This is a genomic window from Sandarakinorhabdus limnophila DSM 17366 (assembly GCF_000420765.1).
GTDB lineage: Bacteria > Pseudomonadota > Alphaproteobacteria > Sphingomonadales > Sphingomonadaceae > Sandarakinorhabdus > Sandarakinorhabdus limnophila.
Window position 1 is genome coordinate 317,999 of sequence record NZ_ATVO01000004.1, and the last position, 113,154, is coordinate 431,152.

Here is a 113,154-nt window from a genome sequence, read left to right on the forward strand (position 1 = left end):
TGCGATCCCGGCGTGGGCCCGATGCGCTGCCGCCTTCCGGCAATTCAAAGCGCAGCGCGCCGGTGATCGGGCTGGCTTCGGCGAGGCGCAGTTCCATGCGCTGGCCCACGGCATAGCGCGTGCCGGTCTGGATGCCTTCCAGGATGCGGGCGTCCTCGTCGAACACGAAGCGTTCTTCGCCCAGCGTGGAGACCGGCACCAGCCCGTCGCCGCCCAGCCCATCGACTGTGGCGAAGAAGCCGAATTTGGCGACGCCGGTGATGCGCGTCTTCACGATTTCGCCGACCTTGGTGGAGAGGAAGGCGGCGACATAGCGATCGATGGTGTCGCGTTCGGCTTCCATCGCCCGCCGTTCGGTCATGCTGATATGGTCGGCAGTCTTGGTCAGGCCCTTTTCCTCTTCCTTGTGCAGCGCGCCGTCACCCAGCCGGTAGGCCGCGACCAGGCTGCGGTGCACCACCAGATCGGCATAACGGCGGATCGGCGAGGTGAAGTGGGCATAGCTGCCAAGGCTCAACCCGAAGTGGCCGACATTGGCCGGCGAATAATAGGCCTGGGTCTGGGTGCGCAGCACCTGCTCGGTGACCTGCTGATAATTCTCACCGTCCTTGGCGCGAGCGAGGATGCGGTTGAACACGGCGGGCTTTGCCACTTGGCCCAACGCGATATTCTGCCCCAGCGTTTCGAGATAATCCCGCAGCGCGACGATCTTTTCGCGGCTCGGTGCCTCGTGGCAGCGGAAGATGCAGCCGGCTTTCTTCTTTTCGAGCGCCTTGGCCGCCGCGACGTTGGCGGCGATCATGTAATCTTCGATCACGCGGTGCGCGGTCAGATGCTCGCGGATCGAGATGCCGGCGATGCGCCCGGCCTCATCCAGCACCACGCGCTTTTCGGGCAGCTCCAGATCGAGCGGTTCGCGGTCGGCGCGCGCCTTGGCCAGCGCGCCCCATGCGGCCCACAGCGGCTTCAGCACGTGCAGCCATTCGCCCTTTTCAGCATCCATGGTCGCCTGCGCTTCTTCATAAGCGATGTTGGTGACGCAGCGGATGACGGCGCGGGTGAAGCGCCAATCGAGCAACTTGCCTTCCGGATCGATGTGCAGATGGCAGGCCAGCACGGCGCGATCTTCATTCTCCACCAGGCTGCAGACATGGGCGGATAGCACCTCCGGCAGCATCGGCACGACACGGTCGGGGAAATAGACGCTGTTGCCGCGGCTGCGGGCCGAACGGTCGAGCGCGGTGCCGGGGCGGACGTAGAAGCTGACATCGGCGATAGCGACGATGGCGCGGAAATGGCCCGGCTTCTCGTCATCCGGCGCCGCCCACACCGCATCGTCATGGTCGCGCGCGTCGGCGGGATCGATGGTGAGGAACGGCAGCGCCCGCAGATCCTCGCGGTCACCCAGCGCCTGTCGGGCCATGCGCTCGGCTTCATCGAGCGTCGATTCGTCAAAGCGGTTGGGGATGCCCTTGGCGTGAATGGCAATCAGGCTGAACGATTTGGGCTGGAACGGATCGCCCAGCACTTCAACAACGCGGCCATATTGGCGCGGCGGGCGGCCACTGGGTTCGGCCAGCACCAGATCGCCGGGCTGGCCGTCGCCGGGATCGTTGATCGCCAGATCCTGCCGCGCCTTCTTGTCCACCGGCACCAGCCGCCAGCCCTTCGCTTCCTTGCGCAGGATGCCGAGCACAAACTCTTCGGATTTCGCCAGCGCCTTCATCGGGAACGCCAGCAGCCCGCCGCCCTGTTCCTCGATCCGCGCCAGCAGCCGATCACCCAGACCAAACACGGCGCGGCGGCGCGGCTCGATCACCCGCAGGCGCGGCGGCGGGGTGGCGTGTTCCCATCTGTCGGGCACGGCAATCGCCACGCCATCGTCAACATCACAGATGCGGATCACCGTCACCTTGGGCAGGCCGCCGCCCTTGTGCAGGTTGCGGCCGGGGCCGGTTTCCAGTTCGCCGGCCTCCATCATTTCCTTGAGCAGCGCCTTCAAAGCGATCTTGTCCTGCGCGTGCAGGCCGAACGCCTTGGCGATCTCGCGCTTGCCCACGCTGGTTTTCTGGGTGGCGATGAAATCCAATATGGCTTGCCGATCAGGCAGACCAGGATGCGGGTTGTTGCGGGGAGGCCGGGGCATGGGGATCACCATGAGCGTTTGGGGCGAGTGGGGCAAGTGTAGGGCAATGCTTCCCATTGTGCCGAAAGCCGACGCGGCCCATATGACGGCCCATGCAATCGATGGCCTCTCCGTCCGGCCCGCCGCAGGGTGATGCCGATTTCAAGACGCTGAAGCGTTTCCTGCCCTATCTGTGGCCGGCCGACCGTTCCGATCTGAAACTGCGCGTTGTCGGCGCGCTGTGCCTCGTGTTGCTGGCCAAGGGCGTCATGCTGGCCATGCCCTACACGCTGAAGCTGGCGCTCGATGCGATGTCCGACAATCTGTCGGGCGGGGCCGGCGTGGCGATGGCGCTGGTCGCCTCCTATGCACTGGCCCGCTTCGGCGGCGTGCTGTTCGACAATTTCCGCAACGCGCTTTTCGAGAAGGTTGGCCAGGAAGCCGCGCGCCACCTCAGTCTCGATGTGTTCAGCCACATCCACCGGCTTTCGCTGCGTTTCCACCTCGAACGCCGCACCGGCGCACTCACCCGGCTGATCGAGCGCGGCACCAAGAGCATCGACACCATGCTCTATTTCCTGCTGTTCAATATCTTCCCGACCGTGATCGAACTCACCGCCGTCTGCATCTTGTTCGGGCGGGGTTTCGGCTGGGAACTGGTGGTGGCCACGCTGGCGATGGTCGCGGCGTATATTGTCTACACCCAGCGCATCACCGATTGGCGCGCCAACCTGCGCCGCGAAATGGTGACCAGCGACCAGAACGCCACAGCGCGCGCCGTGGACAGCTTGCTGAACTACGAAACGGTGAAATATTTCAACGCGGAAACGCACGAGAACGCCAATTATGGCCGCGCCATCAAGCGCTACACTGATGCCGCCACCAAATCCGAAGTCAGCCTCGCCTGGCTCAACATCGGGCAGAGCTTCATCACCAACGCGTTGATGGCAGGCGCGCTGGTCTATGTGGTGTGGGGCTGGGATCAGGGCCGCTTCACCATCGGCGATATCGCCTTCGTGAATGGCCTGCTGATGCAATTGTTCCGCCCGCTTGATCTGCTCGGCATGGTCTATCGCGAAATCCGCCAGGGCCTGATCGACATGGACGCGATGTTCCGCCTGATCGACACCGCGCCGGAAATCGCCGACGCGCCGGGCGCGGTTCCGCTCAGCCTGTCGGGCGCGCGGGTCACCTTCGACGCCGTGCAGTTCGGCTATGATCCGCGCCGGCAGATCCTGCACGGCGTCAGCTTCGACGTGGAACCGGGGCGCAAGCTCGCCGTGGTCGGCCATTCGGGCGCCGGCAAATCGACGCTCAGCCGCATCCTCTATCGGTTCTACGACATCCAGGGCGGCCGCGTGTTGATCGACGGGCAGGATATCGCCCATGTCACGCAAGACAGTCTGCGCCGCGCCATCGGCATCGTGCCGCAGGATACGGTGCTGTTCAACGACAGCATCGGTTACAACATCGCCTATGGCCGGCCCGATGCATCGGAGGCCGAGATCATCGCGGCAGCGCGCGGGGCGGCCATCCATGACTTCATCATGAGCCTGCCCGACGGCTACAAGACACAGGTGGGCGAACGCGGGCTGAAACTGTCGGGCGGCGAAAAGCAGCGCGTCGCCATCGCCCGCACCATCCTGAAGAACCCGGCGATCCTGATCCTTGATGAAGCCACCAGCGCGCTCGATTCGGCGACGGAGGCCAGCATCCAGGACGCGCTGGGCGGTGTATCCGCCGGGCGCACCACCATTGTCATCGCCCACCGGCTTTCCACCATCACCGATGCCGACGAGATCATCGTGATGGACGCCGGCCGTATCATCGAACGCGGCCGCCACGAGGAATTGTTGGCGCAGGCCGGCGCCTATGCCGAGATGTGGGCGCTGCAACAGGCCGAAGAAGACGACAGCACCGCCGAGCCGGCGACCGCGTGAAACAAATCGGGGGCCGGCTCTTGCGAGCCGGCCCCCTTTTTTTACGCAAGAAACGAAACGCTTACGGCAGCACAACCGCGTCGACGACGTGGATGACACCGTTGGACTGCATCACATCAGCCTGGCGCACGTGGCTCATGCCGCCCTTGGCATCGACCAGCATCACCAGATTGCCCATCATGGAGGCGGTCAGCTTGCCGCCCTGCACGGTGGTCAGCTCGGCCTTGCCGCCGCCGGCCTTGATGGCGTTCACCACATCAGCGGCGGTGAACTTGCCGGCCACCACGTGATAGGTGAGCACGGCGGTGAGCGTGGCTTTGTTCTCAGGCTTGAGCAGGGTTTCCACCGTGCCGGCCGGCAGCTTGGCGAAAGCGGCGTTGGTGGGGGCGAACACGGTGAACGGGCCTTTGCCCTTCAGCGTTTCAACCAGGCCAGCGGCCTTCACGGCGGCAACCAGCGTGGTGTGATCAGCCGAGTTCACGGCATTATCGATGATATCATTGGTGGGCAGCATGGCGGCGCCGCCCACCATAGGCTGCGCGCTGGCCATGGGGGACAGGCCGGCCGCGGCAATGGCAAACAGCGCGGCGCGCAGGGCAGTGTTGGAACGCATGAGCTTCTCCATCTCGTTGATCAGGTGCCGCCGGAATAGGCGCGCCCCTCAGATACGCAAGATGGGTGACAAGGCTGCGCTTGCCAGTGCCGCTGCGACGAAATGGGCCAGCAATCAGGCGGCTGACAATTTGCCCGTGGCGATCACCGGCCCGGTGGGCGCGCCGGTGGGCGAACCGCCGGTGGGTTCAATGGAAATCGCCAATATCGCCCCGGGTTTCAGCCCTGCCAGCCGATCACGCGGGATCGCCTGGCTGCGGCCAGCGGCGATATCGATCACGCCCAGCGATCGCGGCGGATTCTTGCCTTCGATCACCCACAGTTCCGGCACCTTGCCGCCGGTGGCCTCATCGCTGGCTGCAACCGGGGCAAAACGCACCTGGCCGCTGGCCGGATCAAAAGCAGCGGCAATCAGCGGCCTGCCATCGGCATCAGCCAGCGTTGCCACCAGCGCCGGGCCACCGGCAACAGTGGCCGGCACACCGGGCGCCACGGCATCGGGCTGCACCAGAACGGCGACGGCCACCGCCGCCAGCACCGGGCCAGCAACCGCCAGCCCCCGCCACAGGCCGACACTGTTCCACCAGCCGCCGGACACCGCCGGCTGCGGCGCGGCACGACGTGGCGGCGGCTCGATCTCGCCCGCAATTCCCGCCCAAACCGATGGCGGCGGGGCAATGCCCGGCGTCACGTCATCCAGCGGCGCCAGCATCACCTGCCAACGTTCAACCGCCGCGCGGAATTCGGGATCACTCGACAGGCGCAGTTCGGCCGCCTTGCGCTCGGCGCGGCTGCCGCCACCCAGCGCATGATCCATGGCAAGCGCTTCCAGTTCGGTCAGGCCATCAAGGCCACTGGGCTGGGGCTGCTGGCTCATGCCTGGCTTCCTTCCAGTTGGTCGCGCAGGCGGATCAGGCCGCGCCGTACCCAGCTTTTCAAGGTGCCCACCGGCACCTGCTCGCGCGCGGCAAGTTCGTCATAGGTCACGCCATCATAATAGCAGGCGCGGATGGCGGCGGCATGGCGCGGTTCCAGCGTGGCCAGCGCCGCCGCGATGCGCCGTGCATCCTGATCATGGATCAGCCCGGCATCCTGCGCCGGTCCATCATCGACCGGATCAAAGGCGGACTCCATCGGGACATGGGCGCGCGGCGGGCGGGCGCGCAACCGATCGATGGCGCGGTTGCGCGCGATGGTGGCTGCCCACGTGATCGGGCTGGCTTTCGACGCATCAAAGGTCGCCGCCTTTCGCCACACGATGAGATACACTTCCTGCAACACGTCTTCGGATTCCTGCCGTTCGATCAAGATACGCAGGATCACGCCAAAGAGTTTAGCACTGGTGCGATCATAAAATGCCTGGAAGGCGGCGGCATCGCCATCGGCGACCCGCACCAGCAAGGCCGCCAGCTCGGTGGCGCCGGCGGTAACGGGTTGATTCGGGCGGCTCAAGGCCGGGCACCTGGCATCTGGATGGGACCATCTGCACTGCCGGTGATGAACTGGCGCACGTAGGCATTGTCGCAGGCATCAAGGCCGGCCAACGGCCCATTCCAGATGATCTTCCCCGCGTGCAACATGGCAACCCTATCGGCGATCAAACGCACACTCGCCATGTCGTGCGTAATGGTAATTGCGGTGATTTTCAAATCCGTAACAAAAGTGCGGATCAGCCGGTTGATCACCGCCGCCGTGATCGGGTCCAGCCCCGCCGTCGGCTCATCGAAGAAGATGATCGGCGGGCGCGCCGCGATGGCGCGGGCCAGGGCGACACGTTTCTGCATCCCGCCGGAAAGCTCGGCCGGCTTGAGATCGGCCACCTCCGCTGCCAGGCCCACCCGGGCCAGATTGTCGATGGCCGCCGACCGGCGATCGGCTGGAGTGCCCGGCAGCGCGAAGCTGATATTGCGCCACACGGGCAGCGAATCGAACAGCGCGCCGCCCTGGAACAACATGCCGAAACGGGTGCGGTGGGCATCAAGCGCGGCGCCCTTCAGCCCGGCGACTTCCTGCCCGTCCACCTTGATCGATCCAGCATCGATCGGGATCAGGCCCAATATGCACTTCAGCGTCACCGATTTGCCGGTGCCCGATCCGCCGATGATCACCAGGCTTTCGCCCGGCATCACCGCCACATCCAGGCCATCAAGCACCTGGCGGCTGCCAAAGCGCTTGGACACGCCGGTCAGTTCAATCCGTGGAATCATGATCCGAACACGATCACGGTGATGATCAGGTTGGATAGCAGGATCAGGATGAAGCTGGAGACCACAGCATTGGTCGTCGCACGGCCAACCCCGGCCGCGCCGCCGCCGCTGTGATAACCATGGTAACAGCCCATCAGCGCGATGAAGAATCCGAACACGCCAGCCTTTACCAGCGACGAGACGACGTCATCGGCTTCCAGATAACGCTGCGTGGTGGCCAGATATTGCGCGCTGTTGAAGCCCAGCCGCTGCGTCGCCAGCAGCCAGCCGCCCATGACGCCCAGCGCGTTCGACACCAGCACCAGGAACGGCATCACCAACACGGCGGCGAGAATGCGCGGGGCAACCAGCCAGCGGAAGGGATCGGTGCGCAACGTCACCAGTGCGTCAATCTGCTCCGTCACCCGCATCGTACCCAGTTCGGCCGCCATGGCGCTGGCGACACGGCCGGCCACCATCAGCCCGCCCAGCACCGGGCCAAGTTCACGCACCACACCGATCACGGTGACGGCCGGCACTGTAGAGGCCGCGTTGAAGCGGCTGCCACCGATGAAGATCTGTTGCGCCAGCGCGGAACCCGTGAAAATCGCCGTGAGGCCAACCACCGGCAAGGACAGCCAGCCGATCACCAGCATCTGCTGCGCCAACTGGGCTGGATACCACGGCGGTTGCAGCAGCCGGCTGAGCGCGGTGACGGCAAAGCGCGTGAGCCGGCCGATGCTCGCCAGCGCCGCCAGCACCGGCGCGCCGATGGCGACCAGCGCGACGATCATGCCCACACCCGTTCGAAACGCTGGCCCAGCGCCACCAGCAGTTCATAGCTGGTGCGGCCCGACAGGCTGGCCGCGGTTTCGGGATCAAAGGGGATATCCAGCCAGTCACCCTCAGCCAGCGCCGGCGCGTCGGTAACGTCAAACGCGGCCAGATCCATGGAAACGCGGCCCGCTGCCGAGCAGCGCACACCAGCCGCACTCGCCCAGGCCACGCCCGACAGGCCGCGCGCATAACCATCGGCGTAGCCCAAGGCCACCGTGGCGATGCGGCTGGGCCGGCTGGCCACGAACGCGGCCGCATAGCCCACCGAGCCGCCGGCCGGCACGTCGCGCAGCTGGATGATGCGGGCCTGCATTCGGCCCACTGTGCGGGACACGCGGCCATCCGGCATCAACCCGCCGCCGAACAGGCCGATGCCGGGACGCACCAGATCGAGATGGAACGCCGGGCCAAGCGCGATGCCGGCACTGTTGGCCAGGGCAAAGGCGCCCGCTGGCACGCGCGCCGTCACCTCGGCAAAACAGGCACGCTGAGCCTCGTTCAGCGGGTGCGCCGGATCGTCGGCACAGGCGAGATGGCTGTGCAGCACCGCCACCTCCATCCCGGCCAGCACGTCCGCCGTTTCCGCCGGGGCAAGGCCGAGCCGGTTCATGCCGCTGTCCACCATCGCTTCGCATGGCCGACCGGTCTGCCGCCACAGCGCGACCTGTGCGGCCGTCACCAGCACTGGCCGAGCCGGCAAGGCGAGCGCAGCCGGAAGCTCGTCCGCCGTAACGCCATGAAGAACCGAGAGGATGATGCCATCGGGCAACGGCAGCAACGGTGGCACTTCCTGCCAGTGCGCCACATAAAAATGCCGGCAGCCGACCGCGGCCAGCCGCACCAGTGTCTCACGCGCGCCCAGGCCATAGCCATCGGCCTTGATCGCCGCACAGCAAGCGGCACCACCCACGGCACGGGCGAAATCCTGCCAGTTGGCGATCAGCGCAGCGCTGTCGAGCAGCAGCCGCGCTTGCGGCGGAGGGGGGGGCGGGGGCGACACCGCACCGGATTAGTGCGGTTGTTCATGGCGGCGCAAGCCATTGCGGTGTATCACCGCCTCATGAACCGCTCGATCATCTCCGCCGCTCTTGCTGCCTTGGCTATTGCCGTGAGCCCCTTGGCGCTTGCGCCAGCCCAGGCCCAGCCCAAGCCCGATACGGAATTCTGCGCCAAGATGCGCGCGCAGGATCCGGGCGGCATCTGCACGGCCAAGGGCGAATATGTGACCCCGGAGAAGGTCTACAAACCCGATGGCACGGTGATCAATCGCTCGACAGGCGATTGAGCGCTCGGGCGGCGGCCCTCAATCAAACAGCGAGCTGACCGAGCTTTCTTCGGCCGTCCGCCGCATGGCTTCGGCCAGCAGCGGCGCGATGGTGATGCGCCGTACCTTCTGCGCGGCCTTCACCGCCGCAGTCGCCGCAATCGAATCGGTGACGACCAGTTCTACCAGCGCCGAACCATCGACGCGCGCAACCGCGCCACCCGAAAGCACGCCGTGGCTCACATAGGCGGTCACGCTCTTGGCGCCGGATTCGAGCAGGGCGGCGGCTGCGTTGCACAGCGTGCCGGCCGAATCGACGATGTCATCGACCAGGATGCAGCGGCGGCCGCGCACATCACCAATGATGTTCATCACTTCCGATTCGCCGGGCCGTTCGCGGCGCTTGTCGACGATGGCCAGCGGCGCGTTACCCAGCCGCTTGGCCAGGGCGCGGGCGCGCACCACGCCGCCCACGTCGGGCGAGACGACCATCAGATCTTCCATGCCCATGCGCGCCGTGATGTCGGCCGCCATGACCGGGGCGGCAAACAGATTGTCGGTGGGGATATCGAAGAAACCCTGAATCTGGCCGGCATGCAGATCAAGGCACAGCACGCGATCAGCGCCCGCCATAGTGATGAGATTGGCCACCAGCTTGGCCGAAATCGGCGTGCGAGAGCCCGATTTGCGATCCTGGCGGGCGTAACCGAAATAGGGCACCACCGCCGTGATCCGCCGCGCCGACGCGCGTCGCAGCGCGTCGATGCAGATCAGCAGTTCCATCAGATTGTCATTGGCAGGCGCCGCGGTGGACTGGACCACGAACACATCTTCGCCGCGGACATTTTCATGAATTTCAACAAAGATTTCTTCATCGGCAAAGCGGCGCACCGACGCGCTGGTGAGCGGGATTTCCAGGTAGGCGGCAATCGCCTGGGCCAGTTCGGGATTGCCGTTGCCGGCCAGAATCTTCATGTCGCGCGCGCCCTCGCTGACGGGTTTGGCCGGCCATAGCCGCCCTGTCACACAGGTGCAACCATGGTGGCGGGCTCAGGCGCCGATTGCTGCGACCAATGCCTCGACCAGCGGCACATCGGCGGGCGGCATTGGCAGCGCAGCCATGGCCCCCGGACGCTCCCAGCGCAGCGCCTGGCCGTCGCGGCCGTGCGGCTGCCCCTGCCAGCGCCGGCACCAGTACAGCAGCATCACCAGATGGAAATCGGGATAGCCAAAGCTGACGAAGGTGAAGGGCGCCAGCTCTTCGGCCACGATGCCCAGTTCCTCATCCAGCTCGCGCACAAGGGCGGTCTCCGGCGATTCGCCCGGCTCCAGCTTGCCGCCGGGAAATTCCCACAGGCCGGCCAGCGATTTCCCTTCCGGGCGCTGGGCGAGCAGCACCCGGCCATCGCCATCCACCAAGGCGGCGGCAACCACATGCACGATCTTCATCAACGCAATGTCACCAGCTTCACACGGTCGCCGGCCTTCAACCGGGCATTGGCGCCCAGCTGGTTGAGCGTGAGGAAGCGCGCCATCTTGTCGTCATCATAGGCCATGCGGCTAGCCAGGCTCTGCAGCGTATCGTTGGCACCAACCCGCACCACCTGCACGCGGCGGCTGCGGATGCTGGCGATGTCCTGCGGGCTCAGCCGGCGCACGCTGGCCGCCACCGGCGCCACGCCCCCCAGCTGGCCCTGCGGCGCAATGCTGACCAGCGTGAGCGTCAGCAGCGGCGACCAGCGGTACACCGTGAGTGTTGCTTCCACCGGGCCGGCCTGCGATCCGGCGCGGATGCTGCCTTCCAGCGCCTCCACCCCGTTGATCCGTGTGGCACGCATCGGCTGGGCCGAAACCCCCAGTTGCTGCCAGCGGGCGCCGGCGATGCTGTTCAGATCAGCGTTGCGCGCATCGGCGGCGCGCAGATCAAAGCGCAGATTGCCCGGCCCGCTGCCGGTGACGGCCTGCGACGAATTGCTGATCGCAAAACCACGCGGCGCATCCAGCGCCAGCGCCAGCCCGCCGTGGCGGAAACCGCTGCCCACCACCACGCCTTCGGCCGGATCATCATCATAGATCATGCCGTCGATGGCATTGAGGAACGCATCACGGTTGAGGGCGCGACTCGTGGCTCTGATCGCTTGCGCTTCGCTGCGCATCCGCGCCACGCGTTCGCCGCTGGGCGGATGGGTGGAAAGCCACTTCGATGGTTCGGCGCCGCCCTGGCCCTTCAGCCGCGCTTCCAGCGCCGTCTGCGCGCCCAGCGCGGCCAGGCTGTCGGTGGCGGCATTGGGATCATAGCCGGCGGTGGTCAGATAGCGCACCCCCAGGCTGTCCGCCTGGCGTTCCTGATCGCGGCTGTAGCCCAGCGTGGTCAGCCCGGCGACCAGCCCGGCCCCGCGCCCGATCAGATCAGAGCCGGTGAGCGCCCCGGCCACACCCGCCAATACGTTTGACAGCGCGGCGCGGTTTTGGCGCTTCTGGCCATGACGGGCCGCGACATGCGCCACTTCATGCCCCATCACGAAGGCCAATTCAGCCTCGTCGTTCATCAGCGCCAGCAGTTGCCGGGTGATATAGACATAGCCGCCGGGTATGACGAAGGCGTTGTTCACATTGGAATTCAGCAGAGTGACGGTGTAATCCGTCGCCCGCGCGCCGCCGCCCGATTGCACGGCAATCTTCTGGCCAACGCCCCGCACATAATCCGCCACCGGCCCGCTCATGGCGCCACCGAATTGCTGCAGGATCTGCGGATGGGCTTGCGCGCCGGATCGGCGCTCGCTTTCGGTCAGGCCGGGGGGTGCCTGCGCCAGCGCCGGGACGGCCAGCAAAGCTGACAAGGCAAGCGTGCGAACCAGATTTTTCATCGGCGCAGCATAACGTGAAAGCGGGTCATTGCGCCAGAAGGCGGCGGAAGGTGGTTCTAGAGATTGCGGCCCATCGCCAGATATTTGGCGCGGCGGGCCTTCACCAGCGCGGCCGGAGACAGCGCCAGCAATGGCTGCAATTCGCTGGCAATCGCCATCGACAGCGAGGCGATGGCGGCCGCCGGATCACGATGGGCGCCGCCGAGCGGTTCGGACACGATGGTATCGATCACGCCGAGGGCCTTGCAGTCGGCCGCCGTCACCTTCATCGCTTCGGCTGCGTCTGCCGCGCGATTGGCTTGCTTGTCGGCATTGCGCCACAGGATGGAGGCGCAGCCTTCCGGCGAGATCACCGCATAAACCGCGTGTTCCAGCATGATCACCCGATCCGCCGCCGCGATGCCGATGGCGCCGCCCGACATGCCTTCGCCAGTGATGGCGGTAATGATCGGCACCGGCGCACCCAGGAAGGCGGCAGTGGCACGCGCAATGGCTTCGGCTTGGCCGCGGGCTTCACCATCGACGCCCGGATAGGCGCCGGCACTGTCAACCAGCGTGATCACCGGCACGTTGAAGCGGGCAGCGAGCTCCACCAGCCGCGCGGCCTTGCGATAGCCTTCGGGCCGACCCATGCCGAAATTGTGGCGAACGCGGGACGCGGTGTCGTTGCCCTTTTCATGGCCGATCAGCATCACCGGGACGTTCAGCCCGCGCAGCTTGCCCAACCCGCCCAATATGGCGAGATCCTCGCCATAGGCGCGGTCACCAGCCAGCGGCGTGAAATCCTCCACCAGTGCCTTGGCGATGTCGGAAAAATGCGGTCGCGCCGGGTGGCGGGCAACCAGCGTCTTCTGCCACGGCGACAGCTTGGCATAGGTTTCGGCCAGCAGGCGGCGGGCGGCGCCTTCGGCATGACGAGCGCCGGCATCGTCGCCGGCGGCGCGATAATCGGTCGCGCGCTGGGCGATCTGGGCAATCGGCTTTTCAAAGTCGAGATAGGTGCTCACGGGCCTTGGCCTAGGCGATATGACGCGGCGTGGTCAATGGCCGCAACGTCACATGCAAGCTCATTGGCGCTGCCAGCGGAAATACCACACCTCGTGGCCAAGCCGGCGCGCCTTGGCTTCATAGCGCGTCTGCGGCCAATCGGCGGGGCGGGTGAGGAAGTCCGCCGCAGTGTCGCCCAACCAGCGGAAATCGCTGCGCTTGGCCATCTGCATCAGCGCCCAACGGCAATAGATCGGGTGATCGGTGCCAAAGCGGAATTCACCGCCCGGCTTGAGCACGCGGGCGATGCGATCAATCGGCCCGGGGTTCATGAAACGGCGCTTGGCGTGGCGGGCCTTGGGCCAGGGATCAGGGTGGAGCAGGAACACGCGGTCCACGCTGGCTTCGGGCAGCCGTTCCAGCACATCAAGCGCATCGCCATGGTGGATGCGCACGTTGGTGAGACCACCATCGCGCACCGCCATCAACGCGCCGACCACGCCATCCACGAACGGTTCCGCACCGATCAGGCCAACATCGGGGCGCATCGCCGCCTGCCCGGCCATATGCTCGCCCTTGCCAAAGCCGATTTCCAGCCACAGCGGGCGATCATCGCCAAACAGGCCCGGTGCGGTAATCGGCCCTTCGGTTGGCACCGCGAGGCGCGGCAACAGATCGGCAAACAATTCGGCCTGGCCCTGGCGCAAGGCGTGGCCCTGCCGGCGGCCGTAAAGCCGGCGGATGGTGGTCGGATCGGAAACCCCAGAATCGCTGATTGCGTCGCTCATGGTGGCGGCCATGCCCGATTGCGCGCCTGTGGAAAAGGGCAGGCGTGGCCATTGATCCAGATCAAGGCACCTGGATGCCGCCGGCCCGAAACTGCGACCCAGATTTGGGAGGATAGATGATGGACGCTCATACCCCGGCCCGCCCGACCCCTGAAAGCGCAGGCTCAGGCGCGATCACCGATGTTGATGTGCTGGTGATTGGTGCCGGCATTTCCGGGCTCTCCGCAGCCTGGCACCTGCAGCAACGCCTGCCACATAAGCGCTTCCTGGTACTGGAACGGGAGGCCAGTTACGGCGGCACCTGGCTCACCCACAAATTCCCCGGCATCCGTTCCGATTCCGATCTCTACACCTTCGGCTTCGGGTTCAAACCGTGGGTGGGGCCGCCGATCGCCACGGCTGCCGAAATACAGGCCTATCTGGGCGAAATGATCGAGGAGAATGATCTCGATCGCCACATCCGCTACAACCACAGCATCGAAACGGCCGATTGGGACAGCAGGGCCGCGCGCTGGACCGTCACCGCCGCAATGGCCGATGGCACGCACCGTGCGTTTCGCGCACCGTTCCTGTGGATGGCGCAAGGCTATTACCGGCATCACCAGGGCTATTGGCCGGAGTATCCGGGCATGGCCGATTTCAAGGGCCTGATCCTCCACACCGAGGAGTGGGATGAAGCCACCGATTACAGCGGCAAACGCGTCGTGCTGATCGGATCGGGCGCAACGGCGGCCACCGTGGTTCCGGCGATGGCGGCAAAGGCCGAACACATCACCATGATTCAGCGCGGTCCGACCTATTTCATGCCGGGTCAGAACGTGAATGAAACCGCCGAGATGTTGCGGCCGCTGGGTCTGGATCCAGCCGTCGTGCACGATGTGGTCCGGCGCAAGATTCTGTTCGATCAGGATCAGATCGTGCGCCAGTGTCGTGAAGCCCCTGAAGCCGTCACGACCGAACTGCTGGCTGGGGTGCAGGCGCTGCTGCCCGAAGGCTTTGACATGAAGCACTTCACACCCAGCTACCGGCCATGGCGGCAACGGCTGGCGTTCGTGCCCGATGGTGATCTGTTCGCCGGCGTGCGCGATGGCAAGGCCAATGTCGTCACCGGCACGATCGCGCGCTTCACGCCCGATGGCGTGGAGATGCAGGATGGCACCACCGTCCCAGCCGACATGATCGTGCTCGCCACCGGCTTCAACCTGTGTGTGTTCGGTGACATTTCCTTTTCAATCGACGGCAAGCCGCTGGACATGGGCGATACCGTGACCTGGCGCGGCATGATGTTCACCGGCGTGCCCAACTTGGTCTGGGTGTTCGGCTATTTCCGGGCGAGTTGGACGCTACGTTCCGACATGATTTCGGAATTCACCTGCCGGCTGTTGCAGCACATGGACGATAAAGGCGCCGACAGGGTCGAGGTGGTGCTGCCGCCCGATCTTGTCGGCAGCCCACGCGGCCTTTGGGTGGATCCGGAGGACTTCAACCCCGGTTATCTCGCCCGCGGCCAGCACTTGCTGCCGAAAACCGCGCCCGGCCCGGAATGGCGCCACACCCAGGATTATTGGCGCGAAAAGGATGAGATCCCGCGGGTTGATCTCGACGGGCCGGCCTTCCGCTATGCCAGAACCAGGCTGCCTATGACCACATGAGACAACAGCACGGCTTGCACACTGCCACATCTTTGCCGCAAGAGAGCGGTGGCCGGTGGATGGGCCCGGCCGTGACAGAACGGAAAAAGATGCTTTCGGGTGTGAAATCGCTGGTGATGGGTGGCCGCGAGGTGTGGCCGCTGGTGGAAGGCGGCAAGGGTGTTTCGGCCACCAACCACGCCTCGTCGGGCGCCTGGGCACTGGCCGGCGGCGTTGGCACGGTGAGCGCGGTCAACGCCGACAGCTATGACGCCGATGGCAACATCATCCCGCAAATCTACCGCGCCGCCACCCGCCGCGATCGTCATGAAGAACTGGTGCAGTACGGCATCGATGGCGGGATCGCCCAGGTGCAGCGCGCCTATGAGATCGCCGCCCCGGAATTGCAGCGCGGCATCGGCGCCATCAACATCAATGTGTTGTGGGAAATGGGCGGTGCCCAGCGCATCCTGCATGGCGTGTTGGAAGGCACGCGCGGCATGGTGAACGGCGTGACCTGCGGGGCCGGCATGCCCTACAAACTCTCCGAAATCGCCGCGCAGTATGGCGTGCATTATTACCCGATCATTAGCTCGGCCCGGGCGCTCCGCGCGCTGTGGAAGCGCGCCTATTCCAAGGCGGCCGAGTGGCTGGGCGCGGTGGTGTATGAAGACCCGTGGCTGGCCGGTGGCCACAACGGCCTGTCCAACGCCGAAGACCCGCTCGCACCCCAGGATCCCTACCCGCGCGTTGCCGAGCTGCGCGCCACCATGCGGGAACTCGGCGTGTCCGAATCGGTGCCGATCGTGATGGCCGGCGGCGTGTGGCGGCTGGACGAATGGGCCAACTGGTTCGACAATCCCGAATTGGGCCAGGTGGTGTTCCAGTTCGGCACGCGGCCGCTGTTGACGCAGGAAAGCCCGATTCCGCAGGCGTGGAAAGAGCGCCTGCTGCATCTGAACGAAGGCGATATCCTGCTGCACAAATTTTCGCCGACCGGATTCTATTCGTCGGCCATCCGCAATCCTTACCTTCGTGCGCTGGAAGCGCGCAGCGAGCGGCAAATCGCCTTTTCCACTACGGCCACCGGCGATCACCAGTTTGCGCTTGATGTCGGCGTCGGCAGCAAACGCTTTTTCGTGACCGGCGGCGATCTGCTGCACGCGCGCGAATGGCATGGCGCGGGCTTTAGCGAAGCGCTGAAAACCCCGGACAACACACTGGTGTTCGTGACCCCAGCCGAACGCGCTACCATCCGCAAGGATCAGGCCGATTGCATGGGTTGCCTGTCGCACTGCGGCTTTTCGGCGTGGAAGGATACGGATAGCAACAGCACCGGGCGTCTCGCCGATCCGCGCAGCTTCTGCATCCAGAAAACACTCCAGGATATCGCCCATGGCGGCGATCCGGAACAGAATCTGGCCTTTGCCGGCCACAGCGCTTACCGCTTCGCCAGCGACCCTTATTATTCGAACGGCTTCATCCCGACGGTGAAGCAACTGGTGGACCGGATTCTCACCGGGGCGTGAGGTTCAAGAAAGAATGATGCCTCCGGCGGGTAGGGCCTGAGGCCCTGCACCCGTCGGTTTTCGGGCGGCTCCCGTTCAACATGCGCAAATTGGCCCAGCAGCCATGAAATAGTTGCCTGCGGCGCTATCTTCCAAGCATCGGCACCGACCAAAAACGAAAGCGGGTGCAGGGGCTCAGCCCCTGCACGCCGGAGGCCCCTTCTGCCTTCAAATATCGACGCAGATCTTCCCGAAATGCTTGCCCGATTCCTGGTGCCGGAAGGCCCCACCCAGTTCGGCCAGCGGGAAGTGCGAATCGATCACCGGGCGGATGCCGTTCTGGTTGATGGCGCGGATCATGTCCTGCTGTTGGCGGCGCGTGCCCACGGTGATGCCAATCAGGCGGATCTGTTTCGCCATCAACTGCACGGTGGGGATCGGCCCGGCAAAGCCGGCGAGCACGCCGATCAGGCTGATATGGCCGCCCACGGCGCAGGCGGTGATCGATTCGGGCATGGTGCCCGCCCCGCCGATCTCCACGATATGGTCCACGCCGCGCCCTTGCGTCAGCTTCATGGCTTCCGCGCCCCAGCCGGGGGTGGATTTGTAGTTGATCAGGTGATCGGCGCCCATCGCGGCCAGTCGGGCGAGTTTTTCGTCGCTGGAACTGGTGGCGATCACGGTGGCGCCCATTGCCTTGGCAAATTGCAGCGCAAAGATGGAAACGCCGCCGGTGCCCTGCACCAGCACGACGTCGCCAGCCTTCAGATTGCCTTCCGGCACCAGTGCCCGCCAGACGGTAAGGCCGGCGCAGGTGAGGGTGGCGGATTCGGCATGGGAATAACCGAACGGCGCGTGGGTGAAGCTGGCGGCCGGCGCAACGACCTCCTCCACCGCATAGCCATCGGCGCCATCGCCCGGCACGCCGGCAAAGCCCGCCATGTTGGGCTTGCCGTCGAGCCAGGTCGGGAAGAAGGTGGAAACCACCATGTCGCCAGTGCGGAATTCGGTAACACCTTCGCCCACCGCCAGCACTTCGCCGGCGCCGTCGCTCATCGGAATGCGGCCGTCCGGTGTGGGGATGCCGCCAACAACGACGATATAATCATGGTAGTTGAGGCTGCTTGCCCGCAGCCGCACCTTGATCTGGCCGGGGCCGGGCGCGCCGGGATCGGGCATGTCTTCATGGCGCAGATTGTCGATGCCGGCGGGGTGGCGGAGGCGGATGGCTTTCATGGTGGTGGCTCCCTTGGTTGCGCGCAGCCTAGCGCGGCAGGAGCGATTGCCTTCCCTCCCGCTTGCGGGAGGGAAAAAGCGTCAGGCCCACCCCTCCAAAACAATATCCGGCGGCCGATGCCCATCGACCCAAACGCGAATGTTGGCGATCACTTTTTCGCCCATCGCCTGTCGCCCTTCGAAGGTGGCGCTGCCCATGTGGGGCAGCAGCACCACATTGGTCATCGCCAGCAAGCGTGCATCGATGGCCGGTTCATGTTCGAACACGTCGAGGCCGGCACCGGCGATCTGACCGGCGGCCAGCGCCTCGCACAGGGCATTCTCGTCCACGATCTCGCCGCGTGCCGCGTTGATCAGATAAGCGCTCTTCTGCATCAGGCCGAAGCGGCGGGCATCGATCAGGTGGTGCGTGTCGGGCGTGTGCGGGCAGTTTATGGTGATGATGTCCACCCGCGCCAGCATGGCATCCAGATCGGCCCACCACGTCGCTTCCATCTCGGCCTCCACGCTGGCCGGCAGGCGGTGGCGGTTGTGGTAGTGCACGGTCAAGCCGAAGGCGCGGGCACGACGGGCGACGGCACTGCCGATGCGGCCCATACCGATGATACCCAGTCGCTTGCCGGTAATGCGGTGGCCCAGCATGCCGGTGGGCGACCAGCCCGCCCATTCGCCGGCGCGCACCAGCTTTTCACCGGCCCCCAGCCGGCGCGGCACGGCCAGGATCAGCGCCATCACCATATCGGCGGTATCCTCGGTGAGCACGCCGGGCGTGTTGGTCACCGTCACCTTGGCAGCATGGGCGGCGTGCAGATCGATATGGTCAACGCCCACGCCGAAATTGGCGCACAGCTTCAGCCGGCCACCCTCGGCCGCCGCCGCAAACACCGCAGCATCAACATGATCGGTCACGGTGGGCACCAGCACATCACAATTGCGCGCCGCCGTGCAGAGCTGTTCCTGCGTGAACGGTGTATCAGTGAGATTGAGTTCGACATCGAACAATTCGGCCATGCGGGTTTCCACGGCCTGCGGCAGGCGGCGGGTGACGATGACCTTGGGGCGGGGCTTGTTGGGCATGAACGGGTCCGAATTCAGGTTCGCTGCGATGTGGCAAGGCTTGCGCGGCAACGGCCAAACGGTCAAGAGGAAGGCCCATGAAGACCGCCCTGATCCTGTTGATTGCGTGCGCCGCAACCGCCGCGAACGCCGCCGAATTCGCCGATGGCACCACCGACCTGCCAAAACCGCGCTTTGTCTCGATCAAGGGCGGCAGCGCCATGATGCGTTCCGGCCCTGGCGAGCGTTTCCCAATCCTGTGGGAGTACAAGCGCCCCGGCCTGCCGATGGAGATATTGAAGGAATATGAAATCTGGCGGCAGGTGCGCGATCCCGATGGCACCATCGGCTGGATGAACAAGGCGCTGCTCACCGGGCAGCGCACCGGCATGGTGCGGGATCAGTCCCGCCTTCTTTACGTCGCGCCCGACATGAAGAGCCGCATCGCCTGGCGGATCGCACCGGGCGCGGTGGTGAATATCACCCTTTGCGAGGATATCTGGTGCCGGGTGAGCAAGGATGGCAAATCCGGTTACATCCTTCGCGGCCAGATGTGGGGCACCTATGCCCGCGAGAAAATCGAGGGCTAAAGCTTCCCGCCGCCGCGCACAAACAGCAGCAGCACCAACCCCACCGCCAGCAGGCCGATGACCGGCACGAAACCCGCTGCCTGGCTGCCGCCAATCCGCGTTGCCTGTTCCACAAGCAGCGGCCCCAGCCACATGGTGGCCGTACCCGACAAGGCATAAAGACCGAAGAAGGCCCCCAGCCGGTCTGGCGGCACCAGCCGGGTGAGCAAGGTGCGTGACGAGGCATAGGCCGCCGTGACCGTGATGGCGAGACCGCAACCCAGGCCCAAGAACACCAGTTCCGGCAGGGTGGTGAACATCGGCGCGTCCCACATCGGCGTGGCCGCAGCCGGCTGGAACAGGATGCGATCCTGCCCCATGCCCAACACCAGCGATTGCAAGACAATCAGCAACAGCAGTTCCAGCATGAGGGCCAGGCGCGGCCCCAGCCATCCATCCAGCCGCGGCGCCAGCAGCCCGCCCGCCACCGCCGCACAACTCAGCACGATGCCATAGCCCAGCATCGGCAACGTGCCCCAGCCCATGGTGCCGGCCGCATAGATGCCGCCAAACAGCAGGATCGCGGTGAGGCCATCGGTGAAAATCATCCGCGCCAGCAGATAGAGCAGGGGATTGGCATTGCCGCGCACATCGCGCACCAGCCGCCACAGATCATTGGCACCGCCCACAAGCGCTGCGCCTGGCCGGGCACTTGTGCGCGGCATGTCGGGCACGGATCGAAACAACGGAATGCTGCCCACCAGCATCAGCGCCCCCACGATTGGCCCCGTGATGCGCGCCGGTTCGCCCAACGCCGGATCAAGGCCCAGCAGCGGCGTGGCCGGCACGAACGGCCAATCCACCGATCCCGGCAGCGCAAAGGCCAGCAGCACGAACAGCAGCAGTCCCACGCTCATGGCGTTGCCGCCGGCCAAACCGAGCCCGCTGGCCTGCGCCACGCCGGAATGGCCGGCCGCCGGCACCAGCAGCGCATTGTGCAGCATCTCGTGCGCCGAAAACAGCCAGGTCATCACGGCGCCGGCCCCGATCACCCACATCACACCCAGCCCTGCATGACCGGCCGGCATCACCCACCACAGGCTGGTGGTGATCACCACCATCGCCAGCACGACCGGCGCCAGCAGCGGCTTGCGTGGCCCCAACCGGTCGATCGTGGCACCCAGCAATGGCATGGATAGCATCACCGCCCAGCCGCCCCATTTGCCGCCCTGCGCCACCAGCGCCTGGCCCTGCACCGGATCGCCCACCACGGCGCGCACGAACCAGGGCATGAAGATATAGATGGTGATCAGGATCACGTAGGGATCGCGCACCGCCTGGGCCAGAGCCCAGGCCCTCGTCGCGCGCGGGGAGGCTGTGTCGCTCAACGCGTCGGCGCGGGAACAGTCGCCGGTGCCGGCAGCGGCGTAGCGGCAGCGGCTTCCAGTGCCACCAGCGCCGCTTCGCCGGCCAGCAGGCGATCCGCCGCCGCCAACCAACCGCGCACCGTGGCGTTGCCGCGCAGAGCCGCCGACCGGCGCAGTGCGGCCGCCGCGGCCGCCAGGTTGCCGCGCGCCATCAGGCCCTGCGCTTGCACCACCGGGCCAGCGCCTTCGCTGGCGGAAAAAGTGGTCTCCACCCGCCGCATGAAGGCCTGCCACCAATCGGGCCGCGTGGAGCCCGGCCCGGCATCCGAAAGCCCAGTCAGTTGCCGCGCCAGCTGAGCCCGCGTCACCGGCGCGGCGGACAGCGCCTCAAGCGCCGCCACTTCGTCGGCATATTGCTCACCAAACAGCCGGCGCGTGGCGGGCAGCAGCGCATCGAGCGGGCGGCCATCCTCCACCGCGCGGCGCAGCAGCAGCACGGTGAGCATCGATTCGGCCCGATCGGCGGCACCCTGCGCGGTGGCAACCACGCTGGCATCGCGGGCTTCCTCCGCCGCCACCCGCGCCGAAAGCTGGGCAAGCAGGCGGTTCAATTCGTCGATGCGCTCGGCGTCACGCTGGATCTGATCGGTGCTGCTTTCCACCTTGGCTTCGGTACGAGCCAACCGCTCCGATGCCACCGCCGGCGCACTCGGTCGGGCACGCTCCAGCGCCGCCAGCCGCTTTTCCAGCGCGTCAGCCTCGCCACTGCTTGCCGCCGCGACGAACGGCAGCCGGCCGCGCACCGTCTGTTCGAACCAGGGATTGGCGATCGACCCGGCAGCAAAGGCGAACAGCGCCGCCGCGATCGCCCAGGCGAACCCGCCGCGCCGCGACGTTTGCTGCGAGCCGGCCGGCCCCTGCGTCATCAGCCGGGCGCGCAGCCGCTCGGTGGCGGCAAGGCTCGATTCTCCGATGTCACTGCGGTCGAAAGGATCGTTCATGGCGCCTTCCTACTAGGCTTTGGGCAGCATCGCCAGCAGCGCCGATTCGGTGGGCTCGGCAGCAGCCAAGGCGCTGGCCCAACCGCTGCCAGCGGCGGCCAGCGTTGCCCCACTGATGGCAAACAGCTGCACAGCAGCGCGCCGGCCGCCCAGCCGGTCCCATTCTCCTGCGAACTGCGCGGCCGTACGCGGCGAATGCAGCAGCACCGCGTCAACATCGGGCAGGCCCGGCAGCGGCAGCAGCGGCGTTTCGTAAACGGTGACGCGGATGAGGCGGAGCGCAGGCGGCACCGTTACCGCTGTCAGATCGGCGCCGGCGAGGTGCAAAAATTGCCCGCTCGCCAAGCCATCGAGAAGCGCCTGCATTGCGCCCGGCCCAGCCTTCACAGCGCTCCAGCCGGCGGCACGCGCTGCAGCGGCGGTTGCTTCCCCAACCGCGTGCGCGGGCAGGTGCTTGAGCGAACCGGCCAGCGGTCCGGCGTGACGCACGGCCGCCGCGCTTGAAAGGATCACGGCATCTGGCGATTCGGCCGGCAAAGCCCACGGCAGTGGCCGGGTTGCCAGCAGTGGGTGGGCCACCGGATCATGCCCCATTGCCCTCAGCCGGGCGGCGGTCGCGTCCGCACCCGGCTGCGGGCGAACGACCAGGATGCGCATCAGGCCGTGAACAGCCCGCGCACGGCAGGGCTGGAGCGGCCGAGCAACTCAGCGGCCAACGCCGCCACCCGCTCATGGGCTTCATGCAGAGCGGCGTTGAAGCCGCCTTCCTGAACTTCGCTGCCATCCTCGGCGAGGATCTGGCCGCGGAAAGTGACGCCTTCGCCTTCCAGCCGAGCCAACGCCGCCACCGGCGAATGGCAGGTGCCGCCCAGCGCCGCGAGGAACGCGCGCTCGATGGTGACGCACTGAAAGGTGGGCAGGTGATTGATCGGTTCCAGCCGCGCCAGCGTCGCCTCGTCGCCGTCGCGCACCGTGATGCCCACGGCTCCCTGCGCGCTGGCGGGCAGCATTTCGTCAATCTCGATCAGCGCGCCCACATCCTGCCCCAACCGATCAAGGCCGGCGGCGGCCAGCAGTGTGGCATCGATAACGCCCGCTTCAACCTGGGCCAGCCGGCGCGCAACATTGCCGCGCAGGATTTCGGTGACCAGATCCGGCCGCTTCGCCTTCAACTGCGCCGCCCGGCGCGGGCTTGAGGTGCCGATGCGTGCACCCTGCGGCAGCGCCGCGATGCTGGCGGCGCCGATCAGCCGTTCGCGCACATCGGCGCGCGGCAGCATGGCAGCGAGGCAGATACCGTCTTTCAGCAGGGTTTCGACGTCCTTCATCGAATGCACGCCGATATCGATTCGGCCATCCATGAGGGCGGCATCCAGCTCCTTGGTCCACAACGCCTTGCCGCCGATCTCGGCCAGCGCGCGATCCTGCACCTTGTCCCCAGTGGTGTGGATGATGATGATCTCCACGTCTGCATCGCCCCAGCCATGCGCGGCTTTCAGGGCGTCAGCCGTCATGTGCGCCTGGGCCAGCGCAAGGGGAGAACCGCGGGTGCCAATCTTGAAGCTCATGCGCCTGCCATGGCGCGACGGTTGCGGATTGGCAAGACTGGCCCTAGCTGTGCGCCATGACTGGCCCACTGGTTCTCGGTATCGAATCCAGCTGCGATGAAACCGCGGTCGCCCTGGTGCGCGGTGATCGCACCATTCTGTCCCAGCGCATCGCCAGCCAGAACGAAGCCCACGAACGCTTTGGCGGCGTGGTGCCCGAACTCGCCGCCCGCGCCCATGCCGACCGGCTGGCGCCGATGGTGGAGACCGTACTGACCGAAGCCGGCATCGCGCTGACTGATGTGGACGCCATCGCCGGCACCGCCGGGCCGGGCCTGATCGGCGGCGTGATGGTCGGCCTGGTGACGGCCAAGGCATTGGCCTTTGCCGCCAACAAACCGCTGATCGCCGTCAATCACCTCGAAGGCCACGCGCTGTCACCCCGCCTAGCCGATGCGAGCCTGCAATTTCCTTATCTGCTGCTGCTGGTCTCCGGCGGGCATTGCCAGTTGCTCGGCGTGGAAGGCGTCGGCCGTTATCGCCGGCTCGCCACCACCATCGACGATGCGGTGGGCGAAGCCTTCGACAAGTCCGCCAAGGTGCTGGGCCTGGGCTTTCCCGGTGGCCCGGCGCTGGAACGGGCTGCACACACTGGCAATCCGGCGCGATTCCCGCTGCCGCGCCCCTTGGTGGGCAGTGACGAACCGCATTTCTCCTTTGCCGGCCTGAAATCCGCCGTACTGCGCGCCCGCGCCACCCTTGCCGAGCCGACGGCACAGGATATCGCCGATCTCGCCGCCAGCTTCCAGCAGGCCGCCTGCGATTGCCTGACCGACCGCACGGCGCGCGCCATCGCGGCGTTCCCGGAAGCCACTGCCTTGGTGGTCGCCGGCGGGGTGGCGGCCAATCAGGCCATTCGCGCCACCCTGACCGGCCTTGCCGCCACCCACGGCCTGCCCTTTGTCGCCCCGCAGATGTGGCTGTGCACAGACAATGGCGCGATGATCGCCTGGGCCGGGCTGGAGCGACTGGCCATCGGCGATGTGGACGATCTCCACGCGCCTGCCCGCCCGCGCTGGCCGCTCGATCCCGCCGCTGAGGCCGTTCGGGGCGCCGGGGTGAAGGCGTGATTCGGTTCGGCGTGATCGGCGCTGGCGCCTGGGGCACGGCGCTGGCCAGCACTTTGGCCGGCAATGGCCCGGTGACATTGTGGGCGCGCGAGGCAGAGGTGATCAGCGCCATCAACACCACCCGCGAAAACTCGGTCTTCCTGCCCGGCATTCCGCTGCCCGCCGGCATCACCGCCACGACCAATCTGGCCGACATTGCGGCCTGCGCGATCATCCTCGTCGTTGTGCCTGCCCAGCATCTCCGCGCCGTCCTCAGCCAGGCTGCGATCCCCGCCACCACGCCTCTGGTGTTGTGCGCCAAGGGCATTGAAGCCGGTAGCCACGAACTCATGGTGGAGGTGGCCCAAAGCCTTGTGCCCAACCCCATCGCCGTCCTCTCCGGCCCCAGTTTCGCCGCAGAAGTCGCCAATGGCCTGCCCTGCGCCATCACGCTGGCGTGCGCTGACAGTGCGCTGGGCGAGCGTTTGGTGGCCGCGATGGCCCGCCCGACCTTCCGGCTCTACCAGTCCGACGACGTCGTGGGGGCCGAGATCGGCGGCGCGGTGAAGAACGTGCTCGCCATCGCCTGCGGGGTGGTGGACGGTGCCGGCCTCGGCCTCAATGCCCGCGCCGCGCTGATCGCACGCGGCTTTGCCGAAATGACGCGATTCGGCGTGGCGCGCGGTGCCCGCGCCGAAACGCTTGCCGGCCTGTCCAGTCTGGGCGATCTCGTCCTCACCTGCTCATCGGAAAGCAGCCGCAACTTTCGCCTGGGTGTCGGCCTCGGCCAGGGCCGCTCACTCGCCGACCTGCTCGCCGGCCCGGCGGTCGCCGAGGGCGCTGCTACCGCGCCCGTACTGGTGGAAGCTGCCCGCGCCGCCGGTATCGAGATGCCGATTTCCGAGGCTGTCGCCGCCCTGCTGGCCGGCGCGTCGGTGCGCGAAACCATCAGCGCTTTGCTGGCGCGGCCATTGAAAGCCGAATAGCGCGCTCTCAAAAATCGACCGCGATGCCGCCCTTTTCCCAGTCGCCATAGCGCACCGGATCAGGGCCCTTGCGGCCGCCGACTTCCTTATCGGTTGGCGGCGGCGGCGGCGCTTCAGGCTGCTTGTCGCGCGGATCGGGGGTCTGCGGCTTGTCCTTGTCCATAAATCAGTGTTGCCACCGCCGCCCGCCTGTTAGCAATGGGGTGAAGCGAAGCAGGGGGCGTAACATGTTCGACAACAAGGTGATTGCCATAACCGGCGCCGGCAGCGGCATCGGACGGGCGTTGGCGCTGAACCTGGCCGGGCGCGGCGCGGTGCTGGCGCTGGCCGACAAGGATGCGGACGGCTTGGCGGAGACCAAGCGGCTGCTCGGCAATCGGGCGGCAAGCATCACGGCGCTGGATGTGACCGACACGGCTGCGCTCAACGCCTGGGTTGCGGGCGCGGTGACGGATTTCGGCAAGCTGGATGGCATCATCAACAATGCCGGCCTCAGCGTGGTGGCGCCCTTTGCCGATTGCCCGGAAGCGGATTTCGACCGGGTGATGAACGTCAACTTCAGTGCCGTGGTCGCCGGCTGCCGCGCCGCCCTGCCGCATGTGCGGGGTGCAGCTGCCAAGGATGGTATCGGTTGGATCGTCAATATTTCCAGCGTGTTCGGTATGATGGGCTACCCCACCCAAAGCGCCTATAACGCCAGCAAATATGCGGTGCGCGGTCTGACCGAGGCGATGGCGCTGGAACTGGCGGTGACCGATCCCAACGTGAGCGTGATCCGCGTCCACCCCGGCGGCATCAAGACCAACGTGGCGAAAAACAGCAAGCAGATCGCGCTGTTGCCGGGGCAGGACCCCAACACCGATTTCGCCGCCGAGTTCGAGAAGAACGCCCCCACCACGCCCGAACAGGCGGCCGAAACCATCATCACCGGCATGGCAAAACGCAGCACCCGCGTGCTGATTGGGCCGGATGCGCGTTTCATCGATTGGATGGTGCGCCTGTTCCCCGTTTCCTATTTCAAGGTGATCGGCAGTTTCCTTGGAAGACGGAAATAGGTGGGAAAGCGCCCCCATTTGCGGCAAGGGGCGGGCGATGAACCAACCCCGCAAACCCGAACGCAAGCCGGAACGCTCTGGCCGCCCGACAACCAATCGCGATGATACCGGCGTTGCCGCCCGCCGCGCCGCGCTGAAAATCATCCAGGCGGTGCTCGATCGCGGTGCGCCCTTCGATGCCGCCACCAGCCATGCCGATGATCTGCCGCTGCCGCAGGATCGCGGGCTGGCCCGGTTGCTGGCCTTGACCGTAAAGCGCTGGCTGCCGGAACTGGACGCGCTGATCGACAGCGCGACGCCGCGGCCGCTCCCCATCGATGCCCGCGCCCGCCACGCCCTGCGAGTCGCCCTGGCCGGCTGGTTGAAGCTGGAAACGCCGCCGCACGCCGTGGTGGCCACAGCGCTGCCGCTGGTGGAAGGCGGGCCACGCCGGCTGGTGCATGGCGTGCTCGGCAGCCTGATCCGCCGCCCGGCCACCCTGCCGGCAGCGCCGCGCCTGCCCAGCCCGTTCGATGTGTTCTGGGCACGCGATTGGGGCGTGGCCGTGGCCGAAGCCGCCAGCGCCGCACTGGCCGAAGAGCCGGCGACCGACCTGACCCTGAAAGACGCGTCGCAAACCGATCATTGGGCGTTGGCGCTGGAAGGCATCAGCCTTGCCCCCGGCCATGTTCGCACGGCGAAGAAGGGCAGCATCACCGAATGGCCCGGCTTTGCCGAAGGCGCCTGGTGGGTGCAGGATCTCGCCGCCAGCCTGCCCGCCCGCCTGCTGCCGGCCAAGGCCGGCGATCGCGTGCTCGATCTGTGTGCGGCGCCAGGCGGCAAGACTCTGCAACTGGCGGCGCGCGGCTGCCATGTGACGGCGCTCGACGTGTCGGATCACCGGCTGGAGCGGGTGCGCGAGAATCTGGCGCGCACCGGGCTGACGGCCGAACTGGTCGCCGCCGATGCCCTGCGCTGGCAACCCGACGCGTTGTTCGATCATATCTTGATCGATGCACCCTGTTCGGCCACCGGCATCTTCCGCCGCCACCCGGATGTGCTGCACCTGAAGGGGAATACCGATCTGGCGCCCGTCACCCTGCTGCAGGCCGCCCTGCTCCGCCGCGCCGCGGCCTGGCTGAAACCCGGCGGCCGGCTGATCTATGCCACCTGCAGCCTGTTCCCGCAGGAAGGCGAGCGCATCGCCGAGCGCGTGATTGCCGGCCTGCCGCGCGAGATGGTCGAGGCCAGCGAACTGCCCGCCGGCCTCAAACCCGCCGCCGATGGCTGGGTGCGCACCCTGCCCGGCCAGGTGGAAGGCGGCATCGATGGCTTCTTCATCGCGCGCTTCCGGAAACTGCCAGACTGAATGCCCGCCCCTGAACGCGAAAGGGGCGCTACCGGGTCATCCCCGGCAGCGCCCCTTACATCTCGTTCCGAAGTGCTTATTTCAGATATTGGGCGATGAACTTGTTCATTTCGAACATCGTGCATTCGTCCTTGCCGAAGACCAGCTTCAGCTTGGCATCGGCCAGGATCACGCGCTTGTCGGTCGGCTTCTGCAGATTGTTGGCGCGGATATAGTCCCACACCTTGGCAACAACCTGACCGCGCGGCAGCGGGCTGGCGCCCACAATGGCGGCGAGCGGGCCTTGCGGCGTCAGCGGCTTCATCAGCGCCGAGGTATTGCGTCCGCTCTTGGCTTCAATGGCCATAAATTCCCCTTCTCGTGAAACAGGCCCCTCGGGGGGCAATTGGTATCAGTTTTCCCCTGATGAATGGCTTAAAGCGGGCTTGTCCCCCACGGTGCAAGCGGAATTTTGTCATCGCAGCGCAATAAGGCGCGAAAAGACGCCAAAACGTGGCTTTCGTGCCACTTTAGACCAGACAAAAACCGCCAATCAGAATCGCCGTGTGAAGCGCAGCTGCCACCAGCGCGGCGGGTTCAGCGTGGGCAAGCCAACCACGGCGCCGTCGGTGAGCGTCTGGTCGAGGCAATTCTCGCACTCCAGGCTCATCAGCCAGCCGCCATCGGGGATCTCCAATTGCAGGGCGGCGGCCACCTGCCACCCGCCGGGCGAGATCCCATCGGTCAGACCCAGCGCCGGCCCCACCGCCATGGCACTGCGCCAGCGCGCGGCCACACGCGGTACCAGCACGGAACCGGTGCCCACCAGCGGCTGCCGCCACGCCGCCGACAGGCTGGCCGTGGTATCGGGCGCATAGAGCGGACGATTGGGCCCGCCCGCCGGCACCGCTCCGGTCCAGCGCGCCTGTTGCCAGCCAAGGGTCGCCGACAGTTCCAACTGAACCAGAGGACGCGCGCTCACCACCACATCAACCCCGTGATTGCGCATGTCGCGCCGTTGAGCCGCCGCCACTGCCATCGCCAGCGGATCAATGCCGAGCAGCGGCGAGACCAGCCCTCGTGTGCGCGCCACAAAGCCGCTGGCGTCCATGCGCGCGCGGCCATCCCACAGATTGGCCTTCACCCCGGCCTGGTGGTGCCAGCCGGTTTCATCCGGCATCAGCACCAGTTCGGCCGTACTGCGCGCCAGCAGGTTCCAGCCCGGCAGCCGGGCGCTGCGGGCACTGCGCGCAAACAGCCGCAAATGGGGTGAAGGCGCCCACGACAGCGCAAGTTCAGGGGTGAAGAGCGTGCGTTCCAGCTTGGCCGGGCCAGCCGGCGCAAGGCAGGGTATGGCATTGGGCGCACAGCCGGTGCGGCGGTTGCTCACGGCCAGCGTCAGCGTCTGGCGGTCGACCCGCACCCCGGCTTCCAGCGCCAGGCCATGGCCGGCTTCCAGCCGCAACTGGCCAAAGCCATGAACGCTGTCACGATCCTGGCGCAGTTGGCGATCGGCGAGCACCGCGCCGGCCAGCGTATCGATGGCATCACGGCGTGTCTGCGCCGCATTGAAACCGGCCCCGGCACGCACCGTCAACGCGCCAACAACGGCCTGGCCAATCAGATCAAGCCCCTGATTTTCCTCAACGCTTCGGGCAATCAGGCCATAGCCGGCGGCAACTGGGTTGGCCAGGCGACTGGATTGGCCAAGATCAAGGCCAAGCTGCCCAGTCTGCCGCGCCAGAGTGCCGATCAGTTCCAGCCGCAGCGCCTCACGCTGATGCACCAGCCACAGATCATGCAGCGCCACATCAGCGCGCTGGCCCGGCGTCTGCGCGGCGAGATCGGCAGACCCGGTGCTGGCAAAGCGGCCATCGCATGTTGCCGGCGCATTGGGATCGCAGGCAAAGGCCGGCAGATTGCCCGCCTTGCTGCGCGCATAAAGGCTGGTCAGCGCCAGGCTGAGCGTGGGGGCCAAATCGATGTCGAGCGTGCCCGCCAGCCCGCCGCGCAAGCCGCGATTAAGTCTTTCGCCGGTGGTCGTGTTGTGCAGCCAGCCCAGATCATGCTGCACATGCGCACCCAACCCCAGCCGCATGCCCTTCTTGCTCACCGGCACATCGATCCGCGCCAGCACGCGGCGGCTACCGAACGCGCCGGCGGCAAACTCGCCCAACCCGGCCAGCCGGTCGCCGGGCCGGCGCAGAGACAGACTGAGTTCACCTGCCGCGCCGCCCAGCCCGCCGGCGGGCGCCACCAGCAACAGATCGTGATCGAACAGGCCAGCGAGCAGCAGCGGCGCGCCGGGCTGGGCCACCGGGCCGAACGGCACATCGGGCTGGCTGCGGCCGTGGCGCACGATCAGCGCGGCCGTGCCATTGCCGGGAGCAGGGGTGAGAATCAGGCCCGGAACGCTGGCCAGCGCTTCGCCCAGCGTGTCGGACCCGGCGGCATCGCGTTGGGCGGGGCCAGCCCACCACAAGGCGGCGGGCGCATCGGAGGCGGCAAGGCCCAGCCAACGGCCTTCCAGGCGCGGTTGGGCAACAGGATCGGGCCGCTGATCAGCGGCCAGCGCCGGGGCGGCAAGCAGGCCGTCCAGCAGAAGCGCGCGGCACATCGCGGCGACGCTGATCAGCGCGGGCCGTCGCGTCCTGTCGGCTGGCCACCCAGCGGGCCGCCGGCGGCACCGACCTGGCCCACGTTACCAAACAACTCCTGGAAGAAGCTTTCCGACTTGCCGAGCGTTGCGGTCTTGTCGTCTTCGGGGTTGATGCGGGCGATCTTTTCCATGCCGCGGCGCTGCACGGTCGACACATTGCCCTGTTCATCGAAGCTGACGATCAGGATCTGCTGCTGCAGGGTTTTCGGCGCGACAAACGCATATTGGCCGGTGAGGCGGCTGACATAATACCAGCTGCCAGTATCGAACTGGGCCGCGAACGTTGGCCGGCCCAGGGTGCGTGAAACCGATTCGCGATTGTCCACACCCGGCAGGATCGAGGTGAACAGGGTTTCATCGATCAGATAGCCCTGCTGCGCCTTGATGCGCGAGCAGCCACTGGTGGCCAGGGCGGCACCGATCAATACTATGGTGGCAAATCCGGTCTTCATCTCACACTCCAGCGCCGCCCCCGCTGCGACATCCCTGTTCGGCAAGTTCATTATGCCAGCCGAGGCGATTATGCTAGCGCGTCCTCGCATGGGTCTGATTGATCGCCTGAAACGCCTTGTTGGCGGCGCATCGCCGTCCCCGGTGGCACCGCTTTATGCCGCCGTGGTGAACGAAGCGCGGCAGCCGCATTATTATGTGGAAGGGGCCGTGCCGGATACACTGGATGGCCGCTTCGACATGGTGGTGCTGGTGCTGTCCTTGTTGCTGCTGCGGCTGGAAGAGGTGGCCGGCGGTGATGCCCACCACCCGGCGGCGCAGCTTTCGGCCGATCTGGCCGATCATTTCCTCACCGACATGGAGGGCAATCTGCGCCAGGACGGCATTGGTGATCAGGTGATCCCCAAGCACATGGGCCGCATGATGGCCGCGCTGGGCGGCCGCATCGGCGCCTATCGCGATGCGCGCGGCGATGCCGAAGCCATGGGCCAGGCCCTGCGCCGCAATCTCTATCGCGGCGCACCGGTGGCCGATGCCGCGGTCGCCTTCGTGGCAGCGGCTGCGCTGGGCCTGTGGAGCCGCCTTGCTGACACCCCCTATGACCGGCTGGCCGCCGGCGATCTGGAGCCGACCCCGTGAGCAGCGCCGCCCCTGAATTCAGCCACGTCGTGCGCGCCCACGAAATCGGCAGCCCCAAGCAGCATATGCTCGAAGCCGATGCCGGCCAACGCACCGCGCTGGCCGGCCGCTTTACCCTGCTCAGCCTCGATCGGTTGACGGCGTCGCTGGAGGTGAAGCGCGACACCAACGGCATCCGCATCACCGGCGAAGTGCACGGTGCCGGCACCCAGCCCTGCGTGGCCAGCGCCGAGCCGGTGCCATTCCTGGTGACGGAGCGCATCGCGCTGCTGCTGACGCAAGCAACGCCCGAGGGCGGCGAGATCGAACTGTCCAGCGCCGATCTCGACGTTGAACCGCTGGAGGGCGACATCGTCGATCTTGGCGAGATCACCGCCCAGGCCTTTGCGCTGGGCCTTGATCCCTATCCGCGCTCGGCCGTAAGCGTGGCCGGCGTGATCAGCGAAGATGAAGCGGTTGCCCTGCGCAGCCCGTTTGCGGTGCTGAAGAAGAGCTGAACCTCAGAACGGCACGTCGTCGTCGAGATCGTCGTCAAACGCGCCCGGCCGCTTGCCGCCACCCGCCGGTGCACCGCCAAAGCCGCCACCCGCAGGCGCGCCGCCGCCGCCGAAATCATCGGCACCGCGGCCACCACCGCCACCAGCCGTCCCGCCGCCGCCGCCTTCACGGCCGCCGATCAGCGTCAGCTCACCCTTGAACGGCCCGATAACGATTTCAGTGGTGTACCGGTCAGCGCCGTTCTGATCCTGCCATTTGCGCGTGGCGATCGCGCCTTCGACATAGACTTCGCTGCCCTTGCGCAGATATTGCGTGGCAACCCGGCCGATATTCTCGTTGCGAATGACGATGTTGTGCCACTCGGTCTTTTCCTTGCGCTCGCCGGTGGCCTTGTCGCGCCAGTTTTCCGACGTGGCCATGGTGAACTGCACCACGGTGCCGCCATTGGCGAAGGTTTTCGATTCCGGATCCTTGCCCAGCCGTCCGACCAGTATCACCTTGTTCACGCCCGCCATCATTATCTCCCTATCTTGGCCTGAACCCTAGCGCCGGGGCACAGGCGAAGCAATGTGGTGGCGGCTTGTCCACTTGCCTTTGCTGTGGATTTCACGCCAAACATCACCGCGTTCACAGGCACAGTTCAAAGACTCCGGGGGGCTTGATGTCTGACCAGATCGAAGCGGCAGGCGCCTTGGTCACGGCTGGCCTGGCTGCCAATGCGCTGGATCGGCCTGCGGGCGACGGCGGGCAGAGCGGCGCCTGCGCCAACTGTGGCACCGCGCTGTCTGGCCCGTTCTGCAGCAAGTGCGGCCAACGCGCCCATCTGCACCGCAGCATCGGCGATGTGTTCCACGAATTCCTGCACGGCATTACGCACTTTGACGGCAAGGCCTGGACCACCCTGCCCATGCTGCTGTTCCGGCCGGGCAGGCTGATCCGCAGCTATATCGACGGCCACCGCGCCCGCTATGTTGCGCCAGTGCCGCTGTTCCTGATGGTCGTCTTCCTGATGTTCTTCGTGCTGTCGTTCGTCAGCATCAACGACACGGTGGGCACGGCCGATCAGGGTTCCGGCCAGGCTGCCGTTGCCAGCGACAAAGCCGGCATTGCCAAGGCGCTGGCCGATATCGATGCCGGCATTATCGAAGCAAAGGCCAGGGGCGACACGGCAAAGCTGGCCGAACTGGAAGCTGGGCGCCGCCTGGTGACCGCCGTTGGCGTGCCCGGTGCCAATGTCAGCGTCACCGACAAGATCGCCGACGAGATCGAAGCCTCCGCCCGGTCAGGCAAATTGAAGGTCAACACCGGCGTCAAGGCGCTGGACGCCAAGGGCAGCGAAGCGCTGAAGAATCCCCGGCTGGTGCTCTACAAGTTGCAGACCAAGGCCTATAAACTCAGCTTCCTGCTGGTGCCGATGTCGCTGCCCTGGCTGTGGCTGGTGTTTCTGTGGAAACGCGGTGTTGGCGTGTATGATCATGCCATTTTTGCGCTCTATTCGATCAGCTTCATGAGCCTGCTGTTCATTGCCGGCAGCCTGGCGCTGAGCGCCAACATCGTGACAGAGGCCTTCTGGGTGCCGCTTCTGCTGGCGCCATCGCTGCACATGTTCGCGTCGCTGCGCGGTGCCTATGGCCTTGGCGTGTTCAGCGCCGGCTGGCGCACCGTCTATCTGTCGATCGCAGCGGCCTTCACGCTCAGCCTTTATTTCCTCATCCTGATCGTGGCGGGCGTGTTCGACTGATCATTCGGCAGCGGGCGGCGGCGGCAGAAGTTCTGTCGCCTGTTCGGTGCGTACCGGCACATCGATGGCGGCGAGTTGGGGCACCGGCTTCTTGCCCTGTTCAACGCCCATATCGGCAAAGCGCCGCGCCTTGGGCAACACATTGCGTTCCAGTGAGCCGACGAAATCATTGTAATTGCCGACAGTCTCGCTGAGATTCTTGCGCATCCGGGCCAGGTGATCGGCCATTACGGCAATGGCGCTATAGATATCGGCCCCCAGCTTACCGATCTCGCGGGCTTCGTCGGCCAATTTGTCCTGCCGCCAGTTGAGCGCCACCGTCTTGGCAATCGCGAGCAGGTTGATCGGCCCGGCCAGCAGGATGCGCTTTTCAAAGGCCCAGCTCAGCAGCGCCAGATCATGCTCCATTGCGGCGGAAAGGAAGTTTTCACCTGGGATGAACATGATGACGAAATCGGCGGCCGCGCCAAACTCGGTCCAATAGGCCTTTTCCGACAGGCCGCGGGCGTGGAGGCGCACGGCGGCGGCGTGGCGCTTCATCGCGGCCAGCCGGTCAACATCGTTGCCGGCCTCCAGCGCCGCCAGATAATCATTCAGGCTGCACTTGGAATCGACGATCAACTGGCGATCGCCCGGCAGCTTGATGATGGCATCGGGCCGCTTGCCGCCGCCGTCACCGGGCATGTGGGTTTGCAGGGTGAAATCGATGCCGGCGCGCAGGCCCGCCATTTCCAGCGTGTTCGCTAGTTGCTGTTCGCCCCAACTGCCTGATGTCTTACCGCTGCTCCGCAGTGCCGTCACCAGCCGCGCCGCCTCGTCCGACACGCGGACCTGGCCCTGGGTTACCTGTTCCAGCGCCTGGGTGAGCGCGCCATAGCTTTCGGCGCGCACCTTCTCCACTTCACCCAGCCTGGTTTCATATTTGGCAAGCGTTTCGGCGACGGGGCCGAGGACGGCTTTCAGATTGGCCTGATTCTTGGTTTCCGCTTCGGCGAAACGCTGTTCGGCACGCGTGATCAACTGGCTCTGCGCCTGTTCCAGCACGCGCCCGGCCAGCGCCTCGAAACGGGTGTTCAATTCCTCCAGCTGACGGGCATGCGATTGCTCGCGTTCGTCGCGTTGCGCCTGCAGGGCAGCGATCTCCACCGCCGTTTCGGCGATCTTCGTGCGGCGCTCGTCGGCTTCGCGCCTGGCCTCGTCACGCTCGGTCGTCAGTGCCGCCACAGACCGGTTTCCAAGCACCCAGCCCCCAATCAGGCCGGCAATCAGGGCAACAACAGCAATGATGGCTTCGGTCACGGGCAAATCCAGCAGGAAAACAGGAACGAGCCATGAACATAGCCGCAGCCGCGCCATCCCGCCAGAGCTTGCGAGCAGGCGGGCAAAGGGCCAAGGTTGTCGCCATGCGCACCCTTCTCCTCTCCGCCCTTCTCCTCACCGCGCCGGTGGCGGCTGCACCCTTCAGTTTCTCCGCCGCCCGAATCGGGGATGACGTGAAAACACTGGCATCAGACGCCTTTGCCGGGCGGGGGCCGGGCGAGGTGGGCGAGGCGCAAACGCTGGCCTTCCTCGCCGCCCGCTTCCAGGCCGCCGGGCTGGAACCGGCCGGGCCGCAGGGCAGCTGGCTGCAACCGGTGCCGCTGATCCGCCTGGACCGCGCGCCCGGCGCCGCACTGTCGGTGCAGATGAACGGCACGGCGCTGCCGATTCGATTGGGCGAGAACGCCACGCTGGCGCTGCGCTTGCCCGGCGACATGGCGATCGGCGCCGCGCCGATGGTCTTTGCCGGCTTCGGCGTGGTGGCGGGCGGCCATGATCCCTATGCCGGGGTGGATGTGGCCGGCAAGGTGGTGCTGCTGCTCGCCGGCGATCCTGATGGTGAAGCCGGGGCCGATCTGGGCTTTGAAGGCCGCCGCCTTACGTATGCTGGCCGCGTCGGCATCAAGATGGCAGCCGCCGCCAAGGCCGGCGCCGTGGGCGCCATCGTGCTGCATGAGGATTTCGCCGCCTCCTATCCGCTGGCGCAACTGGTCGGCACCGAACGCGTGCCGCAGATGGTGCCGGGCGCGACGACATTTGGCGGCGCTTTCCGCTTTGCCAGCTGGATCGAAGGCGGGCTGGGCCAGCGACTGCTGGCCGCCGCGGGTCTGGATCTGGCCCGCGCCAAGGCCGCCGCTCGCAAAGCCGATTTCCGCGCCCTGCCGCTGCCCGCTACCGCCAGCGCGAGCGGCCGGCTGACCGCGACGCCGTTCACCAGTTACAACGTCGTGGGCAAGCTGCCCGGCACGACGCAGGCCGGCGAGACCGTGCTGTTCGGCGCGCACTGGGATGCCAACGGGCAGGGTGTGGCCGATACGAAGGGTGACGCCATCCGCAATGGCGCCATCGACAATGCCACCGGCACCGCCGAACTGATCGAGGTCGCCCGCGCCTTTGCCGCAGGCCCGCGCCCGGCGCGCACGCTGGTGTTTGCGGCGTGGACGGCGGAGGAGAAGGGCCTGCTTGGTGCCGAACATTATGCCGCCAATCCGCTGGTGCCGCTGGCCAGTACGGTGGCCGTGATCAACCTGGATCCGCACGTGCAACTGCCGCGCACCCGCAGCCTGGAACTGATCGGCGGCGGTCGCACCACGCTGGAAACCGATCTGGGCGATGCCGCTAAGGGCATGGGGCTGGTGGTGGTGCCCGAACCCAACCCGGAAGCCGGCTGGTATTTCCGGTCCGACCATTTCCCCTTTGCGCGGCTGGGCGTGCCGGCGCTGGCCTTCCGTGCCGGGCGCGATCTCGTGACCGGCGGCGTGACGGTCTGGCAAGCGTTGATCGATGATTACAACCAGCGCTGCTATCACCAGCCGTGTGACGAGGTGCGCAGCAGCTTCACATTCGAAGCCGCCGCGCAGGAGGCCGAGGCGGCGTGGCGCGTTGGGCTCGCCGTCGCCAACCGCTGGCAGAAGCCGGGTTGGACGGCGCAGCCGAAATTCTAGCCTCGGCTGGGCAGCCGTGCGATCACCAACGCGGCCACCACCATCAGCGCGCCGACCATTTCCAGCGACCCCGGCACTTCACCAAAGCGCCATGCCCCGATCATCGCGCTGATGGCCGGCTGCACCAGCAGCGACAGACCCACAACTAGCGGCGACAGGTGGCGCACGGCATAGACAATCAGGCCCTGGCCCACCACCTGGCTGCCAATGGCAAGGCCCAGCACCGGGGTCCAATCCTGCGGCCAGAACACGCCACTTGCCGCCAAGGGGGCGAGCGCGAGGGCGGAAGCCAGCGTTGCCAGCGCCAGCGCCGGCATCGCCTGCAGTGTGCCGCGTACCTTTTCGATGGCGATCAGATAGATGGTGTAAAAGACAGCGGCCGCCAGACAAAGCAGATCGCCCGCGAAATGACGCGGCGACAGTTCGGCACTGCGGCCAAGCAGCAGGGTCACCCCCGCCGCCGCAGAGGCCAGCGCCCACCATTGCGGCCGGGACAATTTCTGGCCGAGCGCGAGCAGGCCATATAGCGGCAGCATGAACGTGGCGGCATTGGCCAACAGTGTCGAATTGGCCAGCGTGGTGCGCATGATGCCGAGGTGCCAGACGGACAGATCAGCCGCAAAGGCGAAGCCGGCCAGCGCCGTCAGCCCAACAATACCCAAAGTGGTGCCGGCAAAGCCCGCCGGCTTGCCGCCGGGGGACCGCACGACAAAGGCCAGCGCCAGCAGGAACGGGACGGCCAGCGTCTGCCGCCAGAAGGCCGAAGCCAGCGGCCCAACATCGGCCAATCGCACCAGCCACGGGCCAAAGGCCAGGCAGGCCGATCCAGTGATCATGGCCGGAAAGGCCAGACGGCCTGGCGCTTGCGTGGTGGTGCTGCCCATGGCGGCCGGCTTACGGGCTTTGCCGCGCCGCGCAAGAGGGCGATCCTGTCGGATATCTACAATCCATCGCCGCCGGCCAGGCCTATGAACAGGATGCGACCCGCGGAAGGCCAGTTTTTCAGGCCTTCCCGAACTTGAACGGCCCGGATGGCTCTGCTGTCCGGGCCGCTTTTTTGTGGCGCGTTGCCAAAATGGTTCTTTCTGTTATCGTTAGGTAACACGGTTGCAATGAATGCTGTGGCAGCAGCGGACAGGGCATGACCAGCCGGGGAGGGCAGGCCATGATTTCCATCCAGTATTTCGAGCCGCCGCCGGCACTGCGGCTGCACGTGTCGGCGCTTTACTGGTTCGAAACCGCAGCGCCGGGGTTTTCTGATCTGATGCGCGCCGAACTGGGCCAGATCCGGCTGCTGGTCGATGGCGTGGCCCGCAACAACTATAAATCCGGCAGGCAATGGGAGGGCAGTGGGGCCATCCTGCAGGGCCCGACCACCGGACCCACCCATTATAGTGCAAATACGCGGCTTCGCTTGTTTGGCATTGGCCTGCTGCCCCTTGGCTGGGCCGAACTGATCGGGCTTTCGGCCGACGAACTGGCCGACAATGCCACCGATCTGGGCGGCGTGTTGCCACCGGCGCTGGTGACAAACCTGATGGACGCACTTGCCAGCGCATCCACCAATGCCGGCCGCTGCAAGGTGGTCACCGATTTCCTGCAGGCGCAGCTGGCGGCCAACCGTCACGCCGCCCGCTGGTTCACCCGGCTGGCCGATGAATGGCTCACCGCCAGCCCCAATCCACAGCTTGATGCACTGGTGGCGGCTTCAGGCATGTCGTCCCGTTCAGTCGAACGGCTCACGAACCGAATCTACGGCACTTCGCCCAAGCTGTTGGCGCGCAAATATCGTGCGCTGAGCGCTGCGGTGCGCTTGGGCATGGGCGATGCGCAAGGCTGGTCGGATGCGGCGGGCGATGCCTTCTATGATCAGGCACATTTCATCCGCGAATTCAGCGCCTTCACCGGCCTTACCCCGGCCCGCTTTTTTGGCCCAGCTCGCCCCGCTCACCCGCGCCACCATGACCCAGCGCCGGCACTTGCCTGGCCTGCCCAGCCTGGTGCGCATCGCCTGAGCGTGACGCCGGGCCCAAAGCGGCGCAAACCTTGACACCAGCCGGCCCGAACCGCATAAGTAGACCAGATTTGTCCACTTTGCGGGCACCGCTGGGAACCGACGCTTGATTCGTCTCACCAACCTTGCCGATTATGCCGTCGTCGTGATGGCTGCGGCCGCGCGTGAGCCGGGGGTGAAATTGTCGGCGGCGCGGGTGGCGGAATTGACGATGATCCCGGCGCCGACCGTGGCCAAGCTGATGGGCACGCTGGCCCGCGGCGGGCTGCTGACCGCATCGCGCGGCGTGGCTGGCGGCTTCACCCTTTCCCGCGACCCGGCCAACATCAGTGTCGTGGATGTGGTGGAAGCGGTGGATGGCCCGATCGCGCTGACCAGCTGTGCCGGGAACGACGTGAACGACTGCGTGATGGAAGGCCATTGCGCGATCCGGGGCCATTGGGCCCCGATCAACCAGGCCGTGCGTGGCGCGCTTGCCGCCGTGACACTGGCCGATCTGGTGCGGCCGGCGGCAGCGGCGGCACCATTGGCGGCGCCCGCCCCGGCGCTGGCTGACTGACTGAAAGAGACGAGTGATGTCTGAAGACGTGTCTGCCACTGCCGTGGACAATGAACCTGTTCAGGATGCCCCCATCCAGGACGCCGAAGCACGTGCCGCGGTTGCTGATCTTGCCACCTACAAATGGGGCTTTTCCACCGACGTTGAATCGGAAATGGCGCCCAAGGGGCTGACCACCGATACCGTCCGCTACATCTCCGCCAAGAAGGGCGAGCCCGAATGGCTGCTCGATTGGCGGCTGAAGGCCTTTGCCAAGTGGGAAGCAATGGAAAGCCCGGATTGGGCCAAGCTCGATATCGCGCCGATCGATTATCAGGACGCTTATTATTACGCCGCGCCCAAGGCCAAGCCGACCCTGGCCTCGCTCGATGAACTCGATCCCGAAATCCGCCGCACCTATGAAAAGCTCGGCATTCCGATCGAGGAGCAGAAGATGCTGGCCGGCGTCGAAGGTTCGCGCCGGATCGCCGTCGATGCTGTGTTCGACAGCGTGTCCGTCGCCACCACCTTCCGTGCCGAACTAGAAAAGGCCGGCGTCATCTTCCGTTCGATCAGCGAGGCGGTGAAGGAATATCCTGATCTGGTGAAGAAGTGGCTGGGCAGCGTCGTGCCGGTCACCGACAATTATTTTGCCTGCCTGAACTGCGCCGTCTTTTCCGATGGCACCTTCGTCTACATCCCGCCGGGCGTGCGCTGCCCGATGGAGCTGAGCACCTATTTTCGCATCAACGCCGCCAACACCGGCCAGTTCGAACGCACGCTGATCATCGCCGACAAGGGCAGCTACGTCTCCTATCTGGAAGGCTGCACCGCCCCGATGCGCGATGAAAACCAGCTGCACGCCGCCGTGGTGGAACTGGTCGCGCTCGATGATGCCGAGATCAAATATTCCACCGTGCAGAACTGGTATCCGGGCGATGCCGAGGGGAAGGGCGGCATCTACAATTTCGTCACCAAGCGCGCCAACTGCCTGGGCAACAACAGCAAGGTGAGCTGGACGCAGGTCGAAACCGGCAGCGCCATCACCTGGAAATATCCCAGCTGTGTGCTCAGTGGCGATGGCAGCGTCGGCGAATTCTACTCGGTCGCCGTCACCAACAATCGCCAGCAGGCCGATACCGGCACCAAGATGATCCATCTCGGCAAGAACACCACGTCTACGATCGTGTCGAAGGGCATCAGCGCCGGGCGCTCAAGCGGCACATACCGGGGCCTGGTGCGCGTGGCGGCCACCGCTGAAGGCGCGCGCAATCACACCCAGTGCGACAGCCTGCTGCTCGGCAGCCAGTGCGGCGCTCACACCGTGCCCTATATCGAGGTGCGCAATCCCAGCGCCACCATCGAGCATGAAGCCACCACGTCCAAGATCAGCGACGATCAGCTCTTCTATGCCCAGTCGCGCGGTCTGGATGCCGAAGCTGCCGTCAGCCTGATCGTCAACGGCTTCTGCCGCGAGGTGTTGCAGCAACTGCCGATGGAATTCGCGGTGGAAGCGCAGAAACTGCTCGGCATCAGCCTGGAAGGCAGCGTGGGATGAGGCTGGCGCTTGCCTTGCCTCTGCTCCTGCTCGCTGCCTGTGATGCCGCGCCGCCACGCGTCGATCCCAAGGGCCAGCAGATGCGCGCAGAATTGGACACGTTAACGGCTGACTATGGCAAGTGCGTCGATGAGAAGGTCGCCGCCGCCGATGTGTCGAACGATCCCGCCGGCAGCATCGCCATCGAGGCGGTGAAGGCCTGCCGCCCGATCCGCAACGCCCTGCGCTTGAAGGTCGCCTCCTTCGACCGTTTTGGCCACCCCAATCACAGCGCCAATCAGGCCGAGGCCGTTGCCGAAGCCAGCGTGGGCGTCATTGAAAAAGAACTTCGCGAACAGGCGGTGGTCACCATCGTCACGCGCCAGAACGAAACCCGCTAGGAATCCCATGCTCGTTATCGACAATCTCACCGCCGAAATTGATGGCAAGACCATCCTGAAGGGCCTGACACTGACCGTGAATGCCGGTGAGGTGCACGCCATCATGGGACCGAACGGCGCCGGCAAATCCACCCTGTCCTATGTTCTGGCCGGCCGCGCTGGCTATGAAGTGACCGGCGGTTCGGTGACCTTCCGCGGTGAGGATCTGTTGGCCAAGGCGCCGCACGAACGCGCTGCTGCCGGTCTGTTCCTGGGCCTGCAATATCCGGTGGAGATCCCCGGCGTTTCGAACCTGCTGTTCCTGCGCACGGCGCTCAACGCCCAGCGCACGCTGCGCGGCGAACCGGAAGCGTCGGGCGCGGAATTCATGAAGCTGGCCAAGGCCGTTGCCGAAAAACTGGGCCTGCCGTTCGACATGATGAAGCGCGCCGTGAACCAGGGTTTTTCGGGCGGCGAGAAGAAGCGCAACGAGATGGTGCAGATGCACGTGCTGCAGCCATTCCTTGCCGTGCTCGATGAGACCGATTCCGGCCTCGACATCGATGCGCTGCGCGTTGTTTCCGATGGCATCAATTCGATGCACGGGCCCGATCGTGCCACGCTGCTGATCACCCATTATCAGCGCCTGCTCGATTATGTCGTGCCCGATCATATCCACGTGCTGATGGATGGCCGCATCGTCCATTCGGGCGGCGCCGAACTGGCCCACAAGCTGGAGGCGGAAGGCTATTCCGCCATCGCGGCATGAGCGCTCTTCCCACCCGCAAGAATGAAGCCTGGCGCTACAGCGACCTCGCCGCCGTCGCCCGCCACTGGCCGGTCGCGGTCGAACCCGTCGTGGTGCCGGCCGGCGAATCCCATGCCGACATCATCCGGGCCACCGACGAAGGCATCCGCCACCTCGCCATCAGCATCGGCGCGGGCGGGGCCTATCGGATGACAATCCTCGATTCCGGCCGCAGCTATGGCCGCATCGCGCTCGACGTGACGCTGCATGACGGTGCGGATTTCCAGTTGGGGGCGATCCTGATCGGCCACGGCGCGCAAAACATCGAACTGGTCACCACCGTCCGCCACGTCGGCCCCAATTCAACCAGCCGCCAGATCGTGCGCGCCGTCGCCGGCGACACTGCGACCGCCTCCTATCTCGGCCAGGTCGCCGTGGCGCGCGAAGGCCAGAAGACCGACGCCAGCCAGTCGTTCAAGGCGATCCTGCTCAACCGCGGCGCCACGGCGAACGCCAAGCCGGAGCTGGAAATCTTTGCCGACGATGTGAAATGCGCCCACGGCGCTGCCATCGGCGAGATCGACAACAACGCGCTGTTCTACATGACCAGCCGCGGCGTGCCCCCCGCCCAGGCCCGCGCCCTGCTCACCCGCGCCTTCCTATCAGACGCGCTGGAAGGCCTGGACGAAGCCACCACCGAAGCACTCGACGCCGAGATCACCGCCCTGCTGGAGACGGCGGCGTGACCGTGGCCACCGCGCCTGCCTTGCTCGACCTGAAGGGCGATTTCCCCGGGCTTGCCGGCGATTGGGCCTATCTCGACACGGCGGCGACCTCGCAGAAGCCGAAAGCGGTGATCGACGCCATCGCCCGCGTCTATGGCCCGGATTATGCCACCGTGCATCGCGGTGTGTACGAACGCTCCGCCACCATGACGCTGCGCTTCGAGGAAGCCCGCGCGACCGTCGCCCGCTTCATCGGCGCCGCATCGCCGGATGAAGTCGTGTTCGTGCGCGGCGCCACTGAAGGCATCAACCTGCTCGCCCAAAGCTGGGGCCAGCGCTTGGCTGCCGGCGACCGCATCCTGATTTCTGCGCTGGAACATCACAGCAATATCGTGCCGTGGCAGATGCTGTGCGAACGCAGCGGTGCCCTGCTCGACGTCGCGCCGCTGACCGACGATGGCCGCATCGATGAAGATGCGCTCATCGCCATGATCCGCCCGGAAACCAAGCTGGTCAGCATCGCCCATATCTCAAACGTGCTCGGCGGCGTTGCCGATGTGCGCCGCATTGCCGATGCCGCCCATGCCGCCGGCGCGCTGCTGATGGTTGATGGCTGCCAGGCCGCACCGCGCCTCGCGCTCGACATGGCGGCGCTGGATTGCGATTTCTATGTGCTGTCCGGCCACAAGCTTTATGGCCCGACCGGCATCGGCGTGTTGTGGGCGCGCAGTGATATTCTCGGATCCATGCCGCCATGGCAGGGCGGCGGCGCCATGATCGAAACGGTGACGTTCGAGAAGACGACCTATGCCCCGCCGCCTGGCCGCTTCGAAGCTGGCACCCCGCACATCGAAGGTGTGATCGGCCTGGCCGCCGCCATCGATTATGTGGAAAGCATCGGGCTCGACCGCATCCACGCCCACGAAGCCGCGCTGGTTGCACAGGCCCGCGAAGCCCTCTCGGGTCTCAACAGCATCCGCCTGTGGGGGCCGGAGGATTCGGCCGGCATCCTCAGCTTCACCATGCAGGGGGTGCATCCGCACGACATCGGCACCATATTGGATGAAGCGGGTGTGGCCATCCGCGCCGGGCATCATTGCGCCCAGCCTCTAATGAACCTGCTCGGCGTGCCGGCCACCGCCCGTGCCAGTTTCGGCCTCTATTCCAGCCCGCGCGATGTCGAGCGGCTGGTGGATGGGCTTGCCCGTGTTTCCCGTATTTTTGGGGTGAAGTGATGAGCGAACGCGCCTTCGAAGTCGAAGAAGTCAATGAAGCCAAGCCGGTGGCCAAGGCGCCGCCGCTGCGCGCCATGCAGGAAGCGGAATCGAGTGGCCACACACCGGACTATCTCGATGGCTTCCTCAAGCAGAAGCCCGAGCCGGCCCCTGCCGACGCGAGCAGCGACCTGGTGGATGAAATTGTTGCCGCCTTGCGCCAGATCCACGATCCGGAAATCCCGGTGAACATCTACGATCTTGGCCTCATCTACGGCGTCGAAGTCGATAACGGCCACGCCGTGGTGACGATGACGTTGACGACGCCAACCTGCCCGGTGGCCGAATCCATGCCCGGCGAAGTTGAAATCCGCGTGTGCGCCGTGCCGGGCGTGCAAAGCTGCGACGTCAACCTGGTGTGGGAACCGTCGTGGGACCCCGGCAAGATGACCGACGAAGCCAAGCTTGAGATGGGAATGTTGTGATGGAACAGACGACAACTCTGCGTCGCCCTCGCCCCGCGCCCTTGATCGTGACCGAAGGGGCTTCCAACCGCATCGCCGCCATCCTGGCCGCCGCGCCGGCCGATGCCGTGGGCGTGCGTCTTTCCACCCCGCGCCGCGGCTGTTCCGGCTTGGCCTATGATCTGGCCTACGTCACCGCCGCCAAGCCGGCAGACGAACGCATCGACACGCCGGGCGGCACGCTGTTCGTTGACGGCGGCAGCTTGATGTATCTGATCGGCAGCACGATGGACTGGCGCGAAGATGATTTCACCGCCGGCTTCGTGTTCAACAACCCCAACGCCAAGGGCAGCTGCGGCTGCGGGGAAAGCTTTACCGTCTGAGGCCTGCGGCATCGCAGCGTCGCGCAGATGGGCGGTGAAACCGCTATGCCGCCGCCATGTGCTTTCCCCTTACCCGCGACGCCGCCCTTGCCCGACTGCACGATTTCCTGCCTCTGGCGGGACGCGCCTATGCCGCGCGGCGCAATCATGATGGCGGGCCAGACGGCAAGGCGACCACGTCGCTGCTCTCCCCCGCCATCCGCCGCCGGCTGGTGAGCGAAGCCGAAGTCGCCGCTGCTGCCATCGCCGCGCATGGCTTCACCGGCGCGGAAAAATTCGTGCAGGAAGTGTGTTGGCGCACCTATTGGGTCGGCTGGCTGCAGCAGCGCCCGGAAATCTGGACGCGATGGCAGGCCGATGTGGTGCGCATGGAGGCGATGCTAGCCGAGGATGGCAAATGGCAGCGCCGGTACGAACTGGCACTGTCAGGCAACACCGGCATCGACTGTTTCGATACCTGGGTGCACGAACTGATCGAAACCGGCTGGCTGCACAACCATGTGCGGATGAGCTTTGCCAGCATCTGGTGCTTCACCCTGCGCCTGCCGTGGCAACTGGGGGCAGCCTTCTTCTACAAGCACCTCCTCGATGCGTGCCCGGCCAGCAACACGCTTGGCTGGCGCTGGGTGGTGGGCCTACAGACGGCGGGGAAGACTTATCTGGCCCGCGCCGATCTGATCCGCGACCTTTCGGGCGGGCGCTTTGCCGTGGACGCGCCGTTGGCCCGTGAGGCCACACCGTGGCCGGCCGACATCATCCCGCCACCGATCCCGCCCGCACCGGTGATCCAAGCCGATCCCACCGCCCGCACCGGGCTGTTCGTCACCACGGAAGACACCAGCCTTGAAACACTGGCCCTGCCCGGCGCCATCGTGGCGCTGGCCGCGACAGCTGATATCGGTGGCACCCCGGCGCCGCTGAAACACCAGGTCGCGATGGCGATGCTGGCCGACGGTCTGCAACGCGCCGCCACGCGGCTGGGGCTGGAACCGGAACGTGTCGATGCCACCTTCGGCGTGGACGCCATGCGCGATTGGGCCGCCCGCAACCGGCTGACGCAGATCATCACCGCTGATGCGCCCGTTGGCCCGGTGAAGGACCGGCTCGACATGCTGGCCCCCGCGCTGGCCGCCGACGGCGTGCAGTTGGTGCGGTTGCGACGGGCGTGGGACGATGTCGCTTGGCCGCACGCGAAAAAGGGCTTCTTCCCGTTCAAGGCGGCGATTCCGAAGCTGCTGGCGCTGCCGGCAACCGCAATTGTCTGAGGCCGCTTCATCAAAGAGTCAGCAAACTGCTGTTACGAGGTAACCATGTTGTTGCGCCCGTTGCTTCTGCTTCCCCTGCCGCTGCTGCTCGGCGGGTGCCTGATGAGCGCCGCCAAAACCATCATCACCGCACCGATCAAGGCCGGCGAAATCATCTACGACGCCGCCACTGAAAGCCAGGAAGAGGCTGACATCAAGCGCGGCCGCGCCGCCCGCAAGGCGGATGAGCAGTCCGAGCGCGACGCCCGCGCAGCGCAAAAGACAGCCAAACGCGCTGCACGCGAGCGGCGGCGCGCTACAGAGGACGCCCCGCGCTAATCACCCCTTGCGGGTGACGCGGCCACCGTCCACGGTGCTGGCCATGGGGGAAACGCGCACTTTCGTAGGCCATCCGGTGGGCCTGACCATCGTCACCGTGGCGGAAGCGCTGCAGGCGGCCGGCGTCTATGGCGTGCAGGCGCTGCTCATCCTCTACATGGCGAATTTCCTGTTCACGCCCGATCAGCTGGCCAGTGTTGGCGGCTTCGACGCGTGGCGCGGCCTGCTGGAAAGCCTGTTCGGCCCGATGAGTCTGCAGGCGCTCGCCACCCAGACGATGGGGCTTTATCTTGGCCTCTTCTTCCTCACCCCGCTTTTGGGCGGCTGGTTGGGCGATCGCCACTGGGGCCCGCGCCTCACCTGCATCCTGGGTGCGGTGCTGGCCACGACCGGCATGGTGATGGTGGTGATCCCGGCAACATTCCTGCCCGGCCTGCTGGTCTGCGCATTCGGCGCGGGCGCGTTGCGCTGCAACCTGAACGCACAGACCGGTCATCTCTATGCCCGCGACGATGGTCGCCGCGATGCGGCCTTTTCCATTCTTGCCGCCGGCCTCAACACCGGCGCCTTCCTCGGCCCGCTGCTGATCGGCGCGCTGGGCGAACGGGTGAACTGGCAATGGGGCTTTGCCGCGGCCTCCGGCTGCATGGCGCTGGCCGCGATCACGCTGCTGGTGGGCAACGGCCTGATGCCGGCCGATACCCCGCCTGAAACCCGCCGCAGCGCCCGGCTGCAACCGGGCGACGGCAAAACGATCGCAGCGCTGATCGGCGTCATGCTGCTCACCAGCCTGTTCTGGCTGGCGCAATCGCAGGTGTGGAACGTCTATTCACTGTGGGGCCGCGATCATCTGGATCGCATGGTGCTGGGCTTTGACGTGCCCGTTACCTGGCTGCAGGCGTTTGACAGCCTGGCCCCCATCCTGGCCGTGCCGCCGGCACTGGCGCTGTGGCGCTGGCAGGCGGCACGCGGCAAGGAGCCGAAGGAACTGGGCAAGATCGGCATCGGCATGGCGTTGATGGGCAGCGCATTCGTCTGGCTGGCGGCGGGCAGCGGGCCGGCTCCCACGCCGATCCTGTGGGTTGTCGTCTTCCACCTCGTGCTCAACACCGGCTGGCTCTACCTCGTCCCCACGGTGAACGCGCTGTTTTCCCGCGCCGCCCCGATGGCCATTACCGGCGTGATGCTGGGCGCGGTGCAGTTCGCGGTGTTTCTTGGCAGCACCATATCGGGCTGGTTGGGGCGCTTTTACGAGACGATGGACATCAGCGCCTTCTGGCTGCTCCACGCCGCCTTCCCGCTGACGGGCGCTGCGATCATGTGGGCGGTGCGCGGCCGGTTGGGGCGCGTGCTCAAACTTTAATCGTCTGGACCCAGGCTCGGATCGAGATCACGCGGCCGCACGAACTTCGTCAGTTCCGCCCGGCCGCCATCAATCTGCGCCCAGCGGTCGATGGCGATATCGAGCCGGGCCAGCGTGGCGGTCGGATATTTCAGCTCCGCCTCGGCCCGCAGTTTCCCGCCCGGCGGCACCAGTTCCAGCAGCAGATCCTCCAGCCCCGGATTATGGCCAACCAGCATAGCGTCGCTAAACTCGTCGGAAAAACCAGCGCACAATTCGATCAGCGTGGCGGATGACGAAAGATAGATGCGCTGTTCATACACCGGCGCCAGCGGCCGGTTCATGCCGGCTTCCAGGCCTTCGATGGTCTGGCGCACACGCACGGCGGGCGAGGCAAAGACCAGCGCGAAATCCGGCATGTCGCCGCGCCTGATCGCAGCGCCCAGCCATTGCCCCACCTTCATCGCCGCGCGCCGGCCGCGATCGTTCAACGGCCGATCGAAATCCCGCAGCAGAGGATCGTCATAGCCGGACTTGGCGTGGCGCAAGAGCGTGAGTGTCTTCATGTGTGGCCAAGGCTTGGCACATCAGTGGCGGCGTTTCCAGAGGCCGGAACGCCGGCCTTCACCAAACGCACCGCATCTTCCAATGACACCCGTTCGATCGGCACACCGGGCGGGAAGGCGCCGAGCAGCCGCGACGGCACCGCCGGCCCCAGCAGCACGAAATGGCCATGATCATCGGCGCGGCGAATGAGGCGCCCGAACGCCTGCGCCAGCCGGCACATCACCACCCGATCATCAAAGCTGTTGCCGCCACCCGCCAGCCGCCGCGCCGCGTGCAGCACGGTGCGGCGCGGCCACGGCACGCCTTCCATGATCACCTGGCGCAAGGACGTGCCCGGCACATCCACCCCATCGCGCAGCGCATCGGTACCGAGCAGGCTCGCCCCCGGTTCGGCGCGGAAGATATCGACCAGCGTTGCCGTATCGATGGGATCGACATGCTGGGCATAAAGCGGCAGGCCAGCGCGCGCCAACGGATCCGCCAGCCGCGCATGAACCGCGCGCAGCCGGGCAATGGCCGTGAACAGGCCCAACGTGCCGCCGCCCGCCGCTTCGATCAGCGTGCGATAGGCATGGGCGAGCCCGGCGATATCGCGCGGTTTCACGCCGGTCACGATCAGCACGCGGGCCTGGGCGCTGTAATCAAACGGGCTCGATGCCGCGAAATGCTTGGCCGGGCGCGGCAGCCGCGCCGCACCGGTACGCAGTTCGGCGTCCCGCCAATCATCGGCCAACGCATCGGGCCGCGACCGCAGCGTGGCCGACGTCACCAGCACGCCATGCGCCGGTTCCAGCACCGCACCGGAAAACGGCCGCATCGGATCGAGCCAACGCCGCTGGATGCCAACATCGAGCAAACGCCCTTCCGCCCGGGCCAGGTCCAGCCAATCGATGAAATCCGGATCGGCCGGGCCTCCAAGGCGCGCCAGCAGTTGCTGCCACGCGCCCAGCAATTGCGCCCGCAGCGTCAAGCCCGCCCGCGCGCCTTCCACCCGCGCCCGCGCCCCGCCATCCAGCCAATCGGGCGGATCCTCCAGCAGCAGCGCCAGCCGGCCTTCCAGCTGCGCCATCGGCGTCATCATCGCGCCCAATGCCGCACTGGCCGCCGCAGCCGCTTCCACCAACCGCGGCAGCACTTCGGCGACTTCAGTTTCAAGGCCATAGCCGTGATCAGCCTCCTCGGCGCGCGCCAGCACCTGGCCGCGCACGGCGGCGAACAGGCCTTCCAGCGGACCCTCCGGATCGTCGGTGCCCACCCGCCCCAGCCAGCCTTCGCCGGGCAAGTGCCGCGCCGCCGCCGCAATACGCTCCACCGCCTGCGCTGCCTCATCATCATAGCTGATAGCATCGGCCAGCCGCGCCGCGAGCCCGCGCCGCCGGCCGCGCCCCGCCGCGCGTTCAGGGCCGAGCAGCCAGTTCTTCAACTCCACCGCCTCGCGGCCGGTCAGCGCCACCGCGAACGTTGCATCGGCGGCGTCGAACAGGTGATGGCCTTCGTCGAACACCAGCCGGGTGAGGCCGCTGCCTTCGGCCCGGCCGCGCGCCGCGTTGATCATCACCAACGCGTGATTGGCGATCACCAGATCGGCCTGTGCGCTGGCCCGTGTCGCGCGTTCGATGAAGCAGCTGCGATAATGCGGGCAGGCGGCATAGATACACTCGCCGCGCCTGTCGGTCAGCCCGGCAAAGCTGGTGCGGCCAAACAGCGGCGGCAACCAGCCCGGCAGATCGCCGCCAACCATGTCGCCATCGCGCGTATATTCGGCCCAGCGTTCGGCAAGCCGGGCAAACACCGCCGCGCGCCCGCCAAAACCGCCCTGCACCGCGTCTTCCAGGTTGAGCAGGCACAGATAATTCTCCCGGCCCTTGCGCACCACCACCTTGGCACGGCGTTCGGCCGGATCGGTCCACACCCGCGCGGTTTCGGCATCCAACTGGCGTTGCAGGGCCTTGGTGAAGGTCGCCACCCACACCGCCCCTTGCGCTTCGCGCGCCCACAGCGCCGCCGGGGCGAGATAGCCCAACGTCTTGCCGATGCCCGTCCCGGCTTCGGCCAGCATCATCTGCGGCGCGCCGCTGGCATCGCGCGGCGCGAACGCGGCGGCGGCCGCCCGCGCATAATCACGCTGGCCGTCACGCTGTTCCGCGCCACTGCCCACCAGCCGCGCAAGTTCCGCCGCCACCGCGCCGTCATCCAGCGCCACCACACGCGGCGCAGGGCGCGGCGGCGCTTCCTCCCACTTGGGCAGCAGCTGGAACACATGGCGTTCGGGCGCGCGCGGCTTTTCGATCAGCTTTGCCAGAAGCGGCGCCCAGGCCCAACGCTGGCGGGCGAGGCTTTGCAATGACGTCCACGCGCCATGTCGTTCCGGCCAATCGGGCTGTGCCGCCACCACCAGCAACGCCCCGGCCGCGCGTTGCAGGAACCCGGCATCACTTTCCCCCTTGGGCGGCGCAATCCCCAACGCCGCCGCCAGCCCATGCGCCGTCGGCACAGCAAAGCGCGCCGGATACAGAAAAGCGAACAACTCCAGCAGATCAAGGCCCGACAATTCGCCAATGCCCAGCCGGCTCGCCGTGACGGGCGCATTCAGCAGTAGGTGCGGGCTGTCCCCGGCCCGCGCCATTGCCTCACCGCGCCCCACACCGCGCACGCCGCCATCCGGCGCAGCGATCCACACCCCGGCATGGCTGGCCACCAGCGCCGGGATCGCCAGCGGCGCATCGCGGGATTCAGTTGCACTCATGAAGTTCAGTCGCCAGAGGAAGGCCGAACTCAACCGATAGCCAAAAGCCATGACCATCACCACCGAAACCCTGCAAGCTGCCGCTCTTGAGAACAAGGCCTGGCCGTTCGAGGAAGCCCGCAAGGTGCTGGCGCGCTATCCGAACGGCGTCCCGGCCGGCCACGCGGTGATCTTCGAGACCGGTTATGGTCCGTCGGGTCTGCCGCACATCGGCACCTTTGGCGAAGTGGTGCGCACCACCATGGTCCGCCGCGCCTTCGAAGCGCTGGTGCCCGGCGTGAAGACGCGCCTGATCGCCTTTTCCGACGATATGGATGGGCTGCGCAAGGTGCCGGACGGCATTCCCAACCCCGAAATGCTGCGCGAAGATCTGGGCAAGCCACTGACCCAGGTGCGCGACCCGTTCGGCACGCACAGCAGCTTTGGCGCCCACAACAACGCCCGCCTGCGTGCTTTCCTCGATTCGTTCGGCTTCGATTACGAGTTTCTGTCCTCCACCGAATGCTACGCCAGCGGCATGTTCGATGCGACGCTGCTGAAGATCTTGGCGCATTATGACGACGTGATGGGCATCATCCTGCCCACCCTCGGCCCCGAACGCCGCGCCACCTACTCACCGTTCCTGCCCGTCGATCCGGTTTCCGGCCACGTGCTGCAAGTGCCCATCGTGGCACGCGACGTGGCGGCCGGCACCGTCACCTACATTCGCCCCAGCACCAACGAGGAAGTCACAGTCCCCGTCACCGGCGGCCATTGCAAGCTGCAGTGGAAGGTGGATTGGGCGATGCGCTGGCTGGCGCTGGGCGTCGATTATGAAATGGCCGGCAAGGATCTGATCGATTCGGTCATGCTCTCCGGCAAGATCGTCCGTGCGCTCGGCGGCAATCCCCCGGCGGGCTTCAATTACGAGCTGTTCCTGGATGGCGAAGGCGCCAAGATCAGCAAGTCCAAGGGCAATGGCCTGACCATCGAACAATGGCTGGATTACGGCCCGCCTGAAAGCCTCGCGCTCTACATGTTCCAGAGCCCGCGCAAGGCCAAGCGCCTGCATTACGACGTGATCCCGCGCGCCATCGAGGATTATGCCGATTTCCTAAGCCGTTACCCGGAACAGCCGATCGAACAACAGCTCGGCAACCCGGTGCACCATATCCACGAAGGCAAGCCGCCGGCACAAATTCTGCCGGTCAGCTTCTCGCTGCTCTTGAACCTCGCTTCGGTCGCCGCCACCGACGATCCGGCGCGGCTGTGGGGCTTCGTGAAGAAATACGCCCCCGGCTCCAGTCCGGAAACGCACCCGATGCTCGATCGGCTGGTGCATCACGCCGCGGCGTATGCGCGCGATTTCGTCGTCCCCGGCCTCAAGCGCCGCGCGCCGACCGAAACCGAATCCGCCGCCCTGCGCGACCTCGACGCCCGCCTTGCTGCCGTAGGCGAAGACGGCGACGCCGAAGCCTTTCAGTTCGAAGTCTACGAAGCCGGCAAGGCCGCCGGCTACGAAAACCTGCGCGACTGGTTCAAATCGCTCTACGAAATCCTCATCGGCAGCCAGAACGGCCCCCGCATGGGCGGCTTCATTGCCCTCTACGGGCTGGCCCAAAGCCGCGCCCTGATCGCGGACGGACTGGCGCAGGGCTGACGCTTTCTTGCCTCCGGTGGGCGGGGCCCCTGCCCACCGGAAGCCCCTTCTTCCAAACCGCTCTTAAATCCCCACCCCGCCATCAATCGTCTGCGTGGTGCCCGTGATCATCGCGGCAGCCGGGCTGGCGAGGTAGAGCACCAGTGATGCCACTTCATCGGCGGTGGCGTGACGTTTAATGGCCATGCCGGAATGCATCATCTTGGCCATCGGGCCGCCCGCCGGGTTCATGTCGGTGTCCACTGGTCCAGGCTGGACCACGTTCACCGTAATGCCGCGCGCACCGAAATCGCGGGCCAGGCCGCGGCCGATGCCTTGCACGGCGGATTTGGACAGCGCATAGGCCGTCTGCCCCGGCCACGGCGCGCGATCACCGCTGATCGAACCGATGATGATGATCCGGCCATTGTCGTGCATCTGGCGGCCGGCCTCGACCCCAGCAAAATAGACCGCACGCACATTGATATCGATCAGCCGATCCACTGCATCGGGATCCATCGTCAGCGGATCGCCCATAATGCCCACGCCGGCGTTGATCACCATGATATCGAGCGCGCCGGCGGCTGCCACCGCTGCGATGAGTTCGTCACGGTTGGCGCTGTCGGCCTTCACCGCCGTGGCGCCCGTTTCGGCTGCCACTGCTGCCGCTGCATCGGGCGAACCGGAATAGCTGAAGCTGACCTTTGCGCCCGCCGCCGTGAAATAGCGCACAATTGCTGCGCCGATGCCGCGACTGCCGCCCAGCACCATGACTGATTTGCCCGAAAAATCGTTCATCTGCGTCAACTCCGCGTGCTGGGATTCCGCTGCCGTTCTGGCATGGAGCGTGAGTATTGCCGACAAGTTCAGCCTCTCCAAGCAGGAAACCGCATGCGCATCACCCTCGCCGCCCTGCTTCTGGCGCTCGCCAGCCCGGCGACCGCCGCCGCCATCGATGAATTCCGCGCCGGCGATTGGGCCGGGGCTGTGCGCGAGGGACGGGCGGAGAACACGGTGGACAGCCTGATCCTTTCAGGCCGCGCCCAGCTCGCCATCGCCGGCTACCAGACAACCGACAAAGCCCGTGCGCTGGCCATCGTTGCGGCCGCCGAAGGTGATTTCGACAAGGCGTTGGCCCGCGATCCCGCCAGCGTGCCGGCACAGCTGCAAAAGGCCGTCGCCATCGCCTATCGCGCCCAGCTCACCCGCGGCATCGCGCTGGCCAAGGAAACCCGCCGCCGTTTCGAAACCATTCGCGCCGCCCACCCCGATAACAGCCTGGTGTGGGGCGCGCTGGGCGGCTGGCACGGCGGCGCGGTCGCCACCGTCGGCAGCTTCCTCGCCGGCACCGCGCTTGGCGCCAAGAAATCCGAGATGGAGCGCTGCTACGCCCAGGCCCTGAAACTGGCGCCCGGCCTGCCCTCCACCCGGGTGTTTTTCGCCATCACCCTGCTCGATCTCGACGCTGGCAACAGCGCCCGCGCGGCCGGACTGCTGAAGGGGCTGGAAAACCTGCCCACGCAGGACGGGTTTGAAACCCTGCTGAAACGGCAGGGGCTGGAACTGGCAGCCGTGTTGGCCAAAGGCGACGCTGCCGCCGCGCAGGCAACGGCCCGCAAGCTGAAGGCGTTCAGCCGGATCGTTTGAGAGAAGAGATATGGCCTCCGGCGGGCAGGGACGCAGTCCCTGCACCCGTTGGTTTTGGCCGGACCATGTTCCACGTGCGCTCATGAGCGCCGCAGGCAAATGCATGATGGCCTTGCCCTTGGACCTTGAGCGCTACCCAAAAACGAAAGTGGGTGCAGGGGCTCAGCCCCTGCCCGCCGGAGGCCCCCTCACGTGGACCTCTTGGCCTTTTCCTCGACACCCGAAACCCCTTCGCGGCGTTCCAGTTCGGCGCGCACATCGTCGAAAGACAGGCCGGCATCGGCCAGCAGCACAGCCAGGTGGAACATCAGGTCGGCGCTTTCCGACACTATGCCCGGCTTGTCGTCGCTCATTGCGGCGATCACCACTTCCACCGCTTCCTCGCCGAGTTTCTGGGCCATCTTGGCGCGGCCCTTGGCGGTGAGTTTGGCCACGTAAGACGTTGCGGGATCGCCGCTGCGCCGTTGGATGATGGTGGCCAGCAACTGATCAAAGCGCTCCATGAAACACCTCCCGCACCGGCAGCCCGGCCGCAGCCAAGGCTGCGCGCGCCTGGGCCACGGTCACTTCGCCGAAATGGAAGATGGAGGCGGCCAACACCGCCGAAGCATGGCCGTCGCGCACGCCGCTGACAAGATCGGCGACGCCGCCCACACCGCCCGAGGCCACCACCGGCACCGGCACCGCATCGGAAATCATCCGGGTCAGCGCCAGGTCGTAGCCGGCCTTGGTGCCGTCGCGATCCATCGAGGTGAGCAGGATTTCGCCCGCGCCCAGCTTCGCCGCTTCAATGGCATAGGCCACGGCGTCAATGCCGGTCGCCTTGCGGCCACCGTGGGTGAAGATTTCCCATTTGCCTGGGCCGACAGCCTTGGCGTCCACCGCCACCACCACGCATTGTTCACCGAACCGCATGGCGAGTTCGCCGATCAGGGCGGGGCGGGCGACGGCGGCGCTGTTCACCGCCACCTTGTCCGCGCCGGCCAGCAGCAGCGCGCGCGCATCCTCAACCGAACGCACGCCGCCACCGACGGTGAGCGGCATGAAACACTGATCGGCGGTGCGCTCGACGATATCGAGCAATGTGCCGCGGTTTTCGTGGGAGGCCGTGATGTCGAGGAAGCAGAGTTCGTCCGCCCCGGCCGCATCATAGGCGGCGGCGGCCTGCACCGGATCGCCGGCATCGCGCAGCGCCACGAAGTTGACGCCCTTGACCACGCGGCCATTGGCGACATCGAGGCAGGGGATGATGCGGACGGCCAGCGTCATGCCGCAACCTTGATGGCCTCGGCCAGATCAAGCCGGCCATCATAGAGCGCGCGGCCGGTGATGACGCCTTCGATGCCGGGCTTGCCGATGAGCGCGTGGATATCGGTGATGGAGGCCACCCCGCCCGAGGCAATCACCGGCAGCGAGGTCGCGGCGGCCAACGCCACGGTGGCTTCGACATTCACGCCTTTCAGCATGCCATCGCGGCCGACATCGGTGAACAGCACAGCGGCGACGCCGGCATCCTCAAAGCGCTTTGCCAGATCAGCAACGGGCAGGGTCGACACGTCAGCCCAACCACGCGTCGCCACCATGCCGTCACGTGCGTCGACAGCGACGACGATGCGGCCCGGATGATCCTTGGCCAGGCCGCGAACCAGATCGGGATTGTCCAGCGCGGCGGTACCCATCACCACGCGCCACACGCCAGCCGCCAGCCAGCCTTCCACATGCGCTGCGGTGCGGATGCCGCCACCAACCTGCACCTTGCCGCCGCCAAAGCCGGACAGGGCCGCCTTCACGCCGGCCGCATTGCGGGAATCGCCCGCAAACGCACCATCCAGATCGACAACATGCAGATGCGTCGCGCCCGCTGCGCGGAACAGTGCGGCCTGCGCCGAAGGGTCGTCAGCATAAACCGTGGCGCGGTTCATATCGCCTTCGGCCAAGCGCACGCACTGGCCGCCCTTCAGATCGATGGCGGGGAAAATGATCATGACTTCAGCCAATTGGAGAGGAATGCCAGCCCGTAAGCCTGGCTCTTTTCCGGGTGAAATTGCACGCCGGTGATATGGCCGCGCTTGACGATGGCGGCAAAGCGCCCGCCGTGATCGGAAACCGCCTGCACATCGGCCGCATCTTTAGGCGTGAAGGCATAGCTGTGCACGAAATAGGCATCGCCCGACGGCACAGCAGCGCCGTTCACTGCGTCCACCCGGTTCCAGCCCATGTGCGGAATCTTCAGTGTCGGGTCCGAAGGCGTCAGCCGCTCGACCTTGCCCGGCAGCCAACCCAGACCCTTGTGCACACCATGCTCATGGCCTTCGCTGGCCAGCAATTGCATGCCCACACAAATGCCGAGGAACGGCACGCCGCGCCCGTTCACCGCTTCGTTCAGCGCCGCCTCGATGCCGGTTTTCTCGCGCAACTGTCCGATGCACTGGGCGAACGCACCGACGCCGGGCAGCACGATACGCGCCGCCCCGGTAATCACCGCCGGATCATCGGTGACGACCACGCGCGCACCCGCCCGTTCCAGCGCCCGCGCCGCAGAGCGCAAATTGCCGGCCCCATAATCAACCAGCGCAACCGTGTCAGGCACCGCCAAGCGTACCCTTGGTCGACGGGATCGCATCGCTCTTGCGCGGATCGATCGCCACCGCCGCCCGCAGCGCCCGCGCCACGCCCTTGAAGCAGCTTTCGCCGATGTGGTGATTGTTGACGCCATAGAGCGTCTCGATGTGCAGCGTGATGCCCGCACTCCCGGCAAAGGCGGCAAAGAATTCCTTGAACATCTCGGTATCCAGCGTGCCCAGCTTGGGCTGGCTGAACGATGTGCGCCACACCAAGTAGGGCCGCCCCGAAATGTCGAGCGCGACGCGGGTGAGCGTTTCGTCCATCGGAATCAGCGCATCACCGTAGCGCGTGATGCCGCGGCGATCACCCAGCGCCTTGGCGACGGCCTCGCCCAGCGCGATGCCGGTGTCTTCGGTGGTGTGGTGGCCATCGATGTGCAGATCGCCCGTGGTTTTCACGGTCAGATCAATCAGGCTGTGGCGCGACAATTGCTCCAGCATGTGATCGAGGAAACCGATGCCGGTCGACACGTCGTACGTGCCACTGCCGTCAAGGTTCACATGCACCTCGACCTGGGTTTCCTTGGTCACGCGGGAAATGCTTGCCGTGCGCGCTGTCATGAGCCTGCTCCTTGGGGGGTGCGCCTAGAGCATCGCGGCCCCACGGGCAAGTTTGCATGCCCCCTTGCGGCATCGGGGCCAACCGGTGCAGGCTGGGAACATGTACAGTAATGACAGCGATCTGCTTCTTGCAGTCTTGATCGACGGCGAAAATATTCCGGCCAAAGATGCTGCCGTATTGTTCGCACATGTCAATAAACTGGGCAATCCGATCGTCCGGCGCGTCTATGGTGACTTTACCCGCGACGGCGTGAACGAATGGCCGAAAGTCATCAGTGAGCACGGTGGTTCAGCACATCAGAATGGGCACACCTCTGCGGGCAAGAACGCCAGTGATATCGCACTGACTGTTGATGCCATGGACATCCTGCACAAGCGGTCGGTCGATGGATTTTGCATCGTCACTTCTGATGGGGATTTTACCAGCCTTGCCAAGCGCATTCGTGAAGAAGGCCTAGCGGTTTACGGCTTTGCCCACACCACAGCTGCCAAGGCATTGCAGGTCGCATGCGACCAGTTCTTCCCGCTCGCCACCATCAAGCCGGCAAAGCCGGTTGCAATTGCAATGCCTGCAACAACTGCTCCGAAGGTCCAGGCCGCAAAGCCCTCCACCAAGTCCAAGACACAAGCCGAACGAAAGCCGCATCTTGCCCGGCCATGGATTGAGAAGGCGCTTCCTGCAGATCGTGCATGGATGACACTGAGTGCCATCGGGCAAACGCTGAGGGCAGCGGACAAAAGCTATTTGAAGAAGACCGGCTGCGCTTCACTGAAGAAACTGCTGACCGCCCTCAAAGACAGCTTTGAACAAGGCGTGGCTGCGGACGGCAAAACCGAACAAGTCCGCCGCCGCCCCTAACCCACCTGCGTCGTCTGCCGTTCCGCCCGCGCTGCCTCGTCCTTCTGCGACATGGTGGAGCGCAGCTTGATGAGGTTGGAGAGGGTGGCGTACCAGAAGGGCGCGCCCAGCGAGAGCAGAGAGATCGACAGGCTCATGCCCAGCAACTGCAGCAGCAGCGCAAAGCTGGGCGGCTGCCAGCGGCTGGCCCAGGCGTCGAGATCGTGCGGCCACGAGACAAGTTCCAGCTTGGTCGCCTCGGCCAGCCCCATGCAATCGGCATAAGCATCCAGGCCACGCGCGGCGCCGGGGGTGGCGAGGTGGGTGCGGGCGCATGCCAGCGCCTGCGCCTCATTCACGGTACCGCCGGCGGGCGGCGGCGCGAACTGGCCCTTTTCCATCGCGCTCACGGCCGAAGCCACCACCTTGTCGCGCAGCGCGCTATCGGCGTTCAGCCGTGCCATCAGCGCGAACGTATCCAGATGCAGCACCACCACCAGCGCGATGCTGAACATCGCTGTCCAGATCCGCACGCGCGCGGTGTAGGCGGCGTCCACCCGATCGATGGTCTGATCAAACCAGCCCACCAGCTTGGCCATGAAATCCTTGCCCGGCCCGGCCATGAACGCCTCAAGAATGGCCTTACTGGCGCGCTGGCTGCTCGACCACCCGGGGTTTTGCAGTTCCAGTTCCGCAATGCGCGTGCGGATCTGCAGCAACAGGGCCTTGGGATCGGTCAGGTCCAGCTTGGCCAGCATCGCCTTGATCTCGGCACGGGCGTCCTTCACCGCCTGCAACTCATCGGGCTTGTCATCCTGCGCCATGAAATCCAGCAGCAGCCGCACGAATTCCTCGCGCTGCACCACCCCGCTGCGCGAACGCGGCGGTTCCTTGTCGCCCGACTGTGTCCGCATGATCCAACTGGTCACACCACTGCGCGGCGGCGACAGCAGCGGATCACGCAGAATATGATCGACAATCACCCTCGCGTGGCTTTCCAGCCCGGGCAGCACGCGCACCATCAGATCGGTCAGGCCGCGCTCCAGCGCCTCGCCCTTCAAATTGCGCATGTAGACCGGCACGGCCTGCACCATCGCTGTCACCGCCAGGCTGATGACCAGCATGGTGAAAGCGAACCCGATCATCACATCAAGATAATGCAGCACGATCATGCCCCCGAGGCGACACCGGCATGATAACCCAGTTTGCTGCCAACGTCGCGTTCCAAGCTGCCCCCTTTTACTCTGCGGCACGAAGCCTACATGGAGAGACACGAAAGGGCCCCTGATGAGCGAACTTCCCCAATTTCACGGCACCACCATCGTTTCCGTCCGCAAGGGCGGGCAGGTCGTTGTTGCCGGCGATGGCCAGGTGACAATGGGGCAAACGGTGATGAAGCCCAATGCCAAGAAAGTGCGCCGGCTCGGCCCCAAAGGCGATGTGATCGGCGGGTTTGCCGGCGCCACCGCCGACGCCTTCACCCTGTTCGAACGGCTGGAAGCCAAGCTGGAACGCCACCCCGGCCAGTTGATGCGTGCCGCGGTGGAACTGGCCAAAGATTGGCGCAGCGATCGTTATCTGCGCCGGCTGGAAGCGATGATGATCGTGGCCGATACCACCGTGACGCTGGTCATCACCGGCAACGGCGACGTGCTGGAACCAGTGGGCGGGATTGCCGCCATTGGTTCGGGCGGAAATTTCGCACTGGCCGCCGCCCGCGCGCTGGCGGATTCCGATCACAGCGCCGAAACCATTGCGCGCAAGGCCATGAAGATCGCCGCCGAGCTGTGCGTTTACACCAACGAGGAACTGACCGTGGAATCGATTGACCTGTGAGCGCCGATCTGACCCCCCGCGAGATCGTCGCCGCATTGGATCGCCACATCATCGGGCAGGATGATGCCAAGCGCGCCGTTGCCGTGGCCCTGCGCAACCGCTGGCGCCGGCAGCAGTTGCCCGACGATCTGCGCGACGAAGTGGTGCCCAAGAATATCCTGATGATCGGCCCCACTGGCTGCGGCAAGACCGAGATCAGCCGCCGGCTGGCCCGCCTCGCCAACGCCCCCTTCATCAAGGTGGAAGCCACCAAGTTCACCGAAGTTGGCTATGTTGGCCGCGACGTCGATTCGATCATCCGTGATCTCGTCGAAGAATCGATTCGCCTCGTGCGCGAAACCCGCCGCAGCGCCGTGAAGGACAAGGCGGAAGAAGCCGCACTCGCCCGCCTGCTTGATGCGCTGGTGGGCAAGGATGCCAGCGAAGCCACGCGCCTTGCCTTCCGCCAGCGCTTCGAAGCCGGCGATCTGAAGGGCCGTGAGATCGAGATCGAAGTGGCCGAAACCCCGCCCAATTTCGAAATGCCCGGTATGCAGCCCGGCCAGGTTGGCATGATCAACCTTTCGGACATGATGGCAAAGGCGATGGGCGGCCGCACCAAGCGCCGCAAGATGAAGGTGGACGCCGCCTGGGACGCTCTGCTCGCCGAAGAATCGGACAAGCGGCTCGACGATGAGGAGATCCAGCGCGAAGCCGTGCGCAATGCGGAAAGCCAGGGCATCGTGTTCCTGGATGAGGTGGACAAGATCGCGGTGAGTGACGTGCGCGGCGGCAGTGTGAGCCGCGAAGGCGTGCAGCGCGATTTGCTGCCGCTGATCGAAGGCACCACGGTCGCCACCAAATACGGGCCGGTGAAGACGGACCATGTGCTGTTCATCGCATCCGGCGCCTTCCACGTCGCCAAACCGTCAGACCTACTGCCCGAACTCCAAGGCCGCCTGCCCATCCGCGTCGAGCTGAAAGGCCTGACCGAAGACGATTTCCGCCGCATCCTTTCCGACACCGACGCCAGCCTGATCCGCCAATATGCGGCCCTGCTGGCCACCGAAGGCGTGACGCTGACCATCACGGTGGACGGCATCGACGCCATCGCTCGCACCGCCGCCCAGGTGAACGAAAGCGTGGAAAACATCGGTGCCCGCCGCCTGCACACGGTGATGGAAAAGTTGCTCGAATCGGTCAGCTTCGACGCCAGCGAACGTGGCGGCGACACGGTTGTGGTGGACGCAGCGATGGTGACCCGCGAGCTCGGCGATATCGCGGGGAACCGGGATCTGTCGAAGTATATCTTGTAAGAAGAGGGTGTTGCTTCCGGCGGGCAGGGACGCAGTCCCTGCACCCGTTCGTTCTGGGGCAGCCCTTCACCAAGCGCGCCAGCCACAAACGAAAGCGGGGGCAGGGGCTCAGCCCCTGCCCGCCGGAGGCAAAACTTACTCGGCTTTCTTCTTCGCCGGCGCCTTCTTCTTTGCCGCCGGCTTCTTGGCCGCGGCCTTCTTCGGGGCCGCCTTCTTCGCCCGGGCCTTCTTGCCCTTCTTCGACGGGCCAGCGGCGGCGCGGGCGGCGAGCAGCGCGATGGCTTCGTCCAGCGTCACGGCTGTTGGCTCCGCACCCTTGGGCACGTTGGCGTTGGTGGTGCCATCGGTGATGTACGGCCCATAACGCCCGGCCAGCACCCGCACCGCCGCGCCTGATTCCGGGTGCGCGCCCAGTTCGGCCAGCGCCGTCGCCACGCCGCGTTGCGGGCGGCCGCCGGCCGCCTTGGCAGCGGCCGCTTCGGCCAGTTTCACCACGGCGGCGTTCATGCCGGTTTCAAACACTTCGGCCGTGTTGGACAGGCGGCCATAGGCGCCATTGTGCGCCAGATACGGGCCATAGCGGCCGATGCTCGCCGTGATCGGTTCCCCGGTTTCCGGATGCGGCCCGATGGTGCGCGGCAGGTTGAGCAGCTTGATCGCCCATTCGATATCTTCCGGCCCGGTGATGCTCACATCCTTGGGGATGGAGGCGCGCGCCGGCTTTTCGCCCTCACCGCGCTGCACGAACCGCCCAAAACGGCCCGTCCGCACGCTGATCGCCTCGCCGGTTTCCGGATCATTGCCCAGTTCCTGCGGGCCATCGTTGGCCCCGCCATCGCTGGCAAACGGCCGCGTGTATTTGCACTCGGGGTAATTGGAGCACGCCACAAACGCCCCGAACCGCCCGGTCTTCAGGCTCAGCCGCCCCGCCCCACATTTCGGGCACACGCGCGGATCAACCCCCTCGCCCTTGTCCGGAAACAGGAACGGCGCCAGATACTCGTCCAGCGCGGCGGTCACATCCGAAGGCCGCTGCTCCATGATCTCGGCGGTTTTCGGCTGGAAATCCGCCCAGAACGCCCGCAGCAATTCCAGGTAACTGGCATCACCGGCCGACACATCATCCAGCTGGCTTTCCAGGTCGGCGGTGAAATCATACTCCACATAACGCGTGAAGAACCGCTCCAGGAACGCCGTGACCAGCCGGCCCTTTTCCTCGGCGAAGAAGCGATTCTTCTCCACCCGCACATAGGCGCGGTCGCGCAGGGTCTGCAGGGTGCTGGCATAGGTGGAGGGCCGCCCGATGCCGAGCTCCTCCAGCTTCTTCACCAGCGTCGCTTCCGAAAACCGCGCGGGCGGCTCGGTAAAACTCTGGATCGCCTCCACGGTTTTGGACGCACAACGATCGCCGCCGGCCAGGCGCGGCAGGCGGGCGCCGTCGTCATCGTCTTCCGCCGGCTCATCCCGGCCTTCGGTATAGAGCACCAAAAACCCCGGCGTGATCACCACCTGGCCAGTGGCCTTCAGGCCGTGGCGGCCATCATCGTCAAACATGTCGACTGTGGTGCGCTCCAGCTTAGCGCTGGCCATCTGGCTTGCCACTGTCCGGTTCCAGATCAGCGCATACAACCGATCCGCATCCGTATCCGCCCGGCCGGGACGGCGCGAGAAATCGGTGGGGCGAATGGCTTCGTGCGCTTCCTGGGCGTTCTTCGCCTTGGTGGCATAGAATCGCGGCTTTTCGGGCAGCACGTCGGGCTTGCTGCCATAATCGCGGGCGATCATGTCGCGCACCGCGGCCATGGCTTCGCCGGCGATCTGCACGCCGTCGGTCCGCATGTAGGTGATGTGGCCATCTTCATACAGGTTCTGCGCCACCCGCATGGTGTGGCTGGCACTGAAGCCCAACCGGCGCGATGCTTCCTGTTGCAGGGTCGATGTGGTGAACGGCGGCGCCGGGTTGCGGCTCACCGGTTTGGTCTCCACCGTCCGCACGGTAAAGCCATTCTTCTCAATGGCTTCCCGCGCAGCATTGGCTGCAACATTGTCCAGATCAAACTGCGCCAGTTTCTTGCCGTCCAGCACCGCAAGGCGCGCCTTGAAGGTGGCGCCGTTGGGGGCAATCATCTCGGCTTCCACGCGCCAATATTCGCGCGCCTTGTGCGCTTCGATCTCGCGCTCACGCTCCACCACCAGGCGCAGCGCCACCGATTGCACGCGGCCCGCGCTCTTGGCGCCGGGCAGCTTGCGCCACAGCACCGGCGAAAGCGTGAAGCCCACCAGATAATCCAGCGCGCGCCGCGCCAGATAGGCATCGATCAACGGCTGATCGAGATCGCGCGGCGCCTGCATGGCCTTGGTGACAGCGGCCTTGGTAATTTCGTTGAACGTCACCCGGCTCGCCCCGCCCTTGGGCAGCGCGCGCTTGTCTTTCAGCCATTCCAGCAAATGCCAGCTGATCGCCTCGCCCTCGCGATCGGGATCGGTCGCCAGGATCACACTGTCCGCCCGCTTCGCCGCTTCGCGAATGGCGGCGAGCTGCTTGGAACGGTCCGCCGAAACCTCCCACGCCATGGCGAAATCCTGGGCGGGGTCCACCGAGCCGTCGCGGGCCGGCAGATCGCGCACATGGCCAAAACTGGCCAGCACCTCATAGCTGCTGCCGAGATATTTGTTGATGGTCTTCGCCTTGGCCGGCGATTCAACGATAACGAGTTGCATATTGTTCCTCACGTGTACGCGCGAGGGTGGGGTGGGGGAGCGAGGGGCGTCAAGTGGTGCGGGGTCGCAGGGTAGCGGACAACGGCATCGCGGCTGCTCCCGACCCAGATGTGGCCGTTCGCGGCCCGCCTGCGAACGACTACTTCGGATAAATCCGGGCGTTTTAGCCAACCTGCTCGCGTTAAACTCAGAAGCTGACGCCTCCGGCGAAGTCGGCGCGGTTCATTTGCGGAAACGGGCCAGAGCATACTCGGCCCAATAGCTGTCGGACTACGTGCACGCTCTCCGCGCTGCATCCACCTTGACGGGGGCGTCCGGCGCGCTATCCCGCGATCCCACGGCAGCCTTCCGTCCAAGCGCATCGTGCGCTCAGGCGTTGCCTCGTCAGGCCGCGCTATCGCGGCCTTATCCGTGCGAATTGAATTGGACGTGATATCTCGATTTCTGCACCGCCTGCCCTTTCGAAGCCGCCCTTGGCTGGGCGCGCCGCTGGCGCTTGCCGCCGCAATGATCTTCGCCCTTCCGGCCCACGCCGAAGGCCCGCCGCCGCGCCCGCCCAAGGACAAGCTTTTCGCGCTTAGCGCCACGCTGCGGGCGCGCTACGAGGCGATCGACGGGCAAGCGCGTGCGCACTTCAACCGCAGTGACGAGCTGGTCAGCTTCCGGACCATCCTCACCGCCGATTACCGCCCAGACCCGCAGGTGCACCTGGTTGCCGAATTGTGGGACAGCCGTGTTTACGGGGGCAATCGCGGCACCCCCGTCTCGACCGGCGAGGTCAACACGCTTGAGCCGGCCCAGCTCTTTGTCGGCGTCACCCTGCCGGGCGCGCTCGGCAAGGGAAGCAAGATCGACCTGCAGGCGGGGCGCTTCCTGCTGGCCCTCGGCTCGCGGCGGCTGGTGGCGGCGGACGAATACCGCAACACCACCAACAGCTCCACGGGCGTGCGCGCAGACCTCGCCACGCCGGGCGGATGGAAGGCGACCCTCGTTTACGTCCTTCCCCAGCAACGCCTGCCGAACGACCTCGACAGCCTGCTCGATAATGATGTCGCGCTCGACCGCGAGCGCTTCGACCTCGTGCTGTGGGGCGGGCTTGTGACTCGTGCGAAGACAATTGCGGGTGCGATGGCCGAAATCGGCTTCGTCCATTTCGGCGAACGCGATGCGCCCGGCCGCCCGACCCGCGACCGCTCGCTCGACACGTTCTCCGGGCGGCTGATTCGCGATCCTGCGCCGCAAACCTGGGATTTCGAGCTGGAGGGGATTGTGCAGCGCGGCACAGTCTCGGCGAGCCTTGCCACCAATGCGCCGACCCAGGACGTGCGCGCGTGGTTCGTCCACGGCGACCTTGGATATAGCTTTGCGGGCCCATGGAAGCCACGCCTCGCGCTCGAATACGATCATGCGAGCGGCGACCGTCCCGGCGGGCGCTATAGCCGCTTCGATCCTTTGCTGGGGATGCGCCGCGCCGACCTTGCCCCCGGCGCGCTCTACAACGCGATCCTGCGCTCCAATTTCATCAGCCCTGGGGTGCGGCTCGAAGCGGTGCCGAGCGCGAAAACCGACCTGATGGTCAGCTACAGACCCTTCTGGCTGGCGGCGCGGGAGGATGCGTTCTCCTCGACCGGAGTGCAGGATTCGAGTGGGCGTTCGGGGAGTTTCGCGGGGCACCAGCTCGACACGCGGCTGCGCTACAGCCTTACCCCCACGATTCGGCTCGAGGCAGACGTGGTGATGCTCGCCAAGGGGCGGTTCCTGCGTGAGGCGCCCAATGCCCCACCGGGCAGCTGGACGCGCTACGTCTCAATCAACACGATGCTCCTGTTCTAAGCGAAGAAACTGCGGAGGCCCAAGCAGACGTTAAGCTGTCCACCCATCGCCGAGCGGGGTCTGCCGAAAAGCCGGAGGGCGGCTTTCGCTCTTTCCGAGCCAAGACCGGTCATTCAGGCCGGCAGATGCCGGCACTCAGACAGTGGCAGGCTCTTGGACGGTCTTGCGACCACTGGAACGGCCTTACGAGGGTGCAAATCCGTCAACCGATTTCCCCTCACCCCAACGCCACCCGCGCCCCTGCGTGCCGGGTCAGCGCGCCTTCCAGTTCCAGGTCCAGAAGCACGCTCGCCACCTGGGCGGCGGGGAACCTGGAGAGGCGGATGAGTTCGTCCACGTGGACGGGCGCCGGCGAGAGCAGGGCGAGGATGGCGGTGCGTGCAGCCGGATCGGGCGTGAGGGCGGGGCCGAAGTCTGGCAGGGGGAGCGGCTCGGCGACGGTGAGGGGGAGCGCGGGCTGGCCGGAGAGGGTGGAGAGCGCCTCCAGCACGTCGCGGCTGCCGTTTGAATCAGGGTGGCACCTTCGCGAATCAGCAGGTTGCAGCCCTGCGCACGCGGATCGAGCGGGCTGCCGGGCACGGCCATCACTTCGCGGCCCAGATCGGCCGCGATGCGCGCCGTGATCAGGCTGCCCGATTTGGGCGCGCCTTCCACCACGATGGTGCCGGCAGAAAGTCCCGCGATGATGCGGTTGCGGCGCGGGAAATGGCGGGCCTGCGGCTCGATCCCTGGCGGCTGTTCGGCGATCACCAGGCCGTGCTCTGCTATGCGCGCCATCAGATCGGCGTGATCGGGCGGATAGGGCACGTCCACCCCGCCGGCAACCACCGCGATGGTGCCGCGCTCCAGGGCCGCCGCGTGCGCCGCCGCATCGATGCCGCGCGCCAGGCCGGACACGACGACATAATCCGCCTCTGCCAGATCCAGCGCCAATTGCCGGGCAAAGCGCGTGCCCGCCGCGCTGGCGTTGCGGGCGCCAACGATGGCCACCGCGGGGCGATCGAGCAGGGCGAGGTCTCCCCGCGCATAGAGCACGGGCGGGGCGGTTTCGGTGCCGGCCAGCAGCGCGGGATAATCCGAGGTGCCGAGGAAGAGCAGATGCGCGCCCAAGGTGGCGGCAGTTTCGAGTTCGGCGAGCGCTTCGGATTCGGGGTGCAGGGCCAGCTGGCGATTGCCGCGCCGGGCGAGATCGGGCAGCGCCTTCAGCGCCGTTTCGGCATCGCCAAAACGGGCGATGAGCTGGCGATAGGTGACCGGGCCAATCGAATCGATGCGGATCAGGCGCAGCCGCGAAACGGCATCACCCGGCAGGCTCATTTGGCCTTTTGCCCGATTTTCGATTCGGTGCCGGCGGCGAGGCGGGAGAGATTATCCCGGTGCTGGAAGATCAGCAGCGCCGCGAGCGCCGCCAGGTGCGTGGCCCAGCCGAGATTGCCGGTGAGGAACCAGACGGCGATCGGGCAGGCGATGGCGGCCAGCATGCCGCCCACACTTGAGTAGCGCGTGACCAGGGCACCGCAGGCCCAGGTGGCCAATGCGATCATGCCGGCGAGGGGGGCGGCAGCCAGAGTTATCCCCAAAATCGTGGCGACGCCCTTGCCGCCGCGGAAGCGAAGCCAGATCGGAAAACAGTGGCCCACGAAAGCCGCTGTGCCGGCCACGATCCCGCCCATTTCGCCACCCAGCCACCGCCCGATGGCCACCGCCGCCACCCCTTTGCCAGCGTCCAGCAACAAAGTGGCCGCCGCCAAGCCCTTGTTTCCGGTGCGCAAAACATTGGTGGTGCCGATGTTGCCGCTGCCCACCTGCCGGATATCGATGCCGATCATCCGGGTGAGCAGCAACCCGAACGGGATCGAGCCGAGGAAATAGCCGATGGCGAGAGGAATCCAGTCCATAGCATCAGCCTAGCGGGCGGGCCGGGCTGCGTCTATGCTGGAGGCCAAGAGGGGGAAGTGCATGAAAACGTTGATCGCCATCGCGCTGGGCCTGCTGGCCAGCACCGCAAATGCCCAGATGAAGCCCACCCCGCCGCGCGACACCGCGATGGCCGCCGGGCCGTACGAAACGCTGGTGATCCGCGGCGCGACCATCATCACCGGCAACGGCGGGCCTCCGTACGGCCCGGCCGATATCATCATAAATGGCGGAAAAATCACGGATATTCGCGCCGCCGGTACGCCGGGCCTGCCGATGAGAACGGGCCGCGCGCCGCAGAACCCCACCCGCGAAATCGATGCAACCGGGATGTACATCCTGCCCGGCTTTGTGGACATGCACGGCCACAACGGCGACCCCGACAAGATGGACGACCCCAGCTACGCTTGGCGGCTGTGGCTGGCGCACGGGGTGACGACAGTGCGCGGCGTGTCCTTCTTTGGCGGCGACGTTTCACGCGCCTTTGACGAGCGCAAGCGGGCGGCGGCAGGCGAGATCATCGCACCGCGTCTCTATGTTTATCAGACACTTGGCAGTGGTGCCAACGCCGGCTGGAAGGGCGGGCGGGTAACCACGCCGGAAAAAGCGCGCGAGTGGGTGCGCTGGGCGGCGAGCGTGGGCATCGATGGCATCAAGTTCTTCAACCGGGGCGACGAAACGCCAGAGATCGACCGCGCCGCCATCGCCGAGGCGAAGAAACTGGGCCTGGGCACGGTTGCGCACCTTTCCCAGCCCAACATCGCCGAGTTCAACGCCCGCGATGCCGCTGCTGCCGGCCTGGGCACCATCACGCATTTTTACGGGCATTTTGAAAGCCTTCTGGACGGCCGCCGCGTGCAGGACACGCCGGCCGATTACAATTTCAACGACGAACAGAAGCGTTTCGGCGGCATCGCCGAGATCTGGAACCAGATCCACGAACCCGGCGGGCCGGAGTGGGTGGACTATCTGAAGGCCCAGAAAGCCAGCGGTGTGGTGTTCGATCCCACCTTCAACATCTACAGCGCCAGCCGCGATCTGATGCGCGCCAAGCGGGCGGAATGGCACGATCGCTACACGCTGCCGAGCCTGACCGGATTCTTTGAATCGAACCGCGACAACCACGGCAGCTATTTCTTCGATTGGACCAGCGAGCGCGAGTATGAATGGCGGCGTTTCTACACGCGCTACATGCAATTGGTGAATGATTACAAGAATATGGGTGGGCGGGTGACGACGGGCAGCGACCCGGGTTTCATCTGGCAGACCTGGGGCTTTGGCTACATCCTGGAACTGGAACTGCTGCGCGAGGCCGGCTTTGCGCCGCTGGAAGTGATCCAGTCGGCCACCATCAACGGCGCCCGCACGCTGGAAGAACCCAAGGGCCGCGAGCCGGACTTTGGCCTGATACGGGTGGGCATGCGCGCCGATCTGATCGTGGTGCCGGAAAACCCGCTGCACAATCTGAAGACGCTCTATGGCACCGGCTTTGCCCGGCTGGACGAGGCGACGCAGAAGACCGTGGTGAAGGGCGGCATCCGTTGGACCATCCGCGATGGCATCGTGCACGATGTGCCGGCGTTGCTGAAGAGTGTGGAAGATCAGGTGGCGGCGGCAAAGGCTGCGCGGTGACGCTGGCCAGCGTCGCCGATTACCGGGCAGCATCCCGGCGGCGGGTGCCGCGTTTCCTGTTCGATTACACCGATGGCGGCAGTTATGCGGAACAGACGCTGGCGGCCAACATGACTGATCTGGCGGCCATCCAGCTGGATCAGCGGGTGCTGGTCGATGTGTCGCGCATTGAAACGCGGGTGAAACTGCTGGGGCAGGCGCTCGCCATGCCGGTGGTGCTGGCGCCGGTCGGGCTGGGCGGGCTGCATGCGCGGCGCGGCGAGGTGCAGGCGTGGCGGGCGGCACGGGCGGCAGGCATCCCGATGGCGCTCTCCACCGTTTCGGTGTGCAGCCTGCAAGAGGTCACGCAGGGCGCTGGCGCTGCGCCGTGGTTCCAGCTGTATCTGACCAAGGACAAGGCCGCCAACGAAGCCATGATCGCCACGGCGCGGGAGCAGGGCTGCCCGGCGCTGGTGCTCACAGTCGATCTGCCGACGCCGGGCGCTCGCTATCGCGATGTGCGCTCCAGCCTCACCGGCGCGCCGGGCCTGGCCGGCTGGCTGCACCGCGCGGCGCAGGTGGCAGCGAGGCCGGGCTGGGCGGTGGATGTCGGGCTGATGGGTGGACCGATTGCGATGGGCAATCTCACCGGGTTGGTGGGGGCAAAGGCGCCACTTTCGGATTATCTTGGCTGGATCGCGCGCAATTTCGATGCCAGCGCCGATTGGGATCAGCTGGCATGGGTGCGCTCGCTGTGGCCGGGGCCGCTGATCGTGAAGGGGATTCTCCACCCGGATGATGCGGCGCTGGCAGTGCAGTATGGCGCCGATGCCATTGTGGTATCCAACCACGGCGGTCGCCAGCTGGATGGCGCGATCTCGGCGGCGCGGGCGCTGCCGGCGATCATGGACCGGCTGGGCGGCTGCATCCCGGTCATGGCCGATGGCGGCGTCCGCTCCGGCCTCGACGTGCTGCGCTATGTCTCGTTGGGCGCCGCTGCGGTAATGATCGGCCGGCCCTGGGTGTGGGGGCTGGGTGCAGGCGGGCAGGCCGGCGTGGCGCATGTGCTGCAGCTGCTGCGGGCCGAGCTGGAAACCGCGATGGCGCTCACGGGTCGCACCCGGCTGGCCTGATGCGCAAATCCGCTGTATCGCGGCGCGCATGACTGATCGGCTCATCATCGCCCTTGCCCAGTTGAACGCCAGCGTGGGCGATCTGGCCGGCAATGCCGATGCCATATTGGCCGCGCGCGCCTTGGTGCCAGCGGCCGATCTGCTGGTCACCCCCGAACTGTCCATCGTCGGCTATCCGCCGGAAGACCTGGTGCTGAAACCGGCGCTGGTCGAAGCGGCGAAGGTGCAGGTGGAACGGCTGGCGCAGGCCACGGCGGACGGCGGCCCGGCGCTGCTGGTCGGCGCGCCGTGGGCAGAGGAGGGCAAGCTCTACAACGCTATGCTGTTGCTCGATGGCGGCCGCATCGCCGGCATCACCCGCAAGCATGATCTGCCCAATTACGGCACGTTCGACGAAAAACGCCTGTTCAGCGCCGGGCCCTTGCCTGGCCCAATGAACCTGCGCGGTGTGCGCATCGGCGTGCCAGTGTGCGAGGACATGTGGACGCCTGACGTGTGCGAATGCCTGGCCGAAACCGGCGCGGAATTGTTGATCGTGCCCAATGGCAGCCCGTTCGAAGTCGGCAAGGATGATCGCCGATTGAACCTTGCCGTCAAGCGCGTGGTCGAAACCGGCCTGCCGCTCGTCTACCTCAATCGGGTTGGCGGGCAGGACGAACTGGTGTTCGATGGCGCGTCATTCGTGCTCAACGCCACCCGCACGCTCGCCCACCAGCTACCCGATTGGGACGAGACGATCCGGCTGACGGAGTGGACGCGCGGAGAGACCGGCTGGACCTGCGCGACCGGCGAGCTGAGCCAACAGGATGACGACCCCGCCGATGTCTATCACGCCATGCTGGTGGGCCTGCGCGATTATGTGAACCGCAACCGCTTCCCTGGCGTGGTGCTCGGCCTGTCGGGCGGCATCGATTCGGCGCTGTCGGCCGCGGTCGCTGTCGATGCGCTTGGCGCCGACCGCGTGTGGTGCGTGATGCTGCCCAGCCCGTTCACCAGCCAGGACAGTCTGGATGATGCCGCCGAATGCGCCCGGCTGTTGGGTTGCCGGCTCGACACAGTGCGCATCGAGCCTGCGATGACGGCGTTTGACGCCATGCTGGTGCCCCTGTTCGAGGGCCGGGCCCGCGATACCACGGAAGAAAATATCCAGTCCCGCATCCGCGGCCTCACGCTGATGGGCCTTTCGAACAAGTTCGGGCCAATGCTGCTCACCACCGGCAACAAGAGCGAGATGAGCGTTGGCTATGCCACCATCTATGGCGACATGGCCGGCGGCTATTCGGTGTTGAAGGATCTCTACAAGACGACCGTATTCCGCGTTTGCGAATGGCGAAATGCCCACAAGCCGCGGCTTGGCCTGGGCCCCGCCGGCCCGGTGATGCCGACCAATGTCATCACCAAACCGCCCACGGCCGAACTGCGCGAAAACCAGACGGATCAGGACAGCCTGCCGCCCTATGATCTGCTCGATCGCATCCTCTATGGCTTGGTGGAGCAAGAGCGTTCGGCCAGCGATCTGATCGCCGAAGGGCTGGATGCCGCCACCGTCGCCCGCATCGAACGGCTGCTCTACATCGCCGAATACAAACGGCGGCAGGCCCCGCCTGGTGTGAAGATCGGCCGCCGCAATTTCGGCCGGGATCGCCGCTATCCGATCAGCAATGCGTTTCGCACGGCTTAGCCTGCTGCTTGCGCTGGCGGCCCCGGCGCTGGCCGCCAGGAAGCCGGTTCCGCCGCCGCCGCTGCCGCCGTTGGTGCTGCCCGGCGCCGCGCCGGTGATCGAGGCGCAAATCGCTGGCCAACCGGTGCGGCTGACAGTCGATTTCGGTAGCGACCCCCTCATCATGCTTGGCCCAGCCGCCGTTGCGCGGCTGAACCTGGCCGCCGACACCCGCGCCGATGGCAACACCGTGGACCGCGGCCGCTTCCGCGTCGCCGTGGGACAGGTGAGCGTTGCCGTGCCCTACAGCGAGGAACAGGTGAGCATCGCCGGACGCAGCGCCAGCGTACGCGTGCTGGCCCCGGCCACCGCACCGACGGAGGCCGGGGCCAGCAGCGATGGCGTCATCGGTCTGCGTCTGCTGCCCCACGATGGGGTGCGCCTCGACTTCCGGCCGCGCCAGCCATCTGACCAGGTGGTGACGGTGGCTGCGGACCCTGGCGCGCGCAGCAGCAGCACGAAGTTCGATTGGCCGCTGCCCAAGGGCATAGCGATCGAGGTGGAACTCCACCCTCTACGACCAGTCAGCGTGGCCAGCGTCGCTGCCGCCAGCCGCCTGGCCGACGTGGGCAATGGCAAGCTGTTTGGCCCACCGCGTCGGGTACTGATCGGCTTTGGTGTCGCCCGCCCGGTGCGCAGCCTCGTGCTTGACCGGCCATTGGCGATTGCCGGCGTAACCGTGACCACGGTGGACGTGCGGCTGTTCGATTGGGCCGGCAAGGCGGAACTGCCGCCCGATGCCGAAGGCGACGAGGCGGCGTTGGTCACCGGCAAGCGCGGCCGCCAGCGCGGCTGGCCGATTCTGAAACTGGGCCGCGATGCGCTGGGCCGCTGCGCCAGCATCAGCTGGCAGCGAAACGCCAACGATCCGGAACGCGGCCGGTTCGAACTGATCTGTTGACCCCCTTCAATGATGAGGGCAGTTCCTCATGCAAATATCTTGCCGCATCGAGGCCTTGGCGCGATGATGAAGCAACAATAACAGGCCAGCATGGCCGCTTTGGGGAGGAACATCATGGATATCACCCGTCGGGAATCGCTGGCGTTGGCCGCAGGCGTGGTGGCAGCCGGGGGCGCTTTGGGCGCTGCTGCACCGGCCGCCGCGCAGATGGGCGGCGCGCGCCGCCTCGGCTCCAAGGAGAAGGTGGCCTACTGGGTCGCCACCGTCACCCCTTGCGATGCCCGCGGCCAGTTCGATCCCGGCGCCATGAAGGCGGTGATGGAATGGCACCAGAAATGCGGCGCCGATGGTGTCGTCGTGCTCGGCACATCGGGCGAATTCCCCAGCTTCTCGGTCGCGGAGCGCAAGCTCGTCACCGAAGCCGCCATGAAGCACAAGGGCAACATGAACATCATGGTGGGCCCCGGTACGCCCAACATCGTGGAGACCATCGATCTGGCGAAACACGCGCAGAGCGTGGGCGCCGATGGCCTGCTGGTGATCCCGCCGTTCTACTTCAACCAGCCGCCCACCGAAGGCCTGATTCACTATTACACCCAGCTGTTCGAAGCGGTGTCGATCCCGATCAACCTCTACCACATCCCCGGCACGTCTGAGGTGGCGATCACCATCGAGCTGCTCAAAGCCATGATGAAATATCCGCATCTGGCCGGCATCAAGGATTCATCGGGCAACGCTGAAGGCTTTGCGGAGTTCCTCAAGGGCTTCCCGGAACTCAACATGCGCTGCGGCACGTCGAACAACCTGATCCCGGCCGTGGAAGCCGGCATGGGCGCCATCCTGGCCGACGGTAACATGTTCAGCGACAAGAGCGCCGACATCTTCAAGACCTACCGCGCCAAGGGCGACTGGAAGGCCAAGCTGAACCATCTGCGCGCTGCCGGCGGCATCATGCGCGATCACAACATGGGCGCGAACACCTATGCGGCGATGAAGTACGTCCTGTCGCTGCGCATGGCCAAAGAGGGTGGGGGCGGCCCGATGATGTATGCGCGCACGCCCTATCCGCAGCTGACCGATGCGCAGAAGGCCAGCCTGAAGGCGGGGCTCGACAAAGTCATGGCGATGCCGGCGTGAACGACGAAACAAGGGGCAAAACCATGAAGATCATTCTGCCAATCGCTGCAGCGCTGCTGCTCACCACCGCCGCTGGCGCTCAGACGCCGGGCAAGGAAGGCGTCGCTGCGGCGCGCACCACCAACGGTGTCGCCAACTGGACCACCTACAATGCCGATCTGAAGGGCAGCCGCTATTCGCCGCTCGATCAGATTAACCCAGGCAATTTCAAGGACCTGGAAATCGCCTGGCGGTTCAAGACCGACATTCTGGGCAGCCGCCCGGAATACAAGCTGGAATCGACCCCGCTGGCAGTAGATGGCGTGATCTACACCACTGGCGGCACCCGCCGCGCCGTGGTGGCGCTGAACGGCGCCACCGGGGAGCTGCTCTGGCAATATGCCATGCACGAAGGCAAGCGCTCCGCCGAAAGCCCGCGCGCCCTCTCCGGCCGCGGACTGTCCTACTGGACCGACGGCACCAAGCGCCGCATCCTCTATGTCACCATCGGCTATCGCCTTGTGTCGCTCGACGCCGATACCGGCCGGCCTGATCCCGAATTCGGCACCAATGGCGTTATCGATCTGAAGACCGATTATGATCAGGATCTGGGCGATCTCGATACCGGCGAAGTCGGCGTCCACTCCGCTCCAGCGGTTTCGGGCAACACCATCATCATCGGCGCCGCCTTCCGCGAAGGCTTCACGCCCAAGACCCACAACAACACCAAGGGCTATGTGCGCGCCTTCGACGTGCGCACCGGCAAGCGCATGTGGACCTTCCACACCGTGCCGAAGAAAGGCGAGTTCGGCTATGAGACCTGGCTGAACAATTCGGCCGATGTGAACGGCAACACCGGTGTGTGGACGCAGGTGTCCGTCGATGAAGACCTTGGCCTCGCCTATCTCGCGGTGGAATCGCCAACGTCGGACTTTTTCGGCGGCAAGCGCCCCGGACCCAATCTGTTCGGCAACAGCCTTGTCGCCGTTGACCTGAAGACCGGGGAGCGCCGCTGGCACTTCCAGCTGATCCACCACGAGATCTGGGATCTCGACAACAGCAGCGCGCCGCTGCTGATGGACGTGACCGTGGATGGCAAGCCGCGCAAGGTCGTCGGCCTGCCGTCGAAGCAGGGTTTCTTCTATGTCTTTGATCGGGCCACCGGGCAGCCGGTGTGGCCGATCAAGGAAACCAAGGTGGCCAAGGGCAATGTGCCCGGCGAATGGTACTCGTCCACCCAGCCGATCCCGTCGAAGCCGCCGGTCTATGCCCGCAACGGCGTCGAGGAAAAGGACCTGATCGATTTCACGCCTGACATGAAGAAGAAGGCGCTGGAACTGACCTCGAAATATGTGCTCGGCCCGGTTTACACCCCGCCGATCGTCTCCACGCCGGAGAAGTTCGGGGTGATCAACAACTGGGCGCAAGGCGGCACCAACTGGCCGGGCGGTTCATTCGATCCGGAAAGCGGCATCGCCTATGTCTATGCCTGCGGCGCCTGCATTTCCTCGACCGGACTGCTGCCGCCGCCGGCCGGCCTGTCTGACATTCCGCTGGTGGTTGGCGTTGCCGGCCAGCCGGTGGTGATGATCAAGGGCCCGGGCGAAGGCGCCGGTGCCGACAGCCCGGCCCCGGCAGCTGCACCCGGCAGCGGCAACGCCGGCCCACCGCGCCTGGCCGTCGATGGCCTGCCGCTGGTGAAGCCGCCCTATGGCACGATCAGCGCCATCGATGTGAACAATGGCACGATCAAGTGGCAGGTCGCGCATGGTGAAACGCCGGATTTCGTGCGCAATCACCCGGTGATCAAGGCGATGGGCGGCATCCCGCGCACTGGCCAGTCCACCTATCAGATTGGCACCTTGGTGACGAAGGGCTTGGTGGTCGCCGGTGAAAACCAGTTCACCCGCACCGAAGACCGGCCGCGCGGCGCCATGCTGCGCGCCTATGACAAGCAGACCGGCAAGGAAGTGGGCGCGGTGTTCATGCCGTCCACCCAATCCGGCTCGCCAATGACCTATATGGTGAACGGCAAGCAGTATATCATCGTGCCGACCAGCGGCGGGAACGCATCCGGCGAATTCCTCGCCTATGCACTGCCCAGCAAGCGATAAGGAACCCGTGACGTGAAGATTGCCCTGCCCCTTTTGATTGCGTTCGGCCTTGCTGGTGCCGCTGTGGCCCAGGATGCCGGCAAATCGGTGTGGCAGGGCATCTACACGCCGGAACAGGCCGACCGTGGTGGGGGCGTCTATGCCCAGCGCTGCGGCGCCTGCCATGGCGCGGCACTGAATGGCACCGGCGAAGCACCGCCGCTGATCGGCGGCGAGTTCGTTTCACACTGGGACACGATGACAGTGGGCGATCTGTATGACCGCGTGCGCACAACCATGCCGCAGAATGATCCGCAATCGATGACGCGCGAAGAATATGCCGACGTGCTGGCCTTCCTGTTGAAGAACAACGGCTTCCCGGCCGGCGCCCAGCCGCTCGACAAGCGTTCGGAAGTGCTGGCGACCATCGGCATCACGGCAGAAAAACCGGCCAATAACGGCCGCTGAACCACTTGGGGGACAAGGCCATGAAGCGGATGATGATGCTGGCACTGCTGCTGGTCGGCAGCGCCGTCAGTGCGCAACAGGCGACGTCTCCCCCCCGCCCGGTGTGGACGGTGGAGACATTGCCCAAGCCAGCGCCGCTGACCGCCGAAACCAACAAACAGCCCAACCCCTATCGCAGCGAACTGGGCTTCCTGAAGCTGCCCGCAGGGCGCGTGATGGGCTCCACCAGCGCAGTAGGTGTGGACAGCAAGGGCCACATCTGGGTGGCCGAACGCTGCGGCGCCAACAACTGCGGCAACAGCTCCATCGATCCGATTATGGAGTTCGACGCGCAGGGCAATTTCATAAAGGCGTTCGGTGGTAGCCTGACCGTGTTCCCGCATGGGTTCTTCATCGACGCAGCGGACAATGTTTGGCTCACCGATGCCCGCGCGATTGCGGGGAAGGGCGCCACCGTCCTGAAATTCTCGCCCGAAGGCAAGTTGCTGCTGACGCTCGGCAAACCCGGCGTGCAGGGCAAGGGCACCGACGTGTTTACCGAGCCCAACGCCGTGATCGTGGCGAAGAACGGCGACATCTTCGTTGCCGATGGCCACGAGGCCGATCGCGGCGTTGCCCGCATCCTGAAGTACGACAAGACCGGCAAGTTCCTCATGCAATGGGGCCAACCCGGCAAGGGCCAGGGCGATCTGGAAGTGCCGCACGCGCTGGCCATGGATAGCAAGGGCCTGCTGTACGTGGGCGACCGCTGGAACAACCGCGTGCAGGTCTACACCCAGAAGGGCAAGTTGCTGAACAGCTGGACCCAGTTCGGCCGCCCGTCCGGCCTGTTCATCGATGCCAACGACATCATGTACAGCGGCGATTCGGAAAGCCGTCGCCCGGTCGGTTATGGCTACAACCCTGGCTGGCAGCGCGGCATCCGCATCGGATCCGTGAAGGATGGCAAGGTGACCGCCTTCATCCCTGATCCCGATCCCAACCCCGATGGCGGCGCCACCAGCGGCGCCGAAGGCTTGTGGGTGGACAAGACTGGCGTGATCTACGGCGCCCAGGTGAAGGAACGCACGGTCGCACGGCATATCAGGGCGAAGTAGGCGTCCCCGCCGACCCTGCGCTGCCATCCTCGTAACGCGTTTCCCACACCCCGCTGGCAACGCCGAGGATGATCGTCTCCTCATCGGCCCCGTCGAAATGCACGGCACCCGCCGGCACCACCACGAAGCTGCCGGCCGGGAAGGCCTGCGCGCGGGCCTTGTCCATCGTGCCACCCCATCCCAGTTTCAGCACGCCTTTCAACACGAAGATGCGCGCGGTCGTGCTGTGGCGATGGGGCTTGTCCCACGCGCCGGCAGGCAGAGCGAAGGCATAGGAAAAATTCTGCCCCGCCACTTCGCGTTGGCCATCGAGAAGGGCAAAGCGGCTGCCATCCGCCGCAGTCGGCCCCCACGGAATCGTGGCGGGCGTGATGACGACAGCACCAGGCGGTGCCGTTGCGGCTGCAAGTGCGATGAGGAGCGTGATCATGGCGCAACCTTGCCACACAGGCTCCCAAATGGGCTGGCGACAATCGGACGGTGATTTCCGCGCCTCAACCCGCTATGCCGCCGCCATGATCGTCACTCGCTTCGCTCCCTCGCCCACTGGTCGGCTCCACGCCGGCAATATCCGCACCGCGCTGGTCAATTGGCTGCTTGCGCGGTCCAGCGGCGGCCGCTTTGTGTTGCGGCTGGATGATACCGACCTGGCGCGCTCCACCGCGGAATCGGCCCAGTCCATCCGGGACGATCTCGCCTGGCTGGGCCTGGCGCCTGACATGGAGGTCAAGCAGTCTGACCGATTCGACCGCTATGAAGACGCGCTGGCTCGCCTCGCCGCGCAGGGCAGGGCCTATCCCTGCTATGAAACCGCCGAAGAGCTGGAGCTGAAGCGCCGCGTTGCCCTGTCGCGCGGGCTGCCACCGATTTATGATCGCGCCGCACTTGCGCTGAGCGATGCCGACAAGGCGAATCTGGAAGCCGAAGGCCGCAAGCCGCATTGGCGTTTCCGGATGGATGAAACCGCCGATGTCGAGTGGCAGGACGGCGTTCGCGGCCATTGCCATTTCCCCGCCGCCGCGCTGGCCGATCCGGTGGTGCGCCGCGCAGATGGCTCGTGGCTCTACATGCTGCCGTCGGTGGTGGACGATATCGATCTGGGCATCACCGACATTGCGCGCGGGGAAGACCATGTCACCAACAGCGCCGTACAGCTGCAGATGTTTGCCGCACTGGGCGCCGCCGCCCCGCGCCTCGCCCACATGGCGCTGTTCACCGGCAAGGATGCGGCGCTGTCGAAGCGGCTGGGTTCCGAAGGGGTGGATGCTTGGGCAGCGCAGGGCATCGAGCCGGTGGCGGTTGCCGCGCTGCTCGCCCGGCTGGGCACCTCGCAGCCGGTGGAGCCGATGGCCCGCCTTGCTGATCTGTTGCCCGGCTTTGCGCTCAGCCACTTCGGCCGCGCGCCTGCCCGCTTCGATCCGGCCGATCTTGCCAGCCTGTCGGCCCGCTGCATCCATCACATGGCCCACGCCGCCGTCGCCGCCCGCCTGCCCGCCAGCATTGGCGAACGCGAATGGCTGGCGATCCGGCCCAATCTTGCCCGTCTTGATGAAGCCGAAGCCTGGCACCAGATCATCGCCGGACCAATCACTGCGGCCACTGATGAACCCGACTATCTGGCCACTGCCGCCGCCACGCTGGCCGGCCTGGACTGGGGCGATGATATCTGGAACCGCCTGATCGACGCACTGAAGGCCACCACCGACCGCAAGGGCAAAGCGCTGTTCCTGCCGCTGCGCCTCGCGCTTACGGGCCAGCCGCACGGGCCGGAAATGGCGGCCCTGCTGCCGTTGATCGGCCGCGACGAAGCGTTGCGCCGCTTGGCCCCGTGAAACTGCTGTTCCTCCACGGGCCACCGGCGGCCGGCAAATACACCATCGCCAGGGCCGTGGCGGATGCGACCGGGCTGCCGTTGTTTCACAATCACCTGATCGTCGATGCAGTGCACGCCGTCTTTCCGTTCGGCTCGCCGGGCTTCGTGGCGTTGCGCGAACGCTTCTGGATCGACGTGATCCGCGCCGCGGTCACCGAAGACCGCTCGCTGATCTTCACCTTCCAGCCCGAATCCAGCGTCTCTCCGGGCTTTCCCGAACAGGTGGCGGGCATCGTGGCGGCTGGCGGCGGCGAGACCATCTTCGTGCAATTGCGCCTCGATTTGGCCGGGCAGATATCCCGCATTGCCAATGACGATCGTGCCCGTTTCGGCAAACTGCGCGATACCGCCCTGCTTGAACAACTCCACGCCGATTTCGCCGCCTGCGAAGCCGCCATGCCGGCATCGGCGCTGATCATCGATACCGCCAGCACCGCGCCCGCCGACGCCGCCGCCCGCATCATCGCCCTGCTGACGGCCCCCCAGTCGAATTGACGCCCCTCTGGCCAAGCGCGCGCCGCGCCCCTATCTTGGCCGCTATGGCCTTTCTTGATCCCCCCGATGCCACCCAGCGCCGCAAGCGTTACTGGATCGCCGCCGGCTCCGTGCTGGCCACGACCATCCTGATGACGATGTTCCTGCTCGAATCGCGCTGGGGCTACATGAAGCCCGATTCGGTGATCATATATGCGCAAAGCTGGAAGGCAGACCGCAGCCGGGATGATGCCATCGCCGATGTGAAGGCGACAAAGGCCGCGCGCGAAGCCCGCTTGGTCGAAGCCCGCGCTGCCATTGCCACGCTGTCTGGCCAGGCGAAGATCGACGCGCAGAAACAATATGATGACTATGTGAAGGGCGGCGGCTTCAAGCGGGATCTGCCCTATGTCGCCGCCCAGCCGAGCGCTGAGGCCATTGTGCGCGTGCCGGCCCCGGCCGAGCCGCCGATCGAGTGAGCGCGAGCAGCGACGATTGGCGGTTCATGGGCGCGGCGCTGGCGCTGGCCAGCCGCGGCATTGGTACGACCTTCCCCAACCCATCAGTCGGCTGTGTGATCGCGAAAGATGGCCGCGTGGCTGGGCGCGGCTGGACGCAGCCCGGCGGCCGTCCGCATGCCGAAGCAGTCGCGCTGGCGCATGCTGGCGACGCAGCGAAGGGTGCCACAGCCTATGTGACGCTGGAACCCTGCGCCCATGTTAGCCCTCGCGGGCCCAGCTGTGCCGACAGCCTGATTGCCGCCGGCGTGGCGCGGGTGGTGATCGCCGCGCACGATCCCGATCCACGCACCGATGGCGATGGCGCGGCGCGGCTTCGGGCCGCCGGCATCGCGGTGACAACGGGCGTGCGCGCTGCCGAGGCTGAAGCGCAACTGGCCGGCTTCCTGACGCGCCTCAAACTGGACCGGGCGCACATCACGCTGAAACTGGCGGTGTCGCTCGACGGCGCCATCGCCATGGCCGACGGCCGCAGCCAATGGATCACCGGTGAGCGCGCCCGCGCTGCCGCCCATCTGGAACGCGCACGCGCCGATCTGATCGTGGTTGGTCGCGGCACCTGGGATGCGGATCAGCCCCGGCTGGATGTGCGCCTGTCTGGCCTCGAAACCTGCACGCCGCGCATCGGCGTTGTCGGGCGCGGTGACGGCCTGCCGGACCATGTCACGCATTTCCCCGATCTCGCTGCGCTCACCGCCGATCCGGCGCTGTGTGTGCTGGTTGAAGGCGGCATGGGCCTCGCCGCCAGCTTGGCTGCCGCCGATCTGGTCGATACGCTGATGCTGATGCGCGCGCCGATCCTGATCGGAGCGGGCCGCACGCTGGGCGACATTGGCCTGGCTGATCTGCGGCACGCCCACGGCCGCTGGGTCGCCGGGCCAGCGATGATGGTCGGCCCCGACCGCATTGAACGTTACGCACGGACACGTTAGGGCAGCCCCATGTTCACCGGCATCATCACCGACATCGGCACCATCAGCGCCATCGAGGAGCGCGGCGATCTGCGCGTGACCGTGCAGACGGGCTATGACACCACCGGCATCGCCATCGGCGCATCCGTTGCCAACAGCGGCGTGTGCCTGACGGTGGTAAGCAAGACCGCGAACAGCATCAGCTTCGATGTGTCCGCCGAAACCCTGCGCTGCACCGCCAGCGGCATGTGGAGCCAAGGCGCACGGCTCAATCTTGAGCGCGCACTCAAGGTGGGCGATGAACTCGGCGGTCACATCGTCACTGGCCACGTCGATGCCGTCGGCCAGATCGCCGCCATCACCGCGGAAGGCGATTCCAAGCGCTTCACCTTCCAGATGCCGGCCAGCGTCGCGCCCTATGTGGCGCCCAAGGGCAGCATCTGTTTGAACGGCGCGTCGCTGACGGTGAACGAGGTCAGCGATGATGATCTTGGCCACTGGTTCACGGTGAACATCATCCCGCACACCGCCGAATGGACCACCTTCGGCACCGCCAAGGCCGGCGACGAGGTGAATATCGAGATCGATGTGCTCGCCCGCTACCTGTTCCGGATGAACCAGCTCAAGTCTTGACAACGCAATGTGATGAGGGCATCCCGCCCTCACATTTCGATGTGAGGACATGATGAGCGAATCCCTGATTGCCCGACTGCGTGACCTGGTCGCCAGCGGTGAGGAATCAAAAGCCGGCATGGCCCGCGCTGCCGGGCTGCATGCCAACAGCTTGCGCGCGCTGGACGAAGCCGAGTGGAACCCGACCACAGACACGCTCCGGAAACTAGAAAACTGGCTGGCCGATCGCAGCAGCGGGCCGGCGCTGTCCCCCATCGAGGATATCATCAACGAGGCCCGCAACGGCCGCATGTATATCCTGGTCGACGATGAAGACCGCGAAAACGAAGGCGACCTGATCATCCCCGGCCAGATGGCGACGCCCGATGCCATCAACTTCATGGCCAAGTTTGGCCGCGGCCTGATCTGCCTTGCCTTGGCGTCAGAGCGCGTGAAGGCACTCGGCCTGCCGCTGATGGCGCAGCACAACGGCACCCGCCACAGCACGGCCTTCACCGTGTCGATCGAAGCCAAGGAAGGCGTCACCACCGGCATTTCGGCGGCCGATCGCGCCCGCACCATCGCGGTGGCCATCGATGCCGCCAAGGGCCCGGAACATATCGTTTCGCCCGGCCATGTCTTCCCGCTCGTCGCCCGCGATGGCGGCGTGCTGGTGCGCGCTGGCCATACCGAAGCCAGCGTGGACATCTCGCGCCTCGCCGGCCTCAGCCCCAGCGGTGTGATCTGCGAGATCATGAACGACGATGGCACCATGGCGCGCCTGCCCGATCTGATTCCGTTCGCCCGCCGCCACGGCCTGAAGATCGGCACCATCCGCGATCTGATCGCCTATCGCCACGCCCACGACCGGCTGGTGAAGTGCGTCGCCGAAACCAAGCTGGAAAGCTGGCACGGCGGCGAATGGCTGGCGAAAACCTATGCCAACACCGCCGAATATGGCGAGCACATGGTGCTGCAGAAGGGCAAGATCGAACCCGGCAAGCCCACGCTGGTGCGCGTCCACACCCAATCCATGTTCACCGACATGTTCGCCGAAAAGGGTGAGCGCGCCGGGCAACTCGGCCGCGCCATGGACGCCATCGGAGAAGAAGGCGCCGGCGTCATCGTCATCATTCGCGACGGCAGCCCCACCGCCATTTCCGAACAGATGCGTGCCAAGGGCCAGGGCGAATCCATCGTGCTGCGCGATTACGGCATCGGCGCGCAGATATTGGTTGATCTTGGCGTCACCGACATGATCCTGCTCACTAACCAGCACCGCAACATCGTCGGCATCGAAGGCTATGGCCTGCACGTTGTTGGCGAACGCGCCATTCCCCCCCGGAGCTGAATCTCATGCACATCCTGATCGTCGAAGCCCCGTTCTATACCCACATCGCCGACATGCAGCGCGACGGCGTGACCGAAGCCCTGAAAGCCGCCGGCGCCACCTACGACGTGATCACCGTGCCCGGCGCGCTGGAAGTGCCGGCGGCCATCGCCTTTGCCGACGCCAGCGGCGAATATGATGGCTATGTCGCGCTGGGCTGCGTGATCCGCGGCGAAACTTATCATTTCGAAGTCGTCGCCGGTGAAAGCGCGCGGGCCATCATGGCGCTCACGCTCGACGGTCTCGCCATCGGCAACGGCATTCTGACCGTGGAAAACGAAGCCCAAGCCATCGCCCGGGCCGACAAGACCCAGAAGAACAAGGGCGGTGAAGCGGCGGCCGCCGCGCTGGCCATGGTGGCGCTGAAACAGCGTTTCGCCTGAACCCCGGTTTGCCAAGTTCGTGCTTGGCCTTTGCGATGCCGTGATGGCACACTGATTGATAGGGTCGCGAACCGCTGTTTCCAGGGGGAGGCGCCGTCATGACCGATCCGCACACCATCCAGTCGATCGACGCCGCCGGACGGCACCAGGAATGCGATCTGATCATGAAGGGCGGGGTGACGAGCGGCCTCGTCTATCCCGGCGCCATCGCCACCCTTTCTGAAACGTTCCGCCTACGCAATATCGGCGGCACATCGGCCGGCGCCATCGGCGCGGTGGCGGCTGCAGCGATGGAATATGGCCTGCGGACGGGCAGGAACCCCAAGGCCCGGGAACGCATGGCCTGGCTGCACCAAGAACTGGCCCAGCGCACCGATCGGGGCGCCTCCCGGCTTGATGCCATGTTCTGCGGCGATCCGGGCGCCGCGCCGCTGCTCGATGCGCTGAAGGGCGCGCTCAACAGCCAGCCCGCCGCGATCCTGGGCCTGATCAAGGCCGCACTCCCCACATTGCCGGGCAACGCCCGCCGCGCGCTGTGGCTCGCCGCCGGGGCCACGGCCCTTGAAATGCTCGCCGGTGCCGGCCTCGGCTGGCTGCTCACCGCTGGCTGCAGCCCTGGCGTGCAGGGCTTCGCCACGGCATTGGCCGCCGTGGCCAGCCTTGCCTTCGCCGGCTGGTGGAACCTCAAGGCCAGCCTGGTGCAGGCGGTGCCGCTCTCGCTCGGCAGTCTCAACCGGCTGCTGCAGCCGATCGTGGCCAACGGCCTGGGCCTTGCCACCGGCTTCGCCTTGCCGACCCACACCTTCAACCAGCGCCAACTGCCTTCGCTCACCCAGTGGCTGCACCAGACCATCCAGCAACTGGCCGGCCTGCAAGAAAACAGCACAAGCGAGGTGCTGACCTTCGGCAAGCTGTGGTCGCTTGGCCTGTTGCCCGAACCCAGCGCGCTTGAACCGCGCGCCATCGATCTGGTGCTGGTGTGCAGCGATCTCAACCGCGTGCAATCCACCAGCTTCCCCTTCCTGTTCGACAACCAGCGGCTCTTCTACGATCCCGCCGAATGGGCACGGCTGTTTCCAGAACCGGTGCTGCAGGCGCTGGACGCCAACGCCTGGGCCGTCGCCAGCGGCACCCCCATCCCCGATGATCTGGGCTATGGCCGCGACGAGGTGGAAACGGCCGTGGCCCGCCTTGGCGATCTGGGCCAGCGGCTACGGCTGCTGCCCAAGGGCCGCCACATCCCGATCCTGGTCGGCGCCCGCGCCTCCATGGCTTTTCCCGGGCTGTTCACGCCGCTGCCGCTGTGGGTGTTGCGCTGGGTCGGCCAACCAGAAGTGCCGGAAGAACGCACGCCGTTCCTGTCGCGCCTCTATCTCTCCGATGGCGGCATCACCTCAAACTTCCCCATTCACCTGTTCGATGCCGTGGTCCCCAGCCGGCCCACATTCGCGATCAATCTTCTCTATCCCGATGATGATCTTTCCATCAAGGAATATGGCGTGCTCGACAGCGCAGCGATGCGCGGCAAGGCGGTGCCCGGCAATGTCCGCACGCTGGGCGGCACCCGTGCCGATACCGGCAGCCTGCAATTGACCGATCTGATCATGCCCTTTGCCGATGGTGATCGCGTTGCCTTCTACAAGGAACCGACCGCGGGCACCCCGTTGGCGCAACTGGCCGGGCTGGGCTTGCGCGTCGTGGAAACCGCCCGCACCTGGGGGGATGTCAGCCTCTACAACCAGGTCGGCATGCGTGATCGCATCATCCATGTCCGCCTGGCCGGCAACGAAGGCGGCTTCAACCTCAGCATGCCGGCCCAGACCATCACCGCGCTGAGCGACAAGGGCACATTTGCCGGCAGCGTTCTGGCGTGCCGCTTCCGCCACGATAAGCCCGTCGATCCGCTGGACGATCCCGCCGATCCACGCTTCACCCTCACGTGGGACAATCACCGCCGCATCCGGGTCGAAGGCCTGCTGGCTGCACAGGATCTGCTTGCCGGCCGGTTCAACGCGCTGTGGCCCGACAACAGCGGCCTTGTTGGCGATGCGCATTATCGGGCCGTGGCGCACGGGCTGGCCGGCATCGGGGCGCTGGCCGTGCCGGTCCCCGATCCGCTGGCCGGTGCCCTGCGGCCCTTGAATGTGCTGCGCATGCGCCCGTCCGGCAGCGACCCGCGCGCCAGCCGCCGCGCCTGACTCCCGCGACACACTGAAGCGCGGCGGTCTTGCCGCAGTGCACAATGAACAATGGGGGTCCATAGCGGCGCACGCCTGTTCCTCCGTTCAGGTTTGGCATGGGTGCCGTTCCAGCGATCCGACCCGCTTGCTCGGCACCCACGCCCCCTGCCGCCCCACGCGGGCGGCCCGGCTTCCCCCCAAATTGCCACGATGACAGCGCCGCCCTTTGCGCTTATGGCCAGCCGCCATGGCCGCGCTGTCCCATATTGATCACTGGATCTTCGATCTCGACAACACGCTGTACCCGGCGCACTCGGCGCTGTTCCCGCAGATCGATCGGCGCATGGGCCTCTATATCCAGCGCCTGCTGAATGTTGATCCGATCGAGGCGCACCGCATCCAGAAGGAACTGTATCACAGCCACGGCATGACGCTGCCCGGCCTGATGGCACTGCACAATGTCGATCCCCACGATTTCCTGGCCAATGTCCACGATGTCGATATCGACGTGCTGCGCCCGCACCCGGAACTCGGCGATCTGATTGCCCGCCTGCCGGGGCGCAAATATATCTTCACCAACGCCGATGCGCCTTATGCGGAACGCGTGCTGGAACGCCTGGGCCTCACTCACGCGTTCGACGGCCTGCACGACATCCACGCGCTGGATTATGTGCCGAAACCGCAGCCGCCGGCCTACACCCACATGTGCGCCGCCCACGGCATCAACCCGAAACGCGCGATGTTCGTGGAAGACATGGCGCGCAACCTGACGCCCGCCAAAGCGATCGGCATGACAACCGTGTGGATCGACAACGGCAGCGAACAAGGGCCGGGCAGCGACCGCGATCACATCGACTTCATCATCAACGACCTCGCCACCTTCCTGGGGCAGGTGCTGGAACAGGTGGAAACCGCATGAACATCGAAGCCATCATCAACGCCGGCTGGGAAGACCGCACGACCGTTACCAGCGCCACCCACGGTGAACTGCGCACCGCCGTCAACGCGGCGCTGTCGGCGCTCGACGCCGGTGAATTGCGCGTGGCGGAGCCGGACGGCACCACCCACCAGTGGCTGAAAAAGGCCGTGCTCCTGAGCTTCCGCCTGCACGATAACGTGGTGATGTCCGGCTTCGGTCATGCCGGCTTCTACGACAAGGTGCCGCTGAAGTTCGACGCGTGGGGCGACGCCGAATTCCGCGCCGCCGGCTTCCGCGCCGTCCCCGGTGCCGTCGTCCGCCGCGGTGCCTATATCGCGCCCGGCGCCGTGCTGATGCCTAGCTTCGTCAACATCGGCGCCCGCGTCGGTAAGAATACCATGGTCGATACCTGGGCCACGGTCGGTTCGTGCGCCCAGATCGGCGAAAATGTTCACATCAGCGGCGGCGCCGGCATCGGCGGCGTGCTCGAACCTCTGCAGGCCAACCCGGTCATCATCGGGGACAACGCCTTCATCGGCGCCCGCGCCGAAGTCGCCGAAGGCGTCATCGTCGGCGAAGGCGCGGTTCTCTCGATGGGCGTCTATCTGGGCGCATCCACCAAGATCATCGACCGCGCCACCGGCGAAATCCACATCGGCAAGGTGCCGCCCTACGCCGTCGTCGTCTCCGGCAGCCTGCCCGGCAAGCCGCTCCCCGACGGCGCGCCCGGCCCCAACCTCTATTGCGCCGTGATCGTGAAGACCGTGGACGCGCAAACCCGCAGCAAGACCGGCATCAACGAGCTTCTGCGCGACTGAACATGATTATGAGGCGGGGATCAGTCCCCGCCCCACAAGTCATCAGCAGGCGGGGGCTCAGGCCACCTTGAACCCTTCACGGTTCATACGGCTGGTCAGCGCCTTTTTCTCGTCCTCGGTCAGCATCGCCTGCAAGGTCGGGAACACCACGTCCTCCTCCTCGCGCACGTGCGATTCAAAGGCGGTGCGGATAGCGGCGACCTTTTCCAGGAAGCCTGGACCCTTCGCCTTGCCGATCATTTCCAACGCATACAGGCCCTGCTTCACCTCGAAATGATCGGTGTTCAGCGCTTCGGCCACATCGCTCTGGCCATGTTCGGCCACCACGCAGTAGCTCACATATTCTTCCTGCACCTGGTGCTTGCCCATGGCGTACTGCAGTTCGAGCACCAGCGCGGCGCGCTTGGCCAAATCCTCGTCCCGCGTGGCCGCGAGCTGCTCCAGCAGCGTTCGCGCGGCCTGATGCTCGGCCTTCAAGCCTTCGAACCAGTCGCCCGCGGCAAATGTCGCCGCTTGCGACGCCGCCTTGCGACCCGCCGAAACCATCATGCCCAGCCCGAAACCAGCCACCCCGGCCATCAAGGCCGATGTGCCGCCGTTGCCGATCGTCATCTTCCGTCCCATCGTGCGTGTGCTTGTATCCGTCATGGTGAATTCTCCTTTTCCCATGACCATCAAACCCGTGCCGCGCGCAGAAGTTCCAAAGGCCGGCGATGTTCGTCCGGCATTCCGGGCTGCCTGTCCCAGCGTGTATTTGTGCGCTGAAGGGAAAAGGAAAAGTCGGGGCCTCCGACGGGCAGGTTCGCAGACCCTGCACCCGTTTGTTTTCGGGCGACCCATTTCTCACAGCCAGTGCGACTACGACCTCGTGCGACAGGCTTGAAACAACGAAAGTGGGTGCAGGGCCTCAGGCCCTGCCCGCCGGAGGCCATTTCTTCCTATCGCCTTTGCCCCTTGCCATCCCGCAGCCGCCCCGCTTTGATGCCGGCAACAAGGGGAAACATCATGCGCACATTCATCGCCGCACTTCTGGCCGCCACCATCGCCGTTCCGGCCAGCGCTCAGGCGCTGCGGCCCGACCAGCAGGCGTTCCGCGCGCTCTACAAGGAACTGGTGGAGACCAACACCACCGTGTCCACCGGCAGTTGCAATCTGGCCGCCGAGCGGATGGCGACGCGGTTAAAGGCCGCCGGTTACACCGATGCCGATATCAAGCTGTTCCCCGGTTCCGCAGAACGCCCGCAGGATGGCGGGATGGTGGCCACGCTGAGGGGCAGTGATCCGAAGGCCAAGGCCATATTGCTGCTGTCCCACCTTGATGTGGTGGAGGCCAAGCGCGCCGATTGGGAGCGCGATCCCTTCACCTTCATCGAGGAGGGCGGCTTTTTCTATGGTCGCGGCGTGAGTGACGACAAGGCGCATGGCGCGATCTTTACCGATGCGATGGTCCGGCTGAAGCAGGGCAAGGCGCCGAAGCGCACGGTGAAGCTGGCGCTGACCTGTGGTGAGGAAGGCGGGCCCTACAACAGCGCCAAGTGGCTGGTGGAGGAGCATCGCGATTGGATCGATGCGGAATTTGCCTTGAACGAGGGCGGCGGCGGCAAGGCCGACGCGACCGGCAAGCCGATCAGCCTCGCCTTCCAGGCCGGCGAGAAAGTGTATCAGGATTTCACCCTGGAAACCCGCAACCCCGGCGGCCACAGCAGCCGGCCGCGCCCGGACAATGCGATTTATGAACTCGCCGCCGGTCTGGTGAACCTGGCGAAGAATGATTTCCCGGTGATCCTGTCGGACACGACGCGCGCCTATTTCGCCGAGATGGCCAAGCTGAGCGATGCGCCCACCGCTGCTGCCATCCGCACCCTGCTGGCCAATCCGGCCGACGCGGCTGCCGAAGCCATCGTGTCGAAGGATCCGGGCTGGCACTCAACGCTGCGCACCACCTGCGTGGCGACGATGCTGGACGCCGGCCACGCCCGCAACGCCCTGCCGCAGCGCGCCCAGGCCAATGTGAACTGCCGCATGTTCCCCGGTGAGAGCGTGGAAAAGGTGCGCGGGCAAATCGTGGCGCGGCTGCGCGACCCCACCATCACCGTCACCCCGCGCGCTTCGGAAAATCCGGAAAAGGCCGCGCCGCCGCCGCCGCTGTCTGACATGGTTTATGGCCCTGCCGTCGCGCTGGCGACCAAGCATTTTCCCGGCATTCCGCTAATCCCCACCATGTCCACCGGCGCCACCGATGGCCGCTATCTCAACGCCGCCGGCATGCCGACCTATGGCATGCCCGGCCGCTTCGGCATGCCCGATGGCAATGGCGTCCACGGCCTCAACGAGCGGATTTCCGTCGCCGGCGTGATGAAGGAACGCGATTATCTGTTCGATCTGATCACCGCCTACGCTGCCAAGTAAGGACAAACCGATGCGCGCGCTCTTCCTCGCTACAGCCCTGTTCGCTGGCACCGCAGCTCAGGCCCAATATGTCAGCCAACAGCCGGGCGAGGCCCAATTTCGGGCCCTGTTCAAAGAGATGGTGGAGACCGACACCAGCGTCACCACCGGCAGCTGCACCGCGGCGGCCGAAAAACTCGCCTTGCGCTTCAAGGCGGCAGGCTTCGGCGATGCCGACATCACCCAGTTCAGCGTGCCGGAGTTCCCCAAAGATGGCGGCATCGTTGTCCATCTGAAGGGCAGCGATCCGAAGGTGAAACCGATGCTGTTGCTCGGCCACCTCGATGTGGTCGCCGCCAAGCCGGAAGACTGGACGCGCAGTCCGTTCAAACTGATCGAGGAAGACGGCTATTTCTATGGCCGCGGTACCTTCGACGATAAGGCGCAGGCCAGCATCTGGGCCGATCTCCTGATCCGCATGAAGGCCGGCAAGGCGCCAAAACGCACCATCAAGCTGGCGCTGACCTGCGGGGAGGAGACCACCTACGCCTTCAACGGCGCCGACTGGCTGGCGAAGAACCGCCCCGAACTGATCATGGCGGAATTCGCGCTCAACGAAGGCGGCGGCGGCCGCAACGGCCCCGATGGCAAGCCGCAGGGCCTGGCCGTGCAGGTGGGTGAAAAGACGGTGCAGAATTTCTGGATCGAAGCCACCAACCCCGGTGGTCACAGCAGCGTGCCGCGCCCCGATAACGCCATCACCGATCTCACCGCCGCCGTGGTCGCCGTGAACAGGCACGAATTCCCGGTGCAGTTCACCGATACCACCCGCACCTATTTCACCACCCTGGCCAAAGTGATGCCCAATCCGGTTGGCCCCGCCATGGCCCGCCTGCTCACCAACCCAAATGATGCGGAAGCCAATCGCATCGTTTCGATGGACCCGACAAATCACAGTGTGCTGCGCACCACCTGCGTCACCACTCTGCTGGAAGCCGGCCACGCCGAAAATGCCCTGGCCCAGCGCGCCCGCGCCAACGTGAACTGCCGCATGTTCCCGGGCACCGATCCCAATGCACTGAAAGCCGATCTGGAAAAGATCATCGCCAACGCCAAGGTGAACGTCAGCCTGAAACCGCCGATCCGCCCGGTGGCCAAGCCCACCCCGATGAACCCAGCAATTATCGACCCGATGACCAGCGTTGCCGCTAGGCACTTCCCCGGCGTGCCGATGCTGGCCATGATGAGCACCGGCGCCACCGATGCCATCTACATCACCCCGATCGGCATCCCGGTGTATGGCGCCCCCGGCACGATGATCGATGCCGATGGCAACGGCATCCACGGTTTGAACGAACGCATCAGTGTGCGCAGCCTGATGCAGGGCCGCGATTATCTCTCCGATCTGGTGATGGTGCTGGCGAATCCCAAATAGTCTGGCACTCCGGCCCGCAACACCCTACATGCCCGCCATGGACATCGCCCACCTGCTCAGCCCCGAAGCCCTGTCCGCGTTTGGCCAGGTCGTGCTGATCGACGTCGTGCTGGCCGGCGACAACGCCATCGTGGTCGGCGCACTCGCGGCGGGCCTCCCGGCGACGCAGCGCAAGAAGGTCATCCTGATCGGCATCATCGCTGCGCTGGTGCTGCGGATCATCTTTGCCCTGGCAGTCACCCAATTGCTGCAGATCGTCGGCCTCATCCTCGCCGGCGGGCTGCTGCTGCTGTGGGTGGCCTGGCGCATGTGGCGCGAAATCAACCCGCGCAGCGCCCTGATCGACGCGCCGGGCAGCGACAGCGATGATTTCGTCGCCACCGATGCACCGCCGCCGGCCAAGAGCTTCGCCGCCGCCGCGTGGAGCGTTGCGCTGGCCGACGTGTCGATGAGCCTCGACAATGTGCTCGCCGTCGCCGGTGCCGCGCGCGAACATCCCGATATCCTCATCGCCGGCCTGGCGCTGTCGGTCGCGCTGATGGGCATCGCCGCCAACATCATCGCCCAATATATCGAGCGCTACCGCTGGATCGCCTATGTCGGCCTGGTCGTGATCGTCTATGTCGCCTTCAAGATGATCTGGGAGGGCTTCAACGAAGTCGCCCCCATCGTGCAACCAATGGTCGGGATGTAGGCCTCCTTACGGCACCAGAACCGTCGATCCCGTCGTCAGCCGCGCCGCCAGATCTTCGTGCGCCTTGGCGGCGTTGGCCAGCTTGTAGCGCTGGTTGATCGCCAGCTTCAGCCCGCCCGATGCCATCAGCCCCAACACTCGGCCTGCATGCTGCAGCCGTTCTTCCGGCGTGGCATAATAATCGAACAGCGTCGGCCGCGTCGCAAACAGCGATCCCTTGCGCGCCAATATGCCCAGATCCACCCCCGAAACCGGGCCGGAGGCATTGCCGAAACTGATCATCAGGCCCCGCCGTTTCAGGCTGTCCAGGCTTGATTCCCAACTGTTCTTGCCCACCCCGTCAAACACCACGTCCACACCGCGTCCACCGGTCAGCGCCCGCACTTGCGCCGCCACATCGCTGCCATCCAGCACACCATGATCCGCCCCGTGCGCAGCAGCCAGCGCCAGTTTCTGCTGCGTGCCGGCAACCGCAATAACAGTCGCCCCCGCCAGCTTCAGCCATTGCACCAGCAACAGGCCCACACCGCCCGCGGCCGCCGGTACCAGCGCCCAGTCCCCTGGTCGAACCTTCGCGCAGCGTTCCACCAGGAATTCGGTGGTGCAGCCCTTCAACAGCCCGGCCGCTGCCATCTCGTCCGAAACACCATCAGGCAACGGAACCAGCATCGCCGCGGCAATGTTGCGGTATGTGGCATAGGCTCCGATCGGCCCCCAGCAATAGCCCACGCGCGTGCCAACGCTCAGCGTCACGCCCTCGCCCACCGCTTCCACCACGCCAGCCGCTTCGAGCCCCAGCCCTGATGGGAAGGCAATCGGATACAGGCCGGAACGATGATAGGTGTCGATGAAATTCAGCCCGATCGCCGTGTGGCGCAACTGCACCTCCCCCGGCCCCAGCGGCGGCAGCGTGATGTCCTGCCACTGCATCACTTCCGGGCCACCACTGGCATCGATCCGGATCGCTTTCATGACCATTCCCCTTCATGCTGCGCTTATGTTGCGCGGTAACTGTTTGTTTTTGCTTGAATGGCAGTTCGACTCAGCATCGCCTTGCCGATTGCCACTTCCCACCGCTACACTAGCGCGAACCGAGCCAAGGAAAAGAGGCATTGCGGCCATGAAGATCAGCTTCGACATTGATTGCACTCCCGAAGAAGCCCGGACCTTCTTTGGCCTGCCCGATCTGCAGCCCCTGCACGATGTCTATCTCGATCGCATGAAGACAGCGATGACCGAAGGCATCAACGCCGCCGATTGGCAGCGCATGATGCAGAACTGGGCGCCCGGCATCGCCGGCGGTTTCGAACAATGGCAGAAACTGATGATGGCCGGGCTCGGCGCCGCCGCCGGCAAGTCGCAAGGCTGAACGATCCAGCCATGACCGATACAATTGCGGCGCTGGCGAGCGGCCGTCCGCCGGCAGCGCTCGCCGTTATTCGCCTGTCTGGCCCGGCCGCCTTTGCCGCGGTCCAGGCCCTGGCCGGCCGCATCCCGCCACCTCGCCGCCTTAGCCTGTGCCAACTGCACGCGGGCGATAGCTTGCTCGATGAGGCCCTCGTCGCCGTCTTTCCCGGCCCCGCAAGCGCCAGCGGCGAAGACCTTGCCGAATTCCACCTGCACGGCGGCCCCGCCGTCGTCTCCGGCGTGCTCACCGCCCTCACTGCGCTGCCCGGCATCCGGCTGGCCGAACCCGGCGAATACACCCGCCGCGCCTTCGCCAATGGCCGCATGGATCTCGCACAAGTCGAAGGCCTGGCCGATCTCGTCAGCGCTGAAACCGCCAGCCAACGCGATCAAGCTCTGGCCCTCGCCGGCGGCGCCCTCGGCCGCCTGGCTGACGAGTGGCGCGAACGCTGCCTGATGCTGCTCGCCGAAGCCGAAGCCGGCCTCGATTTCGCTGAAGACGAAGCCGATGTCGCCGAACGCCTCGACGAAGCCGCCCGCCACCAGCTGCTCGCCATGGCCGATGAACTCGCCGGCCTCATCGCCGATTCCACCCGCGCCGCGCGCATCCGCGAAGGCCTCTCTATCGCCGTCACCGGGCCGCCCAACGTGGGAAAATCCAGCCTGGTCAATGCCTTGTCCATGCGCGACGCCGCCATCGTCACGCCCATCGCCGGCACCACACGCGACGCCATCGAAGTCCCGCTCGACCTGGGCGGCATCGCTGCCGTCCTGATCGATACGGCCGGCCTGCGCGACACCACCGACCCCATCGAAGCCGAAGGCATTGCCCGCGCCCGCCGCCGCGCCACCGCCGCCGATCTCGTTATCAGCGTCGCCAGCGCCGATGCACCGCAGTGGCCGACACCGACAGCCGACGGGCCGCCCCACTTGCTGCTGCTCAACAAGTGCGACCTTGGCCAGCCTGACTTGCCACAGGGCGCCCTGGCGGTCTCCGCCACCACCGGCGCCAGCATGGCGCAATTGCGCGACTGGCTCTCCACCTGGGCCCGCACCACTACCCGCCCTGGCGAACCGGCCCTGTTGGCCCACGCCCGCCACCGCGCCGCCTTCACCGACGCCGCAGCCGCCCTGAGCGACGCCGCCCAGGCCCCCGAACCCGTCCTCCGTGCCGAATCTCTCCGCGGCGCGGCCCACGCGTTTGGACGGATCGCGGGCCGCGTTGGCGTGGACGACGTGCTCGACCGCATCTTCAGCCGCTTCTGCATCGGGAAGTGATCATACCTGGATCCGTCCCCCCGGACTTGATCCGGGGCCCCGCTGTTTTCTTGTAAAGTGAGAAAGCGGCCTCCGGCAGGCAGTGACGCAGTCCCTGCACCCATTTGTTTTCGTGCAGCCCGCGCACCAGAAGCGCACTCCAGCGCCGCAGGCAATGATGACAGCCTGCGGCGCAGGCCATTGAAACCATAGGCCCCGCCAAAATCGAAAGTGGGTGCAGGGGCTCAGCCCCTGCCCGCCGGAGGCTTCCTTGTACTTCCCCCCCATGTTTCACGTGAAACATCGCCCACGAATCGCTATGGAGACCGCATGTCTTCCTACGACGTCATCATTGTCGGCGCCGGCCATGCCGGTTGCGAGGCTGCTGCTGCCGCCGCGAGGCGCGGCGCGCGTGTCGCGTTGGTCACATTGCGCGCGGATGATCCTGGCACGTTGAGTTGCAACCCGGCGGTAGGTGGCATTGGCAAGGGCCATCTTGTCACCGAGATCGACGCGCTGGGTGGCATCATGGGGCGAGTCACAGATGCGGCACGGTTGCAATCGCGACTACTGAATCGTTCGAAGGGCCCAGCCGTCCATGGCCCGCGCGCTCAGGTTGACCGCGCCTTGTATCGTGCCTCCATGGCTGACGTGCTGGCGGAGTTCCCCACTTTATCCATCGTCCCCACCGCCGTTGAAGGCCTAGTACTCGAACAGGGTCGTATCACGGGCGTAGAAACGGCGCGGGGCCGTCTCAATGCCCCCGCGGTTGTCCTCACCACCGGCACCTTCCTTGGCGGCATGATGCACATCGGATCGGCCCGCGAAGCGGGTGGCCGGGTCGGCGCACAGGCCAGCGATCTGGGACAAGCGCTGCGGGCCTTGGGCCTGCCAGTAAGTCGGTTGAAAACCGGTACGCCGGCGCGGCTTGATGGCCGCAGCATCGATTGGGCGATGCTCGAGTGGCAGCACGGTGATAGGGACGACCCCCGGTTCAGTGGCTTTGGCAAGGCTAATGGTCGACCGCCGATTCCCTGTGCCGTGACCCGGACCAATGCGGCGACGCATCGAATCATCCGCGACCACCTTGGCGAGTCTGCGCTGTATGGCGGCCACATCGATTCAGTCGGCCCACGCTATTGCCCGTCCATTGAGGACAAGGTGGTGCGCTTTGGCGATCGCAATGGCCACCAGATCTTCCTGGAGCCAGAGGGCTATGATGACATCACCATCTATCCCAATGGTCTCTCAACGTCGCTGCCGCTGCATGTGCAGGAAAAGTTCATCGCCTCGATCAAGGGCCTGGAACGCGCCCGCATCCTCCGCGCCGGTTATGCCATCGAATATGATCATGTCGATCCGCGGGCATTGACGCCCGGCCTTGCCGCCAAGGATGTGGCGGGCCTGTTCCTCGCCGGCCAGATCAACGGCACCACCGGTTATGAGGAGGCCGCTGCACAAGGTCTTGTGGCCGGTGCTAACGCTGCCGCAGCCGCGCTGGCGCTGCCCGAGCTCATCGTCGATCGCACCCAAGCCTATATCGGCGTGATGATCGACGATCTCACCACGCACGGCGTGGCAGAGCCATATCGCATGTTCACCAGTCGCGCTGAGTATCGCCTTCGCCTTCGGGCCGACAATGCCGATCAGCGTTTGACCCCGCTGGGCCTTGATCTCGGCCTCATCCCCACCGCGCAAGCCGCTGATTTCCATGCGGACCAGACAGCCCGCGAAGCCGCCCGGGCCCTGCTCGACAGCCTGTCGGCCACCCCGCACCAACTTGCGACCCATGGAATCGAAGTACGCCAGGACGGCCAGTTGCGTTCCCTGTTCGATTGGTTGCGCTTTCCCGCTGTCACCCATGAAGCCGCTCGCCGCGTGTGGCCAGAACTTGCACAGGTGCCGGACGACCTGTTCGCCAGCCTGGCGGTGGACGCCAATTATGCCACCTATATCGTTCGGCAGGAATCAGAGGTCGCAGCCCTTCGCCGCGACGAAGGGCTGACATTGCCCGCCAGCCTCGACTTTACCGAGGTGGCTGGACTGTCCAAGGAAATGGTCGAACGCCTCAGCCGCGCACGCCCGCTCACCTTGGGCGCCGCCAGCCGCCTGCCAGGAATCACCCCGGCGGCACTGATCGCTCTGCTTCCCCACACCACCCGCCGGGCGGCCTGAGATGAGCCAAGACGCCCGCGAAGCCTTTGCGACCGAATTCGATGTTTCACGTGAAACATTGGCCAAGCTCGATCGTTACGCTGAACTGCTCGCCGAATGGCAGCAGCGCATGAACCTGGTCGGCCCATCGACCCTGCCGCACATCTGGGATCGCCACTTCCGTGATTCGGCACAGCTGTTTGCAATCGCCGGCCCTGGCAAATCCTGGCTCGATATCGGCGCCGGTGGCGGCTTCCCCGGCCTGGTCCTCGCTATCCTCGATCCCGAATCCAACATCACGCTCGTCGAATCCATCACCAAGAAATGCCGCTTTCTGGACACCGTCGCCCACGAAACGGACACCGCCGGCCACGTAGCTGTGGCCAATGTCCGCGTGGAGGCACTGACCGGCAGTAAATTTGACATCATCACCGCCCGTGCCGCCGCCAGCCTGGAGACCTTGTTTGATTGGGGTCTGCGTTTCGCCGGTTCTGGTACGCGCTGGATCCTGCCAAAGGGCGCCCGCGTGCAGGAAGAGCTTGCCAGCGCGGCCAAGCAGTTCCACTTTGCCCATGAGCTGATTCCCAGCCGCACCGATTCCGATGCCCGCATCGTGGTCGCGAAAGGGGTTAAACGCCGATGATTATCGCAGTCGCCAATCAGAAGGGCGGGGTTGGCAAGACGACCACGGCGGTGAATCTTGCCACCGCGCTGGCGGCCGTTGGCAAGCGTGTGCTGGTGGTTGATGCGGATCCACAGGGCAATGCGTCCACTGGGCTGGGCATCGGCCATAAGGATCGCGATCCCTCAATTTATCAAGTGCTTGTGGATGGCATTCCCGCCACTGAAGCCTTGCGCCAGACGGCCATTCCGGGCCTGTCGATCCTGCCGGCCAATGCCGCCTTGGCTGGCGCAGAGGTGGAGCTGGTCGATGCTGACCGCCGCTCCCACCGCCTCGCCGACGCGCTGGCCAGCCTGCCGCCACAGGATTTCGTGATCATCGATTGCCCCCCGTCGCTGGGCCTCGTCACCGTCAATGCGCTGGTCGCTGCAGACGCCGTGCTGGTGCCACTCCAGAGCGAGTTCTTTGCATTGGAAGGGCTCAGCCAACTGCTCGGTACGATCGAACGGGTGAAAGCCGGAATCAATCGCCGGCTCGAACTGCTTGGCATCGTGCTGACAATGGTCGATCGCCGCAACCGGCTTTCCGATCAGGTCTGCGCCGATGTCCGGGCTGTGATGGGCGCCAAGGTGTTGAAAACCATGGTGCCACGCAACGTTCGCCTGTCGGAAGCGCCCAGCCACGGCCTGCCGGCACTGATCTATGACAGCAGCTGCGCCGGCTCGGAAGCCTATCTGGCGCTGGCCCGCGAGCTGCTGGAACGCATCGAAGGCCCGCTGGCGCTCGCCGGATGAAGAGGGATAAATGACAGACAATAAACGCAAATCCGGCCTTGGGCGCGGGCTTTCGGCGCTGCTCGACGATATCGCGGCGCCGCCCACCGCCACTGCACCTGGCGTTGTGCGCCTGCCCGTCGCCGATATCGTTCCCAACCCAGGCCAACCACGCCGCCAGTTCGATGAAACGGCGATGGCGGAACTCGTCGCCTCGGTGAAAACTCACGGCGTGTTGCAGCCTATCCTTGTCCGCCGCTTCAATGGCCGACACCAGATCATCGCCGGCGAACGCCGCTGGCGCGCGGCTCAGGCTGCCGGCCTGCACGAAATCCCGGTGGTCGTCCGCCAACTCGACGACCGGCAAGTCTCTGAAATTGCGCTGATCGAGAATATCCAGCGCGCCGATCTGAACGCCATCGAAGAAGCCCGCGGCTACCAGAAACTCATTGCCGATTTCGGCCACACCCAGGCTGTGCTCGCCGATATCGTCGGCAAATCACGCAGCCATGTCACCAATCTGCTGCGCCTGCTCGATCTGCCCGCCTCGGTGCAAACCTTGGTGGAATCGGGCGCTCTCTCCATGGGGCACGCACGCGCCCTCGTTGGTGCAGCCGATGCCGAAGCCCTAGCCGAACGGGCTGTAAAACAAGGCCTTTCAGTTCGCGCCCTCGAAGCCCTCGTCTCCGGCGGAAAGGCCAAGCCGAAGGCCCCGCGCACCACCCCGCCAAGCGCGGCCAACGATCCCAACAGCGACGCGCTCGAAGAGCAACTCGCCGAATCCCTCGGCATGCCGGTAGCCCTCCAGGTCGCCCCCGGTGCCTCGAGTGGCAGCCTCACCATCCGCTTCGCCGACCTCGACCAACTCGACCTGCTCTGCAGCAAGCTCGGCGTGGCTTAAGGAGGAATGGCCTCCGGCGGGCAAAGTTGCAGACCATGCTCCCGATTGTTTTCCGGCGATCCCGAACAAAAATGGTGCCAACCGAAAACGAAAGCGGGTGCAGGGGCTAGGCCCCTGCCCGCCGGAGGCTCCTGTTAACGCCTGCGGGCGGCAACGGCAGCGCGGCGGGTAAGATCAAGCAATAAATGCTGCGCGCCGAGATCAGCGAGGCTGCCGCTGGCTTTCACGGCCCGCTCGGCGGCGAGGATGTCGCCCATGGCCGCAGCGAGGGCCGGCTGGCTCCACAGCGACAACGCCTTGATGATAATGGGTTTTTCTTTCCAGAAGATGGCCTTGCCCTGGCCTTCAACGACGGCGGCCGGCGTGTCGCCGCCATCGACTTCGGTGCGCAGCAGGGTGAGTTGCGCGAATCGGCGCTCGAGGGCGCGCAACAGCGGGATGGCGGTGCCATCGGGCAGGCGGCCAATGAGGTCAGTGGCTTCGGCCACGTCGCCGGTCGTGATGGCCGCGATGGGGGCGAACAGCTCGGCTTCACCGGTGGCAATGCCCAGTGCGGCAAGATCTTCGGCGCCGAGCTGCTTCGGGCTTTCCGGGGTTGAGTCCTTGTAGAGGGCATATTTTTCCAGCTCGCGGCGCATGATCATGCGGTCTCCGCCGGCGCTTTCAAACAAGGATTCGGGCACGCCGCGTTCCAGCCGCAAGCCGAGCGGCGCGGCCATCTCGCCGAGCAGCCGGCCAGCATCGCGCAGGCTCGCTTCGTAATTGATGCAGGCGGCGATGGCGGGGTGCTTGTCGGCCAAGGTCAGCAGCTTGCTGCCCTTCTTGAAACTGCCGGCCACAACCAGCACCGGGTGGCCTGGCGGGCCTTCAAGCAACGCCTCCACGGCCGCCAGCGCATCGTCGTCGAGACCGTCGACGCGCACCAGTTCGCGATCCCCGAACATGGAAAGGCTGGTGGCGGCCGCCATCAGCGCCTGAGGGTCGGACTTCAGCGCATTGCCCGCCAGTTCGGTGATGGTCACGCCGGCGCCCAGACCGGCCGTGACCTGCCCCGCCATATCACGCGAGGCGGATTCATCGGGGCCGTGCAACAACACCAGCCGCACATCAGCGGGCCAGGCGCGGGCGATGGCCGCTATCCGGGCCGCGTCCGTCTTCATCAGCCTTTGGCGGCGCGGGCGTAGCGGGCGAGGCGCGCGCTAATCTGGCGGGCGAGATCGACGGAGAGACGTTCCAGCGCTGTCGTTTCAGCGGCGACAACGGCGAAATTGGAACTGACACGATCGATGCCGGCGTCGGCCGCAGCGGTATCATCCACCAGCACGGTGCCGGTGGCGGCATCGACAAGCCGATAGCGGGCACGCAACGTACGCCGTTCACGCGCCGCCGAGGAATCGCCGCGCACACCGAAGGCGGTGATCTGATCATCCAGAGCGATTTCAAGGCGATAGCGTGGGCTTGCCACGGCGAGGCCGAACTGGTCTTCCAGCGCCTGTCGCACCATGAAGCCAGCGCGTTCCGGGATGGGTGCGATGGCGATATCGGCCAGCAGCGTTGCCGGGGCGGACGCATTGCCGCCGGCATAGACCGGGCTGAGCTGGCAGCCGGGCAACGCCAGCAGCGCCAGCGCGGCGGGGATCAGAAGGCGGCGGGCATCAGACAACAATGTTCACCAGGCGATCGGGAACAACGATGATCTTCTTTGGCACGGCGCCGTCAAGGGTGCGCTGCACATTCGGCAACGCCAGTGCGGCGGCCTCCAGCGCGGCCTTGTCGCTGCCTTTGGCTGCAGTGAAATCGCCCTTCAGCTTGCCATTCACCTGCACAGCGATGGTCACTTCATCGTCTACCAACAGCGCCGGGTTGGCGACGGGCCAAACGGCATCGCAGACCAGGCCCGGTTGACCGAGCAATGCCCACGCTTCCTCGGCCAAGTGCGGCGCCATCGGCCCCACCAGCTGTACCAGCGTGATCACCCCGGCGCGGCGGCTGGGGCCGGCGGTGCTGCGCTCCAGCGCGCCGACCAACTCATACAGCCGGGCGACAGCCTTGTTGAACTGCAACTTGTCGATGTCGCTGGTCACGGCGGCGATGGCGCGGTGAACGATGCGATCCAGCTTCACGTCGGCGGCGCCATCGGCCGCGGTCGCAGTGTCTTCGGCCAGCCGCCAGACGCGCTGCACGAAGCGCCAGGCACCGTCGATGCCAGCTTCGGACCACGCCAGATCGCGTTCCGGCGGGCTGTCGGACAGCACGAACCAGCGCACGGCATCAGCACCGTAACGGCCCAGAATGGCATCGGGATCGATGACATTCTTCTTGGACTTCGACATCTTGATGACGCGGCCGATCTCGACGGCCAAGCCGTCATCCTTCAATGTCGCACTGGTACCGGTGCGCTCCACCTCGTCCGGCGTGAACCACATGGGTGGCAGGCCTTCACCCTGCGGCCGGCTGTAGGTTTCGTGCGTGACCATGCCTTGCGTGAACAGACCGGCGAACGGCTCCGCCACATCGAGCATGCCGATGTGCTGCAGGGCACGCGTCCAGAAACGGGCATAGAGCAAGTGCAGAATGGCATGCTCCACCCCGCCGATATACTGGCCCACCGGCAGCCACTTCGCCGCCACCGCCGGATCGAACGGGCGATCATCGGGCGCGCTGGCGAAGCGAATGAAATACCACGACGAATTGGTGAAGGTGTCGAGCGTATCGGTCTCGCGACGGGCCGGCTTGCCGCATTGCGGGCAATCCACATGCTTCCACGTCGGGTGGCGATCGAGCGGGTTGCCCGGCACATCGAAGGTCACGTCTTCGGGCAGGATCACCGGCAACTGCTTCTTCGGCACCGGCACGACGCCGCAGATCTCGCAGTGGATGATCGGGATCGGCGTGCCCCAGTAACGCTGGCGGCTTACCCCCCAATCGCGCAGGCGATATTGCGTCACGCCTTCGCCCCAGCCTCCGGCCTCGGCCCGCGTAATCACGGCGGCGCGGGCGTCGTCGGCGCTCATGCCGTCGAGGAAGCGCGAGTTCACCATGCGGCCGGGGCCGGTATAGGCCTCGTCATGAATGGGGGCATTCTCCTCGCCCTCGGCAGCGACGACGCGGATCACCGGCAGCTGGTATTTGCGGGCAAAATCGAGGTCGCGTTGATCGTGACCGGGGCATCCAAACAGCGCGCCGGTGCCATAATCCATCAGCACGAAATTGGCGACAAACACCGGCAAGCGGATGCTGGGATCGAGCGGGTGGATGACGCTCAGGCCGGTGTCAAAGCCCAGCTTTTCCTGGGTTTCGATATCGGCCGCTGCAGTGCCGCCGGCCTGACATTCGGCGATAAACGCCGCCAATGCCGGGTTAGTTTCCGCGCACTGGCGAGCCAGCGGATGATCAGCGGCGATCGCAGCGAAACTGGCACCGAACAGCGTATCGGGCCGGGTGGTGAACACGTCGAAACTGCCGCCGCCCTCTACCGCAAAGGTGAAGCGCAGCCCAGTGGAGCGGCCGATCCAGTTTTCCTGCATCAGTTTGACCTTGTCAGGCCACTGATCGAGCGCCTTGAGCCCGTCGACCAGATCGTCGGCGAAATCGGTGATCTTCAGGAACCACTGGTTCAACTTGCGGCGTTCGACCAGCGCGCCCGATCGCCAGCCGCGGCCGTCGATCACCTGCTCGTTAGCCAGCACGGTCATGTCGACCGGATCCCAGTTCACCGCCGATTCCTTGCGGTACACCAGCCCGGCGGCAAGCATGTCGAGGAACAGCGCCTGTTCCTGGCCGTAATAATCCGGCTCGCAGGTGGCCAGTTCGCGTGACCAATCGAGCGCAAAACCCAGCCGCTTCAGCTGGGCGCGCATCGCGGCGATATTGGCGCGCGTCCAGCCGCCGGGGTGAACACCCTTTTCCATCGCGGCATTTTCGGCCGGCATGCCAAACGCATCCCAGCCCATCGGGTGCAGCACTTCAAAACCTTGCGCCCGCCGCGTGCGCGCCACCACATCGCCCATGGTGTAGTTGCGCACATGGCCCATGTGGATGCGCCCCGATGGATAGGGAAACATCTCCAGCACATAGGATTTGGGCTTGGGGCTGTCGTCGTGCGCGGCAAAGCTCTGCCGTTCGTCCCAAAGCGCCTGCCACCGCACTTCGGCGGCCTGGTGGTCAAACCGGGACATGCAGTTACTCAGCGATCCGGGGAAATGGCATTGCGACGCAGGTCGCGGGCCTTGCCAAGGATGGTTTCCTCCAGGCGCTGCACAGTGCCAGCGCGCACCGTGGCTTCGGTCCAGCCGGTGGCGCCCAGTGTCTGGCGCTGCACGGCCACGCGCACGGCATCGGCGCGCAACTCGGTATCGAGCACGGTCACCGTCACCTTCACCCGCTCGTTGGCGCTCTGCGGGGAAACATACCAATCGGTGATGATCACGCCACCGTTGGAATCGACCTGAGCCAGCGGCATGAAGGCAATGGTATCGAGCGCGGCGCGCCACAGATAAGCGTTGATGCCTAGCGTGGTGACCCGGGCCGGCGCCTCGGCCGACAGCCTGGGCTTCTTGTTGCGGCCGCAAGCCGGCGCCAGCACGGCCAGCGACGTCAGGAAAACCAGGGTTGCAATTCGCCGCATGGCAAAACCTTCATCACGAAATTCGGGCCGGAACCGGCCACAGTCCGGCCTGCCTTTTGGCATGTTGCACCCGCCCCGCCAAGCCCGCAGCCCCACGGAAATCGACGGAGGAGCGAGGCAGCAGCCTGCAACTGTGTACATGCCGCCACAGGCGCGGTGAAAACGCGTGGCGCACGGCCGTTCAGGCAAATGCTACGCTTATTGTCATATGGGATTCATGGTCCGGTGTTGATAGGACAGGATTGTATGAAACCGCGTGCCGATTCGCTCGCGCTGCCAAGCGCGCAGCAGAATCCAGCCAAGTCCTGGCTGGCGGTGGCAGCACTGTGCGTGGCGGTGTTGGCAAACCCGGCGCTGGCCGCCAAGCCCAAGCCGGCCAAACAGCGGCTGGTGGTTGATACGCCGCTCACTCCATTCCAGCCGCAAGTTGGCGAATTCGGCCGTTTCGCTTTCACCGCCCCCGGCGCTCCGGCCATGCCGCAATCGCTGGGCAGCGGTTTCCGCTTCACCCCATCAGGCCAGGCCGATAACCGCCGCGCGCTATCGCTGGGCGTCGCCGCCCGCGTCACCACCCCGGTGGTCGATCGTTCGCGCGCTGCCTCACCCGCCGATCGCTTCGTGGTGCCCGCCGGTTACAACGTGAACCTGTCGCTGGGCTGGAAGGGCTTTGCCATCGATACCGGCTATGCCCATGCCGAACCGGTGCAAATGTCGCCGCTGTCGGGCCGCATGACCGATCAGCTCAGCCTTGGCCTGTCTTATGGTGGCCGCAACTGGCGCACGTCGCTTCAGGGCACGGCCGAACAGAGTCAGCCGCTGGCCTTCGCGCCGCTCACCCGCCGCTATGGCCTGGAACTGGGCGGCGCCTATCGCGTCGCGCCGCGCTTCTCGGTCACCGGCGGCCTGCGCTATCGCATCGCGCCGGAACCGCCATCGCTGGTGCTGCCCAACCGCGACGATCAGGCCGTCTATTTCGGCACCAACATCGCTTTCTGATCCAGTGAGCGACGCAGAACAGCGGCTTGCAGACGTGCAGGCAGGCCTTAATCGGGCCTGCCGCGACGCTGCCCGCGCGGAAAAGCCCCTGCTCGTCGCCGTCTCCAAAACCTTCGACGCCGATGCAATCCGGCCCCTGATCGCCGTCGGCCAGCGCCACTTCGGCGAAAACCGCGTGCAGGAAGCACAGGCCAAGTGGCCGGCGATGATGGCGGAAACGCCGGGCATCACACTGCACCTCGTCGGCCAGCTGCAATCCAACAAGGCCGCCGAAGCGGTGGCGCTGTTCGACGTGATCCACAGCGTTGATCGCCCGTCGCTGGTGACTGCGCTGGGCAAGGCCCAAGCCGCCGCCGGCAAGCACCTGGCCTGCTACTTGCAGGTCAACATCGGCGATGAGGAGCAAAAGGGCGGCTGCGCACTTTCCGACCTGCCCGCCCTGCTCGCCCAGGCCCGCGAGGCCGGCCTCAACGTGGTCGGCCTGATGTGCGTGCCGCCGGCTGCGGTCGAACCCGCCCCCTATTTCGCCCTGCTCGCCGAACACGCCAAACGGCTGGGGTTGGCCGGACTCTCAATGGGTATGTCGAGCGATTACGAGACGGCAGCGCTACTGGGATCGACCGTGGTTCGCGTGGGCAGCGCGCTGTTCGGCAGCAGATAAGCGGCCTCCGGCGAGCAGTGCCATAGCCCCTGCCCGCCAGAGGCCGACTTCCTTCCCGAAAATCAGACCGCCAGCGGCTGAATCCGCAGGCGCTTCACCATGCGCGGATCGCCGTTGATTACTTCGAAGCGCCAGCCCGCCGGGTGGTCCACGAACTCGCCCGGCGCCGGCACGCGGCCGGCGAGCATGAAGACGAGGCCGCCGAGCGTGTCGACATCTTCGCCCACTTCGTCATCGGCCAGGTTCACGTCGAGGGTTTGTTCAAGATCGTCGATGGCGAGGCGGGCGTCGGCTTCCCAGAGGCGTTCGCCGACTTCCTGGATGAGCGCGGCTTCCACCTCGTCATGTTCGTCTTCGATGTCGCCAACGATCTCTTCCACCAGGTCTTCGATGGTGACGAGGCCATCGACGCCGCCATATTCATCGATAATGATCGCCATGTGGGTGCGGCCGGCACGCAATTGGGCGAGCAGATCGACGATGCGCATCGAAGCCGGAACGAACAGCACCTCGCGCAGAAGAGGCTCGATGGGCAGATCGTGCAGCGGAGCGGAGCTGATCGCATCGTTGAAGGTGTCGGCAATGCGGGAATAGACATCCTTGATGTGGATCATGCCGATGATGTTGTCGCGGTCGCCGCGCCACACCGGCATGCGGCTGTGGCCGGCATCGCGGAAGCGGGCGACCAACGCCGGGAAGCCGGCATCGGCATCGAACATCACCATATCACCGCGCGGCACGGCGCTGTCGCCGGCGCAGGCATCGCCCAGGTGCAGCATGTTGCGCATCATGGCGCGTTCCACCGGGCCGAGATCGTCGCTGCCCTTGCCATTGGCCGGCGCGTCTTCGGCTTCGTCGATCGCCTCTTCCAGGCTTTCGCGTAAGCTGTGTTCGGGGGTGCGGCTGATCAACTGGCGCAGCTGCCGCCACCAGCGGCTGCCGCGCAATCGAGAATGGCTGTCGCCGCTACTGTCGCCCTCAGGCATGGTTACTGGTCTTCCTCATACGGGTCGGGCAGGTGCAGCCGGGCGCAGGCGGCGCGTTCCAGCGCTTCCATCTGCTCGGCATCCCAATCACCGGTTTCGTGGTCATACCCTAGCAGGTGGAGGGTGCCGTGGACAACCAGATGGCCAACATAGTCCGCCACGCTCCAGCCTTTCTCTGCGGCTTCGCGCACCACGGTCTCAGCCGCCAGCACCAGATCCCCCACCAGCACTTCGCCGTCGTCGCTGTTGGCCAGACTCACCAGCATGTCAGGAGCGAGCATCGGGAAGGAGAGGATGTTGGTCGGCTTGTCCTTGTCGCGATACTGGCGGTTCAGCGTGTGCACTTCGGCATCGTCGGAAAGGCGCACCGCAACTTCCACCGCCATCGATGCATCGGCCAGATCGGCATAGGGCGTTTCGGCCAGCGCCGCCGCCACGGCCGCGCGCGTCAGGGCCGGCCAGTCCGCCGCTGGCCAGTCACCCGCCACCACATCGGTTTCAACAACCAGCATCAACCGTCCTTGGCCGGGCCTTCATACGCCTCGACAATGCGGCCAACGATCGGGTGGCGCACCACTTCCTTCACCGAGAAGCGCAGTGTGGCGATACCTTCCACCCCGTCCAGCCGCCGCACGGCATCGGCCAACCCCGATGAACCCGCCACCGGCAAATCGACCTGGTTGGGATCGCCGCAGATCACCATGCGGCTGCGCTCGCCAAAGCGCGTCAGGAACATCTTCATCTGCAGCGGCGTGGTGTTCTGCGCTTCATCCAGAATGATGAAGGCATTGGCCAATGTGCGGCCGCGCATGAAGGCCAGCGGAGCAATCTCGATCTCGCCCGAAGCCAACCGCCGCTCAACCTGCTCGGCGGGCAGCATGTCGTACAGCGCGTCGTAGAGCGGGCGCAGATAGGGATCGACCTTTTCCTTCATGTCGCCGGGCAGGAAGCCCAGCCGCTCACCGGCTTCCACCGCGGGGCGCGACAGGATCAGCCGGTCCACACTCCCGGCGATCAGCTGGCTCACGGCCTGCGCGACAGCCAGATAGGTCTTGCCGGTGCCGGCCGGGCCCAGCGCGAAGATGACGTCGGACGAACCCAGCGCTTCGATATAGCGAACCTGCGTGGGCGAACGGGCAACGATGGTCTTGCGGCGGGTGCGGATGGCGGCTGTGGCATTAGGACGGCCGCTGTCGGCTTGCTCCAGGCCATCAAGCGAAGGATCAGACGCGATGGCAACAGCGCCCAGCACATCGCCGGTATCGATGGTTTCGCCCTTCAGCAGGCGATTATAAAGCCCGGTGAGCACATCGCGGGTGCGGGCGGCGGCATCCGCCTGGCCTTCCACCACCACCCGGTTGCCGCGCGCGCTGATATAAACGCCCAACTGGCCTTCGAGCGCGATCAGATTCTGATCATATTGGCCGAACAGCGGCCCCAGCAATTGCACCTTGTCGAATTCGATCTCCAGCCGGACACGGTCAGTGGCGGCGAGCGGGCCACGCGGGGCTTTTTTCGACATCAGGCGGCAGCACTTTCCTGGCTGGAGGGAACTACAGGCACAGCTTCGACACTATTGGGGTGCGCATCGACAATGTCGACCTCTACCAGATCACCGATGGCGGCGCCGGGGATGGAAACCACGGCCGATTGCAGCCACGGCGTCTTGCCGATCAATTGCCCCGGCTTGCGACCCGGCCGTTCCAGCAGAATGGTGCAGCGGCGGCCGATGGTGGAGCGGTTGAAAGCCAGACTGCCTTCGGCAACGGCGGCCAGCAGACGGGCAAGCCGTTCATCCTTCACCGCCTCGGGCACCTGATCGGCCATGGCGGCGGCCGGTGTACCGGGGCGGATGCTGTATTTGAAGCAGTAGGCGGCAGCGTACTGCACCTCCCGCACGATCGACAACGTGTCCTGGAAATCGGCCTCGGTTTCGCCAGGGAAGCCCACGATGAAATCGCCTGACAGCGCGACATCGGGACGGGCTGCCCGCAGCCGCGCCAGCGTGGCCAGATAGGATTCGCGCGTGTGCGCCCGGTTCATCGCCTTCAGGATCCGGCTGGAGCCGGACTGCACGGGCAGATGCAGATAGGGCATCAGCTTGGCCACCTCAACATGGGCAGCAATCAGATCATCTCCGCCTGTACCATGCATGTCGCGCGGGTGGCTGGTGGTATAGCGGATGCGCTCCAGCCCATCGATCTGCGCCAGCGCTCGGATCAGGCCAGCCAGAGTCAGTCCACCATTGTAGGCGTTCACATTCTGGCCGAGCAGGGTGATCTCGCGCACGCCGCGGGCCACCAGCGCGTCAGCTTCGGCGATCAGATCGGCCGCCGGTCGGCTGGTTTCCGGCCCGCGCGTGTAGGGCACCACACAGAAGGTGCAGAATTTGTCACAGCCTTCCTGCACGGTGAGAAAAGCCGATGCCTGCGCGATGCGGCGCTGGGGCAGGGAATCGAACTTGGGCACCGCCGGCATGTCGATATCGACGGCGCGGCCGGTTCGCGCCAGCTTCAGCAGTTCAGGCAGGCGGTGATAGGCGAGCGGGCCGACAATCACGTCAACATCCGGCGCCCGCCTGCCAATTTCGGCCCCTTCGGCCTGGGCCACACAACCGGCGGCAACAATGGTGGGGCGGCTGCCATCAGCGCGCGGTTGGCGCAGGCGGCCGATATCAGAATAGAGCTTTTCGGCGGCGCGTTCGCGGATGTGGCAGGTGTTGAGCACCACCACGTCGGCTGCTTCCGGCGTGTCGACGGCGGTCAGCCCGTCGGCGCTGAGCAGATCGCCCATCCGCTCACTGTCATAGACGTTCATCTGGCAGCCGAAGGACTTGACGTGGTAGGTCTTGGGGCTGGCTGGTGACGTCAAGTTGCGGCTCCGAGGGATTGTTGCCCTTTCATAGCGATTTTGCCCGGCCCGGTCATCCCCGCTGTCATCCACCGCGCATCAGCCGGCGGTAACCGGCGGCGATCAGCGTGTGGCAGTGCCGCGCAAGCGCCTTGCGATCGGTATGTTCGGCCGGATCGATGGGATCGTGGAACAGTATTTCCGCCGTCACCCGGCCCAGGCCCGCGAAGGTGATGGCGTGGGGCGCCAGTTCGGTATCACCCACCCAGGCCAGATCGGGCAATTGCCGGCGAGTAACCGGCAGGCCGTTGACGCGCGTATAGGCCAAGGTGATCGGCTGGATGATCAGGCCGGGCACGTCGCCCACCACCGAAAACAGCGCCGATTTGAAGGGCAGCACGCCGGTGCCATCGCTGTTGGTCCCTTCCGGAAACAGGATGATCGATCCGCCGGCATTCAACCGATCGGCTATCTCGTTCTTCTGGATGGCGGCGGTGGAACGGCGATCGCGCGCGACATAGACGGTGTGGGCAAAACTGGCGAGCCAGCCCACCGGCCCCCAACCCGCCACTTCCGATTTGGCGACGAAGCTGGCGTGAATGCGCGCGCCGAGTACTGGAATATCGGTCCAGCTCAGGTGATTGGCGATATACAGCACCTTGCCGCGCCGGGGTGGCTCGCCGTGGGTGATGATCCGCACGCCAAGGGAACGCGACAGGCCGCGGTGAAACCAGATCGGAAGATAGGGCCGGTTGCGCAAGGTGATGGCGCGCAGCAGGAGTTCGGCCGGCACGGTGGCAGCGGCGGTGGCGGCAGCGCCAAGCGCGGTGCGGGTCTTACCCCATCGCCGGGCCGGCGGCGGACGGCGTTGCATCAGATAATGGCCTCAGGCCGGCTTCTTGAGGGCCTGGCCATACAGCTCCATGCGGTGATCAACGAGGCGATAGCCCAATTTCTCGGCGATGCGGCGCTGCAGATCTTCAAGTTCAGGGTCGTGGAATTCGATCACATCGCCGGTATCGATATCGATCAGATGATCATGGTGGCCATCGGCCACGGTTTCATAACGGGACCGGCCGCCCTGGAATTCATGGCGTTCAAGGATGCCCGCTTCTTCGAACAACTTCACCGTTCGATAGACGGTGGCGATGGAAATGCGCGGGTCAACCTCCGCCACCCGGCGGTGCAGCGATTCCACATCGGGGTGGTCGGTCACTTCGCTCAGCACGCGGGCGATCACCCGGCGCTGTTCCGTGATGCGCAGGCCCTTCTTCAGGCACAGCGCCTCGATGTCGATGGGCGTGGTCACGATCATTCTCCCGCCGGGCGCACCAAAGCCCGCCCTGTTTCCCAATTAAGGGCCAAGGCGGGCTTGAGCAAGCGGGGCAATTGCCGGTGCAGGCCCTCCCCAGCACCGGCAATTGCAGCCTGGTGAATCAGGCCGGGTTCTTACGCGGACGACCGCGCGGCTTGGACGTGCGCTTGGTGCCGAGGCCAATCGACTTGGCCAGCGTACGACGCTGTTCGGCATAGTTGGGCGCAACCATCGGATAATCGCCCGGCAGGCCCCACTTGGTGCGGTAATCATCGGGCGTCATGCCGTAACGCGTCATCAGGTGACGCTTCAGCATCTTCAGCTTCTTGCCGTCTTCCAGGCAGACGATGTGATCTGGCTTGATCGAAGAGCGGATCGAAACGGCCGGCTCCTGCTTGGGCACCGGCACAACGACGGGCGTGCCCAACCGTGCAAGCGTGGCGTAAACACTTTCAATAACGCCCGGCACTTCGGCCGGGGCAACCGTGTTGTTGGCAAAGTGCGACGCGACAATATCAGCCGTCAAAGCCAGCAATTCGGTGTGAGACTGTGAATTTTCCGTCATTTTTATATCCTTGACCCGTGAACATTTGCGGTTCTAGATCCCGCAATTGTCATATTGGGCGTGTGTAAAGGATTTTGCAACCCGAAATCCTTATCCGACCAAATGTTCGAGACTATATCGCATCGTAATCGCCGCACGCCGATTGCTGTCGTTGGCCGTGTAATAGTCAGCGCGGCGCCCAACCTGCACAAAACCGGCCCGATTATAGAGATACTTGGCCGGTTCATTATCCTCACGCACTTCCAGGAACAATTCGCTGGCACCGCGCCCCATGGCGTCTTCTTGGCAGCGCAGCAGCAACCGACCGGCAATGCCTTGCCGGTGAACCGCCGGTGTGACCGCGATTAACAACAATTCCACTTCCGGCCCTGCCGCGCGGCACAGGCTGAAACCCACGGCCTGCGACCCCAACAGCGCCAGGCAGGCCCAGCAACCGGGCAGGGTGAGGGTGGCGGCAAGCTGCGCCGCCGACCAGGCTTCGCCATATCGCGGATCAAAGGCGGCGTGCATCACGGCCATCAGCGCATCAAGATGCCGCTCATCAGCCGGCACAATGGCCAGAACGATTTCCGGGGCGGCAGCGCTGTCCACAGGCGACGGGATAATCGGCTCAATCGCCGGCGTAAAGCGCCTGCGGCAGGCCAAGTGCCGCGGGCGGCAAATGTCCGGCAAAAGCCGCATCAGGGTGATCCAGATGCAGCGCGGCAGCGCCCGGCAACAGGCCGGCACCCGCGCCCGCCGCGGCGGCACCCGCCGGCAGCGAAGTAACCACCGCCGGCAGCGGCGCCACAAGGTCTGGCCCGATGAGTGCGCCGGCCGCATGGCCACGCCCGGCATCGATCAGCGCAAACACGCTGTCCAAGGTCGGATCAGCGGCAAAGGCCTGCGCCGCCACCAGCCCCAGCGCCGAGACGCCATGCACGGGCACACCCCACGCCACCCCGAGCGCGCGCGCCGCCGCGATGCCGATGCGGATGCCAGTGTAGCTGCCCGGCCCGATATCAACGATGATGGCTTCAGCCCGACGACCCGTCAGCAGGGCCGCTATTGCCGGCACAAGCGCTTCGGCGTGGCCGCGCCCGATCAGTTGATGATGGCGGGCCAGCACGTTGCGCCCATCGACCAGCGCGATCGACAGCGCCGGCGAAGACGTGGAAAGGGCAAGGACGGTCACCCGTGCGCCGCTACAGGATTTGCGCGGCATCC

General features: G+C 65.8%; 113 protein-coding genes and 1 pseudogene (2 of these 114 only partly in view). 60 read left to right on the forward strand and 54 right to left on the reverse strand.

Annotation, left to right across the window (positions count from 1 at the left end; all coding sequences use genetic code 11):
- On the reverse strand, positions 1-2,146 hold the 5' portion of the coding sequence (locus G566_RS0104720; protein ID WP_029131263.1) for a ribonuclease R family protein. 74 nt of this gene lie to the left of the window's left edge; the window shows 2,146 of its 2,220 coding nt (coding positions 1-2,146); the start codon lies at positions 2,144-2,146; its stop codon lies off the left edge, out of view.
- A 92-nt stretch (positions 2,147-2,238) separates the two neighbouring features.
- Here G566_RS0104720 and G566_RS0104725 point away from each other — a divergent pair, with 92 nt between their 5' ends.
- Complete coding sequence (locus tag G566_RS0104725; RefSeq protein WP_022679525.1) at positions 2,239-4,065, forward strand: ABCB family ABC transporter ATP-binding protein/permease; 1,827 nt, start codon at positions 2,239-2,241, stop codon at positions 4,063-4,065.
- A gap of 61 nt (positions 4,066-4,126) precedes the next feature.
- Here the strand turns inward: G566_RS0104725 and G566_RS0104730 are convergent, their stop codons facing one another.
- The 6 genes from G566_RS0104730 to G566_RS0104755 all read right to left on the reverse strand — a co-directional run bounded on the left by G566_RS0104730 (position 4,127) and on the right by G566_RS0104755 (position 8,700).
- Positions 4,127-4,678 carry a fasciclin domain-containing protein gene (locus tag G566_RS0104730; RefSeq protein WP_029131264.1) on the reverse strand — a complete coding sequence of 184 codons (552 nt, stop codon included), beginning with the start codon at positions 4,676-4,678 and terminating at the stop codon, positions 4,127-4,129.
- A 114-nt stretch (positions 4,679-4,792) separates the two neighbouring features.
- Positions 4,793-5,554, reverse strand: a complete 762-nt coding sequence (locus tag G566_RS0104735; RefSeq protein ID WP_022679527.1) for an anti-sigma factor — start codon at positions 5,552-5,554, stop codon at positions 4,793-4,795.
- Positions 5,551-6,129 (reverse strand): sigma-70 family RNA polymerase sigma factor, encoded by a 579-nt coding sequence (locus G566_RS0104740; RefSeq protein WP_022679528.1) that lies wholly within the window; start codon positions 6,127-6,129, stop codon positions 5,551-5,553. Before G566_RS0104740 ends, G566_RS0104735 begins: the two co-directional genes overlap by 4 nt.
- On the reverse strand, positions 6,126-6,884 hold the full coding sequence (locus G566_RS0104745; RefSeq protein ID WP_022679529.1) for an ABC transporter ATP-binding protein: 759 nt from the start codon (positions 6,882-6,884) through the stop codon (positions 6,126-6,128). Before G566_RS0104745 ends, G566_RS0104740 begins: the two co-directional genes overlap by 4 nt.
- Complete coding sequence (locus G566_RS0104750) at positions 6,881-7,657, reverse strand: MlaE family ABC transporter permease (RefSeq protein WP_040605431.1); 777 nt, start codon at positions 7,655-7,657, stop codon at positions 6,881-6,883. Before G566_RS0104750 ends, G566_RS0104745 begins: the two co-directional genes overlap by 4 nt.
- Positions 7,654-8,700 (reverse strand): alanine racemase, encoded by a 1,047-nt coding sequence (locus G566_RS0104755; protein WP_022679531.1) that lies wholly within the window; start codon positions 8,698-8,700, stop codon positions 7,654-7,656. The genes G566_RS0104750 and G566_RS0104755 overlap by 4 nt, the downstream gene beginning before the upstream one ends.
- A gap of 24 nt (positions 8,701-8,724) precedes the next feature.
- Between G566_RS0104755 and G566_RS0104760 the strand changes: the two genes are divergently transcribed.
- Positions 8,725-8,985: a hypothetical protein gene (locus tag G566_RS0104760; protein ID WP_022679532.1), complete on the forward strand. Its 261-nt coding sequence runs from the start codon at positions 8,725-8,727 to the stop codon at positions 8,983-8,985.
- An 18-nt stretch (positions 8,986-9,003) separates the two neighbouring features.
- On the opposite strand, the gene G566_RS0104765 is transcribed toward G566_RS0104760, so the two are convergent.
- From G566_RS0104765 to trmB, 5 genes are all read right to left on the reverse strand, one after another.
- The gene (locus G566_RS0104765) at positions 9,004-9,939 is read right to left on the reverse strand and encodes a ribose-phosphate pyrophosphokinase (protein WP_022679533.1); all 936 of its coding nucleotides are present in this window, start codon (positions 9,937-9,939) and stop codon (positions 9,004-9,006) included.
- Between the two features lie 75 nt (positions 9,940-10,014).
- On the reverse strand, positions 10,015-10,413 hold the full coding sequence (gene mutT / locus G566_RS0104770; protein ID WP_022679534.1) for an 8-oxo-dGTP diphosphatase MutT: 399 nt from the start codon (positions 10,411-10,413) through the stop codon (positions 10,015-10,017).
- The gene (locus G566_RS0104775; protein ID WP_022679535.1) at positions 10,413-11,831 is read right to left on the reverse strand and encodes a M48 family metalloprotease; all 1,419 of its coding nucleotides are present in this window, start codon (positions 11,829-11,831) and stop codon (positions 10,413-10,415) included. The genes mutT and G566_RS0104775 overlap by 1 nt, the downstream gene beginning before the upstream one ends.
- A 56-nt stretch (positions 11,832-11,887) precedes the next feature.
- Entirely contained in the window at positions 11,888-12,838 is a 951-nt protein-coding gene (locus G566_RS0104780; RefSeq protein ID WP_022679536.1) for an acetyl-CoA carboxylase carboxyltransferase subunit alpha, read from the reverse strand.
- A gap of 60 nt (positions 12,839-12,898) precedes the next feature.
- The gene (gene trmB, locus G566_RS0104785) at positions 12,899-13,594 is read right to left on the reverse strand and encodes a tRNA (guanosine(46)-N7)-methyltransferase TrmB (protein ID WP_029131267.1); all 696 of its coding nucleotides are present in this window, start codon (positions 13,592-13,594) and stop codon (positions 12,899-12,901) included.
- Positions 13,595-13,722: 128 nt separating this feature from the next.
- On the opposite strand from trmB, the gene G566_RS0104790 reads away from it, so the two are divergent.
- Both G566_RS0104790 and G566_RS0104795 read left to right on the forward strand, forming a co-directional pair.
- On the forward strand, positions 13,723-15,258 hold the full coding sequence (locus tag G566_RS0104790; RefSeq protein ID WP_022679538.1) for a flavin-containing monooxygenase: 1,536 nt from the start codon (positions 13,723-13,725) through the stop codon (positions 15,256-15,258).
- Between the two features lie 89 nt (positions 15,259-15,347).
- A complete protein-coding gene (locus tag G566_RS0104795; RefSeq protein WP_029131268.1) occupies positions 15,348-16,766 on the forward strand; it encodes an NAD(P)H-dependent flavin oxidoreductase in 1,419 nt (472 codons plus the stop codon).
- A gap of 207 nt (positions 16,767-16,973) precedes the next feature.
- On the opposite strand, the gene G566_RS0104800 is transcribed toward G566_RS0104795, so the two are convergent.
- Entirely contained in the window at positions 16,974-17,981 is a 1,008-nt protein-coding gene (locus tag G566_RS0104800) for a zinc-dependent alcohol dehydrogenase family protein (protein WP_022679540.1), read from the reverse strand.
- An 81-nt stretch (positions 17,982-18,062) separates the two neighbouring features.
- Complete coding sequence (locus G566_RS0104805) at positions 18,063-19,058, reverse strand: 2-hydroxyacid dehydrogenase (protein WP_022679541.1); 996 nt, start codon at positions 19,056-19,058, stop codon at positions 18,063-18,065.
- 77 nt (positions 19,059-19,135) lie between these two features.
- Between G566_RS0104805 and G566_RS0104810 the strand changes: the two genes are divergently transcribed.
- Complete coding sequence (locus tag G566_RS0104810; RefSeq protein ID WP_022679542.1) at positions 19,136-19,627, forward strand: SH3 domain-containing protein; 492 nt, start codon at positions 19,136-19,138, stop codon at positions 19,625-19,627.
- On the opposite strand, the gene G566_RS0104815 is transcribed toward G566_RS0104810, so the two are convergent.
- From G566_RS0104815 to hemC, 4 genes are read right to left on the reverse strand one after another with little or no spacing between them, the layout of a single operon-like run.
- Entirely contained in the window at positions 19,624-20,994 is a 1,371-nt protein-coding gene (locus G566_RS0104815) for an MFS transporter (protein WP_022679543.1), read from the reverse strand. The two genes, G566_RS0104810 and G566_RS0104815, sit on opposite strands and share 4 nt — an antisense overlap.
- Positions 20,991-21,974 (reverse strand): hypothetical protein, encoded by a 984-nt coding sequence (locus tag G566_RS0104820; protein WP_022679544.1) that lies wholly within the window; start codon positions 21,972-21,974, stop codon positions 20,991-20,993. Before G566_RS0104820 ends, G566_RS0104815 begins: the two co-directional genes overlap by 4 nt.
- Positions 21,975-21,986: 12 nt before the next feature.
- Positions 21,987-22,631 (reverse strand): uroporphyrinogen-III synthase, encoded by a 645-nt coding sequence (locus tag G566_RS0104825; protein WP_022679545.1) that lies wholly within the window; start codon positions 22,629-22,631, stop codon positions 21,987-21,989.
- Positions 22,631-23,542, reverse strand: a complete 912-nt coding sequence (hemC, locus tag G566_RS0104830; RefSeq protein WP_022679546.1) for a hydroxymethylbilane synthase — start codon at positions 23,540-23,542, stop codon at positions 22,631-22,633. The genes G566_RS0104825 and hemC overlap by 1 nt, the downstream gene beginning before the upstream one ends.
- A 56-nt stretch (positions 23,543-23,598) precedes the next feature.
- On the opposite strand from hemC, the gene tsaD reads away from it, so the two are divergent.
- Entirely contained in the window at positions 23,599-24,651 is a 1,053-nt protein-coding gene (gene tsaD / locus G566_RS0104835; RefSeq protein ID WP_022679547.1) for a tRNA (adenosine(37)-N6)-threonylcarbamoyltransferase complex transferase subunit TsaD, read from the forward strand.
- Entirely contained in the window at positions 24,651-25,616 is a 966-nt protein-coding gene (locus G566_RS0104840) for an NAD(P)H-dependent glycerol-3-phosphate dehydrogenase (protein WP_029131271.1), read from the forward strand. Before tsaD ends, G566_RS0104840 begins: the two co-directional genes overlap by 1 nt.
- A gap of 7 nt (positions 25,617-25,623) precedes the next feature.
- Here the strand turns inward: G566_RS0104840 and G566_RS15010 are convergent, their stop codons facing one another.
- Positions 25,624-25,779, reverse strand: coding sequence for a DUF1674 domain-containing protein (locus G566_RS15010; RefSeq protein ID WP_022679549.1), 156 nt, complete (start codon positions 25,777-25,779; stop codon positions 25,624-25,626).
- A gap of 64 nt (positions 25,780-25,843) precedes the next feature.
- On the opposite strand from G566_RS15010, the gene G566_RS0104850 reads away from it, so the two are divergent.
- A complete protein-coding gene (locus tag G566_RS0104850) occupies positions 25,844-26,671 on the forward strand; it encodes an SDR family NAD(P)-dependent oxidoreductase (protein ID WP_022679550.1) in 828 nt (275 codons plus the stop codon).
- Between the two features lie 37 nt (positions 26,672-26,708).
- Positions 26,709-28,019 carry an RsmB/NOP family class I SAM-dependent RNA methyltransferase gene (locus G566_RS0104855; protein WP_022679551.1) on the forward strand — a complete coding sequence of 437 codons (1,311 nt, stop codon included), beginning with the start codon at positions 26,709-26,711 and terminating at the stop codon, positions 28,017-28,019.
- Between the two features lie 76 nt (positions 28,020-28,095).
- Here the strand turns inward: G566_RS0104855 and G566_RS0104860 are convergent, their stop codons facing one another.
- The 3 genes from G566_RS0104860 to G566_RS0104870 form a co-directional block, all read right to left on the reverse strand.
- Positions 28,096-28,365: an SWIB/MDM2 domain-containing protein gene (locus G566_RS0104860; protein WP_022679552.1), complete on the reverse strand. Its 270-nt coding sequence runs from the start codon at positions 28,363-28,365 to the stop codon at positions 28,096-28,098.
- 186 nt (positions 28,366-28,551) lie between these two features.
- The gene (locus G566_RS0104865) at positions 28,552-30,615 is read right to left on the reverse strand and encodes a TonB-dependent receptor domain-containing protein (protein ID WP_022679553.1); all 2,064 of its coding nucleotides are present in this window, start codon (positions 30,613-30,615) and stop codon (positions 28,552-28,554) included.
- Between the two features lie 14 nt (positions 30,616-30,629).
- Complete coding sequence (locus tag G566_RS0104870; protein ID WP_022679554.1) at positions 30,630-31,109, reverse strand: outer membrane protein assembly factor BamE; 480 nt, start codon at positions 31,107-31,109, stop codon at positions 30,630-30,632.
- Positions 31,110-31,197: 88 nt separating this feature from the next.
- On the opposite strand from G566_RS0104870, the gene G566_RS0104875 reads away from it, so the two are divergent.
- A complete protein-coding gene (locus G566_RS0104875) occupies positions 31,198-31,746 on the forward strand; it encodes a ubiquinol-cytochrome C chaperone family protein (RefSeq protein ID WP_022679555.1) in 549 nt (182 codons plus the stop codon).
- On the forward strand, positions 31,743-32,243 hold the full coding sequence (locus G566_RS0104880; RefSeq protein ID WP_022679556.1) for a YceD family protein: 501 nt from the start codon (positions 31,743-31,745) through the stop codon (positions 32,241-32,243). Before G566_RS0104875 ends, G566_RS0104880 begins: the two co-directional genes overlap by 4 nt.
- Positions 32,244-32,246: 3 nt before the next feature.
- On the opposite strand, the gene ssb is transcribed toward G566_RS0104880, so the two are convergent.
- Entirely contained in the window at positions 32,247-32,762 is a 516-nt protein-coding gene (gene ssb / locus G566_RS0104885) for a single-stranded DNA-binding protein (protein ID WP_022679557.1), read from the reverse strand.
- Between the two features lie 143 nt (positions 32,763-32,905).
- Between ssb and G566_RS0104890 the strand changes: the two genes are divergently transcribed.
- Positions 32,906-33,985, forward strand: a complete 1,080-nt coding sequence (locus tag G566_RS0104890) for a DUF3667 domain-containing protein (RefSeq protein ID WP_022679558.1) — start codon at positions 32,906-32,908, stop codon at positions 33,983-33,985.
- Here the strand turns inward: G566_RS0104890 and G566_RS0104895 are convergent, their stop codons facing one another.
- Positions 33,986-35,284 (reverse strand): DNA recombination protein RmuC, encoded by a 1,299-nt coding sequence (locus G566_RS0104895; protein ID WP_029131272.1) that lies wholly within the window; start codon positions 35,282-35,284, stop codon positions 33,986-33,988.
- 104 nt (positions 35,285-35,388) lie between these two features.
- Between G566_RS0104895 and G566_RS13530 the strand changes: the two genes are divergently transcribed.
- The gene (locus tag G566_RS13530; RefSeq protein ID WP_022679560.1) at positions 35,389-36,969 is read left to right on the forward strand and encodes a M28 family peptidase; all 1,581 of its coding nucleotides are present in this window, start codon (positions 35,389-35,391) and stop codon (positions 36,967-36,969) included.
- Here the strand turns inward: G566_RS13530 and G566_RS13535 are convergent.
- Positions 36,966-37,853: a DMT family transporter gene (locus G566_RS13535; RefSeq protein WP_022679561.1), complete on the reverse strand. Its 888-nt coding sequence runs from the start codon at positions 37,851-37,853 to the stop codon at positions 36,966-36,968. The two genes, G566_RS13530 and G566_RS13535, sit on opposite strands and share 4 nt — an antisense overlap.
- Positions 37,854-38,110: 257 nt before the next feature.
- On the opposite strand from G566_RS13535, the gene G566_RS14655 reads away from it, so the two are divergent.
- The 12 genes from G566_RS14655 (at position 38,111) to G566_RS13550 (ending at position 47,918) form a co-directional block, all read left to right on the forward strand.
- Complete coding sequence (locus G566_RS14655) at positions 38,111-39,019, forward strand: helix-turn-helix domain-containing protein (protein ID WP_022679562.1); 909 nt, start codon at positions 38,111-38,113, stop codon at positions 39,017-39,019.
- Between the two features lie 70 nt (positions 39,020-39,089).
- Positions 39,090-39,542, forward strand: a complete 453-nt coding sequence (locus G566_RS0104915) for an SUF system Fe-S cluster assembly regulator (RefSeq protein ID WP_022679563.1) — start codon at positions 39,090-39,092, stop codon at positions 39,540-39,542.
- Positions 39,543-39,558: 16 nt separating this feature from the next.
- The gene (sufB, locus tag G566_RS0104920; RefSeq protein ID WP_022679564.1) at positions 39,559-41,079 is read left to right on the forward strand and encodes a Fe-S cluster assembly protein SufB; all 1,521 of its coding nucleotides are present in this window, start codon (positions 39,559-39,561) and stop codon (positions 41,077-41,079) included.
- Positions 41,076-41,459: a hypothetical protein gene (locus G566_RS0104925; protein WP_022679565.1), complete on the forward strand. Its 384-nt coding sequence runs from the start codon at positions 41,076-41,078 to the stop codon at positions 41,457-41,459. The genes sufB and G566_RS0104925 overlap by 4 nt, the downstream gene beginning before the upstream one ends.
- 7 nt (positions 41,460-41,466) lie before the next feature.
- Entirely contained in the window at positions 41,467-42,207 is a 741-nt protein-coding gene (gene sufC, locus G566_RS0104930) for a Fe-S cluster assembly ATPase SufC (protein WP_022679566.1), read from the forward strand.
- Positions 42,204-42,932, forward strand: coding sequence for a SufD family Fe-S cluster assembly protein (locus tag G566_RS0104935; protein WP_022679567.1), 729 nt, complete (start codon positions 42,204-42,206; stop codon positions 42,930-42,932). Before sufC ends, G566_RS0104935 begins: the two co-directional genes overlap by 4 nt.
- Complete coding sequence (locus G566_RS0104940) at positions 42,929-44,146, forward strand: aminotransferase class V-fold PLP-dependent enzyme (protein WP_022679568.1); 1,218 nt, start codon at positions 42,929-42,931, stop codon at positions 44,144-44,146. Before G566_RS0104935 ends, G566_RS0104940 begins: the two co-directional genes overlap by 4 nt.
- Positions 44,143-44,610 carry a DUF59 domain-containing protein gene (locus G566_RS0104945; RefSeq protein ID WP_303781605.1) on the forward strand — a complete coding sequence of 156 codons (468 nt, stop codon included), beginning with the start codon at positions 44,143-44,145 and terminating at the stop codon, positions 44,608-44,610. Before G566_RS0104940 ends, G566_RS0104945 begins: the two co-directional genes overlap by 4 nt.
- Positions 44,610-44,972, forward strand: coding sequence for a HesB/IscA family protein (locus G566_RS0104950; RefSeq protein WP_022679570.1), 363 nt, complete (start codon positions 44,610-44,612; stop codon positions 44,970-44,972). Before G566_RS0104945 ends, G566_RS0104950 begins: the two co-directional genes overlap by 1 nt.
- Before the next feature lie 56 nt (positions 44,973-45,028).
- Entirely contained in the window at positions 45,029-46,237 is a 1,209-nt protein-coding gene (locus tag G566_RS13545; protein ID WP_022679571.1) for an FAD-binding domain-containing protein, read from the forward strand.
- A 45-nt stretch (positions 46,238-46,282) separates the two neighbouring features.
- Positions 46,283-46,555, forward strand: coding sequence for a hypothetical protein (locus tag G566_RS0104960; RefSeq protein ID WP_022679572.1), 273 nt, complete (start codon positions 46,283-46,285; stop codon positions 46,553-46,555).
- Positions 46,556-46,598: 43 nt separating this feature from the next.
- Positions 46,599-47,918, forward strand: coding sequence for a peptide MFS transporter (locus tag G566_RS13550; RefSeq protein WP_022679573.1), 1,320 nt, complete (start codon positions 46,599-46,601; stop codon positions 47,916-47,918).
- Here G566_RS13550 and G566_RS0104970 read toward each other — a convergent pair.
- Together G566_RS0104970 and G566_RS0104975 are read right to left on the reverse strand one after the other, a co-directional pair.
- Positions 47,915-48,463 (reverse strand): SixA phosphatase family protein, encoded by a 549-nt coding sequence (locus G566_RS0104970; RefSeq protein ID WP_022679574.1) that lies wholly within the window; start codon positions 48,461-48,463, stop codon positions 47,915-47,917. The two genes, G566_RS13550 and G566_RS0104970, sit on opposite strands and share 4 nt — an antisense overlap.
- Complete coding sequence (locus G566_RS0104975) at positions 48,460-51,210, reverse strand: ATP-dependent DNA helicase (RefSeq protein ID WP_051135946.1); 2,751 nt, start codon at positions 51,208-51,210, stop codon at positions 48,460-48,462. The genes G566_RS0104970 and G566_RS0104975 overlap by 4 nt, the downstream gene beginning before the upstream one ends.
- A gap of 49 nt (positions 51,211-51,259) precedes the next feature.
- On the opposite strand from G566_RS0104975, the gene G566_RS0104980 reads away from it, so the two are divergent.
- Positions 51,260-52,849 (forward strand): lysine--tRNA ligase, encoded by a 1,590-nt coding sequence (locus G566_RS0104980; protein WP_022679576.1) that lies wholly within the window; start codon positions 51,260-51,262, stop codon positions 52,847-52,849.
- 63 nt (positions 52,850-52,912) lie between these two features.
- Here G566_RS0104980 and bdcA read toward each other — a convergent pair whose 3' ends face one another.
- Entirely contained in the window at positions 52,913-53,626 is a 714-nt protein-coding gene (gene bdcA, locus G566_RS0104985) for an SDR family oxidoreductase (protein ID WP_029131277.1), read from the reverse strand.
- A gap of 93 nt (positions 53,627-53,719) precedes the next feature.
- Between bdcA and G566_RS14660 the strand changes: the two genes are divergently transcribed.
- The gene (locus G566_RS14660; protein WP_022679578.1) at positions 53,720-54,475 is read left to right on the forward strand and encodes a hypothetical protein; all 756 of its coding nucleotides are present in this window, start codon (positions 53,720-53,722) and stop codon (positions 54,473-54,475) included.
- 188 nt (positions 54,476-54,663) lie between these two features.
- On the opposite strand, the gene G566_RS0104995 is transcribed toward G566_RS14660, so the two are convergent.
- Genes G566_RS0104995 through hisB form a run of 5 tightly spaced genes read right to left on the reverse strand, consistent with a single transcriptional unit; the run spans position 54,664 to position 57,660 of the window.
- Positions 54,664-54,978 (reverse strand): phosphoribosyl-ATP diphosphatase, encoded by a 315-nt coding sequence (locus G566_RS0104995; protein ID WP_022679579.1) that lies wholly within the window; start codon positions 54,976-54,978, stop codon positions 54,664-54,666.
- Positions 54,965-55,744: an imidazole glycerol phosphate synthase subunit HisF gene (hisF, locus tag G566_RS0105000; protein WP_022679580.1), complete on the reverse strand. Its 780-nt coding sequence runs from the start codon at positions 55,742-55,744 to the stop codon at positions 54,965-54,967. The genes G566_RS0104995 and hisF overlap by 14 nt, the downstream gene beginning before the upstream one ends.
- Positions 55,741-56,460: a 1-(5-phosphoribosyl)-5-[(5-phosphoribosylamino)methylideneamino]imidazole-4-carboxamide isomerase gene (gene hisA / locus G566_RS0105005; RefSeq protein ID WP_022679581.1), complete on the reverse strand. Its 720-nt coding sequence runs from the start codon at positions 56,458-56,460 to the stop codon at positions 55,741-55,743. The genes hisF and hisA overlap by 4 nt, the downstream gene beginning before the upstream one ends.
- A complete protein-coding gene (gene hisH, locus G566_RS0105010) occupies positions 56,457-57,065 on the reverse strand; it encodes an imidazole glycerol phosphate synthase subunit HisH (protein WP_029131278.1) in 609 nt (202 codons plus the stop codon). Before hisH ends, hisA begins: the two co-directional genes overlap by 4 nt.
- The gene (hisB, locus tag G566_RS0105015; RefSeq protein ID WP_022679583.1) at positions 57,058-57,660 is read right to left on the reverse strand and encodes an imidazoleglycerol-phosphate dehydratase HisB; all 603 of its coding nucleotides are present in this window, start codon (positions 57,658-57,660) and stop codon (positions 57,058-57,060) included. Before hisB ends, hisH begins: the two co-directional genes overlap by 8 nt.
- Before the next feature lie 100 nt (positions 57,661-57,760).
- On the opposite strand from hisB, the gene G566_RS14665 reads away from it, so the two are divergent.
- On the forward strand, positions 57,761-58,519 hold the full coding sequence (locus G566_RS14665) for an NYN domain-containing protein (RefSeq protein WP_022679584.1): 759 nt from the start codon (positions 57,761-57,763) through the stop codon (positions 58,517-58,519).
- Here the strand turns inward: G566_RS14665 and G566_RS0105025 are convergent.
- A complete protein-coding gene (locus G566_RS0105025) occupies positions 58,516-59,670 on the reverse strand; it encodes a hypothetical protein (RefSeq protein ID WP_022679585.1) in 1,155 nt (384 codons plus the stop codon). The genes G566_RS14665 and G566_RS0105025 overlap by 4 nt on opposite strands.
- 115 nt (positions 59,671-59,785) lie before the next feature.
- On the opposite strand from G566_RS0105025, the gene hslV reads away from it, so the two are divergent.
- Both hslV and hslU read left to right on the forward strand, forming a co-directional pair.
- Positions 59,786-60,334 (forward strand): ATP-dependent protease subunit HslV, encoded by a 549-nt coding sequence (gene hslV, locus G566_RS0105030; RefSeq protein WP_022679586.1) that lies wholly within the window; start codon positions 59,786-59,788, stop codon positions 60,332-60,334.
- Positions 60,331-61,629, forward strand: coding sequence for an ATP-dependent protease ATPase subunit HslU (hslU, locus tag G566_RS0105035; protein WP_022679587.1), 1,299 nt, complete (start codon positions 60,331-60,333; stop codon positions 61,627-61,629). Before hslV ends, hslU begins: the two co-directional genes overlap by 4 nt.
- A gap of 135 nt (positions 61,630-61,764) precedes the next feature.
- Here hslU and topA read toward each other — a convergent pair whose 3' ends face one another.
- Positions 61,765-64,350: a type I DNA topoisomerase gene (gene topA, locus G566_RS0105040; RefSeq protein ID WP_022679588.1), complete on the reverse strand. Its 2,586-nt coding sequence runs from the start codon at positions 64,348-64,350 to the stop codon at positions 61,765-61,767.
- 411 nt (positions 64,351-64,761) lie between these two features.
- Between topA and G566_RS0105045 the strand changes: the two genes are divergently transcribed.
- Positions 64,762-66,183: an alginate export family protein gene (locus G566_RS0105045; RefSeq protein ID WP_243442410.1), complete on the forward strand. Its 1,422-nt coding sequence runs from the start codon at positions 64,762-64,764 to the stop codon at positions 66,181-66,183.
- Between the two features lie 217 nt (positions 66,184-66,400).
- Here the strand turns inward: G566_RS0105045 and dprA are convergent.
- Positions 66,401-67,500 (reverse strand): annotated as a pseudogene (dprA, locus tag G566_RS13565) (DNA-processing protein DprA).
- Positions 67,497-68,081 carry a glycerol-3-phosphate 1-O-acyltransferase PlsY gene (gene plsY / locus G566_RS0105055; protein ID WP_022679590.1) on the reverse strand — a complete coding sequence of 195 codons (585 nt, stop codon included), beginning with the start codon at positions 68,079-68,081 and terminating at the stop codon, positions 67,497-67,499. The pseudogene dprA and the gene plsY overlap by 4 nt, the downstream one beginning before the upstream one ends.
- 61 nt (positions 68,082-68,142) lie before the next feature.
- On the opposite strand from plsY, the gene G566_RS0105060 reads away from it, so the two are divergent.
- From G566_RS0105060 to G566_RS0105095, 8 genes are all read left to right on the forward strand, one after another.
- Positions 68,143-69,732 (forward strand): amidohydrolase family protein, encoded by a 1,590-nt coding sequence (locus G566_RS0105060; RefSeq protein ID WP_022679591.1) that lies wholly within the window; start codon positions 68,143-68,145, stop codon positions 69,730-69,732.
- Entirely contained in the window at positions 69,729-70,844 is a 1,116-nt protein-coding gene (locus G566_RS0105065) for an L-lactate dehydrogenase (protein WP_022679592.1), read from the forward strand. Before G566_RS0105060 ends, G566_RS0105065 begins: the two co-directional genes overlap by 4 nt.
- 28 nt (positions 70,845-70,872) lie before the next feature.
- Complete coding sequence (locus G566_RS0105070) at positions 70,873-72,525, forward strand: NAD+ synthase (RefSeq protein ID WP_022679593.1); 1,653 nt, start codon at positions 70,873-70,875, stop codon at positions 72,523-72,525.
- Positions 72,506-73,465 carry a pepsin/retropepsin-like aspartic protease family protein gene (locus G566_RS0105075; RefSeq protein ID WP_022679594.1) on the forward strand — a complete coding sequence of 320 codons (960 nt, stop codon included), beginning with the start codon at positions 72,506-72,508 and terminating at the stop codon, positions 73,463-73,465. The genes G566_RS0105070 and G566_RS0105075 overlap by 20 nt, the downstream gene beginning before the upstream one ends.
- Positions 73,466-73,579: 114 nt before the next feature.
- Complete coding sequence (locus G566_RS14670; RefSeq protein WP_022679595.1) at positions 73,580-74,602, forward strand: dihydrodipicolinate synthase family protein; 1,023 nt, start codon at positions 73,580-73,582, stop codon at positions 74,600-74,602.
- 23 nt (positions 74,603-74,625) lie between these two features.
- Positions 74,626-76,695 (forward strand): outer membrane protein assembly factor BamB family protein, encoded by a 2,070-nt coding sequence (locus G566_RS0105085; protein WP_022679596.1) that lies wholly within the window; start codon positions 74,626-74,628, stop codon positions 76,693-76,695.
- A 12-nt stretch (positions 76,696-76,707) separates the two neighbouring features.
- Positions 76,708-77,142: a c-type cytochrome gene (locus G566_RS0105090; RefSeq protein ID WP_022679597.1), complete on the forward strand. Its 435-nt coding sequence runs from the start codon at positions 76,708-76,710 to the stop codon at positions 77,140-77,142.
- A 20-nt stretch (positions 77,143-77,162) separates the two neighbouring features.
- Positions 77,163-78,239: a peptidyl-alpha-hydroxyglycine alpha-amidating lyase family protein gene (locus G566_RS0105095; RefSeq protein ID WP_022679598.1), complete on the forward strand. Its 1,077-nt coding sequence runs from the start codon at positions 77,163-77,165 to the stop codon at positions 78,237-78,239.
- Here G566_RS0105095 and G566_RS13575 read toward each other — a convergent pair.
- On the reverse strand, positions 78,226-78,669 hold the full coding sequence (locus G566_RS13575; RefSeq protein ID WP_022679599.1) for a cupin domain-containing protein: 444 nt from the start codon (positions 78,667-78,669) through the stop codon (positions 78,226-78,228). The two genes, G566_RS0105095 and G566_RS13575, sit on opposite strands and share 14 nt — an antisense overlap.
- An 85-nt stretch (positions 78,670-78,754) precedes the next feature.
- On the opposite strand from G566_RS13575, the gene gltX reads away from it, so the two are divergent.
- From gltX to dapD, 10 genes are all read left to right on the forward strand, one after another.
- Entirely contained in the window at positions 78,755-80,071 is a 1,317-nt protein-coding gene (gene gltX, locus G566_RS0105105; RefSeq protein ID WP_029131280.1) for a glutamate--tRNA ligase, read from the forward strand.
- Complete coding sequence (locus G566_RS0105110; protein ID WP_022679601.1) at positions 80,068-80,607, forward strand: P-loop nucleotide/nucleoside kinase family protein; 540 nt, start codon at positions 80,068-80,070, stop codon at positions 80,605-80,607. Before gltX ends, G566_RS0105110 begins: the two co-directional genes overlap by 4 nt.
- A gap of 44 nt (positions 80,608-80,651) precedes the next feature.
- On the forward strand, positions 80,652-81,065 hold the full coding sequence (locus G566_RS0105115; protein WP_022679602.1) for a hypothetical protein: 414 nt from the start codon (positions 80,652-80,654) through the stop codon (positions 81,063-81,065).
- A gap of 26 nt (positions 81,066-81,091) precedes the next feature.
- Entirely contained in the window at positions 81,092-82,036 is a 945-nt protein-coding gene (gene ribD / locus G566_RS0105120; RefSeq protein WP_040605441.1) for a bifunctional diaminohydroxyphosphoribosylaminopyrimidine deaminase/5-amino-6-(5-phosphoribosylamino)uracil reductase RibD, read from the forward strand.
- A 9-nt stretch (positions 82,037-82,045) separates the two neighbouring features.
- Complete coding sequence (locus G566_RS0105125; protein ID WP_022679604.1) at positions 82,046-82,648, forward strand: riboflavin synthase; 603 nt, start codon at positions 82,046-82,048, stop codon at positions 82,646-82,648.
- A gap of 52 nt (positions 82,649-82,700) precedes the next feature.
- Entirely contained in the window at positions 82,701-83,978 is a 1,278-nt protein-coding gene (gene ribB, locus G566_RS0105130) for a 3,4-dihydroxy-2-butanone-4-phosphate synthase (protein WP_029131281.1), read from the forward strand.
- Between the two features lie 5 nt (positions 83,979-83,983).
- Positions 83,984-84,400 carry a 6,7-dimethyl-8-ribityllumazine synthase gene (locus G566_RS0105135; protein WP_022679606.1) on the forward strand — a complete coding sequence of 139 codons (417 nt, stop codon included), beginning with the start codon at positions 83,984-83,986 and terminating at the stop codon, positions 84,398-84,400.
- 98 nt (positions 84,401-84,498) lie between these two features.
- Entirely contained in the window at positions 84,499-86,598 is a 2,100-nt protein-coding gene (locus G566_RS0105140) for a patatin-like phospholipase domain-containing protein (protein WP_022679607.1), read from the forward strand.
- Between the two features lie 229 nt (positions 86,599-86,827).
- Entirely contained in the window at positions 86,828-87,499 is a 672-nt protein-coding gene (locus G566_RS0105145; protein ID WP_022679608.1) for a pyrimidine 5'-nucleotidase, read from the forward strand.
- Positions 87,496-88,317 carry a 2,3,4,5-tetrahydropyridine-2,6-dicarboxylate N-succinyltransferase gene (dapD, locus tag G566_RS0105150; RefSeq protein ID WP_022679609.1) on the forward strand — a complete coding sequence of 274 codons (822 nt, stop codon included), beginning with the start codon at positions 87,496-87,498 and terminating at the stop codon, positions 88,315-88,317. The genes G566_RS0105145 and dapD overlap by 4 nt, the downstream gene beginning before the upstream one ends.
- 57 nt (positions 88,318-88,374) lie before the next feature.
- Here dapD and G566_RS0105155 read toward each other — a convergent pair whose 3' ends face one another.
- Positions 88,375-88,965, reverse strand: a complete 591-nt coding sequence (locus tag G566_RS0105155) for a hemerythrin domain-containing protein (RefSeq protein ID WP_029131282.1) — start codon at positions 88,963-88,965, stop codon at positions 88,375-88,377.
- Between the two features lie 357 nt (positions 88,966-89,322).
- Here G566_RS0105155 and G566_RS0105160 point away from each other — a divergent pair, with 357 nt between their 5' ends.
- From G566_RS0105160 to G566_RS0105170, 3 genes are read left to right on the forward strand one after another with little or no spacing between them, the layout of a single operon-like run.
- Positions 89,323-90,726 carry a M20/M25/M40 family metallo-hydrolase gene (locus tag G566_RS0105160; protein ID WP_022679611.1) on the forward strand — a complete coding sequence of 468 codons (1,404 nt, stop codon included), beginning with the start codon at positions 89,323-89,325 and terminating at the stop codon, positions 90,724-90,726.
- A 10-nt stretch (positions 90,727-90,736) separates the two neighbouring features.
- Positions 90,737-92,140, forward strand: a complete 1,404-nt coding sequence (locus tag G566_RS0105165) for a M20/M25/M40 family metallo-hydrolase (protein ID WP_022679612.1) — start codon at positions 90,737-90,739, stop codon at positions 92,138-92,140.
- A gap of 37 nt (positions 92,141-92,177) precedes the next feature.
- Positions 92,178-92,834, forward strand: coding sequence for a YjbE family putative metal transport protein (locus G566_RS0105170; protein ID WP_022679613.1), 657 nt, complete (start codon positions 92,178-92,180; stop codon positions 92,832-92,834).
- A 6-nt stretch (positions 92,835-92,840) separates the two neighbouring features.
- Here G566_RS0105170 and G566_RS0105175 read toward each other — a convergent pair whose 3' ends face one another.
- On the reverse strand, positions 92,841-93,812 hold the full coding sequence (locus tag G566_RS0105175; RefSeq protein WP_029131283.1) for a quinone oxidoreductase family protein: 972 nt from the start codon (positions 93,810-93,812) through the stop codon (positions 92,841-92,843).
- Positions 93,813-93,954: 142 nt separating this feature from the next.
- Here G566_RS0105175 and G566_RS0105180 point away from each other — a divergent pair, with 142 nt between their 5' ends.
- The 6 genes from G566_RS0105180 (at position 93,955) to G566_RS0105205 (ending at position 99,948) form a co-directional block, all read left to right on the forward strand.
- Entirely contained in the window at positions 93,955-94,203 is a 249-nt protein-coding gene (locus G566_RS0105180) for a DUF6489 family protein (protein ID WP_022679615.1), read from the forward strand.
- Positions 94,204-94,214: 11 nt separating this feature from the next.
- Entirely contained in the window at positions 94,215-95,519 is a 1,305-nt protein-coding gene (gene mnmE / locus G566_RS0105185; protein ID WP_022679616.1) for a tRNA uridine-5-carboxymethylaminomethyl(34) synthesis GTPase MnmE, read from the forward strand.
- 309 nt (positions 95,520-95,828) lie between these two features.
- Complete coding sequence (gene mnmG / locus G566_RS0105190; protein ID WP_022679617.1) at positions 95,829-97,673, forward strand: tRNA uridine-5-carboxymethylaminomethyl(34) synthesis enzyme MnmG; 1,845 nt, start codon at positions 95,829-95,831, stop codon at positions 97,671-97,673.
- Between the two features lies 1 nt (position 97,674).
- On the forward strand, positions 97,675-98,295 hold the full coding sequence (gene rsmG / locus G566_RS0105195) for a 16S rRNA (guanine(527)-N(7))-methyltransferase RsmG (protein WP_022679618.1): 621 nt from the start codon (positions 97,675-97,677) through the stop codon (positions 98,293-98,295).
- Positions 98,292-99,068: a ParA family protein gene (locus G566_RS0105200; RefSeq protein WP_022679619.1), complete on the forward strand. Its 777-nt coding sequence runs from the start codon at positions 98,292-98,294 to the stop codon at positions 99,066-99,068. The genes rsmG and G566_RS0105200 overlap by 4 nt, the downstream gene beginning before the upstream one ends.
- Before the next feature lie 10 nt (positions 99,069-99,078).
- Positions 99,079-99,948: a ParB/RepB/Spo0J family partition protein gene (locus G566_RS0105205; protein ID WP_022679620.1), complete on the forward strand. Its 870-nt coding sequence runs from the start codon at positions 99,079-99,081 to the stop codon at positions 99,946-99,948.
- Between the two features lie 134 nt (positions 99,949-100,082).
- On the opposite strand, the gene holA is transcribed toward G566_RS0105205, so the two are convergent.
- From holA to G566_RS0105225, 4 genes are read right to left on the reverse strand one after another with little or no spacing between them, the layout of a single operon-like run.
- Positions 100,083-101,108 carry a DNA polymerase III subunit delta gene (holA, locus tag G566_RS13580; RefSeq protein WP_022679621.1) on the reverse strand — a complete coding sequence of 342 codons (1,026 nt, stop codon included), beginning with the start codon at positions 101,106-101,108 and terminating at the stop codon, positions 100,083-100,085.
- Complete coding sequence (gene lptE / locus G566_RS0105215) at positions 101,108-101,611, reverse strand: LPS assembly lipoprotein LptE (protein WP_022679622.1); 504 nt, start codon at positions 101,609-101,611, stop codon at positions 101,108-101,110. The genes holA and lptE overlap by 1 nt, the downstream gene beginning before the upstream one ends.
- On the reverse strand, positions 101,604-104,126 hold the full coding sequence (gene leuS, locus G566_RS0105220) for a leucine--tRNA ligase (protein ID WP_022679623.1): 2,523 nt from the start codon (positions 104,124-104,126) through the stop codon (positions 101,604-101,606). Before leuS ends, lptE begins: the two co-directional genes overlap by 8 nt.
- An 8-nt stretch (positions 104,127-104,134) precedes the next feature.
- The gene (locus G566_RS0105225; protein WP_029131286.1) at positions 104,135-104,575 is read right to left on the reverse strand and encodes a DUF3576 domain-containing protein; all 441 of its coding nucleotides are present in this window, start codon (positions 104,573-104,575) and stop codon (positions 104,135-104,137) included.
- A gap of 246 nt (positions 104,576-104,821) precedes the next feature.
- On the opposite strand from G566_RS0105225, the gene G566_RS15330 reads away from it, so the two are divergent.
- Entirely contained in the window at positions 104,822-105,571 is a 750-nt protein-coding gene (locus G566_RS15330) for a hypothetical protein (protein WP_022679625.1), read from the forward strand.
- Positions 105,572-105,575: 4 nt separating this feature from the next.
- Positions 105,576-106,232 (forward strand): YggS family pyridoxal phosphate-dependent enzyme, encoded by a 657-nt coding sequence (locus G566_RS0105235; protein WP_022679626.1) that lies wholly within the window; start codon positions 105,576-105,578, stop codon positions 106,230-106,232.
- A 62-nt stretch (positions 106,233-106,294) separates the two neighbouring features.
- On the opposite strand, the gene G566_RS0105240 is transcribed toward G566_RS0105235, so the two are convergent.
- The 10 genes from G566_RS0105240 to G566_RS0105285 form a co-directional block, all read right to left on the reverse strand.
- A complete protein-coding gene (locus G566_RS0105240; RefSeq protein WP_040605389.1) occupies positions 106,295-107,218 on the reverse strand; it encodes a hemolysin family protein in 924 nt (307 codons plus the stop codon).
- 2 nt (positions 107,219-107,220) lie between these two features.
- Positions 107,221-107,730 (reverse strand): rRNA maturation RNase YbeY, encoded by a 510-nt coding sequence (ybeY, locus tag G566_RS0105245; RefSeq protein ID WP_022679628.1) that lies wholly within the window; start codon positions 107,728-107,730, stop codon positions 107,221-107,223.
- Positions 107,730-108,740: a PhoH family protein gene (locus tag G566_RS0105250; RefSeq protein WP_022679629.1), complete on the reverse strand. Its 1,011-nt coding sequence runs from the start codon at positions 108,738-108,740 to the stop codon at positions 107,730-107,732. The genes ybeY and G566_RS0105250 overlap by 1 nt, the downstream gene beginning before the upstream one ends.
- A complete protein-coding gene (gene miaB, locus G566_RS0105255; RefSeq protein WP_022679630.1) occupies positions 108,740-110,089 on the reverse strand; it encodes a tRNA (N6-isopentenyl adenosine(37)-C2)-methylthiotransferase MiaB in 1,350 nt (449 codons plus the stop codon). The genes G566_RS0105250 and miaB overlap by 1 nt, the downstream gene beginning before the upstream one ends.
- A gap of 64 nt (positions 110,090-110,153) precedes the next feature.
- Positions 110,154-110,942, reverse strand: a complete 789-nt coding sequence (locus G566_RS13585) for a lysophospholipid acyltransferase family protein (protein ID WP_022679631.1) — start codon at positions 110,940-110,942, stop codon at positions 110,154-110,156.
- A 12-nt stretch (positions 110,943-110,954) separates the two neighbouring features.
- Positions 110,955-111,383: a Fur family transcriptional regulator gene (locus tag G566_RS0105265; protein WP_022679632.1), complete on the reverse strand. Its 429-nt coding sequence runs from the start codon at positions 111,381-111,383 to the stop codon at positions 110,955-110,957.
- A gap of 121 nt (positions 111,384-111,504) precedes the next feature.
- Positions 111,505-111,948, reverse strand: coding sequence for a Ros/MucR family transcriptional regulator (locus G566_RS0105270; protein WP_022679633.1), 444 nt, complete (start codon positions 111,946-111,948; stop codon positions 111,505-111,507).
- A 90-nt stretch (positions 111,949-112,038) separates the two neighbouring features.
- Entirely contained in the window at positions 112,039-112,539 is a 501-nt protein-coding gene (locus G566_RS0105275) for a GNAT family N-acetyltransferase (protein ID WP_022679634.1), read from the reverse strand.
- Between the two features lie 19 nt (positions 112,540-112,558).
- Complete coding sequence (tsaB, locus tag G566_RS13590; RefSeq protein WP_022679635.1) at positions 112,559-113,122, reverse strand: tRNA (adenosine(37)-N6)-threonylcarbamoyltransferase complex dimerization subunit type 1 TsaB; 564 nt, start codon at positions 113,120-113,122, stop codon at positions 112,559-112,561.
- 10 nt (positions 113,123-113,132) lie between these two features.
- On the reverse strand, positions 113,133-113,154 hold the final stretch of the coding sequence (locus G566_RS0105285; protein ID WP_022679636.1) for a malonic semialdehyde reductase. Its footprint extends 572 nt past the window's final position; only the last 22 of its 594 coding nucleotides appear in the window; the start codon falls outside the window, past its right edge; it ends in the stop codon at positions 113,133-113,135.

Bases quoted from the DNA above. Each gene is read 5' to 3' on its own strand.
- G566_RS0104725 (WP_022679525.1), top strand. From the start codon at position 2,239: ATGCAATCGATGGCCTCTCCGTCCGGCCCGCCGCAGGGTGATGCCGAT.
- G566_RS0104730 (WP_029131264.1), bottom strand. From the start codon at position 4,678: ATGCGTTCCAACACTGCCCTGCGCGCCGCGCTGTTTGCCATTGCCGCG.
- G566_RS0104735 (WP_022679527.1), bottom strand. From the start codon at position 5,554: ATGAGCCAGCAGCCCCAGCCCAGTGGCCTTGATGGCCTGACCGAACTG.
- G566_RS0104745 (WP_022679529.1), bottom strand. From the start codon at position 6,884: ATGATTCCACGGATTGAACTGACCGGCGTGTCCAAGCGCTTTGGCAGC.
- G566_RS0104750 (WP_040605431.1), bottom strand. From the start codon at position 7,657: ATGATCGTCGCGCTGGTCGCCATCGGCGCGCCGGTGCTGGCGGCGCTG.
- G566_RS0104760 (WP_022679532.1), top strand. From the start codon at position 8,725: ATGGCGGCGCAAGCCATTGCGGTGTATCACCGCCTCATGAACCGCTCG.
- G566_RS0104765 (WP_022679533.1), bottom strand. From the start codon at position 9,939: ATGAAGATTCTGGCCGGCAACGGCAATCCCGAACTGGCCCAGGCGATT.
- mutT (WP_022679534.1), bottom strand. From the start codon at position 10,413: ATGAAGATCGTGCATGTGGTTGCCGCCGCCTTGGTGGATGGCGATGGC.
- G566_RS0104775 (WP_022679535.1), bottom strand. From the start codon at position 11,831: ATGAAAAATCTGGTTCGCACGCTTGCCTTGTCAGCTTTGCTGGCCGTC.
- G566_RS0104790 (WP_022679538.1), top strand. From the start codon at position 13,723: ATGATGGACGCTCATACCCCGGCCCGCCCGACCCCTGAAAGCGCAGGC.
- G566_RS0104795 (WP_029131268.1), top strand. From the start codon at position 15,348: ATGCTTTCGGGTGTGAAATCGCTGGTGATGGGTGGCCGCGAGGTGTGG.
- G566_RS0104800 (WP_022679540.1), bottom strand. From the start codon at position 17,981: ATGAAAGCCATCCGCCTCCGCCACCCCGCCGGCATCGACAATCTGCGC.
- G566_RS0104805 (WP_022679541.1), bottom strand. From the start codon at position 19,058: ATGCCCAACAAGCCCCGCCCCAAGGTCATCGTCACCCGCCGCCTGCCG.
- G566_RS0104810 (WP_022679542.1), top strand. From the start codon at position 19,136: ATGAAGACCGCCCTGATCCTGTTGATTGCGTGCGCCGCAACCGCCGCG.
- G566_RS0104820 (WP_022679544.1), bottom strand. From the start codon at position 21,974: ATGAACGATCCTTTCGACCGCAGTGACATCGGAGAATCGAGCCTTGCC.
- G566_RS0104825 (WP_022679545.1), bottom strand. From the start codon at position 22,631: ATGCGCATCCTGGTCGTTCGCCCGCAGCCGGGTGCGGACGCGACCGCC.
- hemC (WP_022679546.1), bottom strand. From the start codon at position 23,542: ATGAGCTTCAAGATTGGCACCCGCGGTTCTCCCCTTGCGCTGGCCCAG.
- tsaD (WP_022679547.1), top strand. From the start codon at position 23,599: ATGACTGGCCCACTGGTTCTCGGTATCGAATCCAGCTGCGATGAAACC.
- G566_RS15010 (WP_022679549.1), bottom strand. From the start codon at position 25,779: ATGGACAAGGACAAGCCGCAGACCCCCGATCCGCGCGACAAGCAGCCT.
- G566_RS0104850 (WP_022679550.1), top strand. From the start codon at position 25,844: ATGTTCGACAACAAGGTGATTGCCATAACCGGCGCCGGCAGCGGCATC.
- G566_RS0104855 (WP_022679551.1), top strand. From the start codon at position 26,709: ATGAACCAACCCCGCAAACCCGAACGCAAGCCGGAACGCTCTGGCCGC.
- G566_RS0104860 (WP_022679552.1), bottom strand. From the start codon at position 28,365: ATGGCCATTGAAGCCAAGAGCGGACGCAATACCTCGGCGCTGATGAAG.
- G566_RS0104865 (WP_022679553.1), bottom strand. From the start codon at position 30,615: ATGTGCCGCGCGCTTCTGCTGGACGGCCTGCTTGCCGCCCCGGCGCTG.
- G566_RS0104870 (WP_022679554.1), bottom strand. From the start codon at position 31,109: ATGAAGACCGGATTTGCCACCATAGTATTGATCGGTGCCGCCCTGGCC.
- G566_RS0104875 (WP_022679555.1), top strand. From the start codon at position 31,198: ATGGGTCTGATTGATCGCCTGAAACGCCTTGTTGGCGGCGCATCGCCG.
- ssb (WP_022679557.1), bottom strand. From the start codon at position 32,762: ATGATGGCGGGCGTGAACAAGGTGATACTGGTCGGACGGCTGGGCAAG.
- G566_RS0104890 (WP_022679558.1), top strand. From the start codon at position 32,906: ATGTCTGACCAGATCGAAGCGGCAGGCGCCTTGGTCACGGCTGGCCTG.
- G566_RS13530 (WP_022679560.1), top strand. From the start codon at position 35,389: ATGCGCACCCTTCTCCTCTCCGCCCTTCTCCTCACCGCGCCGGTGGCG.
- G566_RS13535 (WP_022679561.1), bottom strand. From the start codon at position 37,853: ATGGGCAGCACCACCACGCAAGCGCCAGGCCGTCTGGCCTTTCCGGCC.
- G566_RS14655 (WP_022679562.1), top strand. From the start codon at position 38,111: ATGACCAGCCGGGGAGGGCAGGCCATGATTTCCATCCAGTATTTCGAG.
- sufB (WP_022679564.1), top strand. From the start codon at position 39,559: ATGTCTGAAGACGTGTCTGCCACTGCCGTGGACAATGAACCTGTTCAG.
- G566_RS0104925 (WP_022679565.1), top strand. From the start codon at position 41,076: ATGAGGCTGGCGCTTGCCTTGCCTCTGCTCCTGCTCGCTGCCTGTGAT.
- sufC (WP_022679566.1), top strand. From the start codon at position 41,467: ATGCTCGTTATCGACAATCTCACCGCCGAAATTGATGGCAAGACCATC.
- G566_RS0104935 (WP_022679567.1), top strand. From the start codon at position 42,204: ATGAGCGCTCTTCCCACCCGCAAGAATGAAGCCTGGCGCTACAGCGAC.
- G566_RS0104950 (WP_022679570.1), top strand. From the start codon at position 44,610: ATGGAACAGACGACAACTCTGCGTCGCCCTCGCCCCGCGCCCTTGATC.
- G566_RS13545 (WP_022679571.1), top strand. From the start codon at position 45,029: ATGTGCTTTCCCCTTACCCGCGACGCCGCCCTTGCCCGACTGCACGAT.
- G566_RS0104960 (WP_022679572.1), top strand. From the start codon at position 46,283: ATGTTGTTGCGCCCGTTGCTTCTGCTTCCCCTGCCGCTGCTGCTCGGC.
- G566_RS13550 (WP_022679573.1), top strand. From the start codon at position 46,599: ATGGGGGAAACGCGCACTTTCGTAGGCCATCCGGTGGGCCTGACCATC.
- G566_RS0104970 (WP_022679574.1), bottom strand. From the start codon at position 48,463: ATGAAGACACTCACGCTCTTGCGCCACGCCAAGTCCGGCTATGACGAT.
- G566_RS0104975 (WP_051135946.1), bottom strand. From the start codon at position 51,210: ATGAGTGCAACTGAATCCCGCGATGCGCCGCTGGCGATCCCGGCGCTG.
- G566_RS0104980 (WP_022679576.1), top strand. From the start codon at position 51,260: ATGACCATCACCACCGAAACCCTGCAAGCTGCCGCTCTTGAGAACAAG.
- bdcA (WP_029131277.1), bottom strand. From the start codon at position 53,626: ATGAACGATTTTTCGGGCAAATCAGTCATGGTGCTGGGCGGCAGTCGC.
- G566_RS14660 (WP_022679578.1), top strand. From the start codon at position 53,720: ATGCGCATCACCCTCGCCGCCCTGCTTCTGGCGCTCGCCAGCCCGGCG.
- G566_RS0104995 (WP_022679579.1), bottom strand. From the start codon at position 54,978: ATGGAGCGCTTTGATCAGTTGCTGGCCACCATCATCCAACGGCGCAGC.
- hisF (WP_022679580.1), bottom strand. From the start codon at position 55,744: ATGACGCTGGCCGTCCGCATCATCCCCTGCCTCGATGTCGCCAATGGC.
- hisA (WP_022679581.1), bottom strand. From the start codon at position 56,460: ATGATCATTTTCCCCGCCATCGATCTGAAGGGCGGCCAGTGCGTGCGC.
- hisB (WP_022679583.1), bottom strand. From the start codon at position 57,660: ATGACAGCGCGCACGGCAAGCATTTCCCGCGTGACCAAGGAAACCCAG.
- G566_RS14665 (WP_022679584.1), top strand. From the start codon at position 57,761: ATGTACAGTAATGACAGCGATCTGCTTCTTGCAGTCTTGATCGACGGC.
- G566_RS0105025 (WP_022679585.1), bottom strand. From the start codon at position 59,670: ATGATCGTGCTGCATTATCTTGATGTGATGATCGGGTTCGCTTTCACC.
- hslV (WP_022679586.1), top strand. From the start codon at position 59,786: ATGAGCGAACTTCCCCAATTTCACGGCACCACCATCGTTTCCGTCCGC.
- topA (WP_022679588.1), bottom strand. From the start codon at position 64,350: ATGCAACTCGTTATCGTTGAATCGCCGGCCAAGGCGAAGACCATCAAC.
- plsY (WP_022679590.1), bottom strand. From the start codon at position 68,081: ATGGACTGGATTCCTCTCGCCATCGGCTATTTCCTCGGCTCGATCCCG.
- G566_RS0105060 (WP_022679591.1), top strand. From the start codon at position 68,143: ATGAAAACGTTGATCGCCATCGCGCTGGGCCTGCTGGCCAGCACCGCA.
- G566_RS0105070 (WP_022679593.1), top strand. From the start codon at position 70,873: ATGACTGATCGGCTCATCATCGCCCTTGCCCAGTTGAACGCCAGCGTG.
- G566_RS0105075 (WP_022679594.1), top strand. From the start codon at position 72,506: ATGCGTTTCGCACGGCTTAGCCTGCTGCTTGCGCTGGCGGCCCCGGCG.
- G566_RS14670 (WP_022679595.1), top strand. From the start codon at position 73,580: ATGGATATCACCCGTCGGGAATCGCTGGCGTTGGCCGCAGGCGTGGTG.
- G566_RS0105085 (WP_022679596.1), top strand. From the start codon at position 74,626: ATGAAGATCATTCTGCCAATCGCTGCAGCGCTGCTGCTCACCACCGCC.
- G566_RS0105095 (WP_022679598.1), top strand. From the start codon at position 77,163: ATGAAGCGGATGATGATGCTGGCACTGCTGCTGGTCGGCAGCGCCGTC.
- G566_RS13575 (WP_022679599.1), bottom strand. From the start codon at position 78,669: ATGATCACGCTCCTCATCGCACTTGCAGCCGCAACGGCACCGCCTGGT.
- gltX (WP_029131280.1), top strand. From the start codon at position 78,755: ATGATCGTCACTCGCTTCGCTCCCTCGCCCACTGGTCGGCTCCACGCC.
- G566_RS0105115 (WP_022679602.1), top strand. From the start codon at position 80,652: ATGGCCTTTCTTGATCCCCCCGATGCCACCCAGCGCCGCAAGCGTTAC.
- ribD (WP_040605441.1), top strand. From the start codon at position 81,092: ATGGGCGCGGCGCTGGCGCTGGCCAGCCGCGGCATTGGTACGACCTTC.
- G566_RS0105125 (WP_022679604.1), top strand. From the start codon at position 82,046: ATGTTCACCGGCATCATCACCGACATCGGCACCATCAGCGCCATCGAG.
- ribB (WP_029131281.1), top strand. From the start codon at position 82,701: ATGAGCGAATCCCTGATTGCCCGACTGCGTGACCTGGTCGCCAGCGGT.
- G566_RS0105135 (WP_022679606.1), top strand. From the start codon at position 83,984: ATGCACATCCTGATCGTCGAAGCCCCGTTCTATACCCACATCGCCGAC.
- G566_RS0105140 (WP_022679607.1), top strand. From the start codon at position 84,499: ATGACCGATCCGCACACCATCCAGTCGATCGACGCCGCCGGACGGCAC.
- G566_RS0105145 (WP_022679608.1), top strand. From the start codon at position 86,828: ATGGCCGCGCTGTCCCATATTGATCACTGGATCTTCGATCTCGACAAC.
- dapD (WP_022679609.1), top strand. From the start codon at position 87,496: ATGAACATCGAAGCCATCATCAACGCCGGCTGGGAAGACCGCACGACC.
- G566_RS0105155 (WP_029131282.1), bottom strand. From the start codon at position 88,965: ATGACGGATACAAGCACACGCACGATGGGACGGAAGATGACGATCGGC.
- G566_RS0105160 (WP_022679611.1), top strand. From the start codon at position 89,323: ATGCGCACATTCATCGCCGCACTTCTGGCCGCCACCATCGCCGTTCCG.
- G566_RS0105165 (WP_022679612.1), top strand. From the start codon at position 90,737: ATGCGCGCGCTCTTCCTCGCTACAGCCCTGTTCGCTGGCACCGCAGCT.
- G566_RS0105170 (WP_022679613.1), top strand. From the start codon at position 92,178: ATGGACATCGCCCACCTGCTCAGCCCCGAAGCCCTGTCCGCGTTTGGC.
- G566_RS0105175 (WP_029131283.1), bottom strand. From the start codon at position 93,812: ATGGTCATGAAAGCGATCCGGATCGATGCCAGTGGTGGCCCGGAAGTG.
- G566_RS0105180 (WP_022679615.1), top strand. From the start codon at position 93,955: ATGAAGATCAGCTTCGACATTGATTGCACTCCCGAAGAAGCCCGGACC.
- mnmE (WP_022679616.1), top strand. From the start codon at position 94,215: ATGACCGATACAATTGCGGCGCTGGCGAGCGGCCGTCCGCCGGCAGCG.
- mnmG (WP_022679617.1), top strand. From the start codon at position 95,829: ATGTCTTCCTACGACGTCATCATTGTCGGCGCCGGCCATGCCGGTTGC.
- rsmG (WP_022679618.1), top strand. From the start codon at position 97,675: ATGAGCCAAGACGCCCGCGAAGCCTTTGCGACCGAATTCGATGTTTCA.
- G566_RS0105200 (WP_022679619.1), top strand. From the start codon at position 98,292: ATGATTATCGCAGTCGCCAATCAGAAGGGCGGGGTTGGCAAGACGACC.
- G566_RS0105205 (WP_022679620.1), top strand. From the start codon at position 99,079: ATGACAGACAATAAACGCAAATCCGGCCTTGGGCGCGGGCTTTCGGCG.
- holA (WP_022679621.1), bottom strand. From the start codon at position 101,108: ATGAAGACGGACGCGGCCCGGATAGCGGCCATCGCCCGCGCCTGGCCC.
- leuS (WP_022679623.1), bottom strand. From the start codon at position 104,126: ATGTCCCGGTTTGACCACCAGGCCGCCGAAGTGCGGTGGCAGGCGCTT.
- G566_RS0105225 (WP_029131286.1), bottom strand. From the start codon at position 104,575: ATGCGGCGAATTGCAACCCTGGTTTTCCTGACGTCGCTGGCCGTGCTG.
- G566_RS15330 (WP_022679625.1), top strand. From the start codon at position 104,822: ATGAAACCGCGTGCCGATTCGCTCGCGCTGCCAAGCGCGCAGCAGAAT.
- G566_RS0105240 (WP_040605389.1), bottom strand. From the start codon at position 107,218: ATGCCTGAGGGCGACAGTAGCGGCGACAGCCATTCTCGATTGCGCGGC.
- ybeY (WP_022679628.1), bottom strand. From the start codon at position 107,730: ATGCTGGTTGTTGAAACCGATGTGGTGGCGGGTGACTGGCCAGCGGCG.
- G566_RS0105250 (WP_022679629.1), bottom strand. From the start codon at position 108,740: ATGTCGAAAAAAGCCCCGCGTGGCCCGCTCGCCGCCACTGACCGTGTC.
- G566_RS13585 (WP_022679631.1), bottom strand. From the start codon at position 110,942: ATGCAACGCCGTCCGCCGCCGGCCCGGCGATGGGGTAAGACCCGCACC.
- G566_RS0105265 (WP_022679632.1), bottom strand. From the start codon at position 111,383: ATGATCGTGACCACGCCCATCGACATCGAGGCGCTGTGCCTGAAGAAG.
- G566_RS0105270 (WP_022679633.1), bottom strand. From the start codon at position 111,948: ATGACGGAAAATTCACAGTCTCACACCGAATTGCTGGCTTTGACGGCT.